Here is a 115343-nt window from a genome sequence, read left to right as displayed (position 1 = left end):
GTGGGATCGTCTTCCCACGAGGTATCGAACCCGCCGCCGAGATTAAGAATGGAGAGGGGCTGGCCCAGCGCCTCCGAAACCCGCTCGGCGAGCGCTTGCATGGCCTGGGCGATAAACGGCGCGGTGCGCGCGAAGGCGCCGGAGCCGGCGAAGACGTGCAGTCCGATCACCTTGAAATCGGCCGCCTGCAGGGCTTGCGCCAAGGCGACGGCCTCGGCGGGCTCCACCCCGAAATGGTCCGCCTTCAAGCCGCTGGTCTGGCCCGCGAGCAACGCGCCGGCGTTGACGCGGATCAGGAGGGCAGGCGGTGTCCGCAGGCGCGGCCTGAGTTCGATCAAGAGGTCGGCCTGGGCGCGGGAGTCGACAACGATGTGCGCGCGGCAGGAGGCCGCCGCCAGCACCAGGGCCTCGTCCAAGGCCGGGCTCGCCACGAATTTCGGTCCAGGCGCGCGCCCGATCACCACGTTCAGTTCGCCGATGCTGGCGACCTCGACCCCGTCGGCGAATTCATGCACGCAGCGGGCGAGAACGTCTGGGTTCGGATTGGCCTTTATCGAGACGATGAGCGGCGTGCCGAGCGCGGTCTTGAGGCGCTGGTAGGCCGCGAGAATTCTGGCCGGGTCGAAGACGAAACACGGCGTCTCCAGGCCCGCCAGCCGATCCGGCCGACTCCAGAACGCGTCCTCGCCTCCGGGGATCTGCGCGACCACTTCACGTTCGAGCAGAAAGTCTGACATGGCTCAGCCCGCCGAGGTCGCGGGTTCGCTCGCCGTTGCGCCCGAGCCCATCGCCAAGAGTTGCTGATCGAGCTCTCTTAGGGTGGTGAATTGATCGACGTGAAGTTCGTCTGGATCAACAGGCTTTTGGTAAAGTTGCTCGAAAACGAGAATGAGTTCAACAACGTTCAGGGAGTCAATGCCGAGTTCACCAACGCCGGTATCGGTATCGACATCTTCAACGTTGATGATTCTGGCGACTTCTCGTTGAACGAGCGGCAGAGTCGTGCTTTCACCCACAGTATACTCCTGAGTATGCATGGCAGTGCTGTCGACATAAATGCGTGTTTTACATGAACGGGATCAAAAAGTCGGGATCTCGACTTTATCGCAAACGAACTGTTGCTGGATTCCCGCCCCTATAGCCCCGCTATCTTAAAGCATAATCACGTCGAAAAATGATATGCAACCAGAAAATGACTTTTTTAGTTTTACAATCAGAGGAACCCAGGCGTGACCCAAGAAGGGCCCTTACGCGACACCTGCCCAGGCCCCTGACGGCGCGCGGCGCGCGGCCGAGCGCGTCATTCGCATCCCCACCCAAGTTGGCGCGAGTTTTGTAAAAAGCAACTATTGAGGGTATTTTGTCGCTTGTAAAGCGGCGGCTTATCGGGGAGCTTCAGGCGTGGCGGCGGGACGCCGCGGGGGGCGATCCGAGTGCTGATCAAGCCGCGAATGCGAGGATTCATCTGCACGACCGCTCACCCGGTCGGGTCCGCCGCCTTGATGCGCCAAGCGGTGGATCGACTGGCGGACGTGCGGTTGTCGCGCGCGCCGCGCCGGGTTCTCGTGATCGGCGGCTCCAGCGGCTATGGGCTGGCGACCCGGTTGGTCACGGCCTTCGCCGGGGGCGCGGCCACGATCGGCGTATCCCATGAGCGCTCGCCGACGGACGACAGGACGGCCAGCGCCGGCTGGTACAACAACCGGTCGTTTGAAGTCCTGGCGCGCGGGCGCGGGCTCGTCGCCGCCACCCTGGAGGGGGACGCCTTTTCGGACGAGGTCAAGGCTCAGACGGTGGACCTGATCGTCCGCGATTTCGGACAAGTCGATCTGCTCGTCTACAGCTTGGCCGCGCCGTCGCGGCGCGACCCGCGGACGGGCCTGACGCACTATTCGTCCATCCTGCCGCTGCGACCCTGTTCAGACCTGAAGGCCCTGGACGTCGATACGGGCGCGATCACCGTGGCGAGTTTGCCGGCCGCCACCCAGGCCCAGCTCGACGACACGGTGGCGGTCATGGGCGGAGGCGACTGGAGCCGCTGGGTCGAGACCCTGGCGGCGCACGATCTTTTGTCGCCCGGTTGCCGCACGCTTCACTACACCTATGTCGGCTCGCCCCCGACCGCCCCGATCTACGCCGACGGGACGATCGGGCGCGCCAAGGCCGACACGGCCCTTGCGGCCCGGCGGATGAACGATGTCCTGGGCGAGGGGTTCGCCCGCCTCGTGGCGCTCAAAGCCATCGTCACCCAGGCCAGTTCGGCCATTCCGCTCATGCCGCTCTATTGGTCGCTGCTGGCGCCCGTGATGACGCGGCTTGGTTTGCAGGAAGGCGCTCTCGAGCAAATCCTGCGCCTCTTCGAGCAGGTCATTCCCGGCGGGGAGGTCGACGGCGAGGGGCGGTTGCGGCTGGATGATCGGGAGCTTCGCGACGACGTTCAGGCGGAGGTGGCGCGCCGGTGGTCGCTGGTGACGACCGAAAGCCTGGCCCAGTACGCCGATTGGCCAGGATTTCGCGCCGAGCAATTGCGGCTGTTCGGCTTTGACGCGCCGGGCGTGGACTACGCGCGGGAGGTCGATCCGCGCTGGACCCTCCAGGCCGCCGAACCCGTCCCGTCCGCTCCCGCCTTGTGGCCGTCACCGGGCTGACCGAAAGCGGCGGGCTTCACTCATAGTTCGCGTAGATCTCCAACCTCCGCGCATGCGCGGTGTCATTGAGCCGATGCCACTGAATTCCTTGCACAAATGGCCGTTTGTGAAAGGGCGGCGCACAGGTAGCCAGGGCAGGGACTAGCATCTTTCGAAAACCTCTTTCATAACTTGGTTGAAAGGCAACCGGTTTTTGAAAGGGCCGCCATGCTCATCGGCTATGCGCGAGTGTCCAAGGGAGACGACCAATCAACGGCCGCGCAGAAGCGCGCCCTGACCGACGCGGGGTGCGAGCGCCTGTTCGAAGAGGCCGCCAGCGGTGGCCGATGGGACCGGCCCCAACTGCATCGAATGCTTGATCAACTGCGGTCCGGCGACGTCGTCGTGGTGTGGAAGCTCGACCGTCTATCCCGTTCTCTGAAAGACCTTTTGCACATCCTAGAGAAGGTCGACGCCGCCAGCGCCGGCTTCCGTTCCCTGACCGAAAGCATCGACACGACGACTCCCGCGGGCCGCATGATGATGCACATGGTCGGCAGCTTCGCCGAGTTCGAACGCGCCATGATCCGCGAGCGAACCAACGCCGGCCTGGCCGAGGCGAGGGCGGCTGGACGGATCGGTGGCCGGCGCCCGAAACTGACCCCGGCGCAACGTGCCGACGTGGTCGAGAACGTGACCTCCGGACGCAAGTCGGCGGCTGAAATGGCTAGGCTCTACCGCGTCAGCGAACCGACCATCAGCCGCATCCTTTCGGCAGCAAGAGCGCAGACCTCAAACCCCGCGACTGACCCCAATGTCACTGACTCCAAAAGTTGCGACTGGCGCATCCAGAAATAGCTGGGCTGCGGCTGACTCAATAACTTGCGACTGACTCCAAATCCCTAGCGAGCTGACTCCAAAAGCCGCGATTCAAGTTTTGGTCGCTCTTGACTCATCTCCGAACCTGGAGGAGCCGGTGCATCATAGATCCGGCAGGCGTGACTCTCGGTGGCAATCCCAGAAGCCCCCAGGCGCTGCATCGGGAGAACGCTGACAGCGCGAGCTACTCGCCCCGACACCAATTGATTAGCGTTGAGGCCCAGCAATTGACGCCCAACTTCCATCCGTGATGCGCTGCTCGTTGCGCTATCGAGTGTTACAGACGGCAATCCTCGATTGAACGCCCTCGTCGGGGTGATACGCTCAAGGCAGGGGGAAGCGTGTATATTTCCGAAATAAAGATCGAGAACTTCCGGCTGTTTGGGTCAGGCGAGGATGCATTCGTTCTACCCCTGAAGCCGGGCCTTACGGCGCTGGTCGGTGAGAATGACGCGGGGAAGACGGCTGTCATTGATGCCCTACGATTCGTGCTCGGCACGCGCGATCAGGAGCTGCTGCGCGTCGATACGACAGACTTCCATCAGCAGCCCGGCGGGGAACAAGCTGAGCAGATTAGTATCCGCCTGATCTTCAACGCACTAACCGTTCACGACCGCGCGGCCTTTGCCGAGTACCTGACCTATCTTCCGGGCGGTGACGGTACGGAGACATCGCTCGTCATCACTTGGTTGGCGCGCCGCAACACGAAGGAAGGCGTCACGCGCCGGACATTGCCGCCCGAGCTTCGTACGGGAGCGACGGGTGAAGGTCCGATTCTAGACGTTGCCGCTCGCTCCCTGCTGACGACGACCTACCTGCGCCCGCTACGAGACGCGGAGCGGGCGATGAGCGCGGGCCGTGGTTCACGTCTCTCGCAAATTCTCCAGCATACGAAGGAAATCAAGGAGACGGGCGTTGCCTTCGACCCGAAGGTGGGTGCGCCAGCGGACCCCAAAACACTAAGTGTCCTCGGGCTCGGTGATTATGCGAGCTTCCTCTTCGGCGACAGCGAGGGCATCAAAGAAGCCCGTAAGAAGCTGAATGACGAATTCCTGAAGCCGCTCTCGTTCGCGAACGACCTTCTAAACGCAAGGATCGCCGTCAGCGGAAGTCGCGATGACGCTGTTCGCCTCCGCCAGCTTCTCGAGAAACTCGAACTCGCCCTTATCGTATCGGAGAACGCCGACGCGGCACATACGCGCGGCCTTGGATCGAACAATCTTCTCTTCATGGCCTGCGAGCTGCTGCTGCTCGTCGCCGAGAGCGACGGCTTCCCGCTGCTCCTTATCGAAGAACCGGAAGCGCACCTTCACCCACAGCGGCAGCTCCGCCTTATGGCGTTCCTTCAAGAACAAGCGGACAGAGTTCGCGCCGATGGTCAGCAGATTCAGATCCTCGTCACCACCCATAGTCCGAACCTCGCGTCGGATATCCGGCTCGAAAACCTCGCGATGATCGAAGGCGGCCGCGCCTTCCCAATGGGCGCGGAGCACACGCAGCTAAGTGCGTCCGACTATCGTTTCCTCGAACGGTTCCTCGACGTGACCAAGGCGAATCTCTTCTTCGCCCGCGCCGTCATGATCGTCGAGGGCGACTCCGAGACCATCCTGCTTCCCGTCATCGCGCGCCTGCTTGGGCGCGACTTCCACCACTACGGCGTCTCGCTCGTGAATGTCGGCGGGGTTGGCCTCGGTCGCTTCGCCCGCATCTTCATGCGTAAGGACCCAGAGAATTCGGGCGTCATAGGCGTGCCGGTGGCCTGCGTCACCGATCTCGATGTCATGCCCGACGCCGCCCCATGGATCGTCGGCAAACTCAAGGCGGATGAAGACGTCCCTCCTATCAAAAAGGGGGGGCGGCAGTGGCGCCGAAAGGCGGACTTTCCGGACGGCAAGCTCGATGCGCGGAGGGCAGAGCGCCGTGCCAAGGCGTCAGGCCAGAAGGTCGAAACCTTTGTGGCCGGAGAATGGACACTTGAATTCGATATGGCTCTAAGCGGTCTTCGACCGCAGGTCTGGCTCGCTGCCCATTTGGCTCTCGAAGACGACAAGCTTGTCGAGGGCAAGACCACGAAGCAGGCGGTCGCGCAGACGTCCGCTCACGACTTCAAGGGGCTCGTGGAGCAGAAGCTCAGTTCAGAGGATTTCGCCTCGCATGTCTACGCGCTCTTTGAACGCGACGGGGCGTCGAAGGCGATCGCTGCGCAGTACCTCGCCGAGCATCTTGAGGGCCTTTTTGAGGGGGAACATGCCTGGAATGCGTCGACGCTTCTCAAGAGGCTGCCGCCCTACATCGTGCAGGCTATCGAACATGTCACCGAGCCATTCCCGAAGAAGGAGGAGTTGGAGGAAGAAGGGGACGCTGCATGACGGAGCCCTTCCAGTGGCGGCCGTTCGACATCTCGGACAGCGATATCACGTGGGCGTCCGAGCTGATGGGGCTTGGTCTTAATGGCTTCGCCAAAGTCGGCAACGACGAGAGTCGGCTCGCGGCGATCCGCAACATGGACACCGCCGATTTTGAGGCCTGCCCCGGCAGTGGCAAGACGACCCTCCTCGTCGCCAAGCTCGCCATCCTCGCGAACCGTTGGCGACACCCGCGCCAAGGCGTTTGTGTCCTTTCGCATACGAACGCAGCGCGAAATGAAATCGGTGCACGTCTTAGCGCCTCGCCTGTTGGCGGCGCGCTGCTCCGCTACCCCCATTTCGTCGGGACGATCCACTCGTTCGTGAATGAGTTTCTGGCCGTGCCGTGGCTGCGTTCCAAAGGAAACCCAATCAAGGCGATCGACACGCAAATCGCGCTGAAGCAGCGTATGGGATTGCTCGCATGGAACTGGCGAACGGCGATGAGGGGGCGCAACCTTAGCGAATTCGCCCTCATGTACGAGCGAGCGGACTACACGGCTGACAATAAGGGCAACCTCGGCGCGGGAACGCCGTTCGCGCAGGCCATGGTCGCTGCAGCTAGGGCATCAAGCGAGGCCGGCTACTTCTGCTATGATGAAATGTTCGTCTGGGCGAATGAGCTGCTTGATGCACGTCCCGAAGTCGCCGCGGCCCTGCGCGAGCGCTTTCCGTTCGTCTTCGTCGATGAGGCGCAGGACAATAGCGAGGCACAATCCGCGCTTCTCCATCGCGTCTTCCTAGACGGTGCCAACCCCTCGCGGCGCCAGCGCTTCGGCGACTCCAATCAGGCGATCTACAGCAGTGCCTTCGATCAGAGCGGCGCGTCGACAGACCCGTTTCCCGGCACGAATAAGTTCGACCTGCCGCGCAGCTATCGGTTCAACCAGACGACCGCTGACCAGGTGAAGGACCTTGGTGTCGTCCCCCAGCCGCTTATGGGTGCGGGGCCAAGTCTGTCCGCAATCAAAGGCGCGGCGAAGGCACCAGCGATCTTCCTCTTCGACGACGACAGCGTAGGCGACGTCCTACCGCGTTACGCTGCCCATCTGATCGGGCAGTTCACGGAAGGTGAGCTGCGGGCAGGCACCTATGTCGCGGTTGCAGGCGTCCACGAGTCTGACCGCGCCGAGCCCGTGCCCTGTTCAATGGGCCACTACGCTCCGCACTATGACGCGGCGTGTGGTCGCCGTGACGCATCGCAGGCGACTTTCGCGCAATACCTCTCGCGCGCCCGCTTCGAAATGGGAAACACGGGAAACGTCTTCCCGTTGGTACACGCGACCGCATCGGCCGTCCTGACGCTCGCGAACATCGCGGGCGCCGATCTCAGCCTATACGGCAGGAAGTCGCCACACAGGCGCGTGCTCGAAAAACTCGACGGCAACACCGCCGCATATAACGCACTACTAGAACTGGTCTTCGCGCACAAAGGGGACCTGTCAAAGGCCGTGTGGGACGCGAACGGCAAGCCGCTTGCGATCTCCATTGCCGAAGCCATTGCAAGCATGGCTCCGGTCGTGACGCACGCGTTTCTCGTCTGGCCTGAACACGGCAGCGGCACCGAACTGAAAGATGAGAAACCGGTCCCGCGAAACGACAACCTATTTAGCTATCCGCATGCGGAGCCGAAAGTTCATATTCGCTTGGGCTCGATCCATTCGGTGAAGGGTGAAACCCACACCGCAACGCTCGTGCTGGAGTCCTTCTACTACAACCATCACCTCAATGAGCTGAAGCCCTGGCTCCTCGGCGCGCGTTCCGGAGGAATGAAGAAGGGGACGACGTTCGAAGGCCCGCGCCTTCTGGGGCGCCTCCGTCTCCACTACGTCGCTATGACACGTTCTTCGCACCTTCTCTGCATCGCCATGCGTAAGGACGCTCTGACCGATGCAGATATCGCGACGCTCCAAGGTCGCGGCTGGGAGATTATCGACTGTTGTGCTGTCCCTTAGGTGGCGTCGCAATCAGCGTGAGGCCTACTGCGCAAGGAGACGGCGTGAGTTGCTTCTAGACAGTCTAGTTTTTGACTATCTTGCAGAGACGCTAAGGCGCAATATTCTCTGGTATGGCAACCGTCAAGCGCCGTAGGTTCGTCGCTAGCTGAGCCTGAGCAGCTTCTCCGCTAACGCCCCAGATTGTCGCTAGTTCATCGACTGCAACCCAAGCATCGGCCGGCTGCAAAGGGCGGCTTTTGTCCTTCGCGAACGGCCCATCCGTCTCAGTCAAGACGCGGTCTCTCGGCATTCGTGCGGCGAGTTCGCGTCCTTTCTTCGAGCGCAGCATCGCGGGCCCAACGCTGAACCAGCATCCCTGTCGTGAGGCTGCGTCTAGCTCCGAGGGGGAGCCGCTGAACCAGTGCAAGATGGGAACGCCGGCGTCCGGATGTTGCCTGAGCGAAGTCAAGACCGCCGAGGCGGCGTTTCGACTATGAATCGTCATTATGCGACCGCCAGCCTTGGCAGCTGTTCTGAGGATAAAGTCGAAAACTTTTGCCTGAATCTCTTGAAAAGCTCGGTATTCGGCACTGCCATCGAGCCCGATTTCTCCAAAGTACCGCGTTTCTGGCGCTAGCACTTCGAACAGCGCAAGTTCTCCAATCCGCTCATGAGCGATTTCCGGGTGAAGGCCCAACGCGGTCCGAATCCGGCTGTAGGGCTTGGCCAGCTCCGCCGTCTTCCGCCAAGCTTTAGGCGTTGTCGTCACCGACAGGACGTAGATTCGAGCGCGGTCTGCATCCTCGGCGGCCAGCTGAGGATCTGGATACAGATCTAGGTGGCAGTGGAAATCGATCAAACCTTCAAACCTGAGTCTCGCAAAAAAACCGCGACCTCTCCCAAGCCTCGTCTGACGACGTCATCGAGAGCGGCACGGCGGGCGACATCTACCGGCATCGGACCGGTCTGAGCTACCCATCGTGAAAGTTTGTTTGCCTTAGAACGCACGACCGCTGTCATCATGGACAACAGGTCATCTCGATTATCCTCATCGGCTAGAACGGCCTGAAGATCCGGACAAGTGTAGCTCGTCTTATCGTCGACATTTCCAGCGTAGAGGGATGCTCGGCGGATTAGGCATGGAACGCACCGGCCACACTGTTGATTGGCGCGCTTCCATTTCCCGCAGGAGACGGTCGCGCTCGCAAAAGCCTCAAAGGCGGGGGCGGATGATAGCTTGGCAACCATCTCACCTTTGGTCATGGTCTCGTACGGATTGGTAATTTCGGCCTGAAGTCCAACCTGGTCGATGATCCGCTGCACTGAAGCCAGATAATGCGGATGGGTCGTTCGGGTGCTATGGCTTCCGATCCGTCGTGGCGTCAGCGGCGGGTTCAACGCAATTAAGCCGTTCTCAGGCACCCGCAACTGAAAACGCTTATCCTTAAAACCGCTAGCAGTATCCGCCGCCAGAACGCCCAGTGCCAGAAAGTTAAAGCTGCGAGAGCGCATGCTGTCGTCATGCAACGCATCCATTTCAGGGTGCGCATTGAGAGCAAATCGTTGTGGTTGCGAAGGTAGAAGCGCCGCAACTGTATCCTGGTAGTCAGCGTCGCCTCGATAAGCGTGGCTGACGAGAAGCGGTCTTTCTCCCGCCCTTAGCGCTTCGAGCGTCGCGACACCGCTATCGAGTCCCCCCGAAAATAGTGAAACAAAATCGACTTTGGAGATGTCGAGATGGCGCCGCCTACTGTTCACATCGAGCTGGCTGGGCGCAGGCTTACCGCCGCCCTCGAAATGAAGTCGCCATGTGTCGCCGGTCAGAAAGCGCAGCGTGCGTTCGATATCGACGCGCACTGGTTCCCAGGTCTGTGGTCGGAAAAGCGGGACCCGCACGTCGAGATCGCGAGCCCAGCTATCGTCTGCGTCGCTCCGTCTGACAAAAGTGTCAGCCGCGGTTACCGCCAGCGCTATGGATAGGAAATCAACCGCGACGGTCCGTGGGGCGACGCCGAGCCGAAGCAGGACATCGTTAGCTTGGTTTCCGATCGACCCCGTACCCGCCCGTACGGGCTGGCTGCCGTAGAGGTAAACGTGAACCGTCCCTAGCGTATCCGTTGGCGGAATGGTTTCGGGTGCGATGTGGCAGTGGACGAGAGTCATTCTTGGGTGGACCATTCGGCCCAGATTGCATCAACGGCCCGCCGTTGCATGGCCTCGATCTCTTCGCGCGAAGCTTTTCCTAAGCCCTCTGCTAGAACAGGCGAAAGGTGTTTATCTACTGATGCCCGGATCAGGTCGAGAAACTCCGTTTCGGCTTCGATGGTGCGCTCAGGAGCTTCAGCCTTATTCCAGGCCTCTCCAGCGTCGTTCGTTATTTCACGAAACAGCAGTTGCGCGTGAAACTCGACCAGAAGACTGATGATCTGGTCGGGACTCAGCGCGGCAGGCTCGAAGAACTCTACATCCGGAAGAGCTTCCACAATCGCATCGAGAATTGCGCTGCGGATCAGGTCGTGGTCGGCATTGTCCGGAGCAAGCAGTTCAGCGATCTGCTCCGCGACTTGCTCTAGAGGCTGCCCAATGAGAACTGACAGGTCAGTCCCGTCGATTTCGGCTGTGCCTTCGCTAGACAGCTTACCGATCAAATCGACGAGGGCGCCGCCTGCGGAATAGGCCGGGCCAAAGCGCCTCGGGCCGATACTAGCGCCGCCCGTGGCGACACGAGCGTATTTTCCTAGGGCGGCTGCGAATGAACCTGCACCGCCGCCTGCTACAGCGCGTCCAAACTCCGTTCGAAAACCTCGAAACCGCTGCCCCTCGGGTGGAGGCAGGGGTTGCTCTGGATTGGCGTCGGCATAAGCCGGCACGAGCGGACGGTCGCTAGTCCGTCCTCCGCGCGAAGCAGATGTGCCCATATTCCCCCCTTATTTTGCCGTCCCTTTCCACCAGTCGGCGTCCTTAATCATTGTCGACATCCAGGCAGGTGGCCGCGACAGTTGTAACGAACGAATAAATCTCGCCAAGAGCGATCCCGCTTCCGGAGAGCGAGTTGCCACGAGCGTTGCGCCCCTAAAATCGGTCCGAGGCCGTCCCCAGTCAGAGTTCTTCCGCATCTCGGCGATGACCGCCTCTATGACGGCTACGTACTCATTTGGAGGCACTGCATCGAGCGCCTCGCGAGCGGCCGGCGAAGATATGGTCGTAACCTTTAGGAGCACCTCAACCGCCGCGACGACAGCGGCAGAAGCAGACGAGCTGGAGATTTGCAGCGGCACCGTCTCGCGAGCCAAATAGACGGCAGGCCGCAGATCCACGCCGGCCAGAAGCGGCTCCAGACCGGCCCAATCTTTGATAAATGCAAGATGCTTGCTCCACGCTTCGGGCAGGGCATCACGGTCGGAAACCGACTTGTTGCTCTCAATTCGACGCAATGCATCAGGCTTGCCGCCCTCAGCTTGGTTGATGAGCGTGTGTAGCGCGAGCGATGCCGTTTCGTCCGTGCATCGCTCAAAGAGCGCAAGCTTAGCTATTACCGCTTCGTCGAGCGGCATGGACCGACGTTTTGCTATCGAAGAACGCATCCTGACGACGTTGAGTAGCCGTTTGACGATACGAGGGTTGCCGGAGACACGCGTGGACTTAGCAAGAAGCGGCGCCATCCGATCTGCCATCTCGAAGGATCGCCTCAAGCCTTCGTCAGCGCTGCGTCCAAGACGCTTGAGGGCCGCATCGACCGTGACAATTTCATCTGACTGCCAAGCCTGCTGCAGTCGAGAAATTAGCTGGTTTCGCAGGCCCTCAAGGGCGTCGCTATCGACCTTCGCTCGGCTAGCCAAGAGCATGAAAAGATAGGCGCGGACCTCCTGAACGCCCACGCGGGGTACTCGGACCGGCACTTGAATTAGTTTGTCGAGATAATCCGATACATGGCGTTCGGCTGGGTTGCTGAAATGTTGTGAAACTGCGTGCCGGATCATGTCTTCGTCCGCGGCAACGACAAACGCAGTGCGTGGTATAAATAGAAAGAGCCGCACGGCCTCCAACGTGTGAATGGCGTTCGAAGGTAAGCAACGATCTAAGTTGTCGATGAAGACAACTAGTTGCCTGTCGATCGAAGCGAGAAGATCACCAAACTCTCTGCGGAATGCGTCAATTTCATCCGGCGGAGTCCGATCAGTCTTCGGCCCCATAAGATCTTTCACACGTTCACGTGCGTCGCTCGTCGTTGCCTTGATCGCCTTGACATCTTCTTCGTCGGCGCTTGACCGGGCGATGTCCCCCAAGGCTTCTACGCCACGTGCGGCGACGCCGAACGTGGGAACGCCTAAGGCGAAGGCTCCGGCTTCGACAGCTAAGCCAAGAAGTCTCAGCTTGTTGACCCGTTTGATGAGCCCCGTCGCCTTGTCTTTCAGCGATTCAGGCGCGGATGCGTATAGCGTGCGGGCGATAACCGACATCAATGCCGCCCGAGCGTCGTCGAAATCCTGGTAGAGCCACGCGTCAAACTCTACGACGATAGGGGGCTCGGCGAGGGTCGCGAGCTGAGACTGGATCAGTTTTAAGGTGCTGGATTTTCCGGTGCCCCACCCCCCGAAGACGCCGAGCGAAATCGGTAGAAGGTCGGGGTCTGTGATAAGCTCGGTCACCAACTCCGCAATTTCGGAGTAGTTCAGGTAGTCCGTGTCAGTTTCAGCGTCAGCCCACATTGCCGCACCATGTCACCGGGCGGGACGGATTGCCAACCGATTAGCCAGTCAGGATGTTTGCGTTCACTCAGCGCTCCGAGCTCACAGATTTTGCCAAGTTGCTTAGCGCGGATCCTGGCCTGGTCTTCTCCCCGCACACCCCGAGCTATTAGTCGGTCGCGCGTGTGCTCGTGGGTCCCGATCAGAGCGGCTCGACGTGGGCATCGTGCGTGAGGATGAGTTGAAGCCGGTGATCGTCCTCCTTCAGCATGACGGTCACAGGTTTCTGGCGGGTTTGGTGCCGCTTGTTCTTGAGGCCTCGAATGATGCGGGGCGCATCCCCGCCAAACACGCCGCTCACGACCGCGACGACCGCGTCCGAGAAGACGGCAAGCGCGTCCTCACTGGTCTCGCCTTTGCGACGGTCGCGATTGAGCGTGAGCGTCAATCGCGTGGCGGCCATCTCTGTCCCTCGTACATAATAGGCGAGATTGTCTCCGAGGATCGTATCGTCGAGCTTTCGATAGGGTGAGCTCGAACCCCATTCTCCATAGATCGGGTTGTAGTCGCGCGCCGCGATACCCTGCGCGACGGGCCATTTGCCGGCTGCGTAGGGGGACCAACCATGTTCGGCTGGAACGGCGGGCGGGTTGCGCTCGCGCCTGACCGCTGACCTCATGGTCGAGACCAGTTGGTCGATGTCTGCGCGGGTCGCGGCGTCGCGGTTGAAGAGCGCTGCCTTCCATCGCCGCATCAGCTTGACGTTGATCCCGAACCCGCGAATGGCCGCACGAAGGGCGTAGCCTTTCAGTGCGGCGCCTTCGATCGCCTTGGGTAGGGCTATGAAGCCCAGCTCGTAAGCCGCGTAGACGTTGAACGCGTACATGAAAGGCAGGAACATCAGCGAGAGTAGGGCGGGCGTCGCAAATTCGCGGCCGTTGTCGATCGTCGCGAAGCGCGCGAAATCGCCAATCAGGCCCGCAGCCGCCCAAGTCAGCATGGTCAGCCCGGCGAGCATCAATATGCCCTGGCAGAGCTTGGCCACCAGCTGTGACTCCGCCTTTTTGCCGGCGACGGCGGCCATCATCCCAACGAACGCCAACACCGGCACAAACACCAGCTCGCCGAGCAGTGGGAAGGTGTAGAAATCGGTGACGAAGGTCACGATCGCTATGACGCTGAGCAGTTCCTTTAGCGTCGCTCGCGCTTGCGCGTCCGGGTCGCCGTCCCAGCGGTTGAAGTTGAACAGCCAGCCAAGAACGAAGGTCCCAAACCAGACTAGGGTCGTCTTGGTATTGTCGAACGCCCAGATTTTGAAGTGTGCCAAAATCCAGACGCAGCCGGCGACGTAAGTCGCCATCAGTGCGACCGATCGCAGGATGATCGGCTTGCAAAAGGTGCGTGCTAATCCCGCCAGCAGCCCCAAGGCTTGGCCCTTCCAAATCAGCCACAGGAGAGCGATTGCTAGCCAGATGAGCGAAGCGATCTCGCGGTCGTTGAGATCCCCCATTACAAGCCGAGCTGCCGAGAGAGCCGTCTTAGTATTTTCCCTCGGATCGACGACCTACTGATCTCGTCAAGTATCGACATGGCCTAAATCCTCCTTGGATCGGCATTGCGCGGCAAGCGGTAGATTTCTGCCGCAAAGGTGCGCCAGACTCGGTCGTGGCGCCAAAGTTGCCCTCGTAACCGGAGGCCTCCGTATCGGCTGAAAAATCCTCAGTGTCGTGTTTCTGGGTTCGGGCCCAAGGGCACCTCTTGGCGCGTAGCCGCGGGTTCGCCGCGCTCAGGTTTGGCGCGATCGGGTTGATCAAGATCTAGATCGGGAAGCGGCTGTGACTGAGATGCCATTCCCGACCAGGGACGGTGGCTCATAAATCTTGAAAAAAGAGACACTGACCACCCTCAACGATTACAGCGGCTTGCGCGTCTCAGATTATAGTCTCAGAATCAGGCTCATGATTTACGGGTATGCGCGAGTTTCGACAGACGGCCAGAGCGTCGCCGCCCAGGTCGCCGAACTGACGGTGGCCGGCTGCGAGAAAGTGTTCAGCGAAACAGCGTCTGGGGCCAAGACTGACCGCACCCAACTCAAGAAAGCGATCGCGTCGCTTGGCGCCGGCGACGTGTTGGTGGTCACGCGTCTGGATCGGCTGGCCCGTTCGACACGTGACCTTCTCAACGTGTTAGCTGCGCTCGCCGAGAAGGACGCCCAGTTTCGGTCGATCCGCGATACTTGGGCCGACACCACCACGTCACACGGCCGATTGATGCTCACCGTCCTGGGGGGGCTCGCCGAGTTCGAGCGCGACTTAATCCGCTCCCGAACCGCCGAAGGGCGAGAACGGGCCAAGGCCCGCGGCGTGAAGCTGGGGCGCCGGCACAGCCTGACTGTGGCGCAGCGCGCCTTCGTCGCACAGCAGCGGGCCAATGGTGAGAGTGTTCGCCACCTGGCCAGGGTCCTGGGCGTCAGTAAGGCGACCATCGGTCGTATACCTGCGTCGGACGGATAGACTGGGGTCGCTGCCGGCGATCAACGTCCGCGAAAGGCGTCGCGCTGAGCCTTCACGTGCTTCAGGCCAAGCATGAGGCCCATGGCCCCGCCTCCTAGCAACGCGATCGAAGCGGCGAGGGCCAAGCTGAGTGGACTAAAGCGCTCCTCCCAGCTCGTGCTCAACAGCGCCGGCACGTACGCCACCAACACGTTCCACGCTGTCCGGGCGGCAAGGCCTTGCAGCAGCGACGCATCGATTATGAGGAGCGTTAGCACAGTAGCTGCGACAGGATTCCGCGCTGGGGAAAGCCTCCGGCTAATTCTCCCAGGCGAAAACGGTGGTAACGGATCTCGCATAGGTCCTCGATTTTGCAGCACGTTGGCTTTGCACATTGGTGCTGGCGACGAAGATTGCAAGAACCGAAAAAGGCGTCTTTATCAGGTAACTTTAAGCTAAGGGTCGACGCTCTTAAGCAAATCGGCTCAAGATGAAAACAATTGCACCAAACAACGTCGCTCCGCTCATCATACTCAACACCGCTATCAATCCGGGGCGAAAAGGCCGATTGGCGATCTCAAAAGAGCGTTGAAGCTGTATTTGGTTGAACCGGTTCAGCATTTCCAAGTCACTATGTTGCATGGAAGCTCTCGCCCTCTCTAAATCTGCAAAAGGGATGACAAGAGTTGACGCCAGCGCCGTGGGTGGCCGGTCCTACATACATGCAGATGTTGATGAATCTCATCTCTAGCGTATCTTAATCGCTACCCGGCCCGCAATGCGGCCTCTGTTATTCACGGGAGGGTTCGCCGTGACCTAGCGAGAATGCATCTTTGGGAAAAGAAAAACCCAGCTCTGGCAAGCTGGGCTATTCGTCTCTTTAGTTCATCACTGTTCTAAAGATACTCCCCCCACAATTCAGATCTGTCAAGCGGACGCTGCGCCGAAAGCCGGCCTGCGACCGCCACATTGCAGCGCAACCGGCCCTTGGGTCGTTGCGGAGGAGAGGTCATGTCACGTCATCATCCTGCTGCCGACGCTGTGCTCGACGGGATTTCAGATCAGAAATTTGAAGAGCTCGCACTCCGACTAAAGCTGATTCAAAATTTGCCCCCTGAAGGAAAGCGAACGCGCGAACACGTTGAAATCGCCGCTGAATGTGCCGGAGTACATCCGGCAACTCTATACAGATCGATGGCGCGCATCGAGGGAAATGGAACTGTTCGTGATCTTTCCCCGAGAGGGCGCGGCTATCCAAAGGGCCGCTCCCGACTGCATCCACGGCAAGAAGCGCTGATACAGAAGTTTCTAAGGGTTGAGTATCTCACCTTCGCGAAACCATCGCTCCAGCAGATCGCAGATCGTATTGGGGACGCCTGCGAAGACGAAGGGCTCTCCCGGCCAACGCGCGCTGCTATTAATCGACGGCTTAAGGCCTTTCCAAAGCGAAGCGTGGTGCTGCGTAGGCAGGGGGCCAAAGTTGCTGAGCAGCATACACCTCGACCTGGTCAGTATGTGGTCGAGCACCCGTGGGACGTTTGGCAAATCGATCACACCCTGGCCGACGTAATTGTGGTTGACGTACATGGTCGGCCAATTGGTCGCCCTTGGCTTACTGTCGTCGTCGACGTCTGCACCCGCCTGGTGGTGTCATTCTATGTTGGCCTCGACCCGCCCTCGACTATCCGTGTCGCATCGACATTAGACTTGGCCGTCTCTAGCAAGGCCGCTTGGCTCGCCGCGCGTGGTTTGGACTATCCGTGGCCGGTTGAGGGGCTTCCGCGCCTTCTACATAGTGACAATGCTAAGGAATTCACGCGAGACGACCTAAGGCGCGCCTTCTTAAATCATGGCGTCGATTGGTCCCTAAGGCCACTCGGAGGAGCCCGCTATGGGGGGCATGTCGAGCGCCTGATCGGAACCCTGATGGGCGGGTGTCGCGTCCTTCCTGGGGCTACGCACAATAGCCCGGCCGCACGAGGTGGGTACGACAGCAAAGGGGCGGCGCGGCTGCGAATTGACGACCTGGAGATGTACTTCGCCCACCAGATTTTGGGGGTGTACAATCAAACTGATCACAGCGCGCTTGGAGTGAGTCCGTTGCGGGCCTGGACCGAGCGAGTTGATGGCCTGGTTCCTGTCTTTCCTGATGATTTGGAGGCGTTCCGCCTTGATCTGTTTCCTCAAGTTGAGCGCACTGTAGGGCGACAAGGGATCAAAGCGTTTGGCGATGATTATTACTGCCAAAAGCTTGGCGAAGCCTATATCTGCGGACTTCGAAATATTGTCGCCAAATACGATCCTCGAGACCTTTCGCGCCTGTACGTCAAGCTTCCCGACGCGGGATATATACCTGTGCCTTATCGCCTCCGTCGGGATGAACCACCACCAACATTGTGGTTGCTAAAAGCGGCGGCTCGTTCAGCGGTCAAACCAAATGTGCCGGGGCGACGCGATCGCGCCGTGGTGCGGCAAGCTGTCCGCGCTATGGAGGCGACCATTGAGCAGGCCGCATCAAGGTCTGGCGCGGCTGCTAGGCAAGTCGAGCGGCTGCGCATAGATCGACGAACCACAACGGTCCCGCCCGATCCTAAGGGACTGATCCAGGGTGACGACGACTGGGGCGGCGCCTTCAAGGGGAGGGGGGCATGAGTCCCGCTCCATTTGATCATCTACACTCGGAAATACGCCATCTCGCCACTGCCGGCATCCTGGCGCGAAAGGCTTGTATCCAAACAGATCGATGGATCAGCTATCCCGCTGCTGAGGACGCGCTGGAGCGGATCTTCGAGCTTCTTGACATGCCGCCAAGGCTCCGCATGCCCTCTCTTCTGTTTTGGGCGAGCCCCAACATGGGAAAGACGCACATTCAAAAGAGATTCATTGAGTTGTGCATAGCGAGAGACACCGGTGAGGCGCCAAAATCTCTATCCAAACCGGAGCCCTATGGATCAGTACTTTGGCTCGAGGTGAATGACAACCTCTCTGAAAAGCGCCTGTACATGGACCTGCTCAACGCTTTCAGGGCACCATGCCAAGATACAACAGCGTCCCGTTTGCAAGCCATGGTCCTCAAGCACTTCGAGGCACGCAGCATTCGAATGATTATTCTCGATGAATTGCAACGTATCACCGATTTGCGGGATCGAGATCAGCGCGCAATTCTTAATGTTCTCAAATATCTCTCTAATCAGTTGCAGGTCAGCATCGTTGGCTTCGGTTCCGGAGAGACTAAGGCGCTTATCAAATCAGACGCCCACCTAGAGGAGCGATTTGATATCGTCGCGCTACCAACTTGGACAACGAAAGAAAAATGGCTCGTTAATTTAGTCTCGGAGCGAATTGAGTACCTGCCTTTACGCAAGCCCACTTCGGTTGATCGTGCGCTAATGGAAGCGCTCTTCCTTCACTCTCGTTCGTTGCTCGGCCGCATGTTCGACCTCATCGAGCGAACGGCTATCGCCGCCCTTGAACATGATGAGCAACTTTCCGCGAGCCTTGTCGAGGAGGTGGCGACGCGTCGTCGGCGTAAAGAAGATGGATAGTTCCTGGGAAAGACCGTCAGATCTCTCGGTTCTGGCGCCGCCGGCCGAAGTGGATGAAGCACTTTCATCGTGGCTAGTCCGCACGGCTGAAGCTCACCTTCTCACAATCAGTGAATTTGAACGAGAGCTCCGTGGATCAATATCCGAGCTCGATCGAGGCAATCTGGCATCGCTCCCGCGTCTAGCGATCATGATGCGAACAGAGGTGGCGGTGTTGAGTGAAATGATCCTGTCGGACTTTCTTCGACAACCAGGACGAGCTGGGCCGCGGCCGCCCCATTGCTGGGCGATTTGTCCGTATTGTCTAGGGGAGGATATAGCGCAGGGCAGGGCGGCTCATGTGCGCCGAATTTGGACCCATCCGCTCGCCGTTTACTGTTGGCTGCACAGAGTGCCGCTCGTCCCGCATGGCAATTCCGACATCAAGATTGCGAACGAACTCACGTTGTTCGGCCATCGGAAGCCTTATGAGCCACGAGATAGTTTGCTCAGCCGATCTCACTTCGACGCCAAGGAACTGATTCAGTATACGTGTGATCTTTTGGAAGATTCATCCAAGAAGGTAGAGCGAGAATTATTTGCTGGCGCGGTGAGCGACATTGTCGATGCCATTGCAACCAACATGTACACGCCAAATCTCGGGCCAGCGATCCGGCTTATCGAGACACCGATGGCGAGGCGACGATCTTTAGCAGGATCCAACGAAATGCCAGAAAAATGGTGTTTGGATGTAAACGCTAGGGAGCGGCTGTTTTACGTACGGATGGCGCTAATTTTTCTCGTCGAACCCGAAGATCTACCAGCACCTTGGTACAGGGGCTCATTTGGAGAATATTGGTTCGAAACTCGCTATCTCGAAAGTGGAGAAATTGGGGATTGGTCTGCGCGCTATGACCCGTTGATTCTCTTGGCCACTGAGTTACCCAGGAACGCGGTTCGGACGATCGGCCATCGATCTAGCGTGTGGCCGCAGCGTCTGAGGCAGCGCTGGGCGGCGGTCGTTGCTGGAGCAACTTTCAGGGCGGCGCCTTCAACGGCACCAGATGCAAACGACTAATCAGGCACGCGGGTCGCATGTTTTCGAGTCAGGCCAGTCGCAGGATTTGGAGTCGCTAATCGCCAAAGGGCGGAACGTTGGGGCAACCGGTGACAAGCGGCATGCGACTCGCAAAGTTTGGAGTCAGTGACACATGACATTCTCATCCGGTCGCTACAAGAGATCTACCGTCTAAGTAATATTATCAGAAATTTATGCGCAATCGCCGAACTGGGCAACACCAAGCCAAGCCATGTCATGGAGCATCCAGCGCGGCAGCCGAAGCAGCTCTATTCCGGCGGCTCGGCGTCAGCGGCGCGAGCAAGACGCTCAGGCGTCAGATCCAGCGGCCAGGCGGCGTGCGCGGCTTGGCCGTGACCGGCCGAAAGCGACGCGCGGGAAATGCGGCGAAGGCCTGCCGAGCGAGATTGGCAGGCGCTGTTTACGGGCAGACATGCCGCAAAGACTGAACTGGCGTCCAGAATGGCGATTGGGGCTGCCTGGCCAATGCGGCCACGGCGCCGCGCAATCGCACGCCGATGACGAGCGGCTACAGATGCGAATGCGTTGCAAGACGATCTGCTTCCTGGGCGCTCGTAACGCGCGGCAACGTCTGAGCGGATCATTTGAGGTGGATAAAGTTTAGATAATTCAGCCTATTGATTGATTTATCTCTCAGATCGGCCCGCCTGTCATGGATCCTGTCGAGGAGCAGGGTGGTCGCCCTGCCCTGCTCCGCACGCCTCCGTCGATCCCGCGCCTATGATGAGACGTCGTCCAGCGCGATATAGACGCTGGACACCTTGACGAGCGGCATCGTGGCCCCCGGCAGGGTGCTGTAGAGGATCACCTCGAAGCTCAGCGTGGCGCCGATGCCGGCCAGGGGCTGGCGGTTCGCCTGCAGCCAGCCGTTCACCAACCCGGCCAGTTCGCCCAGGGCCGCCGAGGTCGGCGCGGTCGGCGGCATCAGGCCGATCGGCAGGTCGATCACCGGACTGGCCGGATCGCTGTTCAGGGGGTAGCGGCTGTCGGCGCCGATCTGGGTGGTGAGGTAGGTCGCGCCGTCCGCGCCCAGAAGCTGTTCGAAGAACTCGTTCAGATAGGTGGAGATCGCCGCCGGCGGCGTCACAGGCGGATCGAGCGTGGCCAGGTTGTAGGTCGGGTAGCGGATCAGCGGCGTGATCGGGGTGGCGAAGGCCACCGGGATGGTCGTGAACACGAACGCGTCGTTCGTCTTGGTTCCGTTTTCCAGATCGACATTGCGCTGGATCTGGATCGCCGTGTCCGCCGACTGGAACAGGATGGCGCTGAGCTGGGGGAAGGCGATCGTCTGGGACTGGGCGTCCTTGGCCTCTCTGGTGGTCAGATAGGCCCCGGTGACGGTGTTGACGTACTGATAGGCGGCCAACGCGCCCGGAGGCGGCGCCACCGGCTGGACCGTGAACGTCTCGGGCAGGATCTGGATCAGCGGCAGCGGGGCGCTGGCCCCGCCCACGTTGGTGACGACGATCACGGCCGGAGCCTGGTCGTCGTTCAGAGCCACCTCGACGCGGAACTTCAGGTTCACCGGCGGCGGACCGGACGGCGCCGCCAGCTTGAGGGTCGGCGGCGCCGGCGGCTTGGCCCAGTCGGCATAGGCCGTGGAGAAGCCCGAGACCAGGGTGTTCCACGCGGTCAGCGCCGCGGCGGCGTTGACGTAGGTGGCGCTGGTCAGCTTGGTGTCGGGCGCCACCTGGGTCAGGTAGGCGTCGAAGTCGGCGAAGATCGCCGGGGCGCATCCGATCAGGTTCGCCAGGGCGACGAACAGTCCTGTCGCCGGATCCTCGGGCGGCGCGGCGAGCGTGGCCGGCGCGTTGAACGACACGGTCGCCAGCAGCGAGTCCTGCGCGGCGCGCCGCGCCGTGTAGGTGAAGGTGTAGTCCCAGAGCGAGAGCTGGGCCGGCGTCGGATTGGCGATCCCCGAGCCCGCCCCGGTCTGGCCCTGGGCCGTCGGCGGCGGCGGCAGGGACCGCAGCGGAACCGGGAACTGCAGCGGGCCAGAGCCGATCGGATAGGCGAACGGGCCCGTGGTGAAGGCGATCCAGCTGCTCTGCGTGTAGCCGTCGATGCCCGGCACCTTGGTGATGTCGTTCTGCAGGTGGGTGAGCTGATAGCTCAGCGTCAGCGGGATCGAGGCCTCCAGCGTCGGATCCGAGCAGGTGAACAGGAAGGCCATCGCCGAGTCCGTGCTCGTCGCGCCCTTGGCGTTCAGCGCGATGCTGGACACCGACAGGGCGTAGTTGGGCAGGTCGAGCGGCGGCGCGGTGTTGACCGGCGCGCCATAGAAGGCGGGCGGGCTGGCCGTGCCGGGCGCTTGCGGTTCGTTGGTGGTCGCGCCGGTCACCGGCGCCACGGCCACCGAGGTCACCGCCGAGGCGTTGGCCAGTTGCTGCAGCAAGGACTGCTTCAGCTCCTCCTTGGCGGCGGCCTTCAGCGTCGGGGCGTCGGCGCCGACCAGCACGGGCTCGATCGTGCCGGAGATGGTTTCGGCCAGGGCGGCCTTCTGGGCCAGGATGTCGAACAGATCGCCGGCCTGGTCGGGATCCTTGCCGGCCAGGGCCGCCACGATGAAGGCCGGCGCGGCGTAGGTCGGGGACAGGAAGGTGTCGATCGCGGTCAGCGCCTGGGCGCACCAGACGTTCAGGTCGACGCCCGTGAAGGTGGTCGACGCCCCCTCCCCCGGACTCAGGCCCTTGCCGGTGACATAGGCCGGCAGCGTGACCGTGCCGGAGGATTGCGACTTGGCCACGGGCTTGGGCGCGTAGAACACCGGCTCGTCGCCCACGGTCATGGTCAGGCCGACATTGGAGCCCTGGGCGGCGAACCGCGCCGCCCACACGGTGTAGAGCTGGTTGGCCAGGGGTTCGTCGGGGTCGGCGGGGCCGGCGCCGACGCGATACTGCCAGGCGCTGGTGACGAACGCCGTTTCCATCTGCTGGGCGAACGGCTTCAGGGCGTCCTGCGAATCCTGGGCGGTGGTCGAGTACGGCAGGATTTCCGTCTGCACGGTCACGCCGCCGTCGACGTCGAGAAGTTGCGCGTCGACCAGGCGCGGATTGCGGCTCTGCATCAGGAACAGGCGCAGCCGCACCACATTGTCCGCCACCACCTGGGTCAGGTCGATCGGAACGGTAAGCGTGGCGCCGACGGGGCCGCTCGGCGCCGTGCCGCCCGCCGCGGCCGCGGTCGTCTGGGCGCACTGGTTGGCGAAGGCGACGAACTTGGCCGCGAGCGCGGGATCCATGTCCTGGACGCCGCCGGTCAGGCTGTTGAGCAGCGAGAAGGTGACCGCGGGGCCGCTGACTCCGGGCACGTTCTGCCCGTCGTAGTTCTGGTTGAGCTGGTAGTAGACGGCGGCGAACACCTTGGCGTCGTTGGCGGCGGCCGGGGCCGGAACGCCCCCGGAGGGCTGGTAGGCGTCGGTGTTCAGGGCCAGCGTGATCTGGAGCTGGGGCGCGCCCGCGCTGCCCGTGTAGACGTAGGACGCGCTGACGTTCGGCCACTGGCTGAGGGCGATGAGCGTGTCGGTGTAGGCGATGGCGACAGGCGGGTTGTTGAGCGGCCCGTCATAGCCCGCCGGCGGCGTGTTGAACGGCGTGACCGTCTGGTTGCCGAACAGGTCCAGCCAGCGAAGGCTGAGCTGCGCGACGCCGCCGACCCCCTGATAGGGGTTCTGGGCGGCCGGCGGCAGGTTCGGCTGGGGATTGGCCGGCGCGGGGTTGATCTTGGTGTTGTTGTAGACGTTCAACGCCTGCTGGTAGGCGATGGTCGGCGACGCCGCCTGGCTTTGCAGCATCATGCGCCGCGACGTCGGGTTGCGGATGTCGGCCTGGGTCTGGGCCGGCGCGTTTGCCCGCATCAGCGCGCTCTTGGTGTTCGGCGCCGACGACGAGCCGTCGGCGGTCGGGCCGAACGGCAGGCCCGGGGCGCTCAGGGTGAAGAACTGGTTGCCCAGGAAGCCGGCGTCCAGCAGCGAATACAGCGAGAACATGTACTGCTGGCCGTAGGTGGCGTCGGTGCTCGCGCCTGGGGGGGCGAGATTGGCGCGGGTCAGCGTCAGGCCGACGTTGCCGACGCCGATCGACGGGTTCGACGAGAAGCTCTGGGGATCGACGTTCAGCGTCGGCGTGCCGGCCAGCAGGCCGGCTTGGCTCTGCGCCATCGCCCCCACCTGCTCCAGGGTCAGTCCGAAATAGCCGGCCACGCTCGAGAAGGTGTCGCCGGCGGCCGCCACATAGGTCACCGGCGGGATCATCAGGACCGCGTAGAGGGCGGCGGTGACGTTCGGATTATAGGCCTGCAGCTGGGCGGAGGTGATCGGCGCGAGCGCGTTCTTGGAATAGTAGTTCGCGACGGTGGTCCACACGTCGCCGCCGGCGACGTCGGCCGGCGTCACTTCATGGAACATGCCGTTCAGGACGATCTGGGCGCTCTGGGCCAGGGCCGCCTGGGGATTGTCGCGGGCGACCTCGCCGGCCGTCATGCCGTAGCGGAGACCGAAGGCCGCCAGGCTGTCGCCGGCTTCGAACACGGCGGTGTTGGGGGCGGACTCTGACACGAGCACCAGGGTGGACCGAGTCGGATCGATGCTGGCGCTGGTCAGGATCGCATTGCACACATTGCTCAGGCGCGCCCCCACCGGCGTTCCGGCGGACCGGGCGTAGGTGACCACCAGGGTCAGGGTCGCGTAGCCGGCCGAATTGAAGAGGCCGGGCGGCAGTTGCGCGCCCTTGACCAGTTCGTCCCAATAGAAGCTGAACCCGCCGGACTGGACCGTCGAGATCTCCCACAGCAGGCGAATGGCGTCGGCGGGCTGGTTGAACAGGTCGTTGACGACCGGCGGTGCTTCTTCGACCGCGAAGCTCGCCTTGAACCGCGGCGGCGGCGGATTGGCCTTGGTGGACAGGTTGGAGCGCGTGATGAAGGCGTAGACGTCCGAGGCGGCGTGGCCGACCAGGCCGGGAATGTTGGAGCCCTGGTCGGCATAGGCGACCAGCACGCCGTTCGCGATGTTCGGACCCAGCGTGTTCATCTCGATCAGGATGCGCTCGAGCAGAACCGCGTCGCTCGGCGTGGGACCGATCAGTTGATAGACATTGGGCGCCATTTGGGTGACCGGCGGCGTGTTCCCGTCGCCGGGAGGCAGCACGGTGTTGGAGTTCGCCGTCGGGGTCTGGGCCCCGGCCGCCTGTTCCAGCTTGCGGATCTGGAAGTCGATGCGGGTGGCGTAGGCGTAGTCGTCGACCGCGGTCACGATCGGGAGCTGGGTGGCCGGATCCGTTGTCAGGGTCGCCGGCGCGAACACCGGCAGATAGCTCATGGCCGCCGACAGCGGCATGTCCTCGGTCAGGGCGGCCTGTTGGGTCTCGATCCGGCTCAGCAACGCGGGGGGCAGCCGCCACAGATAGGGCTGGGCCTGGCCCGAGCCGCCCGTCGCCGCCGTCTGCAACGTCCCGGGCGGCGCGGTGATCTGGGTGATCTCGCTCATCCCCGAAGTGTTCCACGGCGCGTAGCCGGCGGCCGCGAACTGCTGGGGCGTGAGCGCCAGCGGGGGTTCCGGGGCCAGGGTGAGATCGGGATCCACGGTCGAGGCGCTTGGATTGTAGCCGTATTGCACGGCCCACTTCAGCACGACGTCGAGATTGGCCGCCGCCTGGGTCAGGTCGGTGTCGCCGTTGGCGTTGCCGACGGAGCCGTTGATCTGCACCCAGCCCAGCTTGGTCGTGTCCTTGTTCAGAGTGACCGTGTAGGGGGCGCCATAGGTGGTGACCGGGAACTGCTGGCCGGTGAGCTGATAGAGGCCGTATTCCGACTGGTTGGTCGGATACAGGAACTTCGGCGACAGCGTCAGGCCGGTGGTGTTGGGCAGGCGCAGCCCCTGGAGCATGAAGCGCGAGACCATGCCGGCGGTCTGGCCCACGGTCTCGCCCGCCGCCACGCCCTGGCTCAGTTGGTCGCCGGTCAGCAAGTCCAGCTTGGACAGATGGACCAGCGGCTCCTGCTTGGCGTCGAAGATATCCGCCAGGGCGAGGTTTTCCGTCCGCGCCACGAACGCGGTCGCGCCGACGCCGAACCGGCCGAGCAGCGCGCCCAACGTGTCCCCGGCGACGGTGGTGTAGACCAGCGTCGGTATGATCAGCGGCGCTCCGACCAGAAGCAGGGTGTTCAGGTCATAGAGGCTGGTCTGGGCCGCCAGGACGTCGATCGAGACGTTCAGCGCCTTGGCCAGGCTGTCGAAGCTGTCGCCGAGCTGGGTGGTGGCGGACGCCGCGCCAATGGTGATCGTCACGCCCGCCTGCAGCAGGTTGGTGGCGTTCTGGTTGCTGACGATCAGCGCCGCGGGGGTGGTCGTGAACTGCGGCGCGCTGAAGCGGGCCGCGATGGCCGACAGCGACTCGATGATCGTCGTCGCGCCGTCGACCCGGCTCTGGACGCTGGCGGTGACGCCGTCGAAATAGAGCGTCCCCCCGACGGTCAGCGGGTTCTGCGGATTGCCGTTGACCAGGTCCTCGAAGGTGAAGCGCGGATTGGCCTCGCCCGTCTGGACGAAGGCCATGATCGAATTGAGGGAATCCTTCGGCCGCAGCGCGTAGGGGAACGAGGCGTAGCAGTCGATCGCCGCCTGCAACAGTTGCCGCGAGATCATGGCGAAGGCGTCTTCGAACAGCACCTGGGCCAGGGATTCCGGCGTCTCGTCCAGCGACAGCGCCTTGGGGGCCGGCGCGTTGATCTCGTTGTTCAGCGTCGCCGCCAGCTTGTCGAACGCGGCGATCACGGCGGTGCGATAAGCCGGGGTGATCGCGGTCCAGGCCTCGAAGTCGATCGTGACCGTGCCGCCCCCCGCGGTCGGCGACGGCGACGGCACGGTCAGGCTCAGGCCCGGCATGACGGGGAAGATCACCGCCCCGGCCTTCAGCGCGTCCTGCTGCGCCTTGCTGGGCTTGGTGACGAGATCGACGGTGAAGTTGGCCTTCAGGAACGCCAGAATGTCCGAAGCCGCCAGCGCCGGTTGCTGGGCGGGGTCGGCCAGGACCGCCAGGATCTCCTTGAGCGTGGCGACGCTGACCGGCGTCTCGGCCTGAGCCGCGCTGTCCGGCGTCGCCGGGTGGGAGGCGATGACCCAGGGCAGCAGGGCGTCGCACAGGGCGGCGAAGGACGAACCGGTCGCGTTGCCGTCGCCGGCCGCGGTCGGCGCGTCCATCGAGAACAGGGTCACGAAGGCGCCCTGCTGGTTGGCCAGGCTCAGCTGGCTCATGTCCGGCGCCAAGACGGTGAACTGCGGCGTGAGCACGATGGTCAGGGTGGGCGCCGTGTCGGCGTTGGCATCGGCGGATGCGGAGGCCGAAAGGCTCATCACGCGCGGCTGCGGCGCGAACCGCAGCGCCACCTTGGCCGGCCGTTCCAGAGCGCGCGGCCGGGCTTGGGTCTCGACCTCGCCGAACGCCGCGAAGGCCAGCATCTTGGGCTGGGGATCCCAGGGCGCGGTGCTGTCGGAGCCGATGGTCATGTCCTCCGAGATCGTCGTCGCGAAGGAGAAGCTGATGGAGAAGGAGAACAGGCCAAGATCGATCTTGACCGAGACCGAGACCGAGACGGACGCCGACACCGACATCGGAATGGCGCGATACGACTCGTAGGTGATCTGCAGCGCCAGGACGATCGACACCGACACGCTGGCCGAGATGATCGCGAAATTGATCGTGCCGTAGAGCTTGCCCTGAATGCCGAACTGGCCCCGCAGCCAGAAATAGTTGTCGGCCTGGACCTCCTTGTTGGTGGCGGCCAGGGCCGTGCCGTTGGCCACCGTCACGGCGTTGGACCCGTCATAGGGATGCCAGGGCGCGAACACGCCCTGGATGATGCCGAAGAAGGTGACCGAGAAGCCCGCCGACAGGATGCCTTTGTCGATCGAATAGCCCAGCCCCATCTGCAGGCCGATGCCGAACTCGATCACCGGATCGAAGGTCCCCTTGTCGGTCTTGGGGATCTTGGTGGAGGTGGCGTTGCTAAGCTTGGAGAAATAGAATCCGCCCGATCCCATCACCGGGAACGGGCCGACGATGGCCTGGATCGTGAACGATCCGGAGAAGTCCATGTTGTAGGGGAAGCCCAGGTCGAACGTGAAGTCGCCGTTGGTGTAGATGGCGATGCCGATGGTCGGCAGCGTGACGTTCAGGGCCCCGAAGTTCAGTTGCCGGATCGAGCCGGGCAGCACCAGGTCAAGCTGGTACACGCCGATGGTCGGCGTCACCTTCTTGTACATGATGTCGATGGCCAGATCCTTCAGGACCGGGATCTTGTCGCCGTTGAAGCCGAGCCTCAGGCCGTAGAGGTCAGGATCGTTGAACACGACCATGACCTCGATCGAATAGAGACTGCTCTTGGCGTCGCCGACGCGGAACAGGCCGATGTCGGTGGCGATCAGCCAGTTGCTGTCGGCGTTGTAGCGCGGCTGCTTGGCCTGGGTACTGGTGGGGTCGACGGGATTGCCGCTGCCCGAGCCGGTCGAGGGGATCTGCTCCAGGGACTTGATGACGGCCTGGGTGCTGCTCATGTCGCTGGCGTTGATCGACACGTGCTGGCCCAGGGCGAGCAGGCGCAGGTCGAACAGCGCGTTCCCGCGGCCCGGCACCTCCGGCATCTTGGTGACGTCTTGGCCCTTGGTCGGGTCGTCGCTGAACAGCGGCTGAAATGAAGGGTCGGACGACAGCGGCGAACGGCCGGAGATCGTGAACAGGACCTTCCCGGTCTTGGGATCGCGGGCGAAGTTGAAGCCGTCGATCACCAGGAAGCCGAGGTCGATCGGCGACGACAGCGTGTAGCCGGCGCTGACCGTTGTCGGCGCGTTGGCGGCCAGATGGAAGGTCAGGAACAGGCCGTCCAGCGAGATCGAGTTCAGCACCGCCCAGGGACCGGACAGCGAGAAATACGAGCGGCCGGTCAGCTGCACCAGCGAAGTGATCAGCGAACCCAGGCTCCACCCGTTCAGGGTGACGGTGATGGTCTCGGCGGTGCTGTCATAGGTGCCGGTGACGCCTTCCCACTGCACCGCCAGCGTCGAGCCGCCGGCGCTGCCGGGCTGGTTGAACGCGTAGGCGATCGAGACGGTGAGCCCCTGGACCGCCGCCACCGAGATCGTGCCCAGCACCGAACCGGAGAATTCGCTGCCCGCGGGCTTGGAGCCGTCATAGGCCAGGGCCAGATCGGCCGTGCAGGCGATCGGCAGGCCCGGCAGCACCGTCGTCTCCCAGGTCAGGGCCCCGGCGATGGTGTATTGCGACTGGGCGCCCGAGGCCGTCGGAATGATCGCGCCGACGGCGAAGCGATCGACGATCAGGGTCTTGGGCAGGAAGTCCGGCAGGAACTTGTCCAGATCGGTGACCGCGAACAGGTCGCGCAACAGCGACCCCAGGTCCAGCGGCGCGGCCAGGGAGCTCTGCAGCCGCCATTGCGGCGAAGTCCCCTGCCCTTCGTAGGCGATCAACATGTCGATCGCGATCGGTCCGACGGCCATCAGGCCCGACATCGAGGCCGAATAGGCGGTCGAAGGCGGTTTGGCCGCCGGCGGCTGGGTAGGCTGCGGCGTCTGGGCCGACAGCGCCATGCGCATGCCGTCCAGCCTGATTAGCGGCTGGCCGTTCCAGGTGATGATGTCGACGGTGACGTCCAGCCCGAACGAGAACGCATAGCTGGTGTTGGGCGGATCGATCATCAGCTGCACGTCGCTGAAGACCACGGAGATTCCATCCGGCATCTGGACCAGGCCGCCGGTCACGGCCGGCAGCAGGTTGGCCAGCGAAACCTGGCCCTGGAATTCCGCCAGGATCGTGAAGTCCTGGTCGATCGACAGCGCGAACTCGCCGCCCGGATTGCCCTGCGCGTCGGTGAAGACGGTGGGCATGAAGGTGAAGGTGGTCTCGAACAGCAGAAGCTGGCGGGAAGCCCCGGTCGGATTCAGCACCGTCCAGTGCAGGTCGAGTGATTTGATGGTGAGGTCGAAATTGCCCGAAGGGTCATTGATCAGCTGGTACTGGAACCCTTCGAGCGTTCCGATCGAAACGGCGGTCGAGGTGATGGTCGGGACCGTCTTGCCTTTCGACATGACAGTCGAAACCAGCAGCCCCTTGAACGCGATCTCGGTGAAGAAGCCCTGCAGCGGCGCGGGGACGTAGGCGATGTAGTTGGCGTTGACCCCGGCTATGGTCGCGATGTTCGCCGGCGTCAGGGGCGTGGTGGCGCCCTCCGGCGGCGCCAGGGCGATGGCGAAGTTGTTGGTGGCGCTCTGGATCTGCACCGTGAATCCGAGCGCGAGCGGCGGCGAGGTGGTGGTCGTGACGAGACCGCCGAAGGTGTAGCTCACCAGCTGTTCGGGCGGCGGATCGTCCTCGTTCACCGGACCTTCGGCCGGCGGGGCCGGCTCGATCACGAAGCCGAAGAAGGGATCGCTGGCTTCCAGGAACAGGAAGGTGAACGTGGCCGCGGACAAGGGGGCCGTGAGGTTCATCACCGGGAACGGCGTGTCGTCGTTGACGCCCGAGGCGTCGATCGGCCCGGACATCACCAGCGGATTGGGGACCGCTGCCCCCGTCAGGTTGGCGATCTGAAGGACGGTGTTGGCGTAGAGGCTCAGGGTCAGGGCGCCGGCGAAGGTCATGCCGGGCGTCAGGGCGACCAACGCCCCGTCGGAGGCCGGCCAGGCGGCCGTGCCGGCCGCGGTGGAGAACAGCAGGCTGGACTGGCTGAACGTCAGATTGTCGAACACGCCGCCGACCATCCACGGAAAGCCCGTTGGGAAGGTCCAGCCGGACAGGTCGGTGCGGATCTGCACCAGCAGGACGGCCCCCGCGGTGTCCGGCAGGGTGAAGGTCAGGGTGACGGCGGTCTGGGCCGCCGTGGCGCCGAACACGCCGTTGGTGAGGCTGGCGGCGGTGATCGTGAAGCTGTCGCCGACCACGGCGCCGACCTGGCCCTCGCCCACGGACAGGCCGTCGGTTCCAGCCAGCACGAAGGCCTGCTTCAGCAGGGCGTCGAAGCCCGGCGGCGGCGTCACGCCGTTGCTGGTCAGATAGGTGGCGTCGAGCACGACCGGCCAGGTGGCGGAAGCGAAGGCGGCTTGTAGCGTCTGGAGTGACAAGGCCGCCCCCTATCCGTTGAAGAACAAAGGAAGATGGTCGCTGGTGCTGCGGATCTTTCCGTAGACGCCCCAGCCGTGGAACCACGCCCGGACACCCTGCTGCTGGGCGAATTGAGGCGCGATATCGGGGGCTTCGCCGTTCACCCACTGGGCGTTCAGGCCGGCCCAGTCCCAGTTCAGCTCCACGTTGAAGGCCTGGGTTCCCTGCGGACAGCCGCCTGGGTTGGCGCCCGCATTGGCGTAGGGGGAGCCGACAACGCCGTTGATCACCGTCAACTCCGCCGCGGCCGGCAGGCCGCCCGCGCCGGCCAGGTACAGGACGTTGTCGATGGAGGCGTTGGCCGCGCCGTTGCTGTCGCCTGAGTAGAAGTAGGCGGGATAGTAGGCGGGCGACTGGTTCTCGCTCCAGCAACGCGCGCTGTCCGTCGGACGCATGTGCGTGGCGAAATAGCCGGCGTAGCCGAGCAGAGGGTTGGGCATCGGCCCGAAGGCGGGCTCCAACGCCACGTTGTAGCCCAGGGCCGTGAGCGGGGCGTAGCAGTCGGTGTAGGTGCTGTCGGCCACCCGCAGCAGCGTGAGATTGAAATCGCCCAGCACCAGCCGCAGCTCGTTCATCGCCCCGGGGGCCGCGATCGCGGCCATGGTCGTCATGTTCTGCAGGAAGGCCGTCGCCCCCACGAAGTTGGCCGGCGAGTGCACCGTGAAGATGTTGATGGTCCGCCCACCGGCGTCGAGGAACGTCGTCTGGTAGGGGTGACGCACATCGAGCCCGAAATTGACGTTGGGCGGCGGCATGCCGACCGTGCCGGGGAACTGGACCCGGGCGGCGGAGTAGTTCCCGACAGGCAGGCAATTGTTCCAGGGCGCGGGATAGGCCTGGGCCATCGGCACGCCTAGGCCCGGCACGGTCGGACCGACCCCGCCGTTCCACTGGTCCGGACCTGTGAAGGTGACGCGGTCGGCGCGGAAGAAGACGCCGACGGCTTCCTTGTTTCCGGCGATCAGCGGCGGCACCAGACACCAGTTCGGGTCCAATCCCTGCAGATGACCCAGCAGGGCCAGCATCCCTGTCTCGCCGCCCCCGCCGCACAGAACGCCGCGGTTGTTGTTGTAGGGAGTCTCGACCTCGACGACGATGAAGATGTCGGGATCGGTCTCGGTGACATGCCTGGAGATGTAGGTCAGCCGGTCCGCCGAGGCGGCCTGCTCCGTCCCGGAGGATCCCCTCTTCCGCTTCGCCTGCGGGTTCTGGATCTTGTTGATCGCGAAGTTTTCGATGTTCCAGTAAAGAACCCGGGTCATATCGAAGCTCCCCCGGAAAGCGCCGCGGACTGGCCCTGGTCCTGAACCAGGGCGCCGTACCAGCCCAGGGCCCCCTTCCCGTCCGGCGAGCCGAACACGAACAGGTCGATGCTCGATCCGGACGGCAGCTTGGCTATGCCCAGGAAGCTGAGCGAGATGTCGCTGAGCCGAAGGGTGAAGGCGTCGGGTCCGCCGCCCGCCACCGGACCCAGCGACAGCGAAATGGTGTCGACCTTCAGGTTGACGACGCCCTGCAGGCTGAAGGCGCTGGCGCCGGGCGAGGCCCCGGGCAGCTGCAGGCCGGCGAACGCCGCATAGCTGGTCGCGCTTTGAAGGGTCTGGGGACTCCACGCCATCAGCAGGGTCGAATTGAAGCCCGCCGCCGAGGCCAGCGCGCCCGGGCCGCCCATGTTGATCAGGCAGGACACGCCGTACCAGACCTGGGTCACCGCCGTCTGCGGCGGCGCGCCCTCGTCCAGCACCACGGGCAGATAGCCCCGCGCGGCGGGCGTCGTGCCGGCCGCCGAGACGAGGAAGGCCTGCGGCTGCAACGTCAGGCCCGACACCACGCTGCCCTCGCGCAGCAGGCTGTTGGCCAGGTCGAACGCCAGATTGTCCTCGACGATCGTGTAGGTGGTGACGTTGGGGCTCGCCACCGGCGAGGACATGTCTATGTGCAGGTTCGAGAACGCCAGGCCCCCGCTGGCCGTAGCGGGAGGGGTGTCGGCCGCCATGCCGTAGGACATCAGGTCGAACGCCGTGTCGGCCTGGCTCATCAGGACGGCGAAGTTGAAGCTGCCCGTGATCAGAATCCGGCTCAGGATGCTGGGCGGCGTGCCCTTGTCGTTGTTGGTCAGGGTGTTGAAGACGACCTTCGAGACCAGCACCGATCGCAGCACGTTGCTGTCGGTCACCATCACGGTGGGCACGTCGCTCTCGAACAGATAGGTGCCCTGCCCGCCCTCGCTTTGGTAGTAGCCCGTCAGCACCACGCTGTTGGCCGCCTGGCGGGTGGCGTTGAAGAAGGACGCGGTGACCTTCGAGCCGAACAGCACGTTGGTCGTGACCTGCACGTGACTGCGGAAATCGACCAGGGCGCTGTTCTCGAACAGGCTCTGGAGCTGCAGGACGGTGAAGTCGTAGGCGCCGCTCGACGGCAGGGCCAGGGGCAGCGAGGGCGGCGCGCCCCCGGCCACGCTCTGCGCGAAGGCGGGCAGCTGGTAGTCCACCAGGCCGAACAGGCTGCTGGAGCCGGGGATCTTCAGGGTCTGTCCGTCATAGCTGACCGGGCTGACCGAGACGCCGAAATGGTGGGCGCGGAAGTTGGTGAAATTGATCCCGGCGGCCAGGCCCGCCAACTGGGGCGGCAGGTCGGTCGGCGAGATGTCGGCGCCCAGCACCAGGATTCCCCGCCATTCGGGGTTGGTGACGATGTCCGCGAAGTTGCTGTAGAGGGTGTTGCCGCCCTGGGCGGCCTTCATCGCGATGTCGATATATTGCCTGAGCGCCTGGGACAGCACGGCCACGCCGATGCTCGGGTCGGGGTTGGAGAAGTCGTCCGGATCCGTCCAGGCGCTGGGCTTGTCGACCAGGTCGCTCAGCGTCCCCTCGCAGAACTTCATGATCATGACGTTGCTGACGTTGGACGAGGCGGACTTGGCGCCGACGTTCGCCTCCATCTTCCAGCCCGCGATGTCGACGACATTGGCGAACTGGCCAAGGTGGGCGGGGTTAGTGATGACCGCGAACAGCTGGTTGGTCTGGAACAGGCCCTGCAACACCGCATCGACGTTCTGGAACGACATCTGCGAGGTGGGCGTGCCCAGGTCGTCGGACTGGGCCAGGATGACCGCTTCGTAGTTCGAATGGCCGCTGCTCTGGTCGAGTTGGGCCAGCAGCCCCTGCGGGGTCGTGCCGTTCGGCGTGATCGTCGCGCCGACGGTCGCGTCGGCGGTCGCGTTGAGCGCGGCCAGGCTCGCGGCGCGAAGCGTCTTGGCGGCCTTGGCCTGGGCGCGCGCCAGGCTCTGCAAGGCGTTGCGGCGGGTGGCGCTGAGAACCTTGCTTTCGTACTCCCCCCAGCCGGCGACGGGGATGGCGCCCGAGGCGCCGGCCCAGGCGACGATCGGGAAATCGACGGCGCCGATGGAGGTGGTCGGCCGCAAGGCGCCGGCCACGGTCTTGCTGTTCCCGCTGAACGCGCCGCCGGGGCCGTAGAGCGCGTTGCCTTGCGGCTGGGCGCTGTAGGTCGGCGTGGAGCCCTGGCCTGGAACCACCTGCGCCCAACTGGTGATGTAGGTCGGGGGATTGGTGACCGGCAGCGTGGGCTGGGCCTTGCCGGTCGTGGGGTTGGCGATGTCGGACGGCGGCAGGGGAAACTGCGGCGTATAGGCGGGACTGACGCCGACGAACCGCAGCGCGTCCGCAGACGCGGCGCCGACCGGATCCAGAGCGAAGTTCTCGGTGCCGGCCAGGCCCGGGATCAGGACCACGGTCCCGTTCGTTCCCGCCGCGCCGGTCAGGTAGTCCCCCGCCGGGGTCATGTAGACGTTCGCCTGGACCGGCAGGAGGTTGGCCCCGATCTGCAGCGGGCCGACGGGCTGGAAGATGAAGCCGCCGTCCTGGGGCGACGGTCCGGTCGCGAGGCTCGCGGTGCTGCGCGGGGTCAGGGCCACCGGGTCGTTGTTGACCGTTCGGAACAGGCTCGCCAGCGCGGCGGTTCCCGGCGCTGCGGCGATGATCGTGCGATAGATCCCCGCCGCGGGGTTCGAGGCCGGGCCGGTGCACAAGGGGTCGATCGGATCGAAGGCCGCCACGTAGTCGAGACTGGGCGTGTTCGTCACGTCCAGAACCTGGAATTGCTGCACCACGTCGCTCGCGGACGACGCCTGGCCGAAGGCGTACTGCATCCCGATCAGGAAGCCGCCAAGCTGGCTGGCCACGGTCAGGCCGCCGCCCAGGACCACGCAGCCGGCCGACGGCCCGGCCAACGGGATGACGGCGAGGTTGGACGGAACGGTCAGCTGCAGCGCCTGAGGCGAATTGTAGCCTATGCCCGGCGCCTGCGGGCCGTAGAACTGCAGGGTGTCGTTCTGCACGCTGATATAGACGCCCGCCGCGATCGACAGCCACATGTTGAGGCCGACCAGGGAATTGAAGCTGCTCTGCAGCGTCCATCCGGCCGACTGCTGGGAGAACGAGAAGGCGAAGCCGTTGGAGGCGTTCGGCGCGTAGGTGGGCGATCCGAACACCGGCGGATTCGCCGCGCGCGGCAGCCAGACGAAGTATCGCCCGAAGAACGTGCCGCCGTCGGCGAGCCACGCCTGCACCGCCCAGGCGAAGGTGTTGGCGGTCGCGGTGTCGGTGAAATTCGGCGCCAGCGGGGCGAACAGGAACGACCCGCCGTAGGTGTTCAGCGCGTCATCCAGCGAGATCGGCTTGTTGGGATTGCCGCCGCCGGGCGGGAACATGTAGCCGCACCATGCGGTCGAGCCGCCACCTGCGACTTGATAGAGGTCGGACTCGGAGACTTGCTCGAATTGTACCGACATCTTTGGAATCTCCGACGATGGCGCCGTCCTGCTGCATCGGGAGCACCCCCTGAAGCGGCCAGGAGGCGATCGCACCGGTAAATCGTGTCGGCGGGATCATCTCGGACGAGAAAGTGCAGTCCAAAACGACCATGCCGTTCGACAAGGCGGAGGGTGGCGTCAGCGTCAGCTGCGCGCCCTTGTTCAACTTCAGATCGCCGATAACCAGGTCAAATGGCGTCACGGACATGGATGCCGATGGCAGCAGAAGACTGCTGTAAAGAAGCGTCGTGCCCGTCAGGTAATCGACTTGGGCCCCGTAGCGCGCGCCGTTGAGGACTATTGTTCTCGCGCTGAGGTTTCCCGTGAGATTGTAATTGACGCGAAATAACTCCAAATTGTCCGGCGAAATCCAGGTTGTGATGTCGCCCTTGAACGGAACACTTTTACCGGTGGCGTCGAGGACGGCGAAGTCTCCGACCAAGCTCGACGGACTGGGCTCCTGAACGACCGCCAGACTTATGGCTCCGCTTGCGCTCATCCCATTGGCCGCCACCGAGAAGTTGTGCGTCGGGGCGGCGTAGGTGAGGACGGCGTCATCGACGAACTGACCGTTCAGGGTCAGTTTGACGCCGACCTGCGCGACAGCGCCGCTGACGGCGTAGTCGATGGTCAATCCGGAGATATCGCGCTGGCCGGACCAATCTTGAGCCCGCGCCAGCGCCCCCGAAAATAACACAAAGACCAGCGCCAGAACGCTGAAGCGGAGCATCAAGCCATCAGGCCGAGGTAAGCGTCCAGGTGGCGATCAAGCCGCTGTAGTTGTGTTTCGGCTCGTTCGGCGCGGAATAGGTGATGTTGGCGGCCATGTTGCCGTTCAGAAGCGACGTCGGCACGGTCAGCGTGAAGTTCGTGCCGGCGAAGATCGTCGTGGCGGAAGCGCCGGTGCCGATGACCAGGTCTCCCGAGACGACGCCGACGTTGGACGTCTGGATCAGGGTCGTGCTCCAGAGCGTCTGGCCGGCGGAAATGATGTTGACGGTGGCGACGTTGTTGGTCGATCCGCCCTGGGAGGACACCACGGTTTGGATATTGACGTTGGCGTTTAGGTTCCAGTTATACGTCGGCATTGGTTCACACCTTCTGGTTGGGTGGGCGCACTAAATCTCGGCTTAATTGTCGAGTCAATGGACAAGCGCTACTTATTCGATTAATGCAAAACCGTCACAACCATCAGGAATCTTTGTTGAAAAAAGAGCATTAAATTCAATGCTCTAAGTATCGGCTTCACAACAGGGGCCGTTGCCGCCCCATCGCCCTCCGGGCGGCGTCGGCTTTGGCCGCGATGTCCCGCGTCGTCGCGATCTTCGCGCACGCTGGGCGCGGATGGACCGTCGTGATCCCAAGCAGGCGTCGCCGAGATTCGGGACCTCGCTTCGGAACGCCCTCAAAGCGGTCGTGGAGCCCCGCGCGTGGGTTGGCGTCGTGCTCTCAGGAAGAGACGGGACGCCCGAGATCAGAACGTCTGCGCCGCGCCCAAGGCCGGTGCGACCGGCGTGGTCGCCGCATGGGCGCGTGACCCGATCATGGCCGACAGGATCGCCGCTCCGAAGATAATGGCGATCAGCCCGGCGCTTTGCCAGAAATGTGATGTGTGCATGGCGTGCTCCCTCAGCCTGCACAGTTTACGCCCTCCACACCGCAGGCCAATCGGGGCGATCCCTGATGCGGCGCGCTCGGAATTCGAGCGGAGTTGGATGAAGAACGCCTCGGTTGGCGACGGTCTTGGCGGCCAAACATCGCTCAACGAACGTTGCTTGCCATAACGATAGCTGCAACTACTATATCCCCATAGACACAGTAGCGGGGGTAAGGCATGCGGAAGGTTCAGGTGTTCGCGGGCGTCGCCGGGGCGGCGATGTTGGCGGCGGCGGGACAGGCGTCGGCGCAGGAAGCGACGGCGCTCGACGAGATCGTCGTCACCGCCCAGAAACGATCGGAAAACCTCCAGGACGTGCCGGTGTCGGTGACCGCCCTGACCGCCGACCAGCTCAAGGACCAGCGCGTGGGCGACGTGCTGGCGCTGTCGGGCCTGTCCCCGGGCTTGCAGATCAAGACCGACGATAACGCCGCCAATCCCCGGATCTTCATCCGCGGCATCGGGGTCAACGACTTCAACCCCGCCACCGCCAGCGCCGTGGGCGTCTATGTCGACGGCGTCTATGTCGCCTCCCCGCTCGCCCAGATGGCCGGCTTCTACGACCTGCAGCAGGTCGAGGTGCTGCGCGGGCCGCAAGGCACGCTCTACGGCCGCAACACCACCGGCGGCGCGATCAATGTCACCACCAAGAAGCCGACCAGCACGCCGCAGGGCGACCTGGCCGTCGACTACGGCCGGTTCAGCACGCTCAATGTCCAGGCCGGCTTCGGCGGCCCGGTCGTCGGCGACACCCTGGCCTTCCGGATCGCCGGCCTCTACGACAAGAGCGACGGCTATACGCTCAATCGCCTGACCGGCCACAAGGGCAACGACGCCGAGCGCAAGGCCGCGCGTTTCGCCCTGCGCTACACCCCCGACGACAAGCTGACGGTCGATCTGTCGGCGAGCTACAGCAAGTCCACGGGCGGCTCGATCCTGACCTACAACCGCTCGCTGGTCGCCCAGACGGCCGAGGCGGCCAGCACGACCGATCCCGATCCGACCTACGGCTACATCTTCTGCAAGCCGACCCACTACACGTCGGGCCAGTGCACGAACGTCGCCGGCTACGCCAACACCAGCACCAACAAGTACGAGGGCGACTACCGCTTCGAGGGCAAGGACATCGTCAAGCTGTTCGGGGCGACGTCCGCGATCAGCTACGATTTCGGCGGCGTGACGCTCTATTCGGTCACCGGCTATCAGAAGGCCGAACGTGACGACTGGGAGGAGACGGACGCCAACCCGATCTCGATCTTCGACGCCCGCTATATCGCCGAGCAGGACACCGCCAGCCAGGAATTCCGCCTGCAGTCGAACGGCGCGACCGCGCTGCGCTGGGTCGCCGGCCTCTACGCCGCCCGCGACAACCTGGACAACAACAGCCACTACAATGTCCTGGAGGTGCTGCGCGTCCCCGATCCGGTCAACAACCCGACCGGCATGGATCCGGCCAACGGCGTGGGCGTGTTCGGCTGGCCCCTGCACCAGAAGACCACCAGTTACGCCGCCTTCGGCCAGGTCGACTATGACCTGACCGCGAAGCTGACCCTGACGGGCGGGCTGCGGTGGTCGCAGGACAAGAAGACCTTCCACTATGTCAGCGACGTCGACTACGGCCTGCTGACCCTGTTCGAGTACGACAACGCCAAGACCTTCAGCTCGATCTCGGGCCGCCTGGGCCTGCGCTACGCCCTGAGCGACGACGCCAACGTCTATGCGACCTACAATCGCGGCACCAAGAGCGGCGGGTTCTTCAGCGGCCAGACGACCGATCCCCGCGATCTGGGCCCCTACAAGGACGAGACGGTCAACGCCTACGAGGTCGGGGCCAAGAGCGAGTTCCTCGGCCGTCGCCTGCGGGTCAACGTCTCGGCCTTCTACTATGATTACAAGGACCTGCAGGTCTACACCCAGGTCCAGCGCGACGGCCTGCCCGTCCAGCTGTTCACCAACGCCTCCGCGGCGCGGGTCTATGGCGGCGAGGCCGAGATCGAGGCCCGGCCCGTCACCGGGCTGAGCCTGACCTTGGGCGCGTCCCTGCTGAGCGCCGAATACAAGGACTTCATCTCGTATGCGGATCCGTCCATGCCGCCGCTCGACTATTCGGGCAACACCCTGCCCTCCGCGCCCAAGGCAAGCCTGAACGGCGCGGCGCGCTACGAGCATCCGCTGGGCGGCGGCGACCTGATCACCCAGCTGGACTTCACCTATCGCGGCAAGGTCTATTACGACACGGCCAACACCGAACGGCTCAGCGACAAGGCACGTGCCTATGTCAACGGCCAGGTCGGCTGGGCCTTCGCCGACGGCCGCTACGAACTGGGCGTGTGGGGCAAGAACCTGGCCGACACCACCAACATCTCCGACATCACGCCGATCGCCGCCTTCGGCTTCGACGTGTTCAGCATGGGCCCGCCGCGCACCTACGGCGTCTATTTCCGGGCCAAGTATTGAGCGCGATAGACCTCCCGGCGGACGGCGCGCCGCCGGCCTTCGCGGGCGTCTGGATCGGCGCGCCGCCCAGCCTGGTCCAGCGCCTGACGGTGTTCTGGATCGGGCTGGTCGGGGTGCTGTTTCCCGGCGTCGGACCCTTGTTGCTGGGGGGCATGGAGGCGGCCGGTCGGCTGAGCGCCAACCAGCTGGGCCTGGCCGGCATGGCCGAGCTGGTGGCGATGGGGATCGGCGCGGCGGTGGTCGGGCCGCTGTTCGGCGAGCGGCGGCTGCGGCTGGCGGCGGTGACCTGCGGCCTGTTGCTGGCGGCGCTGGATCTGGCCACGACCCGCGCCTCGGGCGACCTGCTGATCCTGGTCCGCGCGGTCGCGGGTCTTCCGGCCGGCGTGATGATCTGGCTGATCACCGGCATGATCGTCCGCTCGCCGCGCCCGGAACGCTGGGCGGGCCTCTACCTGACGATCCAGACCCTGCTGCAGCTGGGCGTGGTGACCGCGATCGGCGCCTTCGTCATCGAGCCGTTCGGTCCGGACGGCGGCTTCATGCTGCTGGCCGCCCTCACCGTGTCCGCGGTTCTCGCCGGTCTGGCGATCCCAGGCGCCTACGCGCCCCTGGTCGAGACCGCGGAGAACCCCAAGGGTCTGCCCAGCTCGCGCGGCTGGATCGCCCTGGCCGCCGTCTTCTGCTTCCAGGCCTTCATCCTGGCGGTCTGGATCTATGCCGAACCCCTGTCGCGCCAAGCCGGACATCCGACCAGCGTCGCCAGCACGGCCTTCGCGCTGTCGCTGGCCGCCCAGGTCGCGGGCGGCGCGGCGGCCACGGCCCTGGCCGGGCGACTGTCCTGGTTCTGGTCGCTGACGGTCGCCGTGATCCTGGCCGCCGTCGCCCTGCTGGTGATGGCCAGCCTGCCGTCGGCGGCGATGTTCCTGGCGGCTTCGGCGGTGTTCGGCTTCGTCTGGCTGTTCGCCTCGCCCTATCTGACGCCGCTGGCGATCGAGGCCGATCCGAGCCGGCGCGCCGCCTTGCTGGGCCCTGGCGCGAGTCTGCTGGGCTGCGGCGCCGGGCCCTTGCTGGCCTCGTTCGTGGTCAGCGGCGCCGACGTGCGGCCGGCCGGCTGGCTGGGCGCGGGCCTGGCGCTGGTCACCCTGGTGATCGTCGCCTTCCTGCACGTGACGAGGCCGCGCTAAGGGTTCGGGCCGATTGGCTTTTTCCGGCGAAGCGCTCTAGTTCAGGAGAGACTTGCCGGACTGGCTCGCCAGACCGGCTTGAAGGAGAAGCACCATGCCGAAGGCGACGGCCCAGAAGATCGCCAGCCCCGACATCGCGCTGGACGCCAAGCTTCAGCCGACCCAGGCCCGCGGGCAGGACACCTACGAGATCGTTCTGGCCACGGCCGGCGAGATGTTGCGCGAGACCGGCTTCGAACAGCTGACCACCAACGCCATCTGCAAGCGCGCGGGCCTGACCCCGCCGGCCCTCTACCGCTACTTCCCCAACAAGTACGCGATCCTCAAGGAGCTGGGCGACCGGCTGATGAAGGCCCAGGACGAACGGGTCTTCGCCTGGATCGAGGCCGGCGGACTGGACGCCGACACCGCCGCCGAGCGCGTCGAGAAGAACGCGGTCATGATGACCGAGATGATCGAGCTGACGCGCCGGTTCCCGGGCGGCGCGGCGATCGGCCGAGCGCTGCGCGCCGTGCCCATGCTGCAGCAGCTGCGCTTCGCCTCGCGCGACATGGTCGCCGAGCAGTTCGGCGAGATTCTCAAGGCGCGATACCCGGGCGCGTCCGAAGCGCGGGTGCGGCTGGCCATGCGGATGATGGTCGAACTGACCTATTCGGCCACCGAGATGGCCGTCGAGGATCCCAACCAGGACGCCCTGGCCCTCAGCCGCGAGGTCTGCCTGCTGTTCGAGCGCTATTTCGACACCTTCGGCGATCCGTCGCTGGTTCCCTGGAACGACGTGTTGCAAGAACAGTAGTTTTTACTATCATCCCTGGATCGCGAACGGGGAGATGCGGATGACGGGGTGGAGCAATTGGTCGGGCAGCGTCGCGGCCTCCCCTCGCCTGATCGCCAGGCCGCGCAACGCCGGTGAACTGGCCTCGCTGGTCGCACAGGCCAGCAAGGTCCGCGTGGTCGGCGCGGGCCACTCGTTCATGCCGCTGTGCGAGACCAGCGACCTGTTGCTGAACCTGACCGACTACGAAGGCGCGGTCGAGATCGCGCCGGATCGCAAGACGGTCTGGGCCCCGGCCGGCTGGAGCCTGAAGAGGCTGACGGCGGCCCTGTGGGCGCAGGGCCTGTCGCTGATCAATCAGGGCGACATCAATCCACAGTCCCTGGCCGGCGCCATCTCGACCGGAACCCACGGCACCGGCGCGGAGCTGGGCAGCCTGTCGACCCAGGCCTGCGGCTTCCGGCTGATGACCGCCGACGGCGCGATCGTCGAGTGCGGGCCAGACCAGCATCCTGAACTCTACGAGGCCCAACGCCTGTCGCTCGGCCTGCTGGGCGTCGCCGTCGAAATCAGGATCCAGGTCGTTCCCGCCTACCACCTGGAGGAACGGGTCGAGCGCCGGCCGCTGGCCGAGGTCGCCGAGCGCCTGGACGAGCTGGCCGCCGCCACGCGCCACATGGAGTTCTTCGTCTTTCCCTATTCGGACGATGTGATCTTCAAGACCCTGCACCCCGTCGAGATCGAGGAGCCCGGCCAACCGGCCAGGGAGATCGGCGAGGACAGCGAAGCCACCTTCAAGACGATCTGCGACATCTGCGCCGCCGTGCCGATCCTCACCCCGCCGCTGCAGCGTCTGATGATGCGCATGATGGGCAAGTCCAGCCGCCGCGCCGGCCCGGCCCATGAGATCTTTCCCTCCGAGCGGAACATCCGCTTCGAGGAAATGGAGTACGAGCTGCCGCGCGCCGCCGGCCTGCCGACCTTGCGGGCGGCCATCGCCCACATCCGCAAGCGCCGCCTGCCGATCACCTTCCCGTTCGAGTTCCGCCTGGCGGCCGGCGACGACATCTGGATGAGCCCATTCAACGCCGGTCCCGGCGCCTCGATCTCGTTCCACCAGTACGCCAAGATGCCCTGGCGGCTGGTCTTCGCCGAGATGGAGACCGTGCTGCGCGACGGCGCGGGCCGCCCGCACTGGGCCAAGCGCCACACTTTGACGACCGCCGACGTGCACCGGCTCTATCCGCGCGCCGGCGACTTCCTCAAGGCGCGCCAGGCCTGGGATCCGACCGGCAAGTTCGCCAATACTCACCTGACGCAACTCTTCGGCCTTTGACGGGAAACGCCATGACCGACCAAGACCTGCACGCCGGCCTGATCGGCGCCCCCGGCTCGCGCCGCGAGCTCAACACTCCGGTGCTGGTGATCGACCGCCCGGCCCTGGAGCGCAACATCGTCCGGATGGCGGAGTTCGCGGCGAGCAAGGGCGTCAAGCTGCGGCCCCACGCCAAGACCCACAAGAGCGTCGACATCGCCAGGCTGCAGATCGCGGCCGGGGCCGTGGGCCTGTGCTGCGCCAAGATCGGCGAGGCCGAGGCCCTGGCCGAGGGCGGGGTGTCGACCGGTCTGCTGATCACCTCGCCGGTGGTCTCGGCCTCGGCCGTCGCCCGGCTGATCGCGCTGAACGCCGTGACCACCGACCTGATGGTGGTGGCCGACAACCCGGTCAACGTCGCCGCCCTGGGCCAGGCCGCCGCGACCGCCGGCAAGCTGCTGAAGGTGGTCATCGACCTGGATCCGGGCATCCACCGCACCGGCGTGGCCTCGCCCGAGGCGGCGGTCGCCTTGCTGCAGGCGATCCAGGCCCAGCCCGGCCTGATCTATGCCGGCCTGCAGTGCTATTGCGGCATGCAGCAGCACATCGAGAGCTTCGCCGACCGCAAGGCCAATCTCGAGGATCGCGGAGCCTATATCCGTTCGGTGATCGAGGCCCTGACCGCCGCCGGCGGTCCGCCGCCGATCGTCTCGGGTTCGGGCACCGGATCGCATCGGATCGACGCGGAGCTGAACATCTTCACCGAGTTCCAGGTCGGCTCGTACGTGTTCATGGACGGCCAGTACCTGGTCTGCGACATCGCCGGGGACGGGGCGGACGAGAGCCCGTACGAGGCCTCGTTGCTGATCGACGCGCGGGTGGTCAGCGCCAACACCCCGGGCATGGTCACGGTCGACGCCGGCTTCAAGGCGCTGTCGACCGACGCCGAACCGCCCTCGGTAGTGGGCGGGGCGCCGGCCGGGTCGCGCTATTTCTTCATGGGCGACGAGCACGGCGCGATCCTGCCGCCGCCCGGAACGACGCCGCCCGGCTTGGACGATCGCGTGATCCTGGGCGCGCCGCACTGCGATCCGACCGTGAATCTCTACGACACCTACCATGTGGTCGACGGCGACACCCTGGTGGCGCTGTGGCCGGTCTCGGCGCGGGGACGTTCGCGGTAGGGCTTCCGGAGGGGTTCCGGACATGAGGATTCTGGACGCCCCCAGCTAGGGCAAACGCTCTATACCCACCGCACGCCCTCCAAGCCCATCCTGCCGGCCTTCAAGGACAAGGCCGGAGGCCAGACCCATGAGCGTGCTTCGAAAGATTCTGGCCGGCTCCATCGCGCTGCCGCTCGCGATCGGGCTCGGCGCGACGGCCCATGCCCAGGCAAAGGCCGCGCCCGCGACAAAGCCAGACGCCGACGCCCTGGCGGCGCTCAACAAGATGGGCGCGGCGTTGCGGGCCCTGACGGCGTTCACGATCACCGCCGACGTCACGACCGAACAGGTCCTCGAGAACGGCCAGAAGCTGCAATACGGGGGCGATGTGAGGATCGAGGCCCAGCGGCCCGGCGCTTTCAAGATCTCCACGAAGTCCGAGCGTCAGGAACGGGAGATCTATTACGACGGCAAGTCGCTGACGGTGTTCGCGCCGACGATCGGCTACTACGCCTCGGTTCCCGCGCCCTCGACCATCGGCGCGACCCTCGACTACGTCAGCGACAAGTACGGCGTCGAGGTCCCGCTGGCCGACCTGTTCTCCCTGGGCGTGGATCCGGCCCTGACCGCCAAGATCCAGTCGGGCTTCGACGTCGGCCCGGCGACGGTCGATGGAAAGAAGTGCGAGCACTACGCCTTCCGCCAGAAGGAAGCCGACTGGCAGGTCTGGATCAGCTCGGACGGCCCCGCCCTGCCCTGCAAGATGGTGGTCACCACGACCCAGGATCCGGCCCAGCCGCAATACACGGCCGTCATGAAGTGGGAGTCCAGCGCTCCGCCCCAGGCGGCCTACACCTTCAACCCGCCCGCCAACGCACACCGCATCACCCTCGCCGACGCAAAGACGGGGAGCGCGAAATGAGGCCGCCCATGAACAAGCTCCAGAAGGCCCTGGTCATGACCGCGGCGATCGCCGTGCAAGGACTGGCGGTTCCGGCCACCACCCTCGCGGCCGATGTCTTCGCCGGCCAAAGCCTATTGCCCAAATCGGCTTCGACCGCCGAGTGCCAGCGGGGGGGGCGCGGAGGCGGCGGGGGCGGCGGAAGCGGAGCCCGGCCCTCGGGCGGCGGCGCTTCCCGACCTTCCGGAGGCGCTTCACGGTCCTCGGGCGGGGCCTCCCGGTCAGGCGCGGGCGCATCGGCCCAGAGGGCGCAGGCCGGCGGCGGCGCCAACAGCCGCAACGTGCGCAGCAACGCCAGTCAGAACGTCAACCGCGGCTCGAACGTCAACTCGAACCGGAACGTCAACCGCAACACCAACGTCAACCGCAACACCAACGTCAACGTCAACACCAACGGCCACTACGGCGGCGGCTACGGCTATAACGACGGCTGGGACCACCACCCGATCGCGGCCGGCATGGCCATCGGCGCCGGCGCGGCCATCGTGGGTTCGATCGTCAACACCGTGCCGCCCAGTTGCACGACCGTGGTGGCCAACGGGGTCAGTTATTCGCAGTGCGGCAGCACCTGGTACGCGCCGCAGTATTCCGGGACGAACGTCCAGTACGTCGTGGTCGACTCGCCGTACTGAGCGCCGCCCTGAAGCATTTTCGAGCGAAGTGGATTCCGGTTCGCGTGAAGAAAATGCGTTGAAACAAGAATCTAGAGCTTCGATGTGATGCAGTCAGATCGGAGCTCTAGACCGGCCGGCGCATCTGGAATTTGTGAGCCTCGCTGATCCCGAAATAGTCGGCAGGGCCGCCGGCCCGCAGGATCGGCTCGGCCGCCGCGGTGTCATAGACGCCGTCGATCAGCAGCGCCTTGTCGATATGGACCCTCACCACCTCGCCCAGGGTCAACCAGGCGTCGACCGGCGCGCCGTCGGCGTCGGTCAGCCGGATCAGCTGGGTCAGGCGGCATTCGAACGCCACGGGGCTTTCGGCGACGCGCGGGGCGATCACCCGCTCCGACGGCGCCGCCGTCAGGCCGGCCAGGGCGAACTCGTCGACATGGTCGGGAACCGTCGCCGAGGTGGCGTTGACCGCCTGGGCCAACGGCCGCGTCGCCAGGTTCCAGACGAACTGCCCGGTCTCCTCGATGTTGCGCACCGAGTCCTTCCAGCCCGTGCTCGAAAACCCGATGATCGGCGGGCGGTAGTTGAAGGCGTTGAAGAAGCTGTACGGCGCGAGGTTGCGGACGCCCACGGCGCTGACCGTCGAGATCCAGCCGATCGGCCGCGGCGCGATGATGGCGTTCAACGGGTCGTGCTTCAGACCATGGCCGGTCTTGGGGTCGTAGGAGTGGATCGCGGTCATGGGCGCCTCGTCTTGCCGAGGTCTGTCTTAAGCGGCGGCGCCGGGGCCCGCCAGTCGTCGCCTCGGCTTCGGGTTTCGCCGTCCCGGGCTTCTGGTGCATCCTGATCGGCATTGCCGTCGGAGTTGTCGCGTGAAGCCTAGGACCGTCGCCCTCGCCCTGGCCGCCGTGTTCGTCATCGGCGACGTCGCCCATGCCGCCGACGCGCCGCCCTTCAAGCTGATCCGGTCGGACGAGAGCTACGCCTATCTGGCGGACAAGCCGAGCGCGGGCCTGGACGACCTGCGTTACATCCCGCTGGGACCGGACGCCTATCTGTCGCTGGGCGGCGAGGCCCGGCTGCGGGTGGACTCGTTCGACGCCCCGCGCTTCGGCGTCGCCGGCGCGCGGGCCGATCTCTATGGCCTGGGCCGGGCCCTGTTCAGCGCCGACCTGCACCTGGGCTCGCGGGTGCGGGTCTATGGCCAGCTGGGCCTGCATCGTGACTTCGACAAGAAGGACCCGCCGGCCGTCAGCGATCGAAGCGACGTGGACGCCCAGGTGGCCTTCGTCGACGTGACGCCCGACGCCGACCGCCGCTGGCGGCTGCGCCTGGGCCGCCAGGAGATCGCCTTCAACGCGACCCAGCGCTTCGTCTCGGTGCGCGAGAGCCCCAACATCCGCCAGAGCTTCGATGGCGCGCGGGCGACCCGCCAGGCCGCTGATCTGCGGTTCGACGCCTTCTATGTCCGCCCGGTGACGATCCAGACCGGCGCCTTCGACGACAGCAGCAACCGCCAGCAACAGTTCTACGGCGTCTATGTTTCGAAGACGCTGAGCAAGGCCGTCTCGCTGGACCTCTACGCGCTCGAACTGGATCGCGACGGGGTCCGGTTCGGCGCGGTGCGCGGCGACGAGCGGCGGGCCAGCTACGGCGCGCGGCTGGCCGGCAAGCGCGGCGCGATCGACTACGAGGTCGAGGGCGTGATCCAGGGCGGCCGGTTCGCCGGCCGCGACATCCAGGCCTGGGCCGGCAGCGTCGGCGGCGGCTACACCCTGGTCCGGCCCTGGTCGCCAAGATTGGGTCTGCGGTTCGACGCTGGTTCGGGCGACAAGGATCCCGACGACGGCGAGCTGGGGACCTTCAACCCGTTGTTTCCGAAGGGCAGCTATTTCAACGAAACGAGCCTGACCAGCTGGAGCAACCTGGTCGCTGTCCGTCCCAGCCTCGGCCTTGCGCCCAGCCGCGACGTCAGTCTCGAGCTGAGCTACCTGATGCGCTGGCGGCAGACGGGCGCGGACGCCATCTACCTGCAGCCCTCGACCCCTCTGGCGCCCGTGGGCCACAATCGATCGAAGGCCGTGGGCGACGCGCTTCAGCTGGACGCGACCTGGCTGGCCAGCCGTAATCTAAAGCTCCAGGGACAACTGGTGCATCAATCGGCCGACGACGCCGTCAGGGCCCTGGGCGGCCGCTCCGTCGACTTCGCGATGCTGATCGTTCAGGCCCGATTCTGATCGGCCCGCGTGGCGGACAGGTTCGACAGCTCGGCCATGATCAGCTGAGCCGCCAACCAGGCGGGCTCGGCGTCGTGGGTCACCTCCCCGCTCTCCAGCAACGACGCCAGCTTGGCTCTCGCCCGGCAGACGCGGCTCTTCATGGTGCCTTCGGGCACGTCGCACATCTCGGCCGCCTGCCGATGCGAGAAGCCGCCCGCCCCCACCAGGATCGTCGCCTCGCGCTGTTCGTCGCTCAAGGCGTTGAGGGCGTTGCGCAGGTCGTTGAGCATCAGGGACTGCACCTGGTCGGTGCCGACGGCCGGGATCTGGGCGCTCATGGCCGCGTCCAGGGGCGTCTCCCGCCAGACGCGACGGCGCTGGGAGTAGAAGTGGTTGCGCGCGATCTTCAGGATCCAGCCCTTGAAGTTCGTGCCGGGGGTGAACTGAGCCCGGTGCTGCCAGGCTTTCAGCAGCGCGTCCTGGGCCAGGTCGTCGCCTCTGGCCATGTCGCCGCACAGGCCGCGGGCGAACGAGCGAAGAACGGGAATGCTGGACACGACCAGCCGCCTGAAATCGTCCTCGTCGAGGGCCGCGGGCCGCTCGGCGGGGCGCGCGAAGCTGCGCGGCTCCGGCGCGACCTCGGCCTTCGAGCCGCTCCAGCGGGCGGAAGTCTCGCGAAGTTTCTCGGTCGGGCTGCGGTCCATCATCAGGAACTCCGATAGTCAGGCGTCAGTTGGGGTGCGTCGAGGCTGTGCGTGTCGATGGTCATAGCGGGGTCGAACGCCAGGGCATGCCGAGCGCGGCGATCAGGCCGCGAAGCATGAAGGTGACCCCGAGCGCCGCCTGCAGGATGCTGAACACCCAGCCCAGCACGCTCATGGCCGGCAGTCCGACCGTGCGCATCACCGGGCCCGCGAAGATCATCCCGCCGATATTGAGCAGCATGATCACCACCAGGGCGACGGCGACGCCGCCCAGGCGGTTCTGATCCTCGGCCACGCCGACGAACAGCAGCAGGGCCACCACGCCCCAGGGCGTGATGATGCCGGGAATGGCCAGGGGCGAGATCACGACGCTGAGCGACCGTTGGGCGGCCGAACCGGCCGGCGGCGCCTCGGGCGGCGCGGGCGGCGCGAGCACGCTGGACAGGATCTTCAGCGAGCCGATCATCAGCAGGAAGCCGCCCGTGATGGTCAGGGCCTCGCGCGAGATTCGCCAATTCGTGGCCAGGGTCGATCCGACCACGGCGGCCGCCACCAGGATCACGAACGCCAGGGCGGCGCTCTTGAGGGCAAGGCCGATCCGGGTCTTGCGGTCCATTCCCTGAGTGACGCCATAGAAGGTCGGGATCAGCTTCAACGGGCCGAGCGTCAGGAAGAAGATCGCGAAGATGAAGCCTAGGTTGATGGGCGCGGCCATGGCGGTCTCGACTGATCCTGTTCGTGACGGAGCGGATAGCGTCGGCGTTCCGGCGGGCTAACCGGCCGGCGGCGCGCCTGGCGGCAGGGTCTTGACCATGTCGGCGATGATGGCGTTCAGCCCGTCCTGGGTGGCGTCCTTCTGGTCGACCCGCTTCTGCGAGGTGGCGCGCCAGGCCAGCTTGCCGCTGGCGGCGTCGACCAGGTCGAGCATCACTGCGCCCTCGGTGTAGTTGATCGAGCGGATGTCGACATCCATCGGCGCGCCGTACATGCCCCAGCCATAGCCGCCGATGCAGCCGCGGACGCCGCAGGCCATGCCCGGATGCCCGCCCATGCTGCTGGCCGAATAGTCGGTCTTGTTCTGCAGACCGACATGGTAGGCGACCAGGAGCTTGGCCTTGGACGGGTCGACCTGGGTGTAGCCCTTGGCGGCCAGGTTGGTGTCGATCGCGGTCCGGATGCGCTCGCGCATGATGTCGTTGTCGATGCGCGGATCACCGCTTCCCGACTGGACGGGCGCCCAGGCGTAGGTCGAGCCGGCCAGCGGCGTATTGCCGGTCAGAACCGAAACCTGTCCACCGGGGCTTTCACAGCCGATCATCGGCAGGCAGACGGCGATGGCCGCCGCCAGAAGGGCTTTGGTCATGATCCTCGACGGCATCGGAGAGGCTCCTGCTCGACTCGACGCCCATGCCTTGGTGCGGCGCCGTTCGAACTTTCCGCCCGGCGCGTAAGGGCCTCAATCCGGTGAAACCCTGGCCATTGGGGGTAATGCCTTGAGTTGAGCGCGGCGCTCCACGGATCAAAAGAAAAGGTCGGCGGATTTCTCCGCCGACCTCGTCAAGCCGTCTGGGAAACGATCAGCCGCCGCCCTGCGCCTCGGACATCTTCGCGATCGCGTCATCGATGGTGAAGGTGTTGGGCTTCTGCACCGGCGGGAAGTCCTTGAAGGTGTCCGCGAACTGCGCGGCCAGGCCCCAGGCCCCGTATAGGATATAGGCGTGGTAGAGATACCACTCGTAGTAACTGTTCGAGGTGACGTCGGCGAACTCGTAGGGATCGGTTCGCAGATTGAAGATCTTGGGCAGCCGCAGCGGCGTGAACGGCTCGGCCCAGATCCGCATCGTGCCGACACAGCGCTGCTCCATGAACACGACCTTCCAGTTGTCGTACCGGACCGCCAGGATGTCGCCGTCGTCGCTGATATAGACGAACAGCTTGCGCGGGCTGTGTTCGACCTCGCCGGTCAGGTAGGGCAGCAGGTTCACCCCGTCGATGTGGTTCTTGTACTTCCGGCCGGCCGCCGTAACGCCCTTCTTGACCTTCTCGACGATGTCCGGATCGCCGGCGGCGGCCAGGAAGGTGGGCAGCCAGTCGTGGTGCTGGACGATCTCGTTGGAAACCACGCCGGCCTTGATCTTGCCGGGCCAGCGGATCAGCTCGGGAATGCGGAAGGCGCCTTCCCAGTTGGAGTTCTTCTCGCTGCGGAACGGGGTCATGCCGCCGTCCGGCCAGCTGTTGCGGTGAGGACCGTTGTCGGTCGAGTAGACCACGATGGTGTCTTCGGCCAAGCCCAGCTGATCGAGCAGGTCCAGCATCTGGCCGACGTTCTTGTCATGGTCGATCATGGTGTCGTGATAGGGCGACTGCCAGCGGCCGGCCTGGCCCAGGCTCGACTTCTTCGTGTGCGTGAACATGTGCATGTGCGTGGTGTTCAGCCAGACGAAGAACGGCTTGTCGTCGGCCTTCTGGCGCTTGATGAAGTCGCTGGCGTGCTCGACGAACTCGTCGTCGCAGGTCTCCATCCGGGCCTTGGTCAGCGGGCCGGTTTCCTCGATCTTCTGCTTGCCGACCTTGCCCCAGCGCTCGTGGGTGGTGGGGTCGTCGACATCGGTCGCCCAGCTGTGGACGACACCCCGCGGGCCGTTCTTCTTCTTGAAGTTCGGGAAGTCCTCGTCCGGATAGTAGTCGTACATCTCCGGCTCTTCCTCGGCGTTGAGGTGATAGAGGTTGCCGAAGAACTCGTCGAACCCGTGGTTGGTGGGCAGCATGTGGTTCAGGTCGCCCAGGTGGTTCTTGCCGAACTGGCCGGTGGCGTAGCCCTGCTCCTTCAGCAGCGCGGCGATGGTCACCAGCTTGTCGTTCATGCCGACGGGCGCGGCCGGGGCGCCGACCTTCGACAGGCCGGTGCGCAGCACGCTTTGCCCCGTGATGAACGACGAACGCCCGGCGGTGCAGGACTGCTCGCCGTAGCTGTCGGTGAACATCATGCCTTCGCGGGCGATGCGGTCGATGTTGGGCGTCTGGTAGCCCATCAGGCCGTGCGAATAGCAACTGAGGTTGCTGATGCCGATGTCGTCGCCCCAGATCACGAGGATATTGGGTTTTCCTTTGGGCATGATGGTGCTCCGCGGTCGCGCCTCATGACACGAGGCGGCGCAAGATCATCACGCCTCCGAGGGGGGGAATATCGACGGGACTACCCGCTTGGCCCGCCAGTTCACCCTAGTCCTTCGAGGGGTTGCGCCCGGGTCGTCACGGCTTGGTCGCGAACACGGTCTTCCAGTCGCTCTTCATGCTGAGGACCGTCCAGCCGCGCGCGCCGGCCTCGTCCAGGGCCTCGTCCGGCCGGCCGATCTCCGACTGCCGGTCACGAGCGCGCTGAGCGGCGCGCTCATGACCTGGGCCTCTCGTCCTTCACCCGCCCCTCCTCCGGCCCCTCGGCGGCGGGGGCGAACTCCTCCATGTCCCGTTCCAGGAAGTAGTTCAGACCGGTGCGGATGAAGGCGATCGCCGCCAGGCGTCCGATGTCGTCCCAGGTCGGCGCGATCGCCGTGCGGACGATGTCGGCGGCCAGGGCGAATTCGAGCGCCAGGACGATCCAGCGCGCGAACTGGGCCCAGAGGTCCCGCCGCGCCTGACGTGACGATCCGCTTCGGCCGACCGTGACGCGGGCGCCCTGAACCAGGGTTTCCACCATGCCGACCGCGATGCAGAGCACCGAACACAGCTCCGCGGCGAGCGCGACGTAGTTGGCGCATTCTCGCAGCAGCACTTCCATGAACGACCTCGGGGGACCGGCTTCAAGAAGAGGGCAGCAAAAGGCGTTTGGCGCGCGCGCGCCATCCGGCGAAGCGCCGAGGCGCTCGGGGAGAAACATGCAAGGACGGAAGGATCGGTAGGGAATCTGCTCTTCCGCACCCGGGGGATCGCCTGATCGATAAGCGCCGCCGCGCATGGTCACTAGTGAAGATCTCGCGGTGGAGGCAGGCCATGCCAGAGACACACGTCCCGCTCGCAGCCGCTCGTGACGGTTCGCCGGACGTGGACGTCCCCGCCCGCGCCGACATCGTCTTCCGCGACGGCTCGTTCGGCTGACGGGGGGCGCATGAAGAACCTCGGCGATTCCGCCCTGTCCGCCCCGCCCGCGAAAACCTGGCGCCAGCCGCTTCGGGAAGCGATGACCTGGATCCCCGGCGGCGTCTTCACCATGGGATCGGACGATCACTACCCCGAGGAGCGGCCGTCGCGCCGGGTCTCGGTCGATGGGTTCTGGATCGATCCCAGCCCCGTGACCAATCAGCAATTCGCGCGGTTCGTGGACGCCACGGGCTATGTCACCTTCGCCGAACTGCCGCCCGATCCGAAGGACTATCCCGGCGCCGATCCGGCCCTGCTGATCGCTTCGTCGATGGTGTTCTCTCCGCCGCGCGGGCCGGTCGATCTGCGGCATCATCTGCAATGGTGGGCCTTCGTCCAGGGCTCCAACTGGCGGTGTCCCTATGGCCCGGGAAGCGACATCCAGGGTCTGGGCGATCATCCGGTGGTCCACGTCGCCTGGGTCGACGTCCTGGCCTACGCCGCGTGGGCGGGGGTGGAGATTCCGACCGAGGCGGAGTGGGAATTGGCGGCTCGCGGTGGTCTGGACGAAGCCGAGTTCGCCTGGGGCGACACGTTCCTGCGCGGCGGCCGCCACATGGCCAACACCTGGCAGGGCGCGTTCCCCCATCAGAACACCTTGGACGACGGTTGGGCCAGGACGTCGCCGGTCGGCGCCTATCCGCCCAACGGCTACGGCCTCCACGACATGATCGGCAACGTCTGGGAATGGACGGCCGACTGGTGGTCGACGCCCGACGCGGGGGCCGAGGCGCCCCGCTGCTGCGCGGCCAAGAATCCACGGGGCGGGCTCGAGGAGGACAGTTGCGAGGCCGGAGGGCTTCCGATCCCCAGGAAGGTTCTGAAGGGCGGCTCGCATCTATGCGCGCCGAATTACTGCAAACGCTATCGGCCGGCGGCGCGACACGCGCAGCCGATCGACACCTCGGCGTCGCATGTGGGTTTTCGCTGCATTGTCAGATCCCGCGTCTGAGCCGCTCGGAGGCGACCATGACCAAAGTGCCGTTACCGAGTTGGGCCGACACCTCGCCTAGGCGGAAGATCCTGGACTTCGTCGCCCGAGTGACCCGCCCCGGCGGTCGCGACTACGTGGCCCCCGCCGACCGCATCGCGGTGTTCGACAACGACGGCACCCTGTGGGTCGAGCATCCGCTCTACGCCCAGGGGATGTTCGCCCTGGAGCGGGCCAGGCACATGGCGGCGTCACATCCCGAACTGGCCGCCAAGCCGGTCTTCCAGGCGTTCGTCAACCAGGACATGGCGGGGCTGGCCGCCTGCGGAAAGCAGGCGGTGGTCGAGCTGTTGCTGCACCTGCACGCCCACGCCACCGAGGAGGCCTTCGCGCTGGAGGTGGCGACCTGGCTGGTCGAGGCGCGGCACCCCCGTTTCGACAGGCCCTACACCGCCCTCGCCTACCAGCCGATGCGCGAGCTGCTGGCCTATCTGGCGGCCAACGACTTTCGCAACTTCATCGTCACCGCCGGCGGGACCGACATCGTCCGGATGTTCAGCGAGCAGATCTACGGCGTGCCGCGTGAGCGGGTGATCGGCTCCAGCGGCAAGACCGAGTTCCGGCTGAACGGCCGCCGCGGCGAGATCCGCAAGCTGCCCGAACTGCAGTCGTTCAACGAGTATTCGGAAAAGCCGGTCAATATCGCCCTGCACATTGGCCGGCGGCCCATCGTGGCGTTCGGTAATTCCGACGGCGACCTGGCGATGCTCGAATACACCGCCTCGGGTCCCGGCCGGCGCCTGCCGATGCTGCTGCATCACGACGACCCGGAGCGCGAATACGCCTACGACAAGGACACCCACGTCGGAAAGCTGGACGTGGCCATGACCACGGCGATCGAGCGAGGCTGGACGATCGTCAGCATGAAGGACGACTGGTCGCGGCTGTTTCGGGACAAGACCCTCTAGGCGGACGGGCCCGCCGACGATGGTCGACGGGCCGTGACGGAATGGAAACGCGTTCGAAGATCGCCGGCGACGGCCTAGTCGCCGACCGCCTTCTGGACTTTGGCGGCTTCCGTGCGCGTGACGAAGCCGTCGTGGTTCAGGTCGAACTTGGCGAACCTCGGGCCATAATAGGCGTCGATCTCGGCCGGGGTCACGAAGCCGTCCTTGTCGGTGTCGAGGATGCCGAAGAGCCCCGCCTTGCCGATCTTCGGCCAGCCGTCGACGCCCTCGGCGCGGACCTCGTTGCGCACCTGCTCCGCGCCCTTGGTCCATTCGGCCGCGCTGAGCTTGCCGTCCTTATCCTTGTCGGCGCGCATCAGGAAGGTCCGGCGGCTGTCCTGATATTCCTTCTGCGTCACCTTGCCGTCCTTGTTGGTGTCGGCGAGCAGTTGCTGGGCGTTCGCGGCGGACGTTGACAGCAACGCCACGGCGGTGATGAGCACGAGTCTACGCATATGAACCTCCAAGGAACGGGCCTCGGCCCTCGGTGAAATCAGGGGGATCGCGCGGCCTGGCCGTCGCGAGATCTCCGCGCGACGATCATCAGAAGGCCTCGCCGACATAGAAATAGAGCGCCGAGGAGCCGTCCCCGACGGCGTAGTCGATGCTGAGATTGACGTGGTATTTGGTGGAGGCCTCGAAGCGGGCGCCGACGCCGGCCGCGGGTAGGAGGTCCTTGGGGTTCATCTTCGAGAACTCGTTGGCCACCTCGCCGACACCGACGAAGGCCACCGCGCCGAAGCGCCCGTGGATCTTGCGCCGGACCTCGGCCTGGACCGCGAACATGGCGTGGTCGCGATATTGCCCCGCGGTGTAGCCGCGCAGGTCGTTGCTCTGGCCGTAGTTGCACAGGTCGTAGAACGGCCCGTTCTCTCCCGCCCGGCAGACCGACCCTCGCCACGCCAGCACGGTCTTGTCGTTGACGCTGTGATAACCGTTCACCGCTCCGGTGAACCGCGGGTAGTCGAAGTCGCTGCCCAGGGCGTCGGCGGACACCAGCCACTGGGCGTTGGCGTAGAGGCCGGACTGGGGGAAGTACTCGCTGTTCCGGGTGTCGAATTCGCCGGCGAGGCCCAGTTGCGAAACCTGGCTCTGGAGCTGGATCTGCGGCAACTGCAAATTGGGAAACAGGCTGGCGGTGTCAAACGTCGAGTCCATCTTGATGTAGCGATATCGAAGGCCGACGTGGACGTTCGTGCCTAGGTGCGACAGCACTTCGACGACCGCGCCGCTGACCTTCTGTTCCAGGGCGATCGAGCGCCCGTCGGAGCCCGCGTCCGAGCCGATGCCGAAGAAGTCGACATTGAAGACCCCGGTTCCGGCCCCGGCGGCGACCCGATATTTGTCGCCGCCCAGATAGGCCTTCTGGAACACCACGGCGCCCCAGCTCTTGCTGTCGGTATAGAGCCCGCCCGCGCCGCTGGTCCAAGGCCGCACCGAACCCTGGGGCTGGTAGATCGCGAGCGCGGCCACGCCCAGGCCGCTGCCGATCGCCGGGTTCGACAGCGGGATGGGCATGGCCACGAAGCTGGCCTTCTGCCCCCCGACCTGCTCCACCGGCGTGCGCAGACTGGTGGTGGAGATCTCGACATCCTGCGCTCGCAGGGCCGTCGGCAAAGCGATGAGAAATCCGCAGAGGAGCAGGCTTCGCATGACGGACGGCCTTCAGCGGGTGTCGCCGTCAACTTTGGGCGCCGGCCGAGCCTGAACAATCAGGTGAAATCCTACCCCTTTTCCGGAAGCCCCAGTATTTGCGTCGCGGATCGGCCCGACCATCAAACCATCGGGGGATTTAGGAGGGTCGACTAAGGGTTTTACCGGGTAGATTACCGCGCCCAAGCACTGCAACCGTGCTTTCCGGGCAGAGGGAAGAGCTTTTAGATGCGTGGAGTGGCCACAGCCTTCACGGGCGAGGCGCTTTTCGCCGGGGGATTGGATATTTCGCCGAGATTTGCGGCGGGAAAACCCCAGGCGTCGGTTGCGCCGTCGATCGATCCGATTGCGCCGCGGGCGGGCCTGTCCACGAGGCCCTGCCGCCAATTCCCCCAGAGTTTCGAGGCGATTTCCTCCACCCTCCTGGAGGAAGCGGCCACCGAAGACGGCGCCAAGTCTGCAAACCGGCCCTATTGGCCGGCTGGCGCCCAGCCTGGCGGCCCATCTCGTCGTCGGCGCACCCTGATTTCGCCCAGGAATGCACACGAGTTTCGCGGGGTGACTGGAAGTTCGTCGATAGGGTTTTTCACAACCTTGCGCAGAAAACTCCGCAGGCATTTCAGCTAAAAGCAGACGATTGTAGTACACTTTTCCATCGGAGCGGGAATCGAAGATGCCCTTGCCTAGCACCCCGACCATTCTGCTCGCCGACGATCACTCGATCGTCCGGGCAGGGCTGCGCGAGGCGCTGGAATCCCAGCCGGGTTGGACCATCTGCGGCGAAGCCTCAAACGGACGTGACGCCGTCCGTCTGGCCAAGGAACTGGTTCCGGACGTCATGATCCTCGACATCAGCATGCCCGATCTGAGCGGCGTGATCGTCGCCCGCGACGTTCGCAAGCTGAAGACCCATACCGAGCTGCTGATCTTCACCATGCACGACAGCGAGCAGCTGGTGCGCGAGGTGTTCAGCGCCGGCGCGCGCGGCTTCGTGCTCAAGTCGGCCTCGACCGACAACATCATCGCCGCCGTGGCGTCCCTGCTGAACCACAAGCCCTACTTCTGCCCCGGGATCACCGACGCCGTGCTGCGCGGATACCTTTCGCCCGGCGGCCATGGGCTGGGGGAAGTGATCGAAGGGTCCGAGACCCTGACGACGCGCGAGCTGCTGATCGTCCAGCTGCTGGCCGAGTCCCGCAGCAACAAGGTCATCGCCTCGATGCTCGACATCAGCGTCAAGACCGTCGAGAGCCACCGCGGCAACATCATGCGGAAGCTGGGCGCCCATTCACTGGCGGACATCGTGCGCTATGCGATCCGCAACAAGCTGATCGAGGCCTAGCCATCCCGAGACTCCGCTGAATGCACACGGGCAAGAGCATGACCGGCGGGTTCGACCCGGCGTTCTACGAGTCCGCCCTGGACGCCTTCACGGCGAACGTCGCGGTCGTGGATGCAACCGGCGAGATCCTGGCGGTGAACGACGCCTGGGTTCAGTTCGTGGATTTCAACGACCTCAAGATCGCCAACCACGGCGTCGGCTGCAACTATCTGAACTTCTGCGATCGGCTGGGCACGCCCGGCGCCGCCGCGGTGGCCGCCGGCCTGCGGGCGCTGATCGCCGGGGGCGACGGACCCTTTCGGCACGAATACGTCATGCCGCTCGACACCGGTTCGTGCTGGGTGAAGTTGTCGGCGGTGCGTGTCGGCCACCGGGACCAACCCTTCCTGATCGTGACCCACGACGACATCTCCATCCAGCGGCGGGCGGAGCTGGGATTGCGGGAGGCCACGGCGCGCCTCCTGCATGCCGAGGATTCGGAACGACGGCGCATCGCGCGAGAGCTGCACGACAGCACTGCTCAGCATCTGGCGGGCGCGAAACTGATGTTGCGGCGGCTGGACGCCAAGGATCCGGTCAGCACCGGCCTGGTCCGAGACGAGGTGTCGGGCCTGCTGTCCAGCGCCTTGGACGAGATCCGCAGCTTCGCCTATCTGCTCCACCCCCCGGCGCTGGAGCACCTGGGGCTCGCCGCGGCGATCCGACAGTTCGCGACCGGCTTCTCGCGACGCGGGGACGTGGCGGTGACGATCGACATTCCGGACGATTTTCCACGACTGTCTCACGCCACCGAGATCGCGCTCTACCGCGTGGTTCAGGAAGCCCTGGCCAACGTCCACAGTCATTCCGGCAGCCAGCAGGCGGTCGTTCGACTGCGGGTCGCCGGCGAGATGGTTCTGCTGACGGTTCGCGATTTCGGCTCCGGCCTGCCGCCGAGGCGCGACAGCATTCCCGGCGTCGGGCTCGAGGGCATGCGTCTGCGTCTCGAGTTCCTGAAGGGGCATCTGTCGCTGCGCAATGCCGAACCGGGCCTGGCCCTGGAGGCCTGGGCTCCGCTCCTGCCCGAAGGCGAGGATTGATCCTGTTCAAGGGTCGAGGGAGAGCCGACCCGACACATGCGTCGGGACATGCGGGCCGGCTCTCGACTCGCGACCACGACGGCGCTCTTGGGGGATGAGCGAGCCGCGGCTTGCCAAGGGAAATCGGGGGTGACGCCTTGACGAGCGAGCCCAGCCAGATTGCGGCCGCCGTGGCGCGAACGCCATCGGGCCAAACCCTAGGACGAGACGCGAAAACCCTTATGACCGCTTGATTTGCGTCAGGCCAGGTGAACCGAATTCTTGATCGTGGCCGCGGCGGCTTGCTTCTGGCGCGCCCGGTCGATGGCGTCGTCGAGCAGCTTCAGGAACTCCGATTGCATCTGCATCGATTCGAGATCCGACGCCCGGACGCCGTCGAGGGTCGACTGTCGGATTTCTTCGAGCTGTTCGAGCGACAGCGCCGCGCAGAGGCGGAGACTGAGGAACTGCAGCGCGGCAACTCGGATCTCAAGATTTGTCATCGGTATGTCGCTGCGAAACCAGGGGGCGAGCAGATACGAACGGATGGAAGGTCGGATGTCGGCGACCGAGAAATCATAACTGTGGAGTTCAAGCTGCGCCACGACCGACTCCCCGTAGGCGAATCCCGCGACGGCGCCAGGGTGGAACGGACGAAACGCTGCTCGGATCGTTTCAGTTGTTAACAACGCCAATGAGAAGCTGGGAGAGCGTGAGCCGACAGCCGATCATTCGTGAATTTTCCGGGCCTCGAACGAACGGCGCGCGTGTTCCAAATCCTCGCTACGCGAGGAGCGCGCTTGAGACACTAGTGCAATGGGTGGGATGCTTCTTCAAGACCGTTACCGTTATCGGGGCGCGCCGTCCGATCTGAAATCAGGCGAACCCCGCTTTCGGGCACGGAAAACGACCTAGTAAGTGATGTGTGATCAGGCATTGCGTCGGACTGTGGAGAATTGGCCACGGCGCGCGCCGAGCCGGATCGCGCCCTGGAGCTCCGCCGCGGCCTGGCGCACCAGGCCCACCGACCCGGCCACGAGGCCTGTCGACTCAACTGACCAAATGCGACGTTTGGTCAGGCCAATTACTTGCGCCCCTCATCCGACCCGTTATGGTGCCGACCGAAGCGACGCCGGCTCCAAGGCGCGTCGAGGCGTTCGGGAGACGGATGGATGCGAACGAAAGCGGCTGTCGTCGGCCTCGCGGCTCTGGTGTCGCTGGGCGCGGTCGTTCCCGCCTTCGCCGCCGATCCCTCGGTCCCGCCGTCCCCGGCCGGCGTCTGCCAGGGCGGCGACGGAACCGCCGCGGCCTTCGGCGGGCGCCGCACCTTCCGCTGGAGCCCCGAGGGCTTGGAATACGCCAAGGCCCACCGCGCCGATCCCGCCGTCGCGCCCGCCTACGCCGCCGTGATCAAGCGGGCCGACGCCGCCCTGGCCGGGCCGACCTATACGGTCGTCGACAAGACCCGCACCCCGCCCAGCGGCGACAAGCACGACTATATCTCGATGGGCCCATACTGGTGGCCCGACCCGACCCGGCCGAACGGCGAGCCCTATCTGCGCCGCGACGGCGAGTTCAATCCCGAGCGCGCCACCAACGCCTTCGACGTGTCCGACCTGGACGCGATGAGCGCATCGGTCGAGGCCTTGTCCCTGGCCTACTGGTTCACCGACGACGCGCGGTACGCGGCCAAGGCCGCCCAGCTGCTGCGCGTCTGGTTCCTGGATCCGGCCACCCGGATGAACCCCAACGCCAAGTACGCCCAGGGCGTGCCGGGGCGCACCACGGGCCGGGCCGAGGGCGTGCTCGACACCTATCGTCTGTTGCGGGTGATCGAGGGCGTCGGCCTGCTGGCCCCGTCCAAGGCGTTGTCGGACGCCGACCAGAAGGGCCTGGAGCGCTGGTTCGCCGACTACGCCACCTGGATGCGCACCGATCCCAACGGCCGCGAGGAACAGGCCGCCGCCAACAATCACGGCATCTGGTTCGACTACCAGCTGGCCGGATTCTCGCTGTTCGCCCGCCAGGATGCGGTGGCCCGCCAGGTGGTCGCCGAGGCCGGCGCGCGGCGGATCGCAACCCAGGTCGCGCCGAACGGGTCGCTGCCGCTGGAGCTGACCCGCACCCGCGCCCTGCACTACAGCTATTTCGCGCTGGAGGCCCTGGTCGGCACGGCGCAGTTCGGACGCTGCGTGGACCTGGATCTCTGGCGCTACCGGACCGCCGACGGCCGCGGCCTGCGCGCGGCGTTCGACTTCCTGGCGCCCTATGTCGGCCAGGAGGCCAGCTTCCCCTATCCCGAACTGAAGCCGCGGGACGCCTCATCGGAGGCCCTGCCGCTGTTCGCGGCGGCGGCCCAGGCCTATGGCGACGAGGCCCTGGCCGACAAGGCCGCGACCCTGGCGGAGCGCTATCCGGCCAATCTCAGCCGCCTGCTGGTCGCGCCAAGGCCCTGACGTCTTTGCAGCGCGATCCAAAAGCGCCGGAGCTATTGGGGCGTGAGCGCGCTATACTGCCCGGAGCTCGTGATCGCCCCGCGCCATGCGGGATCGCCAGCCTGAAAGAACCTCATGTCCGACCATCCGGACACGCGTCAGGCGACGCGTTGGACAGCCCTGTTGGAATCCATCGGCATCCACCAGATCACCGCCCGGGAGATCCGGGCCGAAACCTTCTTCCTTGGCAATCGCCACAAGGGTCGGGTCGTGCCCGGCGCGGAGCTGGAGCTTCGGGCGTCGGACCTGCCCGCGCGTCGCAAGGCGCTGCTGCGGGCTGTCATCCGCGCCGCGCCGACCGTCTCCGAGGCCGGCCAATGAACGACGAGGAAGCCCAGGCGCTGCGCCGGGAAAACGACTATCTCAAGCGCCGCAACGCCCAACTGCAGGACGACGTCACCAGCCTGGGCGGCCAGGTGCTGCGGATGCAGCAGGAGCTGGAACGGGTGAGCGGCCGGCGGGCGATGGTGTCGCCGGATCCATTGTCGGGCGGCCAGTAGCGTGACGCTTTCGCCGAGCCAACTGGTGGCGCTGAAGAACCTGGCCCGCAAGAAGGCGGGCGATGCGGTCGACTGGATCAATATCGCCGACGCGCGGGCCCTGACCGATCTGGGCCTGGCGGAGCGCAACGGCGGCGGCTGGGTGATCACGGCCGCCGGAACCGTCGCCCTGGCCGACCGCGACCGCGGACATTCCGACTAGTCGTTCCCGAAACGCATGCCGTCATAGGCCGGCTCGACGCCCGGCGGAAGTTTCGCCGCCAAGGCGTTGAAATCCAGGTCGATATGCAGGTTGGTCAGGATGGCGCGGCGCGGCTTGGCGCGGGCGATCCATTCCAGGGCCAGCCCGACATGGGCGTGGGTCGGATGCGGCGTCCAGCGCAGGGCGTCCACCACCCAGACGTCGAGGCCTTTCAACGCCGCCCAACTCTCCTCGGGAAAGCCGATCGCGTCGGGCGTATAGGCGACGTCGCCGAACCGGTAGCCGACCGCGCGGATCTCGCCGTGGTCGACGTCGAAGGTGGTCACGGGGATCGCGCCGCTGGGGCCGTCGATCCGCCAGGTCTGGCCGTGCGGCGGAATGGCGTGAGCCTCGCAGATGGCCGGATAGCCGCCCTGGCTCTTGAAGATGTAGTCGAAGCGTCGCCCCAGGCTGGCCGTCGTATAGGCGTCCATATAGGTCGGCACGCGCTGGCGGGCGTTCAGGAAGAACGGCCGCAGATCGTCGATCCCGTGGGCCTGGTCGGCGTGGTCGTGGGTGAACAGGCAGGCGTCCACCCGCTTGATCCCCGCCCTTACCGCCTGCAGACGAAAGTCCGGAGCGGTGTCGACGACGACCGTGGTCTCGGCGGCCGGATCGCCGCCCGCCTTGATTCCTGGGCGGCGCACCAGCAGCGAGCAGCGGGTGCGGGTGTTCTTCGGCTCGGCCGGGTCGCAATCGCCCCAGTTGCCGTCGGCGCGCGGCACGCCGCCCGACGAACCGGAGCCCAGGATCGTGAACTCCAGCTTTCGGGTCATGCCTGTTGCTTCCTGGGCCGAGGAATCCGGTCGAACAGAGCGAAGAAGGCCTCCTCGGTGCGAGCTTCGGCGTCGGCGCGGGTCCAGCCCCGGACCTCGGCCAGCTTGTCCAGCACGTGCGGCAGGTAGGCCGGTTCGTTCCGGCGGCCGCGCATCGGCACGGGGGCCAGGTACGGGCAGTCGGTTTCGAGGATGATCTTGTCGGCCGGCATGTCGGCGATGATGTCGCGCACCGCTTGCGCCTGCTTGAAGGTGGCGATGCCGGACACCGAGAACCACGCCCCCAACGCCGCCATCCGCTTCGCCAGCTCGGGGCCGCTGGTGTAGCAGTGCATCAGCAGCTTGAACGCCCCCTTGGCGTGTTCCTCCTCGAGGATGTCGCCCATCACCTGATCGGCTTCGCGGGTGTGGACCACCAGCGGCAGGCCGGTCTGGCGGGCCGCCGCCACATGGGCGCGGAACACGTTCGCCTGCACGTCGCGCGGGCTGAGGTCGTAATGGAAGTCCAGGCCCGTTTCGCCGACGCCGATCACCTTCGGCCGGCCGGCCAGCTCGACCAGGCGTTCGGTCGTCAGGTCGACGTGGTCCTTGGCTTCATGCGGATGGGCGCCCACCGTGCACCAGATGTCGTCGTTGGCCATGGCGATGGCGTGGACGGCCTCGAACGACGGAATCTTGTCGCAGATGGTGACCATCAGTTCGATCCCGGCCTCGCGGGCGCGGTCGATCACCGCTTGGCGATCTTCGTCGTACTGATGGGCGTGCAGGTTTACGTGGCTGTCGATGAGCATGCGGTCACATGGCCGCCCGGGCGGCGGCGCGCAAGTCCATGATCGCGGTCCAGAACACGTCGGCGCGGTCCAGGTTCACGGCCTCGGCCTCGTCCGGCGCGCGGACGATCTTCTCCCAGGCCGCGACCCAGCGATCCAGGCCCGCCGGGGTGCGCTCGCCGGCCATGCCGGTGGCCATGGCGTGGATCTGGTCGCCCAGGCGGTCGAACAGCAGCTCGAAGCGCTGGACGCCCTCGGCCCCTCGGAAGGTGTCGGCCATGGCCAGCAGCGCGCCCTCGTCCAGGTCGGGCAGCTTGCGCAGGATCTCGCCGGCCGCGTCGTCGGCCTCCAGCGCTCCGGCGGCGGCCAGTTGCAGGGCGCGGCCCGGCGCGCCCTTGGCCATGCGGGCCAGGCGGTCGGCGTCGTGGGCCGAGACCCCGGCCCGCTGTTCGACCATGGCCGCGGCCTTGCCGAGATCCGGCGCGGGCACCACCAGGCGGCGGCAGCGCGAGCGGATGGTCGGCAGCAGGCGGCCGGGCGAATGGCTGATCAGCAGGATCACCCCGCGCGGCGGCGGTTCCTCAAGAGTCTTCAATACGGCGTTGGCGGCGTTGACGTTCAGGTCGTCGGCCGCGTCGATGATCGCCACGCGGTAAGGCGAGATCGCCGGGGAGTTGGCGAAGAAGGCCGGCAACAGGCGGGCCTCGTCGACCGGGATCGACTTGCGGGCCTTGCCGTCATCGGTGGCGCGTTCCAGCACCATCAGGTCGGGATGCGACCGCGCCGCGACCTGGCGGCTGACGACGTCGGTCGGCGCGGAGCCCAGGAGGCCGAAGGCGGGATCGGGCCGTGCACCGAGCAGGCGGCGGGCCATGCGGTAGGCCAGGGTCGCCTTGCCGACGCCCTCCGGCCCGGTCAACAGCCAGGCGTGATGCAGCCGGCCGCGATCCAGGGCGTCCAGGAAGGCCAGTTCGGCGGCCTCGACGCCGTCGATGGCGAACACGTCGCGCGGGTGCGGAGGCGCGTCCATGCCCTAGAGGCCCAGCCGGGTGGACACGGCGGCCCAGACATCGGCCCAGACCGCGTCGATGGCGTCGTCGGCCTCGATCACCACGCAGCGCTCGGGTTCGCGGCGGGCGATCTCCAGGAAGGCCTCGCCCAGGCGCTGGTGGAACGCCAGGCCCTTGGACTCGAAACGCGCCTCGCCGCCCCGGGCCAGGGCGCGCTCCAGGCCGACCTCGGCCGGAATGTCGAAGATAAGGGTCAGGTCCGGGACCGTGCCGCCCAGGATATGCTCCTCCAGCGCCTTGATCAGGCCGATCGGCGCCTCGCCCCCGGCGCCCTGATAGGCCCGGGTGCTGTCGGCGAAGCGGTCGCACAGCACGATCGCCCCGCGCTCCAGGGCCGGCCGGATCACCCGCTCGACGTGGTCGCGTCGCGAGGCGTACATCAGCAAGGTCTCGGTGACCGGCGACCAGCGGTCGATGTCGCCGTTGAGGATCAGATCGCGAATCTGCTCGGCGCCGGGGCTGCCGCCGGGTTCGCGGGTCAGCACCACGTCGGCGCCGTCCGCCTTCAGGCGTTCGGCCAAGCGACGGATCTGGGTGGACTTTCCAGCCCCCTCGCCGCCCTCGAAACTGATGAAGGTTCCACGCGTCACCGGCTCCAAATCGGCCGTAACGCCCGTCTTGTCCAGAGCCGATCGCCGCCCGGGCTAGGGACCCAGCACCGTGGCGTCGGAAAAGCCCAGGGCGGCGACGCGATCGCGCACACCGAAGGCTTCGGCCTCGTCGGGACCGGCCCTGACGATCACGCGGTAGAGCACGTTCGGGCCGCGTTCGATCGACTCGATCGAGGCGTCCCCCGTCCCGCCCACCTGGGCCAGGGCGCGTTCGGCGTTGCCAAGGTTGGCGAAGGCGCCGGCCTGGACGCGATAGGCGCTGGCCAACGCCGGCGTCGGCGTCGGCGCGGGCTCGGCCGGAACCAGGGGCGCCGACTCCTGGGGCGCCGGCGGCGGCGCGAAGTCCGGGTCGGCGGCCTTGGGCGGCGGCGGCGGACCATAGGCCGGCTGGGCCGGCGGCAGGCCGGACGCATAGACGCGTGTCTTGGGCGGCGGGGCGTAACGCGGTTCGGGCGGCGGCGGGGCCGCGGCGATGATCCGGGGCGCGTCGAACGGGGTCTTGCTGGCGGGACCGATATAGCGGACGCGGACATGGGCGACTCCGGCCCGGTCGTAGCCCAGCTGTTCGGCGGCGGCCTTTGACAGGTCGATGATCCGGCCGTCGATGAACGGGCCGCGATCATTGACCCGCACCTTCATCTTGCGGCCGTTGTCGAGATTGGTGACCTCGACGATGCTCGGCAGCGGCAGGGTCTTGTGGGCCGCCGAGGGCAGATCCATGTCGAAGATCTCGCCGTTGGCCGTGCGACGATTGTGGAACTGCTCGCCGTACCACGAGCCGACGCCCCGCTCGTCATAGTCCGGATCAGCCTTGGGATAATACCAGATCCCTCTGATCTGATAGGGCTTTTCGGTGCCGCGCAGGCCCGAGGTCGAGCCCGGCGCCGGCGGTCCGGAATAGGGTCTGGCGGTGGAGGCCGCCTGCGGCAGGCGGGTCGGCAGGGGCGTGGCGCAGGCGGCCAAGCCGGCGCAGCCTAGGGCGGCCACGGCCGCGCCGCGCAGCAGACGGAACTCGCCTCGCGCCTCGCCTCTCATGACCGAACGCCCTCCTGAGGGTTGTATACAGGAAAACAGGGTCGTTCAGGAGGCTTGAGGTCTGGTTAATCAAAGGTGCGACCAAACGCGCTGGAAACGACTGGAGCGCGTGCGCGACCGCTGATATAGGCCCCTGCTCCGGGCAGGTGGCCGAGTGGTTTAAGGCAGCGGTCTTGAAAACCGCCGTGGGTGAAAGTCCACCGTGGGTTCGAATCCCACCCTGCCCGCCACATCTCCCGAGATCCGTTCCATGTCAGACTCCGTCCGCGCCGCCGTCTACGGCTTTCCGTCCTTCGACGTGGTCGACGTGCCCGGCGGCGCCGTTCAGGTCTCGCCCCTCGTGGTCGGGTCTGCCGATCTGGCCGATCTGACCGATGGCGCGCTGGACGAGATCGTGATCCAGGCCCCGGCCGGCGTCGCCGAGCGGCGCTATGTCCTGGCCCAGGCCTTGCGGGCGCTGAAGGTCGAAGGGCGGCTGACGGCCCTGGCCCCCAAGGATCGCGGCGGCCTGCGGATGAACAAGGAGCTGACCGCGTTCGGCTGCACGGTCGGCGAGAGCGCCAAGCGCCACCAGCGGATCTGCGTCGCCCTCAAGCCCGCCAACCCCACGGGCCTGGACGCCGCCATCGTCGAGGGCGCGCCGCGCCGCCTGGACGGCGACGGCCTGTGGACCCAGCCCGGCGTATTCAGCTGGGATCGCCTGGATCCCGGCTCGGCCCTTCTGCTGAAGTCGCTGCCGCCGCTGAGCGGGGCCGGCGTCGACCTGGGCTGCGGCATCGGCGTCCTGGCCCACGCCGTTCTGACCTCGCCCAAGGTCACCAAGCTGACCCTGATCGATCTGGACCGCCGGGCGGTCGAGGCGGCCAGGCGCAACGTCAACGACCCGAGGGTCGAGGTCGCGCAGGCCGACGCCCGGCGCGGCGCCGACCTGGCGACGGGCCTGGACTTCGTGGTCACCAATCCGCCGTTCCATGAGGGCGGCGGCGAGGACAAAAGCCTGGGCCAGGCCTTCATCACCTCGGCGGCGGGCATGCTGCGCAAGGGCGGCGTGCTGTGGATCGTCGCCAACCGCCACCTGCCCTACGAGGCGGTGCTGAACGAGTCCTTCAAGAACGTCCGCCCGGTGGCCGACGCCGGCGGCTTCAAGGTCTACGAGGCTCGGAAATGACCCCAAAACGGCCTGGGGCGCTGATGGCGCGTCTGGATCGCCTGCTGGCCAATCTCGGCTACGGCAGCCGGCGCGACGTCCAGGCGCTGGTCTCGGCCGGCAAGGTCATGCTCGACGGCGCGGCCGTCAGGGACGCGGGGCAGAAGATCGCTGTCACCGCCGACCTGCCGCTGCGGATGAAGATCCGGGGCCTTCCCGTCGATCCGCCGGCGCCTCTGGTGCTGATCATGCACAAGCCGCTGGGCGTGGTCTGCTCGCACCGCGAGGACGGCGAGCGGATCTACGATCTGCTGCCCAAGCGCTGGCAGATCCGCGACCCGGCCCTGTCGAGCGTCGGGCGGCTGGACAAGGACACCTCGGGTTTGATCCTGATCACCGACGACGGCGACTACCTGCACCGGGTGATCTCGCCCAAGCGCCACGTGCCCAAGGTCTATCGCGCGACGCTGGACCGGCCCCTGACCGGAACCGAGGGGCCGGCCTTCGCCGGCGGGACCCTGATGCTGGAGGGCGAGGAAAAGCCGCTGCTGCCGGCGAGCCTGGAGGTGCTGGGCGAGCGCGAGGCGCGGCTGACGATCACCGAGGGCCGCTACCACCAGGTGCGCCGGATGTTCGCCGCCGTGGGCAATCACGTGGTCGGCCTGCATCGCGAGCGGATCGGCGGGATCGCCCTGCCCGACGACCTGGCGCCGGGCGAGCACCGCATCTTGACGGCGGCCCAGGCCGAGGCGGTGTTCGATGCCTGACGAAATCCTGATGGACGCCCGCGGCCACCGCTGCCCCGTCCCCACCCTGCGCCTGCGCCGGGCCCTGGAGGCGGCGCCGGCCGGCGGTCTGGTCCGCCTGCTGGCCGACGACCCGCTGGCCCGCATCGACGTGCCGCATTTCGCCGCCAGCGCCGGGGCCACCGTGCTGGAGATCGTCGACGCCCCGAACGGCGTGATCAGCTTTCTGGTGGCGAAGGCGCCTTGAGCTGAATGGCCTTGGGGCCCTCGAGCAGGGCCCGGGGCCGCTCATCGAGCGCGATCTCCATCTCGGTGGCCAGGGCGCCGCCGAAGAACACGGCGTTGACGCTCCACGACAGCCAGATCAGGAAGATGATCACCGCCGAGATCGAGCCGTAGGTCGCGCCCAGATGGGCCACCTGCTCGACATAGAAGGCGCTGGCCCACGACATGAACACGCACATCACCGCCGCGGCGAAGCCCCCGGTCGTCGAGGCGCGCCAGCCGACCGGGGCGCGCGACATGGCGTAGCGGTAGATCAGGGTCATGCCCAACATCAGGCCCAGGCTGGCCCAGGTCCATTCGCTCTGGATCCATGACACGCCGGCCAGGGGGCGCAGGTTCAGGGTGCTGGCCAGCAGGCGGAAGGTCAGGAACACGCCCGACAGCACGAACAGCAGCACGAAGGCGGCGACCAGCACCACCAGGGCCATGAAGTTGAAGCCGAAGAAGCCGCGCTGGTCCTCCTCGTCATGGATGAAGGACAGGCCGGCCAGCAGCGCCTTGAAGCCGCGATGGGCGGCGTAGAGGCCGATGACCAACACCACGGCGCTCTGCGCGGAAACGGCCTTCTCCGGCGCGTAGGCCAGTCGGGCCAGCTCGCTCTGGAAGATCGGCCGGGCGCCGGACGGCATCAGGAACGACAGCTTGTCGGCCTGGAAGGCGGCCTGCTCCGGGGTCAGCAACAGGCTGAACATGCCGATCAGGATCGCCAGGCCGGGAAACACCGCCAGCAGGATGAAGAACGACACGCCGCCCACATAGAGCATCACGTCGCGGCCCCACAGGCGCTGCAGGGCCAGGCCCAGAACGCGCAGGATCTCGCTCACCCAATGGATCGGATCGAGATCGAGGTCCCGAAAGCGAAGACGGTCCTGGGGGGATTTCATGCGGCGGAAACTGACCTCGGCGCCGCGTCGACGCAAGCTCACCGCCGAAAAAACATTGCCTCAGGCACAAAGACCCGCCGCTTCAGGGAAAGCGGCGGGTCTCCGCAGGACGAACCTGAACCGATCGCCGCATCGAGGGACGGGTGGCGCGACGGCCGGTTGCGAGATCAGGTTTAGACCTCGCCGGCTGAACCGGACCTGAATGCCGCTGTCAGGAGAAGGTCGTTCAGAGCGCGCCCTGCGCCTTCAGCGCGGCGATCGCGTCGGCCGAGAAGCCCCAGTCGCCCAGCGCCGCGTCGTTGTCGGCCCCGATCTTTGGCGGCGGCCCCTGGATCGCGCCGGGGGTGGCCGAAAACCGCGGGGCTGGGGCCGGCTGGGTCACGCCCGCCACCTCGACGAAGGTCCGGCGGGCGGCGTTGTGGGCGTGGGCCGGGGCCTCGTCCATGGTCAGGACCGGGGCGAAGCAGACGTCGGTGCCGTCCATCAGGGCGCACCAGTCGTCGCGAGTCTTCGTGGCGATCACCGCCGCCAGCTTCTCGCGAAGCTGCGGCCACTCCTCGCGGCTCATCTGGTGCTGGAACTGCGGGTCTGTGATCCCCGTCTTTTCAAGCAGAAGCAGGTAGAACTGCGGTTCGATCGAGCCGATCGAGATCCACTTGCCGTCGCTGCATTGATAGGTGTCGTAGAAGTGCGCCCCGCCGTCGAGCAGGTTGGAGCGCCTTGCATCCCCCCACATGCCGCCGGCCTTGAAGCCGTAGAACATGGCCATCAGCGAGGCCGCGCCGTCGCTCATCGCGCAGTCGATCACCTGGCCCTGGCCGGTGGCGCGGGCGTGGATCACGCCGGCCAGCAGGCCGAAGGCCAGGTAAAGCGCCCCGCCCCCGAAATCGCCGACCAGGTTCAGCGGCGGTACCGGCTTGTCCCGCGTGCCGATCGCCGCCAGGGCGCCGGTGATGGCGATGTAGTTCATGTCGTGGCCGGCGGCCTTGGCGTAGGGACCGGTCTGGCCCCAGCCGGTCATGCGGCCGTAGACGAGCCTGGGATTGCGGGCCAGGGCGACGTCCGGGCCCAGGCCCAGGCGTTCCATGACGCCCGGACGGAAGCCCTCGATGATCCCGTCGGCGCCTTCCATCAGCTTCAGGCAGGTCTCCACCGCGGCCGGCGACTTCAGGTCGAGCGCCACCGAGCGGCGGCCCCGAGCGGTGACGTCGGCGGGCGAGCTGCGCCCCGACCCCTTGCGGTCGATCCGCACGACGTCGGCCCCCAGGTCCGACAGCAACATGCCGCAGAACGGTCCCGGACCGATCCCGGCGAATTCCAGCACCTTCAGGCCGGACAAAGGTCCTTGGGGTCCCTGGGCCATATGTTCCTCCCGGCCGACTCTCGCGGCGTTTGTCTCTCGAACCACTAGAACGACCCTGCCCTTCGGTCAGGCAAGAGCGTTTGTCTGTTCACAGGCCTGCGGCGATGCGCACCTATGAGGCGGGGCGGCCTCTGCTATGTTGCAGCGTCGAATCTCGAGGACGCCGCGTCGTCGAGCGATACCGGTATCCGGGGCGGAGGCTTGAGTTGGCGGTGAACGCCCGAATCCTGATCGTGGCGCGCGACGATTCCCGCGCGGGGCCGCTGTCCGAAGGGCTCGACAAGCTCGGCTGGCGGACCATCACCGCGCGTGGTCCCTACGCCGCCCTCGCCGCCCTGGGCGACCTGAACATCGAGGCCGTGATCGTCGACCTGGAGAGCGCCGGTCCCGACGCTCATTCCCTGTCGCGCCGCCTGAAGGCGGCCGTGGCCCCGCGCCGCCTGCCGGTCATCGCCATCGGCGAACCCGGGACAGAAGGCCATCTCCAGGCCTTCGACCTGACGCTGTCGCCGCCCCTGCATCCCAGCCAGGCCGTGCTGCGCCTGGAATCCCTGGTCCGCACCGCCATCGCCGAGGAGGAGTTCGAGCTCCGCCTGGCCACGTTCGGCGATCGCGGCCGGCGGCTGGACCTGCCCGAGCCCCAGGCCGAACCCTTCCGCATCCTGGCGATCGGCGAGCCGGCCCCGCAGTTCCTGGCCCTGTCCAACGCCCTGAGCCGCAGCGGGGCCGACGTGGTCGGCGCCTTCACCGCCTATACGGCCTTCGACTATCTGCACGAGCGGGCTTTCGACGCCGTGGTGCTGTGGGCCGGCGACAATCAGCAGGAAGCCTTGTCGATCGCGGCCGGCATGCGCCGCAACACCCGCCTCTTCCACATTCCGGCCCTGCTGTATCTGAAGGCCGAGAGCCATGTGACCATGTCGGAGGCCTTCCATCGGGGCGTGTCCGACGTCGCCTCGCCCGAGACGGCCGAGATCGAGACCGCCAAGCGGGTCATCGAGCTGGCCCGCAACTATCGCCGCGGCGAAGCCATTCGCGGCGCGCTGGAGAAGGCCCGCAGCTCGGGCCTGATGGACGCCGCCACCGGCCTGTTCACCCGCGACCTGTTCGCCGCCCACCTGGTCCGCCTGGCCGGGGCCGCGCGCGAGCGCGCCCGACCACTGTCGATCTGCGTGCTGCGGGTGGCCGACAAGCCCGACACCGTCTGGGCCCGCAAGAACGGCTGGCTGGACCGCGCCATCCCGCAGATCGGCTCGATGGTCGGACGGCTGGTGCGGGTCGAGGACACCGCCGCGCGCCTGGCGCCGGAGGTCTTCGCCCTGGCCCTGCCCGCCACCAACAACGCCGCCGGCCGCGCGGCCGCCGAGCGGATCGCCGCGGTGATCGGCTGCACGGCCTTCGACGCCGGCGACGACCGCCCGCCGTTCGTCTGCGAGTTCGACATCGGCGTGGCCCAGATCGAGGCCGGCGAGAGCGCCGTCCACGCCCTGGAACGCGCCGCCGCCCAGGCCCTGCAGCGTCACTCCGCTTAGAGCCCGACGCACGAAATCCTCGTCCTTCGACAAGCTCGGGATGAGGATTTTCAAGGCTGCGCGCCGGCAATCGTCCTCATCCCGAGCTTGTCGAAGGACGAGGACGTCCCTAGGTGCTGGGGCGTTCGCTCTCTCTTGAAGGACCGCGCCATGGGCCAGCCGCTGCTGATCGACCTCGTCGCCGACGTCGTCTGTCCCTGGTGCTATCTGGGCTGGCGGCGCGTGAAGTCGGCCGTGGCCCTGCGGCCCGACGTCGAGCCGCTGATCGTCTGGCGGCCCTATCAGCTGGACCCGAGCCTTCCCGAGCAAGGCGTTGATCGCAAAGCTTATATGGCCGGCAAGTTCAAGGACCCCCTGAAGCTGAAGGCGGTGCACACGGCCTTGGTCGAGGCCGGGGCCGAGGAAGGGATCGTCTTCGATTTCAACGCCATCGAACTGTCGCCCAACACCAGCGCCGCCCACCGCCTGATCCGCTGGGCGCATGGCGCGGGCAAGCAGGACGCGGTGGTCGAGGCGCTGTTCGCCGCCTATTTCACCCAGGGCCGAGACATCGGCGACCCCGTGGTGCTGGCGCAGATCGGCGAGGCAGCGGGCATGGATCCGGTGGTGATCCTGCGCCTGTTGTCGGAAGGCGCGGACAAGGACACCATCGCCCGCGAGCACGCCATGGCCGTCCAGGGCGGGATCACCGGCGTGCCGTTCGCGATCTTCGGCGGCAAGCTGGCGGTCGTCGGCGCCGAGAGCCCGGAGAACATCGCCCAGGCCATAGACAAGGCGCTTGAACAGGCGGCCTGAAACCAAACCCTCCCCTAACGGGGGAGGACCTCGTCTCATCCCTCCAGCGTCGTCTTCATCGCCGCGCAACCCAGGTCCATGAAGCCGGCGACCCGCTCGGCCGCGTCATGCGGCAGCAGGTCGGCGATCCAGACGATGCGGCTGCCCTCGCCTTCCTTGAGCACCTGCATGGCGCCGTTGTGGTGGGTCAGCAGCGGGCTGCCGACCACCGACCAGACCAGGCGGCGGGTCTCTTCGTCGACCGCGACGATCAGCTCGCGAGCGACCAGGCCGGCGGCGAAGGTGACGATCCGGGCCTCCCCCTCCACCTGACAGTCGGTCAGCACGCCAGGACACAGGCGCTGATGGACGTGGCCCCAGTCGCGCACCGCGTCCCAGACCTGGTCTGGCGCGCGCGCGACATCGACGGACTTGGTGATCGTGGCCATGGAAATCTCCTCTCGAGGTTTCCCCGACTCTGGCAAATCAGCGCGCCGACGGCTGGCGGGATCCGGACCCGGTCATCGCAGCCGCGAACGGGCCGTCGGCGCCAGGCGCAGGCGCTGGATCACGCCTCGCTTGGACGCCGCGCCGAAGCCGTCGCCCAGCCCCGCCTTTTCCGCGCGGACCAGATGATCGGCATGGGCCGCGGCGTCGGCGAAGCGGCCGACCCAGATCAGCACGGTCTCGCCCTCCCGCACCGGCAGGCGGGGGAAGGTGTTTTCGGCCGCCTCGGTGAGCATCCAACCGGCGACCGACGCCCCCGCCGCCTCCAGGGCCGGCCGAACCTCCGTCTCGAACCGATCGGCGAAATCCGATCCCGGCGGGCCGTCCAGGGCCTGGATCGTCACGCCGATCAGGGACGCGGGCCCCGGGTCCGCTCCCGCAGGCCGGCGCGGCGGCAGGTCGAAGCGCGCGGCGGTCACGGGCGGCTTCAGCAGCAGGACGTCGTCATTGTCGGCGAGCGTGGCGTTGGCGGCTTCGCGATGAGCCCGCCAGACCGGCCCCCCGTAGAAGGCCTCCAGCGCCGCCTTGCGGGCCGCCATGTCGTCGAAGCCGCGCATCCAGACGAAATGACCGGGCGCGTCGAGGTCGCGGAAGTGGCCGATCAGGCTCATGCCCTCGGCCTCCTGGCTCTCGACGAAGGCGCGCTCGAACAGCGCGATCAGGTCGTCGCGTCGCCCCGGTTTCATCCGGTACTGGCGCAGCTCGATCACGGCCTGGCTCAGGCTCATGCCGCGTCCTCCGAACGCGTGAAGTCCATGATCCAGTTGGCCTCCCAGGTCGCGCCGCCGTCCAGCGAGAAGCTCTGGGTCCAGCGGGCCGAGCGCGGGGTGATGTCGGACCAGACGTAGCGGGCGCGGACCGCCCGGTCGCCGTCGAGGTCGTCGCCCTCGAACAAGCCCACGCCGTCCTTGAACCCGCCGGTCACCGGCGGCCGCAGCCGGCCCTCCAGGCTGCTGATCCACCAGATCGACCACAGGCCGGTCGCCAGGTCGAAGCTGCGCAGGGAGACGCCGGAGAAGCCGCGCTCGGGCATGGCGATCTCCTCGACATTGACCAGGCCGCCCAGGCGCGGTTCGCAGCTCGCGGCGGCGCCGAACACGTCCCAGTCCTGGGCGCCGACATGGCGCTGCTTCAGCCGACGATGGACGATGCGCCAGCGGCCGTGCAGGAAATCGAAGGCGTGGGCGCCGGCGGACGTGTCGTCGGAGGCGGTCATGCTGGGCCTTTCGTCGGGTGCGATGAAAGGGGTGTAGGCGCGCCTACCTGACATCTATTGTCAGGTATTTTCGGCTAGGATCGAAAACATGCGCTCAAGCCGCCTGCTCTCGATCCTGATGCTGCTGCAGACCCGGGGGCGCCTCACCGCCGAGGTGCTGGCGGCCGAGTTCGAGGTCTCGGTGCGCACCATCTATCGCGACATCGACGCGCTGAGCCTGTCCGGCGCGCCGGTCTATGCCGATCGCGGTCCCGGCGGCGGCTTCGCCCTGCTGGACGGCTATCGCACCCGCCTGACCGGTCTGACCGATGCGGAGGCCGAGACCCTGTTCCTGGGCGGCCTGGCGGGTCCCGCCGCCCAGCTGGGCCTGAGCGAGGTGATGGCCAACACCCAGCTGAAGCTGCTGGCCGCCCTGCCGGCCGAGCGCCAGGCCGCCGCCGAACGGATCTCCAGCCGCTTCCACCTGGACCCCGTCGGCTGGTATCGCGACGCCGAGGAAGCCGCCCGGCTGCCGGCCCTGGCCCAGGCGGTCTGGACCTGCCGGCGGATCGCGGTGCGCTACGACAGCTGGAAAGGCGTGGTCGAGCGATCGCTGTCGCCGCTGGGCCTGATCCTCAAGGGCGGGACCTGGTACCTGGCGGCGCTGGCGGGAAGCGCGGAGCCGCGCGTCTACCGCGTCTCCAATATCCAGGCCTTGACCGTGGGCGACGAGGTCTTCGAGCGCCCGGCCGACTTCGATCTCGAAGCCTTCTGGACCGCCTCGACCCAGCGTTTCGAGGCCGAGATCTTCACGGGAGATGCCCGCCTGCGCCTGACCCGCGCGGGGCTCAAGCGCCTGTCCTATCTGGGCGCGACCCAGGCCCGGATCGCGGCCGAGACCCTGGCGACGCTGGACGGCGAGACCTGCGAGGTCGTCGTGCCCATCGAGTCCATCGACCACGCCGCCGCCGACTTCCTGCGCCTGGGCGTCGAGGCCCAGGTGCTTGAGCCGCCGGCGCTGCGCGAGCGCCTGCGCCAGACGGCGACCGAACTGGCGGCGCTCTACGCCGACTAGGCCTTCGCCAGCTTGACCAGCTGGGTCAGGATCTTCTCCGCCGCGTCCAGCCGCTGGGCCGGGGTGTCCCACTCGCCCTTGATCACCACCTTCTGGTCGGGACGCACCTTCCAGACGACGTTGTTCTTGGCCACGAACTGCATCAGGGCCAGCGGCTCGGCGTAGATGTCGTTGCGGAAGCTGGCGACCGCGCCCTTGGGGCCGACGTCGATCTTGGCGACATTGGCCTCGCGGCACAGGCCCTTGATGGCCACGACCTTGAGCAGGCTGTCGGTCTCGGGCGGCAGCGGGCCGAAGCGGTCGATCATCTCGGCGGCCAGGGCCTCGCGGTCGGCGGCCTTCTCGGCTTCCGACAGGCGGCGATAGAGCGACAGGCGCACATTGAGGTCGGGCACATAGTCGTCGGGGATCATCACGGCCGCGCCGGTGTTGATCTGCGGCGACCAGCCCCGGTCCTCCAGCAGGGCCTCGGCCCCCTGGCGCTCGCGCAGCTCGGCCACGGCGTCCTCCAGCATCTGCTGGTAGAGCTCGACCCCGATCTCCTTGATGTGGCCGCTCTGCTCGTCGCCCAGCAGGTTGCCGCCGCCGCGCTGGTCCAGGTCGTGGCTGGCCAGCTGGAAGCCGGCGCCCAGGCTGTCCAGCGACTGCAGCACCTTCAGGCGCTTCTCGGCCGACAGGGTGATCTGCTTCTCGTTCGGCGTGGTCAGGTAGGCGTAGGCCCGGGCCTTGGAACGGCCCACCCGGCCCCGGATCTGGTAGAGCTGGGCCAGGCCGAACATGTCGGCGCGGTGGACGATCAGGGTGTTGGCCGAGGGGATGTCGAGCCCGCTCTCGACGATCGTCGTGGCGAGGAGCACGTCGTACTGGCCCTCGTAGAAGGCCGTCATCACGTCTTCCAGCTGGGTCGGGGCCATCTGACCGTGGCCGACCACGTACTTGATCTCCGGCACCTGGACGCGGAGGAACTTCTCGATGTCCTCCAGGTCCTTGATGCGGGGCACAACGTAATAGGCCTGGCCGCCGCGGTACTTCTCGCGCAGCAGGGCCTCGCGCAGGGTGACCGGGTCGAACGGGCTGATATAGGTGCGCACCGCCAGGCGATCGACCGGCGGGGTGGCGATGATCGACATCTCCCGGATGCCCGACAGCGCCATCTGCAGGGTGCGCGGGATCGGCGTGGCGGTCAGGGTCAGCATGTGCACGTCGGCGCGAAGCTCCTTCAGCTTCTCCTTGTGCTTGACCCCGAAGTGCTGCTCCTCGTCGACGATGACCAGGCCCAGGTCCTTGAACGACACCTGCTTGGACAGGATGGCGTGGGTGCCGACCACGATCTCGAACTGGCCGTTGGCCAGGCCCTCGCGGGTTTCCGACGCCTCCTTGCCGGTGACCAGGCGCGACAGGCGGGTGACCTTGACCGGCCAGCCCTGGAAGCGGTCCTTGAAGGTCTTGTAGTGCTGACGGGCCAGCAGGGTGGTCGGGCAGACGATGGCCACCTGCTTGCCGCTCATGGCCACCACGAAGGCCGCGCGCAGGGCGACTTCCGTCTTGCCGAAGCCGACGTCGCCGCAGATCAGCCTGTCCATCGGCTTGCCGGACGACAGGTCCTCCAGCACGTCGTGGATGGCCGACAGCTGGTCGTCGGTCTCCTCGTAGGGGAAGCGGGCGCAGAACTCGTCGAACACGCCGTGCGGCGGGTCGGTCTCCTCCACCGACTTCAGCTGGCGGGCGGCGGCGATCTGGATCAGGCCCTCGGCCATCACCCGCAGGCGCTCTTTCGCCTTGGCTTTGCGCCCCTGCCAAGCCGCGCCGCCCAGCTTGTCCAGCTGGACGTTCTCGGCGTCGGTCCCGTAGCGAGTCAGCAGGTCGATGTTCTCGACGGGCAGGTACAGCTTGGCCTCGCCGCCGTACAGCAAGTCCAGGCAGTCGTGCGGGGCGCCCTGGACGTCGAGGGTCTTGAGGCCCTCATAGCGGCCGATGCCGTGGTCGATGTGGACGACCAGGTCGCCCGGCGTCAGGGCGCTGGCCTCGGCCAGGAAGTTGGCGGCGCGGCGCTTCTTGCGCGGCCGGGCCAGGCGGTCGCCCAGGATGTCGGTCTCGGAGATGACCGCCAGGTTCTCGGTCTCGAAGCCGTTGTCCAGCGGCAGGACCACGCGCTGCGGGGTCTTCGGGTCATTAGCCTTGGCCGCCTGCCAGTAGGCGGCGTAGGGGATCTTCTTCAGGCCGTGATCGGCCAGCATGGTCCCCAGGCGCTCGGACGAGCCCTCGGACCACGAGGCGAACAGCACGCGCTTGCCCTGCCCCGCCAACGATGTGGCGTGATCGGCCGTCGCCTGGAACAGGTTGACGCTGTCCTGGGCGCGCTCGGCGGCGAAGGTGCGCCCGAGCTTGGCGCCCATATCGACGACGTCGAGCCCTTGCGGCTGGAACGGGGTGAACTTGCGGTTGGGACGGTCCGCGACGGCCGCGTCCCACTCCTTGGCGGTCAGATAGAGGGCGTCGGGCGCCAGCGGGCGGTAGGCCGACTTACGGTCGGCCGAGGCGCGGGCGTCGTAGGCGTCGGCGATCATCGCCAGGCGCTCGTCGCGGCTCTCGGTGACCTGGTGGTCGATGCCGACCAAGGCGCCGTCCGGCAGATAGTCGAACAGGGTCGCCATCCGCTCGTAGAACAGCGGCAGCCAGTGCTCCAGGCCCGCGCGGCGGCCGCCCTCGCTGATCGTGGCGTACAGCGGATCGTCGCCCGGCGCGCCGAACGCGCGGATATAGCCGTTGCGGAACCGCGAGACGCCTTCCTTGTCGAGCAGAGCCTCGCTGACCGGCAGCAGCTGGATCTCGCGAAGCTGCCGGGTCGAGCGCTGGGTCTCCGGATCGAAGGCGCGGATGCTTTCCAGCGTGTCGCCGAACAGGTCCAGGCGCACCGGCTCCTCGGCGGCCGGCGGATAGACGTCGATCACGCCGCCGCGGATGGCGAACTCGCCGCGCTCGGACACCGTCGAGGCGCGGCTGTAGCCGTTGATGGCGAAATAGCGTTCCAGATCCTTCACGTCGACGACGGCGCCGACCTTGGCCGAATAGCTGGCGCGCAGCAGGACCGACTTTTCCGGCACCCGCTGCAGCAGGGCCGGCGCGGCGGTGACCAGCATCGCCGGCTTGTCCTTGCCCAGCCCCTCGGCCAGGCGGTGCAGGGTGGCCATGCGGACGGCGGCCACCCCGGCCGAGGGGCCGATGCGGTCGTAAGGCAGGCAGTCCCACGACGGGAACAGCACCGCCTCGATCTCGGGGGCGAAGAACTTCAGGGCGTCGATGAAGGCGCTGGCTCGGGCGGTGTCGCGGGCGACGAAGGCGGTCAGCCCGCCGCGTGAACGGGCGATGTCGGCCATGACCAGCGCGTCGAAGCCTTCCGGGGCCCCGGCCAGGGTCAGGCTGCCGGAAGCCTTGGCGATCTGTTTGGCGTCGTAGGCCATGCAACTCTTCGATGGTTGAGCCAGCGACAACGCCGCCGGTACTGATGCTGTTGCCCGAAAACGGTCCGGGCGGCGCCGCTACATGCCGTCCCCGATCGGCCGCGAAGCATGAGCTTCGTAGCGGAAGGTCTTGATCAGGTTCAGGACATCGGTGTCGAACTTGGCCGGCGTCGGCTCCTGGCCGACGATCCAGGCGTAGATCTCGCGATCCGACTCCTCCATCAGCGTTTCAAAGGTGTCGAGCTGCTCGGGGGTCAGGTTGGGCCCATGGGTGTCCGCGAACGGCCCCAGAATGAGGTCCGCTTCCCGAAATCCGCGATGCCAGGCCCGGAACTTCAGCCGCCGAAGGCGGGAGTCGTGATCGATGGTCATGTGACCGGGGATATAGAGCGCTCCCGGGCCTTGCGCCAGCGCCGGAACTCGCCCGTCCGATCCTCGTTGCGCTCCCACACGCCAACTCGGGATGGATGCCCATGAAACGCTATGCTTACGGCTGGCTGACGGCCGTCTTCTTCCTGGTCTCGATCGTCGGACACTGGGTGTTCGGCTGGTTCGCCTTCGTCGACGAGCAGCAGGGCCTGCACCAGGCGCCGCACCTGACGCCCTATCTGGTCGAGATGGGCCGCGACACCTTCGAGAACTGGCAGTCGGAGTTCCTGCAATTGATCTGGCAGGTCGTGGGGCTGGCCTATTTCCTCTATGTCGGCTCGCCGGCGTCCAAGGAGAACGACGACCGCTCCGAGGCCAAGCTCGACGCCCTGATCCGCCTGCAGGCCGGCGACAAGGCCGAGGCGATCCTGGCCGACATCGACCGGCGCTACCTGCGGACCGGCGGCCACTCCAAGCCTCACGCCCATGACGAGATCGAGCGCGCGGCCCGCGATTGACGGACGGTCGAGCGGTCTCTAGGCCCGTCATCTCGAAACGAGGGGACCGCATGGCCGCGTTGATGATCCAGGGCTGCGGTTCGGACGTGGGCAAGTCGACCCTGGTGGCGGGGCTGTGCCGGCTGTTCGCCAATCGCGGCCTGATCGTGCGGCCGTTCAAGCCGCAGAACATGTCCAACAACGCCGCGGTGACCGCCGACGGGGGCGAGATCGGCCGGGCCCAGGCCCTGCAGGCTCTGGCCTGCCGCACGCCGCCGACCGTCCACATGAACCCGGTGCTGCTGAAGCCCCAGAGCGACGTCGGGGCCCAGGTGGTGGTGCGGGGCAAGGTGGTCGGCGCCTACCAGGCCCGCGCCTTTCAGGGACTGAAGCCGGACCTGCTGGCCACCACGGTCGAGAGCTATCGCCTGCTGGCCGCCGAAGCCGATCTGGTGCTGGTCGAGGGCGCGGGCAGCCCGGCCGAGACCAACCTGCGCAAGGGCGACATCGCCAACATGGGTTTCGCCCACGCCGCCGACGTGCCGGTCGCCCTGGTCGGCGACATCGATCGGGGTCACGTGATCGCCGCCCTGGCCGGGGCGCATCTGGTGCTCGACGCGGCGGATCGAGACCGCATCAAGGGCTTCATCATCAACAAGTTCCGCGGCGATCCTTCGCTGTTCGATGAAGGCCGCCGCGAAATCGTCGCCCGCACCGGCTGGCCGGACCTGGGCATGGCGCCGTGGCTGGCGGCCGCCCGCGCCCTGCCCGCCGAGGACGCGGTGGCGCTGGAGCGACCGGTCCGCGCGGACGGCGACCGACGCGTGCGGATCGTCGTGCCGATGCTGTCGCGGATCGCCAATTTCGACGAGTTCGACCCGCTGCGGGCCGATCCGGACATCGACTTCGCCTTCCTGCCGCCGGGAACGCCCGTGCCCGGCGACGCCGATCTGGTGATCCTGCCGGGCACCAAGGCGACCCTGGCGGACCTGGCTTTTCTGCGCGCCCAGGGTTGGGACATCGACATCCTGGCCCATGTCCGGCGCGGCGGGCGGGTGCTGGGCGTCTGCGGCGGCTACCAGATGCTGGGGCGGACGGTGTCGGACCCCGAGGGGATCGAGGGCGCGCCGGGCCACTCCGCCGGCCTGGGCCTGCTGGACGTCGACACCGTTCTGCTGGGCGGCAAGGTGCTGCGGGCCGTGTCGGGACGGCTGCTGGACGGCGACGCGCCTTTCTCCGGCTACGAGATGCACGTCGGCCGCACGACCGGTCCCGCAACGGCGACCCCGCTGCTGGTCCTCGACGGCGGCGCCGCCGACGGCGCGGTCTCGACCGACGGCCGGGTCGCGGGCGCCTATGTCCACGGCTTGTTCGAGCGCGGCGAGGCCCGCGCGGCCCTGCTGGCGCCGCTGGGCCTGGCGATCACGCCCCGCGACCACGCCTCCAGGGTCGACGCGGCCCTGGACGAGATCGCGGCGATGCTCGAGCGATCGCTCGACATCGAGGCCGTCGCGCGGATCGCGGGGCTCTAACGACCGACGAGCCGCCGGTTTCGGTGGCGCGCCCCCTCTGTCGCGCGGCAAGGTGATCCTCACGATTCCCGCGAGGACCTCGCCGCATGACGACCGCCCATCCCCGTGAGATCTCCGCCCTGCGCGCCTTCCTCCAAAGCGAGTCCGCCGGCGGGCTGCTGCTGATGGGCTCGGCCGCCCTGGCGCTGATCGTCGCCAATTCGCCCCTGGCCGAGGGTTATTTCCACGCGCTGCACGTCCAGGTCGGCGGTCTCAGCCTGGCTCATTGGGTCAATGACGGGCTGATGGCGGTGTTCTTCCTGCTGGTCGGGCTGGAGATCAAGCGCGAGACCGTCGACGGCGAGCTGTCCAGCTGGCCGCGGCGCGTGCTGCCGGGCGTCGCGGCCTTGGGCGGGATGATCGTCCCGGCCCTGATCTATGTGGCGGTCAATCTGCAGACCCCGGCAAACCTGCGCGGCTGGGCCATTCCGGCCGCCACCGACATCGCCTTCGCCCTGGGGGTGCTGTCGCTGTTGGGATCGCGGGCGCCGGCCTCGCTGAAGATCTTCCTGGCCGCCCTGGCGATCATCGACGACCTGGGCGCGATCCTGATCATCGCGGTGTTCTACACCGATCATCTGACCCTCTGGGCCCTGGGCGGCGCGGCCGCGACCTTGGTCGTGTTGGTGACGATGAACCGCCTGAAGGTGATGAGCCTGTGGCCCTATCTTATTGTCGGCGCGGCACTTTGGGTCTTCTTTCTCAAGTCCGGACTGCACGCCACCCTGGCCGGGGTGATCCTGGCCATGACCATTCCGATCACCAAGTCGCCCGCCCGGCCCGACGACGAGGATTCGCCGCTGCACCGGCTGGAGCACGGCCTGGCGCGGTGGGTGGGTTATCTGGTGGTGCCGGTGTTCGGGTTCGCCAACGCCGGCGTCGCCCTGGGCCAGGTGGGCCTGGCCGAGCTGACGGCGCCCGCCACCCTGGGCGCGTCCCTGGGCCTGTTCCTGGGCAAGCCGATCGGGGTGGGCCTGTTCTGCCTGGCGGCGATCAGGCTGGGCTGGGCGCAGCGGCCCAGCGGCGCCTCCTGGACCCAGCTGTTCGGCGTCTCGGCCCTGTGCGGCATCGGCTTCACCATGAGTCTGTTCATCAACAACCTGGCCTTCAACGCGCCCATTCTGCAGGACGAGACCAAGATCGGCGTGCTGGCCGGCTCGCTGTTGTCGGCCCTGTTGGGCTGGCTGGTGTTCAGCCTGGCGCCGCGCTCGCGGGGCCCCCACATTTCGAGCGAAACCTGATCCGGGAGCCTGTCATGCGCGCCGCCCTCGCCTCCGCCCTGCTGCTGCTGGCCGCGGCCCAGCCCGCCCTCGCCGCCCCGGCCGTTTCGACGGTCAAGGTCTCCATCGGCCCGGCCCTGGCCGACCAGGTCGACGAGATCGGCCAGCGCGACCTCGACATCCTGACCGCCGAACTGCGCCGGACCGTCGAAAAGCGGATTTCGCCGAGCCCGGACGGCGGGGTTCTGACCCTGGTCATCGACGACGCCCGGCCCAACCGGCCCACGCCGCGGCAACTGATGACCACCCAAGGGCTGTCGATGAGCAGCTTCGGCATCGGCGGCGCGCGGATCAGCGGCGACTATCTCGATCCGGCCGGCAACCGCACGCCGATCGCCTACAGCTGGTACGAAACCGACATCCGCTGGGCGCCCTACAGCTCGACCTGGCACGACGCCGAAGCCGCCTTCGACCGGCTGGCCGTTCGGCTGGCCAGGGACCAATTTGACGAGAAGCGCTGAAACGCGCGTTTCGGAGGCCTCTTGCCAGCCGTCCCGACACGGCGTCTGATCGCCGTTCATAAACGCGGGGGCAGCCCGCTCTCGACGAGGAACGCATGACCGGACGGCGCTCATCCTGGACCCTGGCGGCCTTCGCCGCGCCCAGCCTGCCCTTGGCCGCCCTGGGCCTGCCGCTGGTGGTCTATCTGCCGGAATACTATGTCAGCGAGCTTGGCCTTTCGCTTTCGGTCGTCGGCTCGGCATTCCTGTTGGTGCGGGTCGCCGACATCATCCTGGATCCGATTCTCGGCGGCATGATGGACCGCACGCGCACGGGCATCGGCCGGTTCCGGCCGTGGCTGGCCGCGGCCGCGCCCGTGCTGATGCTGGCGGCCTATTTCCTGTTCATGGCCAAGCCTGGGGTCGGGCCGCTCTACCTCTGGGGCTGGCTGGTCGTCTGCTACGTCGGCTATTCGATGGCGGTGCTGTCCCACACCGCCTGGGGCGCGGTGTTGTCGCCCGACTACCAGCAGCGCTCGCGCGTCTACGGCTGGTGGAGCGCGGGCAACGTGGTCGGGATGATCCTGGTCCTGCTGCTGCCGCCGATCCTGGCCATGATCTACAAGGGCAACCACGCGGCCGGCGTCCAGGCCATGGGCTGGTTCATCATCGCCCTGTTGCCGCTGACCTTCCTGCTGGCCATGAAGGTCGTGGGTGAAACCAATGTCCCGCCGGTCAAGCACGAGGCTGGCCTCCGGCAATATGTCGACCTGCTCAAGCGCCCGTCGGTGCGGACCCTCCTGTTCGCCGACCTGCTGATGGGCCTGGCGCCGGGCATCACCGGGGCCCTCTTCTTCTTCTTCTTCGAGCGCATCAAGGGCTTCGACAAGGCCTCGGCCGGCATCCTGCTGCTGATCTATTTCGTCGCCGCCCTGGGCGGATCGCCGATCTGGCCGGCCCTGGCCAAGAAGATCGGCAAGCACAAGGCCCTGGCCATCGCCGCCCTGATCTACGCCTTCGTCCAGGTGGTGACGGTGTTCACGCCCAGATACGACGGCGGGTCGCCGTTCAGCCCCCCGATGCTGCTGGGCATGGTGATCCTGGTGCTGGCCGGCCTGCCCTATTCCGCCGCCCCGCTGCTGGTGCGTTCGATGATGGCCGACCTCGGCGACGAGGAGCGGCTGGCCAGCGGCGTGGATCGCACCGGCCTGCTCTACGCCATCGTCAACGGCACGGTGAAGCTGGGCTACGCCCTGGCGGTCGGCGTGTTCCTGGTGTTGGCTCAGCTGGGCTTCGACCCCAAGGTTCCCAGCGCCCAGGGCGACACGGCCCTGATCGTCCTCTACGCCGTGGCGCCGGCGGTGCTGGGCCTGCTGGTGTGCGCCGTCATCCTGCGCTATCCGCTGGACGCGACCGCCCATGCCGAGATCCGCCGTCAGCTCGACGCGCGGGACGCGGCCGAGCCCCTCCCCAGTCCGAGCCCGGAACCGCATGTCTCTCCCCTCGCAGCCCCAAAGCCAGCCGCTGAATGATCCTCGGGAGAAGGACCAGCATCCGCTCTTCACCCTGATCGACATCATGGCGAAACTGCGCGATCCCGACGGCGGCTGTCCGTGGGATCTGGAGCAGACCTTCGCCACCGTCGCGCCCTACACGGTCGAGGAGGCCTACGAGGTCGCCGACGCCATCGAGCGGGGCGATCTTTCGGACCTGAAGGAGGAACTGGGCGACCTGCTGCTGCAGGTGGTGTTCCACGCGCGGATAGCCCAGGAGCAAGGCGCGTTCGACCTGGCCGGCGTGGCTTCGGCGATCAACGACAAGATGGTCCGCCGCCACCCCCACGTGTTCGGCGACCATGCCTACGAGAACCAGGACGCCCAGACCGCCGGCTGGGAGGCGCTGAAGGCCCAGGAGCGCAAGGCCAAGGCCAAGGGCGGCGTCCTCGACGACGTGCCCGCCGGCCTCCCGGCCATGACCCGCGCCGTCAAGCTGACCAAGCGCGCCGCCCGGGTCGGCTTCGACTGGCCCTCGACCGACGAGGTGCTGGACAAGCTGGCCGAGGAGGTCGCCGAGCTGAAGGTCGAGATCGCCGCGGGCGACAAGGCCAAGGCCCGCGAGGAGTTGGGCGACCTGCTGTTCGTGGTCGCCAACCTGGCCCGCAAGCTGGACGTCGAACCCGAGGACGCCCTGCGGGCCACCAACGCCAAGTTCGCGCGGCGCTTCGCGTTCATCGAGGCGCAGCTGGCCAAGGACGGCCGCACGCCGGACCAGTCCGACCTGGCCGAGATGGACGGTCTGTGGAACGCGGCCAAGGCGGCGGAGAAGGCCGCCAGATAGCTAGAACGCCGGCCAGTCGGTCAGGTCGTCGATCTCGCGCCAGGCCCGCACGCAGGCGTTGACCGGGTCCTTGCCCACGAAGATCGCCGCCTCGGCCCAGCGACGGCGCAGCAGGCCGACCAGCGGCTTGCCGTTCTGGTTGATCCATTTGCGCATCTCGGCGGGCACGGCGGTCTTCTCGCCGGCGTTCAGCTTGCGCAGCAGGGTCGAGGTCCGCAGCGCCCCGTCGCCGAGATTGTAGGTCCACGAGATCAGGGCGGCGGCCTCGTGGACCAGCAGCGGGGTCCGCACGCGGGTGTGGACGTCCTGGGCCGCGCGCTTCATGTCGCGCACCAGCAGCTTGACGGCCTGGGCCTCGGTGACGGCCGGCGTGCTGGGCGTGACCGGCTTGCCGGCCGCGTCGCGGATCGTGCCGTAGCCGATCGTCCAGGTGCCGCCCGGCAGCGCGCCGTTGTCGTCATAGGGCTGGGCGAAGAAGCCCTCCACCCGTTTGACGACGACCGTCGCGGCCGCCGGCACCGTCACGCCGTCCCAGGGATCATTGGCCATGTTCGCGCTCCGAATGCGGATTCGGAGTGTTCACCCAGGAGGCGAGCGCGGCAAGCCGGGAACGATCAGTCGCCGGTCGCCATGACCCAAACGTCGGGGAACTGCCGCTCGAACCGGCCCAGGGCCTGGGCGTCGAGACGGGCGACCAGGCGCACGCCGCCCTCGCTCTCGTCCTCGCGGCTTTCCACGCGGCCGTTGCGGTAGATCCAGGCCAGGGCCTCGCCGTCCTTGGCCGCCAGGCGCACGGCGACCGGCGGCGTGTCGTCGATCAGGGTTCCGACCCGCTTGAGCAGCTCGGCACAGCCCTCGCCGGTGACGGCCGAGACGGGAGACGCGCCCAGTCGGCGGGCCTGGCCCTCGAGGATTTCGCGGGCCTCGCCGTCGACCAGGTCGATCTTGTTCCAGACCTCGATCAGGGTCTTGCCCTCGGTCTCGTCGCCGTCGTCGCCCAGGACCTTCAGCTCGGTCAGCACCTTCTGGACGTCGCGGGCCTGGGCGTCGGTGTCCGGATTGGCCACGTCGCGCACGTGCAGCACCACGTCGGCCTCCTGCACCTCCTCGAGGGTGGCGCGGAAGGCCTCGACCAGCTCGTGCGGCAGGTCGGAGATGAAGCCGACGGTGTCGGACAGGATCGCCGGCCGGCCGTCGGGCAGCTTCACGGTGCGCAAGGTCGGATCCAGGGTCGCGAACAGCATGTCCTGGGCCACGACGCTGGCGTTGGTCAGGCGGTTGAACAGCGTCGACTTGCCGGCGTTGGTGTAGCCCACCAGGGCCACGGTCGGGTACGGGACCTTCTTGCGGGCGCTGCGGTGCAGGGTGCGGGTGCGCCGCACCTCGTCCAGCTCGCGCTTGAGCTTGCCGATCGTGCCGGCGATCAGGCGGCGGTCCAGTTCGATCTGGGTTTCGCCGGGACCGCCGGTGTTGCCCGTGCCGCCGCGCTGGCGCTCAAGGTGGGTCCAGGTGCGGACCAGGCGCGAGCGCTCGTAGTCCAGCCGCGCCAGCTCGACCTGCAGCTTGCCCTCGCGGGTGCGGGCCCGCCGGGCGAAGATCTCCAGGATCAGGCCCGTGCGGTCGATGACCTTCACGTTCAGGGCCTTTTCCAGATTGCGCTGCTGGACCGGGGTCAGCTGGTCGTCGAACACCGCCACGTCGATCTTCTCGACCTCGCAGACGGCGGCGAACTCCTCGATCTTGCCCTTGCCGAACAGCGTGGCCGGCGTGACCAGGCGCAGCGGCGCGATGGTGGTCTCGACGACGTCGAGGTCCAGCGCGATCGCCAGACCGACAGCTTCCTCGAGGCGCACATTGGGATCACGCGCCTCGAGGGCCGACTGGCCGCGCGTCGGGCGCACGGGATGGATCACGAACGCCCTGAAGATCGGCGCCGCGTGGTCGATGGATTTCGAAGTGGATTTGGTCAAACGTCAGGAATCAATCGTCTTGATCAGCGCTCGGCTCGTACAGCTGCACGGGCTGGGCCGGCATGATCGTCGAAATGGCGTGCTTGTAGACCAGCTGGGACTGGCCGTCGCGGCGGAGCAGAACGCAGAAATTGTCGAACCAGCTGACAACGCCCTGCAGCTTCACGCCGTTCACCAGGAAGATGGTCAGCGGCGTCTTCGACTTGCGCACGCTGTTCAGGAAAGTGTCCTGAAGGTTCTGTTTTTTTTCGGTCGACATGGGGATTCCCCTCTTATTGTTTTGGAGGGCCACACGCCCCCCACACAAACAAGTTCAGACTAAAGCATTTTTCGCCGGTTGGTATGACCAATCCGCGAAGAAAGTGCGCTAACGCCCCTAAACCTAGACTATCGATCTAGATCGCGGCGGCCTTGGCGCGCTCGATATAGAGACGCCGAAGCCGCGTCGCCACCGGTCCGGGCTTTCCGTCGCCGATTTGCGCGCCGTCGACGCTGACGATCGGCAGCACCAGGGTTCCGGCGCCGGTGATGAAGGCCTCGCGGGCGGCCTTGGCCTCCTCCACCGTGAACGGTTGCTCGGCGATCGGCAGGCCGGCCTCGGCGATCACCTCCAGCAGGCTGGAGCGGGTGATGCCGCGCAGGATGTTGGCCTGGGTGTCGCGGGTGCGCAGCCGGCCCTCGGCGTCGACGATCCAGGCGTTGGACGAGGCGCCTTCGGTGACCAGGCCCAGCTCGTCGACGAACCAGGCCTCGACCGCGCCGCGCTCGCGGGCGGCCTGCTTGGCCAGGCCGTTGGGCAGCAGGCCGATCGATTTGATGTCACAGCGCCCCCAGCGGTTCTCCGGCACGGTGATCACCGACTGGCCCTTGGCGGCCTTGGCCTCGGCGGCCACCCGGTCGACGCGCTTGGCGGTGGCGACGATGGCTGGCGGCACGGCCGGATTGGGGAAGGCATGGTCACGCGGGGCGACGCCGCGGGTGACCTGCAGATAGACCATGCCCTCGCGCACCTTGTTGCGGCGGATGGTCTCGCGCAGCACCACGGTCAGGGCCTTCTCGCTCATCGGATGGGCGATGCGCAGCTCGTCCAGGCTGCGCCACAGCCGCGTGAAGTGGCCTGCCGCGTCGGCCAGCTTGCCGTCGAACACCGCCCAGACCTCGTAGACGCCGTCGGCCAGTTGATAGCCGCGATCCTCGATATGCACCGCGGCCTCGCCATGGCGCACGAACCGACCGTTCACATAGGCGAAACGCGACATCTACTGTTCCTTCAAGCGTGGCTGGACGAAGAGCGGAGCTAGTTACTCTTCCTCTTCGACTCGTGCACCCGCGACGCCCAGGGATTTGAGTTTCCGGTGCAGGGCCGAGCGCTCCATGCCGATGAAGTTGGCGGTGCGCGAGATGTTGCCGCCGAAGCGCAGGATCTGGGCGTTCAGATATTCCCGCTCGAACAGTTCGCGGGCCTCGCGCAGCGGCAGGGCGATGATCCGCTCGGCCCCGATCGCCCCGGCGTTGCCGCCGGAGGGCTGTTCGTTGGCGTTCAGCATCTCGGCGGTGATCAGGTCGCCCGGCTCGCCGGAAGCCAGGATCAGCATGCGCTCGACGTTGTTGCGCAGCTGGCGGACATTGCCCGGCCAGGCCTGCACCTGCAGCGTGGCCAGGGCGTCCTCGCCCAGCCGCCGCCGCTGCAGGCCGGTGGCCTCGCAGACGCGGTCGACGAAGTAGCTGATCAGTTCGGGGATGTCCTCGCGGCGCTCCGACAGCCCCGGCACCCGCACCGGCACGACGTTCAGGCGGTGGAACAGGTCCTCGCGGAAGCGGCCGGCGGCGATCTCCTCGCGCAGCTCGCGCGAGGTCGACGAGATCACCCGCACGTCGACCTGGACGTCGTTGTCGCCGCCCACCCGGCGGAAGCGCTGCTCGACCAGGACCCGCAGGATGCGGCTCTGGGTCTCGCGCGGCATGTCGGCCACCTCGTCGAGATAGAGGGTGCCGCCATGGGCGCGTTCGAACACCCCGATCTTGCGCGGGCGGCCGTTCTCGCCCTCCTCGCCGAACAGTTCGACATCCAGGCGTTCGGGGGCCATGCCCGCGGCGCTGACCGCCACGAACTCGTTGCGCGAGCGGCTGCTGGAGCCGTGGATCAGTCGGGCCACCAGCTCCTTGCCCGAACCGGGCGGACCCGAGACCAGCACCCGGCTGTTGGCCGGCGCGACCTTGGCGATCAGCTGGCGCAGGGCCTGGGCCGCGGCCGACTTGCCCATCAGGCCGTCGGAGCTGAAGCTCTGCACCCGCAGGCGGCGGTTCTCGCGCTTGAGGTTGGCCGCTTCCAGGGCCCGCTCGACCACCAGCAGCAGGCGGTCGGACTTGAACGGCTTTTCCAGGAACTCGTAGGCCCCGCGCTTGATGGCGCTGACGGCGGTCTCGATGTTGCCGTGGCCCGAGATCATGATCACCGGCAGGTCGGGGTCGAGCGCCTTGACCATGTCGAGCAGCTCTAGCCCGTCCATGCCTCCGCCCTGCATCCAGATGTCCAGCACCAGCAGCGCGGGCTTTCGGGCCCGCAGGGCGGCCAGCGCCTGGTCGGAGTCGGCCGCCACCCGCACGGCGTAGCCTTCATCCTCCAGGATGCCGGCGACCAGTTCGCGGATGTCGACCTCGTCGTCGACCACAAGCACGTCAGCGCTCATATCATCTCCTCTACGCCGCTCTGGGCGTTGGCGGCGGCGAGCCGCGCGGTCGTGGGGAACTTCAGGATGACCCGGGCGCCGGTTCCGTTCAGCGCGTCGGTCAGGACCAGTTCGCCTTCGTGGTCCTCCATGATCCGCTTGACGATCGCCAGCCCGAGGCCGGTGCCCTTCTCGCGGGTCGTGACATAGGGTTCGGTCAGCCGGTCACGGTCGCGAGCCGGCAGGCCCACGCCGTTGTCCTCGACGACGATGCACAGGTGCTCGTCGTCCGAGACCAGGCTGGCGACGATGCGGCCCGGCGGCTCCGGCGTGGCTTGTCGGCGCGCGCCGACCGCCTCGCCGGCGTTCTTGAGAATGTTGGTCAGGGCCTGGCCGACCATCCGCGCGTCGCAGCTGATCCAGACGTCCTCGCCCGGCTCCTCCAGCGCCACCTCGGTCTCGGTGTCGACGAACCGCTGGGCGAACACCGCCTGGCGCAGCATTTCGGCCAAGTCGGCGGGGGCGAAGCGCGGTGCGGGCATCCGGGCGAACGACGAGAACTCGTCGACCATCCGGCCGATGTCGCCGACCTGGCGGATGATGGTCTCGGTGCAGCGGTCGAAGGTGTCCAGGTCGCTGGTGATGTCCTTGCGGTACTTGCGGCGGATCCGCTCGGCCGACAGCTGGATCGGGGTCAGCGGGTTCTTGATCTCGTGGGCGATCCGCCGGGCGACGTCCTTCCAGGCGGCGTTGCGCTGGGCGGCCACCAGGCGGGTGATGTCGTCGAAGGTCAGGACCAGGGTCCCGACCGCGTGGCCGGCCCCGCGGAAGCGCAGCCGCCGGGTCTCGCCGCCGCGGATCACGTCGATCTCGACCTCGGCGGTCGGCTTGCCGCCGCTGATCTCCTGGATCACGGTCTCGAGTTCCGGGGCCAGCTCGACCAGCGGCTGGCCCACGGCGTCGTCCGTCAGGGCCAGCAGGTCGCCGGCCCGGCGATTCAGGGCGGTGATCCGCCCGTCTGCGTCCAGGCCGATGACGCCGGCGCTGACGCCCGACAGCACGGTCTCGATGAACTGGCGGCGCGACTCGGCGTCCAGGCTGGCCACCCGCAGGGCGGCTTGCTGGGCCTGCAGGTCGGTGGTCATCATGTTGAAGGCGATCGACAGGGCGCGGATTTCCTCCGGGCCGATCTCGACGTCCACCCGGGCGTCCAGATCGCCGGCCGACACCCGTCCGGCCGCCTGCACCAGGCCGGAAACCGGGGCGGCGATCGAGTTGGCGGCGGCGATGCCGACCCAGACGGCGGCGACCAGCACCAGCAGGGCGGTCTCGATGTAGCTGAGGCCGAAGATCACCTGGATCCGGTCCTGGTTCTTGGCCGCCTCGCGATACGAGATCAGCGATTCCTCGGACTCGATCAGGTGGGCCAGGATGCCCTTGTCGATCGGACGGGCGACGTAGAGGTAGGCGTCGGGGAAGGCCCTCAGGCGGTAGAGGGCGCGAAACAGGTCTTCCTCGACAAAGCGCTGCGAGGTGATGTCGCCGCTGTCGGTGCGGCGGAAGCTGGAAGGCGGCGGGGCCAGGAACGGCGGGGCCGTGTCGCTCTCCGCCCGCGCCAGGATGCGGCCGTCGCGGTCCAGCACATAGGCGGCCGAGAAGCCGTTCTCCTCCATGTGCTCCTTCATGTAGTGGCCGAAGGCGACGGGCGAATCGACCAGGGTCGGCGCGGCCTGGTTCAGGGTGCCCGCCATCGGCCCGACGTGCTGGCTGATATACTCGGTCTGCTCGGTGACATAGGACCGCGCGACGGTGGCCGAATTTTCGACGACGGTGCGCACGCGTTCGCTGAACCAGGCGTCGACGCCGCGGTTGACCAGCACGCCGAAGAACAGGGCGACGATCACCGCCGGGGCCACGGCGGCCACCGAGAACAGGCCCACGAAGCGCAGGTGCAGGCGCGCGCCGGCGTCGCTGGCCCGGGCGTCGACCAGATCCAGCAGCCGCCAACCGACGATGCCGGCCACGCAGAGGATCAAGGCGAGGTTGAAGCCGAGAACGGCGAGGATGACCGTGGTGGCCGGTCCGATCGGTCCGGTGGCCGGCGGCGACGACGCCAGGCCCACGGCCGTCGCGGTCAGGGCGATCGCCACGCCATAGGCTCCGCCGAGCGTGAAGCGGGACCGCAACAGCTCTCGCCACCAGGCCCGGCTGAACCGGGTCGGCGGTCCCTCAAGCTCCAATACGGATGGAACGGACGCCATTGACCAAGTCTAAGGGGGACTGTGCCCCAAACTCAACAGGTATGTGCCAATTAAGCGTCAGCGCTGTCGTCACAATGGGGTCATTCGCACGAAACGCCCCCATTGCAGCCCTGAATCGGGACGGAAAGTCTCAGGGGTGAGATTTTACCGTCGACCGCGCGTCATCTCGACACCCAGGTCCTGGATCTTCTTGCGCAAGGTGTTGCGGTTGAGTCCCAGGATCTCCGCGGCCCGCACCTGATTGCCGCGCGTGGCCGACAGGGTCAGCTGGATCAGCGGCCGTTCGACCTCCTGCAGCACCCGGTCGTAGAGACCCGCGGCCGGCACGCCGTCGGGCTGGTCGGCGAAATGCGACGACAGGTGGCGCTCGACCAGGCTGGCCAGGGTGATCGGGCCCTCATCGGCGTGGGCGGCCGGGGTGTGGTCCTGCAGCTCGCGGTCGACGATGCGGGCGGTGATCAGCTCCTCGGCATACAGGGCGCACATGCGCCGGATCAGGTTCTCCAGCTCGCGCACATTGCCCGGCCAGGCGTGGGTCTTCATCCGGTCCAAGGCGCTGGAATCAATGGTCTTGGACGGCAGGCCTTCGCGGGCGGCGCGCAGCAGGAAGGTGCGGGCCAGGTCCGGGATGTCCTCGGTGCGGTCGCGCAGCGGCGGCAGGCGCACCGGCGCGACGTTCAGGCGGAAGAACAGGTCTTCGCGGAACAGGCCCTGCTGGATCAGGCCGCGCAGGTCGCGATTGGTGGCGGCGATGATCCGCACGTTCGGGCGACGGCCGGTCTTGGGGTTGAGCACCGGCTCGGTGCCGTCGATCACCCGCAGCAGGCGCGTCTGGGCGTCCAGCGGCATGTCGCCGATCTCGTCCAGGAACAGGGTGCCGCCGTCGGCCTCGATCAGGCGGCCCTGGTCGCCCTCCCCGCGCCCGAACAACTCGGTCTCGACCCGCTCGCGCGGCACGGCGGCCAGGTTGATGACCACGAACTTGCCGTCGCGGCGGCGACCCAGCTCGTGCAGGGCGCGGGCCACCAGCTCCTTGCCGGTGCCGCTCTCGCCGAGGATCAGGACGGTCAGGTCGGCGCCGACCAGGCGGGCGATGGTGCGGTAGACGTCCTGCATCGGGGCCGAGCGGCCGATCAGCGGCAGGCGTTCGTCGCGCATGGCCCGGGCCTGGGCCTTGGAGGCCTCGGCGTCGGCCGGGCGCGACAGGGCGCGGCGCGCGGCGGCCGTGACGTCGTCCAGGTCGAAGGGCTTGGAGACGTATTCGAAGGCGCCCGCGTCGGCGGCGTTGACCGCCGTCAGCAGGGTGTTCTGGGCGCTCATCACGATGATCGGCAGCTTGGGCCGTTCCTTGCGGATGCGCGGCAGCACGTCGAAGACGTTCTCGTCGGGCATCATCACGTCGGTGACGACCAGGTCGCCCTCGCCGTCCATCACCCACTTGAGCAGGGTCGTGGCGTTGCCCGTCGCCCGCACCTGATAGCCAAGCCGAGTGAAGGCCTGGCTGAGCACCAGGCGCACAGAGCTGTCGTCGTCGGCGATCAGGATCTTCTTGCTGGCGGCGTTCATGCGTGGGCGTCTCCAGTGGAGGGAACGAGCTTTTCGGTCGTCATCGGCAGCAGCACGCGGAACACCGTGCGGCCGGGCTCGGATTCGAAGTCGATCAGGCCGCCGTGGCTGGTCACCAGCTTGGTGACCAGGGCCAGGCCCAGACCCGTGCCGTTGGCCTTGGTCGTGACGAACGGCTGGAACAGGTGGTCGCGCAGGCTGGAGGGCACGCCAGGACCGTTGTCCTGCACGCGGATCTCGATCGGCGCGCCGGCGGAGGCCTTGCCGTCGGCGCCGCGCACCCGCACGCCGGGGCGCCAGGCGGTGTGGATCGACAGCGAGCCCTGGCCGTCGCCCCGCGAATGGGCGGCCTCGGCGGCGTTCTTGACCAGGTTCAGGAACACCTGGATCAGATGGTCCTCGTCGCCCCAGACGTCGGGCAGCGACGGATCGTAGTGCTCGCGCAGGTCCAGGCCGTCGGCGACGCCGTTGACGACCAGGGCGCGGACGCGGTCCAGCACCTGGTGGATGTTCACCGCCTCGCGCGGACCGGGGACCTCGTCGGAGAAGGCTTCCATCCGGTCGACCAGCCGGCGGATGCGGTCGGTCTCGTCGACGATCAGCTGGGCCAGGGGCTGGTCGGCGGCGCTGGCGCCGGTCTTCAGCAGCTGGGCCGCGCCGCGGATGCCCGCCAGCGGGTTCTTGATCTCGTGGGCCAGCATGCGGCCCAGGCCGACCACCGAGCGCAGGCCGGCGGCGTCGGAGGCCCGCTCGACGCCCAGCACGCCCTTGACGTGCAGGGTCAGCATCACCGAACCGTCGCCCAGCGGCGCGGCGGCGCCGTCCGCCTCGAACGGCGGCTGGCCGAACAGATTGACCTCGACCCCGTGTTCGCGGACCAGGGCTCCCTCGAACAGGGCGCGGTCCATCATCGAGACCAGGACCGAGCCCGGCGGCAGGGCGGCGCGGAAGCGACCGCGGGCCAGCAAGGACAGGCCCTGCCCGAACAGGGCCTCGGCGGCTTCGTTGACCGCCACCAGCGCGCCCTCGCGATCGATCACCAGGGCGGGCTCGGGGCTGAGGTCGAAGGCGGCGATCTTCAGGCTGTCGGCGACCTTGGTCGGGGCGATGCGGGCGTGATCGGTCATGCGGCCAGCCTCCGATCCCGCAGCCACAGGGCGGCCAGGCCGTCCTCGATCGCGGCGGGCTCTTCCAGCCGGCACAGGGCGGCGCGGGCGGCGCGGCGCGCCTCCTCGCTGTCGGGCCAGGGCGCGGCGTCGATGTAGGAGGCCAGGTGCTTGCGGAACATCTTCAGCCCCAGCGCCTGGCCGTAGAAGTCCAGGCTGCGGCGGAAATGGGTGACGACGATGGCCAGACGTTCCTCGGCGTCGGGTTCGCGGAAGCCCTCGCCCCGCAGCGCCGCCTCGATGGCCTGGGCGATCCAGGGGCGGCCATAGACCCCGCGTCCGATCATCACCCCGTCGGCGCCGGACTGATCCAGGGCCAGGCGGGCGGTGTCGCCGTCGACGATGTCGCCATTGACCAGCACCGGCACGCCGACCGCCTGCTTGACGGCGGCGACGGCCTCCCAGTCGGCCTCGCCCTTGTAGAACTGGCAGCGGGTGCGGCCGTGGACGGTGATCGCCTGGGCGCCGGCGTCGACGGCCCGGCGGGCGATGTCGGCGGCGTTGCGGCTGTCGTCGTCCCAGCCCAGGCGCATCTTGACGGTGACCGGCACGTCCACGGCGCTGACGGCGGCGGCGACCAGGGCCTCGGCCAGGTCCGGCTCGCGCATCAGGGCCGAGCCCGAGGCGACCCCGCCGGTGACCATCTTGGAAGGACAGCCGAAATTCAGGTCGATGATCTGGGCCCCGGCGTCGGCGGCCATTCGCGCGCCTCGACCCATGAAGACGGGATCGCGGCCGACCAGCTGGACGACCATCAGCGGCAGGCCGTCGCCGACCGCGGCGCGACGCACGGCGTCGGGGCGTCCCCGCGCGAACTCGGCGCAGGCCACCATCTCGGTCGCCACATAGGCCGCGCCCAGGCGGGTGGCGGTTTCCCTGAAAGGCAGGTCGGAAACGCCTGTCATCGGCGCGATCCAAACACGCCCAGGCACTTCGACCTTGCCGACTGCGAGACTCTTGCTCATTTTATATGCATCCCCACCGCACTGTTTTTAGGCAATTTGTGCGGCGCAGTAAACCCTCTTCTCTAGACAAGCCGCGTCGGGCGGCTAAACAGCCCGGATGACCTTCTCCGCCGTCATCGTCGCCGCCGGTTCCGGAACCAGGGCCGGCTCCGGCCAGGCCAAGCAATGGCGTGTTTTGGCTGGAAAAATCGTCCTGCGCTGGTCGGTGGAGGCGCTGCTGGGCGGCGGCGCGCAAAAGCTTGTGATCGTGGCCGATCCCGGCGCCAGGTCGATCTTGGACTCGGCCCTGAACGGACTTTCCGGCTGGACGACGACGCCGGGCGGCGCGACTCGCGCCCTCTCCGTCCAGGCGGGTCTGGCCGCCCTCGCCGACCGCCCCGCCGGTGAGCCGGTGCTGATCCACGACGCGGCCCGCCCCTTCCTCGGCGCCGCAACAATTCAAGCCGTGCTGAAAGGCCTGGAAGACGCCGATGGCGCGATTCCGGCCTTGCCCGTGGCCGACACGCTGAAAAGCGGGGCGCTCGACGCGGCCGTCGTCACAAAACCGCGTCACGATCTGTGGCGGGCCCAGACCCCTCAGGCCTTCCGCCGCGACCGGCTGCTGGCCGCCTACGCGGCCTGGACGGGTCCGGACGAACCGACCGACGACGGCCAGGTGGTCGAACGCCACGGCGGCCGGGTCGTGGTCGTCCCCGGCGACCCCATGCTGATGAAACTGACCTATCCGGAGGACTTCGCCATGGCCGAACAGCTCGCCGGCCGCGCCCGGATCACCCGCATGGGCCAGGGCTTCGACGCCCACCGCTGGGGGCCCGGCCAATCCGTCTGGCTGTGCGGCGTGGAGATCGCCCACGACGAGACCCTGATCGGCCATTCCGACGCCGACGCCGGCCTGCACGCCCTGACCGACGCCATCCTGGGGGCGATCGGCGAAGGCGACATCGGCGACCATTTCCCGCCCACCGATCCGCAATGGAAGGGCGCGGCCTCGGACAAGTTCCTGATCCATGCCGTGGATCTAGTCCGTCAACGCGGCGCAGCCTTGGTCAATGTCGACGTGACGCTGATCTGCGAGCGGCCGAAGATCAAACCGCACCGGGCGGCCATGCGCCGGCGCCTGGCCGCGATACTCGACCTCCCGCTGGATCGGGTCAGCGTCAAGGCGACCACCACCGAGGGCATGGGCTTCACCGGCCGTGGCGAAGGTCTGGCGGCGCAGGCGATCGCCGTGGTCGAGACGCCGGCCTAGGACGAAGATGGGGACACACACTCACCCCATCCACATTGCCATTTAACCGCAGACCGTGATGTGAGTGTGTGTCCCCGCCTCGAGGCGCAGGAGTCCCCGATGTTCCCGCTCGAAATCCAGACCCTGGCCCGCCTGCTGATCGACGAAGCGCGCGGGAAGTCCCTGCGGCTGGCCACGGCCGAGAGCTGCACCGGCGGGCTGGTGGCCGGGGCGATCTGCAACATCGCGGGCGCGTCAGACGTCTTCGAGCGGGGCTTCGTCACCTACACCAACCGCGCCAAGTCCGAGATGCTGGGCGTGCCGGGCGACCTGATCGCCGACCATGGGGCGGTGTCCGAAGTGGTGGCGCGGATGATGGCCGAGGGCGCGCTGGAGGCCAGCAACGCCCATGTCGCCGTCTCGATCACCGGCGTGGCGGGACCTGGCGGCGGCTCGCCGCTGAAACCCGTGGGCACGGTGCATTTCGCCGTGGCCCGCGCCAACCGTTCGGTCGTTCACCGCCACGAACTGTTCGACGGCGAGACCCGCGAGGGCGTGCAACTGGCCGCCGTGCGCACGGCGCTGGAGATGATGCGCGAGGCGGTGGCCTAGATGCCGGAAGCCGCGCCCAGCGACTGGCGGCGGTTCGTCGGCCTGGAGCTTTCGCGGGCCGCCCTGGCCAAGGCGGCGACGCGCAAGACCGAGCTGCGCCACGCCGTCCGGGTGTCGGCGGCGGTCGTGGCCGCCTACGCCCTGGCCAGCCTGCTGCGCCTGCCGCAGGGCTATTGGGCGGTGTTCACCGCCGTGATCGTCGTCCAGGCCAGTCTCGGCGCCACCATCACGGCCTCGATCGAACGGCTGATGGGCACCGTCGTGGGCGCGGCGGTCGGAGCCGGGGCCGCCATGCTGCACGCCCGCTGGCCCGAGGCCGGCGGGCCGATCCTGGCGGTCACCGCCGCCCTGCTGGCCTTCCTCGCCGCCGTCCGTCCGGCGTTCAAGGTGGCGCCGATCACCGCCGTGATCATGCTGATCGGCACGACCACCCACATGGACCCGCTGGTCGCCGCCGTCCTGCGGACGGCCGAGATCACGGTCGGCAGCGTGGTGGGCATCGCCGCCACCCTGCTGATCTTCCCGGCCCGAGCCCACGCCACGGTGATCGAGACCACCGACAAGGTGGCCGCCCTGTTGGCCGAGCTGCTGGAGCACTACGCGCTGAAGCTGAAAGGCGGCGAGACCGATCTGGAGGCCCGCGGCCACTACGACGACACGCTGAAGGCCCTGTCCAAGCTGCAGACCGCCATGACCGAGGCCGAGCGCGAGAGCGCCAGCCGGTTGAGCGACCATTCGGTCACCGAGGCCCTGCCCCGCACTCTCTGGCGACTGCGCAACGACAGCGTGATGATCGGCCGGGCGCTGCGCGAGGCCTTCCCGTCGCCGGGCCTGGCCCTGCCCTCGGCGGCCATGCTGAACGCCAGCGCGGGCTTCCTGCGGGCCTGCGCGGCCCTGCTCTCGGGTGGTCCCCGCCTTGACCGCGTCGCTTTCGCCGAGGCGCACCGGGGTTTCCAGACCGCCGTCGAGACCCTGCGGGCCGGCGGCGGCACCCGCGCCCTGGCCTTCGACGACGCGGCGCGAGTCTTTGGCCTGGTGTTCGCGATCGAGAACCTGTTCGGCAATCTCGGCGACTTCGAGGAACGGGTCGAGGAAACGGTGGGCAAGCGTGCCTAGCCGATCCTGGGCGATCCAGGGCTAGGCAGGACGCGGGCGCGCCACTAGCTAAGGTCCATGACCACCCTGGCTCTCACCGTCTTTCAAGGTCGCGCCGGCGACCGCAATCCCCGCGGCGCGGCCGGCGCCCTGGCCGTCGGCGCCGCCCTGGAAGCCCGCCTGGACCTGCGCGCCGAGCGGGTGGGCGCGCCGGCTCCGCCGCTGGCGGCCGGATGGTCGGAGGAACTGGAGGCCGCGCGCCCGGGCCTCGAGGCCCTGGCCGCGCGGCTGGACGCCGTGCTGGCCGACGGCAAGGCCTCGCTGGTGACCCAGGGCCGTTGCGCGACCTCGATCGCCGCCCTGCCCGTCGTTCTGCGCCATCATCCCGACGCCCTGATCGTCTGGTTCGACGCCCACGGCGACTGCAACCAGCCGGCACAGTCCACCACCGGCTATCTGGGCGGCATGGTGCTGACCGGGGCCGCCGGGGTCTGGGACACCGGGCTGGGCCGAGGGCTGGACCTGACCGACGTCGTCCTGGTCGGGGCGCGGGACCTGGATCCGTGCGAGGCCGCCCTGGTCGCCGCCGGCGGGCCGCGTCTGGTGGCGGCCGGCTCCGGGATCGGGCCGCGCCTAGCCGCCGCGATCGGCGATCGACCGGTCTATGTCCACCTCGATTGCGATGTGCTGGAGCCGGGCCTTGTCCCGACCGAGTACAGCGTCGAGGACGGTCTGAGCTTCGACGACCTGCGCGAGGCCTGCGCCGTCCTGGCCGGCAACCAGGTGATCGGCCTGGAGATCGCCGAGTTCGAGGACGTCTTCGTCCGGACGGGCGCGCCCGGCGACGTCGGGGCCCTGCTGGACGTACTGGCGCCGCTGCTCGACCGGCTGGCGGCCTAACCGGCCAGGTACGGCTTGTAGCTCTTTTCCTCGACGATCTCCGAACCGACCAGGCTGTTGATCTGGCGCTTCACGGCGGCGCGGCGGTCGTTGTCGATATAGACCCGGCGGGCCAGCGCCACGAACGTCGGGCCGAAATCCTGGCGGCGCTCGCAGTCGCGCTTGCCGTCCTCGATGTCCCACAGGGCGGCGTTGATCTCGGTCAGCTGGGCGACCAGCTCCTCCAGCTCGGACGACGGCAGGAGCGCGCGCGCGGCGGTCGCCTCCAGTAGGGCCAACTCGGCCTTGACGTTGGCTTCCTTGGCCGGATCGCCGATCCGCGCCGCCTTGACCCGCAGGATGGTGATCTTGTCGATCAGTTCACCGGCCGAGACGGGAGCGAGGATGGGCATTCAGGAAGCTCCGGCGATCAGATGTTGCAGGGCGGCGTCGACCACGTCCAGCGGCAGGGCGGCCATGCCCTGTCCGTAGTCTTCCGCGACCAGCAGCTCAAGACGCCGCGCGGCGGGACGGAACTTGACGGCCTTGCGATGGTCCTTCTGCAGCGACAGCAGCGGCGCGCCGCCGGCCGCCAGCATGTGGCCGGGGCCGGCGTCGTTGGCGACGGCGGCGGTCAGCCGGCCGGCCAGGGCGATGGCCAGCAGCGGGCCCTTCACCTCGGTGAAACCGTCCGTGCGGTCCTTCTCCGGGAACAGGGCTGTCGGGACGGCCTCGCGGGCGGTCCGGGCGTCGGCCGCCTCGTCCGGGCCGAAGAAGAACACCGCCTTGCGGCCGGACGCCTCGATGCGGCGGGCCAGGTCCAGATAGCGCTCCAGCGGCCAGCGCTTGTCCTGGCCGCCCGCGCCGGGCGCCAGGCCGACATAGGCCGGTCCGTCACCCTCGGCCGGCAACAGCGCGCGGGCCGCGGCGGCGGCGTCGGGATTGGTCAGGGTCAGCGGGCGCGGAGCCCCGTTCCCTTCGGTCGCCAGGGCCAGCAGCCTCGCCAGGCGCTCGACGACGGCGACCGGCCAGTCGGGCTGGCGCGCCTGGGCGGCGGCCGAGACGAAGCCGCGCCCCTTTCCGTCTTTCGGGGCCGCCCGGCGGGCCACCAGGCTGCGGCGCAGGTTCTCCTGGGTGTCGATCACCAGGTCGAAGGTCCGGCCGCCGAACGGCTTGACCCACGGCAGGACGTCCAGGGCCGCGTCGCCTGTCGGGCCGTCGGTCAGGACCTCGTCGATATAGCCGGCCACCACGGCCCTCAACGGCCCGGCATAGACGGTCTCGCCCTTGGCCGCGCACCAGGTGATCCTGGCCTCGGGAAAGGCGGCGCGAAGCCCGGCGATGAACGGCAGCTTGATCAGGCCGTCGCCGATCACCTCGCCCATGGAATAGATCAGGATGGTTTGGACCATGGCTCCCGCTTAGGCCGCCGCCCGCGTCGGGGTCAATGCCGAGAGAAAGAGTGAGTAATCACTTGCGTGTTCCCGAAGCTGTGCTAGCGTACGGCCCATGAACGCCAAGCCCAAGATCGAACGCGCCGCCCTCGAGATCTTCGTCGACAAGGGCGTCGATGCGGCCACTACCAAGCTGATCGCCGCCAAGGCCGGGGTGTCGGAGGGCGCGATCTACCGCCACTGGAAGAGCAAGGACGAACTGGCCGTGGGCCTGTTCATGGCCACCCATCGCCGCCTGTCGGACCTGATCGCCGTCAACGCCGACCTGGCGACCGGCATCCAGGCCAAAGCCGCCGCCGTGGTCCGCGCCTATTGCACCGTGGCCGACGAGGACTGGCTGCTGTTCGCCTTCCACCTGCTGCAGCTGCACCATTTCCTGCCCTACTATCAGGAGGACGGCCGCGATCCGGTGAGCGTGGTCGAGGGGTTGATCAAGCGAGCGATGATGGACGCCGAGCTGCCGCCGGGCGATCCGCGCGTGGTCGCCGCCATGGCCATCGGCGTGATCACCCAGACCGCCCAGAACAAGGCCTATGGCCGCCTGGGCGACGACGCCCTCTCGGCCCACGCGCCCCTGATGACCGCGGCCGTCCAGGCCGTGCTTTCCGCCCGCTAAGCCCCCTCGCCCACCAAGGACAACGAACCATGCGCAGCGCGCTGTTCAACGCCTATTACTGGGTTCTGTCGATCTTCTACGGCCTGTCGGCCGCCCTCTCCGCCCTGCTTCCGGGCCGCAGACCTATCGCCTTCGCCCTGCGGCTCTACAGCCAGCGGATGATCTGGGCGCTGCGCGTGCTGGCCGGCGTGAAGATCGAGCTGAAGGGCCAGGAAAACCTGCCCAAGGGCGCCTTCATCATCGCCGCCAAGCACCACAGCTGGGGCGACGGCTTCGTGATGTTCGCCAATGTCGAGAACCTCAGCTTCGTGACCGGCGACCACCTGGAGAGGTTCCCGCTGGTCGGCCGGATCCTCAAGAAGTTCGGGGCCATCGTGGTCGACAGCTGCGGCGGTCCGGAAGCCCGCGCGGCCCTTTCCAAGAGCGCCGCCCAAGTGGCCGCCGAGGGGCGCCGCATCCTGATCTATCCGGAGGGCCACCTGGCCGCGCCGGGCGAGCGGTTCCGCTACCGCACCGGCGTCTATCACATGAGCCAGGACTTCGGCCTGCCGGTCGTGCCGGTGGCGACGAACCTGGGCTGCTTCTGGAAGCAGACCGACAAGAGCAAGACCGCCGGCCAGGCCACGGTCGAGTTCCTGCCGCCGCTGCCCGAGGGCCTGTCCAAGGCCGAGTTCATGGCCCGGATGGAAGACGTCATCGAGACCCGCACCAACCATCTGATCGCCCAGGCGCGGGGCGAGTCGGTCAAGCCGTCGGTGCTGGTGGAGTGGAATGGGCGCAAGAACGTGGCGGCGTCGGCGGAGACCCGAGCGGCCTGACTTCCGCCGAGTGGCCGCGCCAAGGATTGGAGGGAGTCTTGATCGTGCGAGTGGGGCTTCTTGTACTTTCGTTCCTCTTGGCTTTTTTGGCTTGCGTCATGGCGCGGGAGGTCCGGTCGGGCGCGGATCCTTGGATCTGGGCGCTGGCCTTCCTCCTTCCGCCGCTGTGGATCGCGACGGTCGTCGGAAGCTGCAGGATCGGGCGGTTTGGCGCCTTGGTAACGAAAGGCGCGCTCCCCGCCCCGTCGGGCGTGTGCGCGGTGTTGACCACGACTTGTTATTCCTCTTTGGGGCGATAAATTCTAACTCACCTCCATAGATTGGGTCGCCTGACATGTCGTCGACCGACACCTCGATCAACGCCGACGGAGCGCGGCCGCCTCGCGCGAGGGCCTCGAAGGGCAAGCGCGTCCTGGCCGTCGTCGTCGGGGCGATCTGGCTGGTGCTGACGGTTCCGGCGCTGGGCTTGGCCGCGATGTCGGTGATGGCGTCGGACGGCGGCGTGAACGCGGCCATCTACACGTTCGTCTACGCCTGCTTCGCCCTGCCCTTGACGACGTTGCTGGCCTCGGTCGGCGGTTTCGTCAGCGGCGCGACCGGCCGGATGCGGTGGGTGGCCATCGCCTCGGCCGGACCGTTCATCGCGTTGCTGGTGGCCTTCGGAGCGATCGCGGCCGGCGCGGGGACGGCGCCGACGGCCTGACGCCCGAGCGGGTCTAGAGATCGACCGGACATTCCGCCGGAACCGGAACGAACGTCCCGTCCTCCCGGCGCTGGTCGAAATGCTTCGTGGCGCAGCCGGTCGAGCACAGGATGCCCTGGTCCGACCAGTACAGCGGCGCGTGGTCCTCGTGGCGGAACGCCGGCGCGCCCCAGGCCAGGCCGCATTCCACGCAGGCGGGGGTCTTGGTCAGCATCAGTCCAGAGCCTCGGGCGCCGGCTGAATCGTCACGCTCTCGCCGCAGCCGCAGGCGTCGGTCTCGTTCGGGTTGTTGAACACGAACTTGGACGACAGCTTGGTGGTCTCGTAGTCGATCGTGGTGCCGATCAGGAACAGCACGGCCTTGGGATCGATCAGGATGGTCACGCCCTGGTCCTCGACCACCTCGTCGATCGGACCCTTCTCGGCGGCGTATTCGAAGATGTATTCCGACCCCGCGCAGCCGCCGTTCTTCACGCCCACGCGCAGCCCGGCATAGGGCTTATCGGCCCGGTCCATGATCTCCTTAACCCGCGCGGCGGCGGCCGGGGTCAGGGAGACGACCTTGGGACGGGGGCGACGAACGCGGGGGGTGACGGCGGCTTCCATGGGATTCGAACCGATCAGAACATGTTCAGTTGCAGCTTGGCCTCGTCGCTCATCCGCGAGGGATCCCACGGCGGCTCGAAGACCAGGTCGACGTGACACGACTTGATGTCCGGCAGCTCCATCACCGCATCGCGCACCCAGCCCGGCATTTCCCCGGCCACCGGGCAGCCCGGGGCGGTCAAGGTCATGTCGATGGCCACGTCCTTGTCGTCGCTGATGTCGACCTTGTAGATCAGGCCCAGCTCGTAGATGTCGACCGGGATTTCGGGGTCGAACACCGTCTTCAGCTTCTCGATCAGCTGGTCGGTCAGGCGATCGAGCTCGGCCTGGGAGAGCACGGACGTGGTGGCGGGTTCGGTCATGTCAGCTCAACTGAAGAAACTGCGGGCCTTGGCCAGCGCGCTCACGAACGCGTCGGCCTCGGCCATGGTGTTATATAGGGCGAACGAGGCGCGTGCGCTCGATGTAACGCCGAACCGCTTCATCAGCGGCTCGGCGCAGTGGGCGCCGGCGCGGACGGCCACGCCGTAGCGGTCCAGCACCTGGGCCACGTCATGGGCGTGGGCGCCTTCGACCACGAAGCTCAGCACCGCGCCCTTGCCCGGGGCCGTGCCCAGGATCCGCACGCCATTGACGCCGTCCAGCTGGTCGATGACCCGCTGGTAGAGCGCGTGCTCGTGGGCCAGGGCCGCGTCGCGGTCGATGCCGTTCAGCCAGTCGATGGCCGCCCCCAGGCCGACAGCCTCGAGGATCGCCGGGGTGCCGGCCTCGAAGCGGTGCGGCGGGTCGGCGTAGGTGACGGCTTCCATCGACACCGAGCCGATCATTTCGCCGCCGCCCTGATAAGGCGGCAGGGCCGCCAGGCGTTCGGCCTTGCCGTACAGCACGCCGATGCCGGTGGGGCCGTACAGCTTGTGGCCGGAGAAGACGTAGAAATCGACGTCCAGGGCCTTCACGTCGACCTTGCTGTGGACGATGGCCTGGCAGCCGTCCAGCAGCACCGGCGCGCCGGCCGCGTGGGCCAGGCGGACGATCTCGGCGGCGTCGTTGATGGTGCCCAGCACATTCGACATGTGGCTCATGGCCACCATCCTGGTGCGGTCGCTCAGCAGGCCCTTATAGGCCTCCATGTCCAGCCGGCCGTCGTCGGTGACGGGGACGAATTTCAGAACCACGCCGTAGCGCTCGCGCAGGAAGTGCCACGGCACGATGTTGGCGTGGTGCTCCATCTGCGAGAGGACGATCTCGTCGCCGGCCTTCAGCGACCGCCCGAAGGTGTCGGCCACCAGGTTGACCGCCTCGGTGGCGCTCTTGGTCCAGACGATTTCCGACGGCTCGGCGTTGATGAACTTCGCTACTGTTTCCCTAGAGTTTTCATAGGCTTGCGTCGTTTCGTTGGCGAGCGTATGCAGGCCGCGGTGGACGTTGGCGTAGCTGGTGCGGGCCAGGCCGGTCATGGCTTCCAGGACTGCTTCCGGCTTCTGGGCGCTGGCGGCGCTGTCCAGATAGACCAGCGGCTTGCCGTGCACCTGGCGGGCCAGGATCGGGAACTGGGCGCGGATGGCGTCCACATCAAATGGTGCGTCGAAGGCCATGACTAAACTCCTCCCCTGCGTAGCGGGGGAGGTGGCGCGCTGCGAATACGCAGCGTGACGGAGGGGGCGTCACGGAGGTCGGCGCAGGACCCCCCCTCCGTCGGCTTCGCCGCCACCTCCCCCGTTTCACGGGTGAGGAGAAGGAAGGATGCGATCATTCCGCCCTCCCCAGCCTGGTGGCGACCCAGGCGGCGGCGATCTCGCGCGCGCCGTCGTGCTCGATGCGCTCGACCACCTCGCCGAGGAAGGCCTGGGTCAGCATGGCCTTGGCCTCGACCTCGGGAATGCCGCGCTGGCGGGCGTAGAAGATCTGCTGGTCGTCCAGGGCGCCGATGGTGTTGCCGTGGGCGCAGGCGACGTCGTCGGCGAAGATCAGCAGCTCGGGCTTGGCGTCGACCTCGGCCTTGTCCGACAGGATCAAGGCGTGGTGGCCCATGCGGGCGTCGGTCTGGTCGGCGCCGGGCTGAACGACGATCCGACCCTGGAACACGCCGCGCGCCTGGTCGTCGACGACGCCCTTGGTCAGCTGGCTGGTGATTCCGTCGACGCCGCCGTGGGTGACGACCGTGGTCTGGTCGGCGTGGCGCTGATTTTCGAGGATGTAGACGCCGTCCAGCCGCACCTTGGCGTGGGCGCCGGGGTGGTTGATGCGGGTCTCGACCCGCTGGCGTCGGGCGCCGGTGGTCAGGACGGTCTGGTTGAAGGTCGCGCCGGGAGCCAGATCGACCTCGGCGGTGACCACGTCGATGGCCTCGGCATGGTCATCGACCAGAACGATGCGCTCGACGCGGGCGCCCTCGCCCACCGCGATGTCCAGGGTGACGTCCGAGAAGTAGCCGCCCGCCCGGCCCTCGTGGCTTTCCAGCAGGACCAGGGTCGTGTCGGGCTCGACGACGATCGCATAGGCGGCGGCGTGGGCCGCGCCCTCGGTGGCCGAGACGAAACGCAGGGCGACGACATCGCCCGCGTCGCCGGCGGCGGCGTGGCGCTGGCGGCCGTTGACGAACAGGATCTCGTCGGCGGCCAGGCCGTCGAACGGCCCGGCGGCGACCTCGCCGTCCACCGCCGGCGAGGCCGGCGGCACGGCGCGGATCAGGCCGCGCAGGTCGGTCCAACGCCAGTCCTCGTCGCGGCGCGACGGCAGCTGGGTCAGGTCGCCGGTCTTGAGGGCGGAGGCGAGGGTCATGCGCAGGTCCTCCCCCCGTGGGGGAGGTGTCGGCGCGCAGCGACGACGGAGGGGGGAGTGTTCGGCAGGTTCAGCCCACTCCCCCCACCGATCGCTTCGCGATCGCCTCCCCCACAGGGGGAGGTTCTGAGCTGTGCGAGCCCGCTCATGCAGCAGCACTCGTGTACTTGTCGTAGCCCTCGGCCTCGAGCTGCAGCGCCAGCTCCGGGCCGCCCGAGGCGACGATGCGGCCGGCGGCCAGCACGTGGACTCGGTCGGGTTTGATGTAGTCCAGCAGGCGCTGGTAGTGGGTGATGACCAGCATGCCGCGATCGGGGGCGCGCAGGGCGTTGACGCCTTCGGACACGATCTTCAGGGCGTCGATGTCCAGGCCCGAGTCCGTCTCGTCCAGGATCAGGAACTTGGGCGAAAGCATCGCCATCTGAAGGATTTCCATCCGCTTCTTCTCGCCGCCCGAGAAGCCGACGTTCAGGCCGCGCTTGAGCATGTCGAAGTCGATCTTCAGCGCCGCGGCCTTTTCCTTGGCCAGCTTCAGGAAGGCCGGGGCGGCGATCTCGTCCTCGCCGCGCGCCCGGCGCTGGGCGTTGAGGGCCGTGCGGATGAAGGTCAGGGCCGGAACGCCCGGGATCTCCAGCGGGTACTGGAATGACAGGAACACGCCCTTGGCGGCCCGCTCGTTAGGCTCCAGGGCCAGCAGGTCCTCGCCGTTCAGGGTGGCCGAGCCCTCGGTGACCTCATAGCCGCCCCGGCCGGTCAGCACATAGGACAGGGTCGACTTGCCCGCGCCGTTCGGCCCCATGATGGCGTGAACCTCGCCCGCCGGCACGTCGAGCGTCAGGCCCTTGAGGATCGGCTTATCGCCGACAGTGGCGTGGAGGTTTTCAATCTTAAGCATGGGTCTCATTGGTCTTTTCGGGCGTGGCCGCGCTGTTCAGCGGCTCCAGCAGTTCAATTCGGTTGCCGAACGGGTCGTCGACATAGACGCGGTCGTAGCCTTCCAGCGGCTCGTCGTCGTTCAGGGCGTAGCCGGCCTGAGCCAGCCGCGTCTTCAGCGCGTCCAGCTCCGCGACTAGCAGCCCCGGATGCGCCTTGCGGGCCGGGCGGAAGTCGGCCTCGACGCCGAGGTGGATCTTCAGCGTCTGGCTCTCGAACCAGCAGCCGCCCCGCTTGGCCAGGTGCGGCGGCTTGGGCGTTTCGGGCAGGCCGAGCACGTCGCCATAGAAGCCGCGCGCGGCGGCTTCGCCGCCGGCCGGCATGGCCAACTGGACGTGATCGATGGCCAGCAGCATCAGCCGACGCTGCCTTCCAGCGAGATCGCCACCAGCTTCTGGGCCTCGACGGCGAATTCCATCGGCAGCTGCTGCAGCACGTCCTTGACGAAGCCGTTGACCAGTAGAGCCACGGCCTCTTCCTGCGACAGCCCGCGCTGCTGGCAATAGAACAGCTGGTCGTCCGACAGACGGGTGGTTGTGGCCTCGTGCTCGAACACCGAATGGCCGTTGCGGGCCTCGATGTACGGGACCGTGTGGGCCGCGCAGGTCTTGCCGATCAGCAGGCTGTCGCACTGGGTGAAGTTGCGCGCGCCCTTGGCCTTCGGGTGAGCCGAGACCAGGCCGCGATAGGTGCTGGTCGACTTGCCGGCGCTGATGCCCTTGGCGACGATCCGCGAGCGGGTGTTGGCCCCCAGGTGGATCATCTTGGTGCCGGTGTCGGCCTGCTGGTGGCCGTTGGTCACGGCGATCGAGTAGAACTCGCCCGACGAGCCCTCGCCGCGCAGCACGCACGACGGGTACTTCCAAGTGATGGCCGAGCCGGTCTCGACCTGGGTCCACGACACCTTGGAGCGGTCGCCGCGACAGTCGGCGCGCTTGGTGACGAAGTTGTAGATGCCGCCCTTGCCGGTTTCCGGATCGCCCGGATACCAGTTCTGGACGGTGGAATACTTGATCTCGGCGTCGTCCAGCAGCACCAGCTCGACCACGGCCGCGTGCAGCTGGTTCTCGTCGCGCATCGGGGCCGTGCAGCCCTCCAGGTACGAGCAATAGGCGCCCTTGTCGGCGATGATCAGGGTGCGCTCGAACTGGCCGCTGTCCTTGGCGTTGATGCGGAAATAGGTCGACAGCTCCATCGGGCAGCGCACGCCCGGCGGGATGTAGACGAACGATCCGTCGCTGAAGACCGCGCTGTTGAGGCAGGCATAATAGTTGTCCGACGTCGGCACGACCGAGCCCAGGTACTGGCGCACGAGCTCCGGGTGCTCGCGGATCGCCTCGCTCATCGAGCAGAAGATCACCCCGACCGCCGCCAGCTCCTTCTTGAAGGTGGTGACGACGCTGACGCTGTCGAACACCGCGTCCACGGCGTAGCGCGGCGCGCCCTCGACGCCGGCCAGCACGGCCTGCTCCTTCAGCGGGATGCCCAGCTTCTCGTAGACGGCCAGGATCTCGGGATCCACCTCGTCCAGGCTCTTGGGTCCGGCCTTGGTCGAGGGGGCGGCGTAGTAGTAGCTGTCCTGGTAGTCGATCTTGGGGAAGTCGACCTTGGCCCAGGTCGGTTCTTCCAGCTCAAGCCAGCGACGATAGGCGTCCAGGCGCCAGTCCAGCATCCACTGGGGCTCGTCCTTCTTGGCCGAGATGAAGCGCACGATGTCCTCGGAGAGGCCCTTGGGGGCGAACTCCTGCTCGATATCGGTCGTGAAGCCGTGCTCGTACTTCTCGAGCGCTGCGACAGTTTCAATGGTCTGCTTGACCGCGGCCATTACGCCACCTCCCGGCGACGGGCGCCGATACGCGAATAGGCGGCGAGCCAGGCGTCGCCGCAGGAAATCCAGTCTTGCTCGGTCGTGGCCCAGCCGCCGCTGACGCGCAGGGCGAACGGGGCCAGGTCGGGCCGGCCCATGGCTTCCACCACGCGGCTGGCCTTGACCTTGCCCGACGAGCAGGCGCTGCCGGCGCTGACCATCACCCCCGCCAGGTCCAGGTTCATCACCTGGATCTGCGAGGCGAAGCCCTCGGCCGCCAAACACAGGGTTTGCGGAAGGCGCCGAGCGCCCCCCCCGAGCACGACAGCGCCGGCGGCCTTGACCCGTTCGGCCAAGGCGTCGCGCCATGTGCCTTGATTGGCCAGCGAGGGCAAGTCGCGCAGCGCGGCCTCGGCCGCCGCGCCGAAGCCGGCTATGCCCGCGACGTTCTCGGTGCCGGCCCGGCGGCCGCGCTCCTGGCCGCCGCCGTGCTGCTGGCGGACGATCGTGGCGCGGGTGCCGGCGACCAGAGCGCCGACGCCCTGCGGTCCGCCCAGCTTGTGGGCCGACAGGGCCATCGTGTCGGCGCCCAGGGCGGTGAAATCGATGGCGATCTTGCCGGCCGCCTGGACGGCGTCGACATGCAGCCAGCCGTCCGCGGCGCGGACCAGGGCGGCGGCCTGCGCCACCGGCTGGATCACGCCGGTCTCGTTATTGGCCAGCATCAGGCAGACCAGGGCCCGGCCCTCGTCGCTGAGCGCCTCTTCCAGCCAGTCCAGACGCGCGACGCCGTCGGCGTCCAGCGGCATTTTCAGGACCTGCAGGCCCGAGGCGGCGGCGGTTTCGAGCACGGCGTCATGCTCGCCCTCGCTGACGATGACGCGGTTGAAGCCGGAAAAGGCGGCGCTGCCGATGGCCAGGGCGTTGGCCTCGGTGCCGCCGCTGACGAAGGTGACCGAGCCCGGAACCACCCCGACCAGGGCCGCCACCTGGGCGCGGGCGGTCTCGACGATGTCGCGGGCGGCCCGGCCGCTGGCGTGCACGGACGACGGATTGCCGGCGACCTCGAAGGCGCGCAGCACAGCGTCCCGCGCCTCGGGGCGGATCGGGGCGGTGGCGTTGTAGTCGAGATAGATGGAGGAGGGCTTGCTCACGCCGCCTGCTCCTGATTGGCCCTGTCCTTCAGCTTGCCGCTCAGCACGTCGGCCACCGACACGCTGGCCAGGTAGCCGTGGATCTGGCGACCCATCTCTTCCCAGAGGTCGTGGGTCAGGCACTGGGCGCCGCCGGCCATGCAGCCCTTGGGCGCGCCCTTGCCGACGCCGGTCTTGGAAAGGCCGCAGCGGGTGGCCCGCAGGGGCTCGTCCACGGCCAGGACGATGTCGGCGATGGCGGTGTCGCGGGCCTCGCGGGCCAGGCGGTAACCGCCGCCGGGGCCTCGGGTGCTGACCACCAGGCCCTTGCGGCGCAGGCGCGCGAAGAGCTGCTCGAGATAGGAAAGCGAGATCTGCTGACGCGCGGCGATCTCGGCCAGGGCGACGGCCCGGCCCTCGGCCTGGTCCTGACGGCGGGCCAGGTCGGTCATGGCCATCACCGCGTAGCGTCCCTTGGTGCTCAGGCGCATGCGCCTTATCTCCTTGCGGATTCCCCGCGCATCGGCTTAGGCGTGTGCTACAAGCCGCCACTTCGCGCCCGGGGCTCTTGCATAAAGACCAAGGCGCGCGGTGCGGATTTAGGAAGACCAAGCGCAGTGGTCAAGTATTCCTTCGCCCTTACGGGTGCGAGGAGACGACCCCGTCGCCCCTTTTTGGATAGGGACCTTGAATGCCTGACGTGATTTTGACCGGAGCTTCGGGCCGTATCGAGGGCCGCTATTCCCCGGGCAAGACCGACAACGCCCCGATCGCGCTGATCCTGCACCCGCACCCCAAGGCCGGCGGGCACATGAACCATCCGGTCTCGGTGCAGCTGTATCACCTGTTCATGAAGCGCGGTTTCGCGACCCTGCGCTTCAACTTCCGCGGCGTGGGCCGCAGCCAGGGCGAGTTCGACAGCGGCATCGGCGAGCTGGCCGACGCGGCCACGGCCCTGGACTGGCTGCAGTCCAACAACCCGGCCGCCGCCCAGACCTGGGTCGCGGGCTACAGCTTCGGCGCCTATATCGGCATGCAGCTGCTGATGCGCCGCCCGGAAACCGACGGCTTCATCTCGGTGTCGCCGCCGACCAACATGTACGACTTCAGCTTCCTGGCCCCCTGCCCGGCCTCGGGCCTGATCCTGACGGGCGCGGCCGACACCGTCGTGCCGCCGGTCGAGGTCGAGCGCGTGGTTTCCAAGCTGCGCACCCAGAAGGGCATCGTCATCGACTACGAAGTCGTCGACAAGGCCACCCACTTCTGGGCCGAGCACCTGCCCAGCGTCGAGAAGAGCGTCGGCGACTATCTGGACAAGCGCCTGGAAATGAACCCGATCCCTTAGGCTTCGGCCCCAGGTAACCGTAGTTACCGGTACCATAAGGCTTGCGATCCTGGACAACTCACCGTCATTCTCCGCTGAACAACGTTCTGGGAGAGTGACGGTGAACCAGACCATACGACCGTTCCTGATGTTTCAGGCGCAGGACGCCGAAGCGGCGATGACCTTCTACGTCTCGCTCTTCCCCGACAGCGAAATTCTCGACATCGAACGCTACGGCGCCGCCGGTCCGGGGCCGGAGGGAACGGTGGTCCGCGCCCGCTTCAGGATCGGCGGTCAGGAAATCTTCTGCTCCGACAGCTTCGTGAAGCACGCCTTCGGCTTCACGCCCTCGTCGTCCCTGTTCGTCGATTGCGCGTCGGCGGACGAGATCGCGCGCCTGGCCGCCGCCCTCGCCGACGGCGGGGCCGAGCTGATGCCGCTGGGCGACTATGGCTTCAGCCGGCGCTTCGCCTGGGTCAACGACCGGTTCGGCGTTTCCTGGCAGCTCAACCTAGTCTGACACGGCCAGGTTTCATCCCTATATATTCACCATCTGAGGAATTTCTGGATGGCGGGCATGCACTACGACATCGTGATCGTCGGCGGCGGGGCCGGCGGGCTGGAGCTGGCGGCGCGGCTGGGGCGAAAACTCGGGCCCAAGGCCGGCAAGGAGCGGGTGCTGCTGATCGACCGTTCCAGCTTTCACATCTGGAAGCCGACCCTGCACGAGGTCGCCGCCGGCACGCTCGACACCCACCAGGAGGGCCTGTCCTATTCGATCCTGGGCCGGGCCAACCATTTCAGCTTCCTGCTGGGCGATCTGGACAACTTCGATCCCGTCGCCAAGCGCCTGAGCCTCAAACCCATCGTCGGTGAAAGCGGCAAGGTGCTGGTGCCCGAGCGCGGCGTGACCTTCAGCTGGGGCGTGCTGGCGATCGGCAGCGGCAGCAACCTGTTCGGCACGCCCGGCGCCGACCAGGCCCACCTGCTGGAGCGCACCGAGGACGCCGAGGTGTTCCACACCCGCCTGCTGGCCGCCTTCATGAAGGCCTCGTTCTCGACCGAGAAGACCATGAGCGTGGCCATCGTCGGCGGCGGCGCCACCGGGGTCGAACTGTCGGCCGAGCTGATCGAGGCTCATCGCGAGCTGCTGGGCAGCCTGGGCTCCGAGCAGCGCTTCCGCCTGGACATCGCCATCGTCGAGGCTGCGCCGCGCATCCTGGGCGGCCTGCCCGAGAAGATCTCCGACCAGGCCACCGTCGCCCTGGAGCGCAAGGGCGTGCGGGTCCACACCGGGGCCAAGGTGGTGGCCGTCCATGCCGACCGGCTGGAGACCAGCGGCGGCGACATACCGGCCGACCTGATTGTCTGGGCGGCGGGGGTCAAGGCCGCGCCGACCAACACCGGCTACGGCCTCGAGACCAACAAGACCAACCAGTTCGTGGTCAATGCGCGGCTGGAGACCTCGGCCCCCGACGTCTGGGCCCTGGGCGATTGCGCGGCCTGCCCGTGGCCTGACCGGGACGGCAAGGCGGAGGGGCGGATCATTCCGGCCCGCGCCCAGGCCGCCCACCAGCAGGCCAGCTACCTGGCCAAGGCGCTGATCGCCCGTCTGGGCCAGCGCCGGGTCGAGGCGCCGTTCGTCTATCACGACTTCGGTTCGCTGGTGTCGCTGGGCGAGAACCGGGGCGTCGGGGCCCTGATGGGCGGCCTGGGCGGTCCCAACTTCTTCGTCGAGGGCCTGATCGCCAAGTGGGCCTACATCTCGCTGCACCTGGACCATCACCGGGCGATCATGGGCACGCCCAAGACCATCGTCCTGGCCATGGCCCGCCTGCTGCAGCAGCGGGTGGCGGGGCGGCTGAAGCTGCACTGAGGCGCGCCGCCCCTCCCGCGTTCCCCCTCGTCGTCAGAGGATGAAGTCGGACGCCGTGAGGTTGTAGCTGCCCGAGAGGCCGATATAGAGGTCCACCTGCATGTCGCCATCGACATCCGCGTAGACCACGGTGTCGGTTTCTCCGCCGCCGGTGATGCGATCGAAGATCAATTCGCCCGCATGGCCGGTGAACGCGTGCTCGCCCAGGAACCGGAAGGCCTGGTTGCCGGCCTGATTCCAGTTGGCGTCGATGGCCGACAGATCGATCCGGTCGTTGTCGGCTCGGCTGAAGTCGGCGATGCTCTCGCCGGTCTGCGACCCGCCGGGCAGATCGTCCTCGGTCGCCGAGTTGAACACGAACAGATCCGCGCCGTCGCCGCCGAACAGGAGATCCGCGCCGGGACCGCCGTTCAGCACGTCACGTCCCGCGCCGCCATAGAGGACGTCATTGCCCTCCCCGCCGAACAGCTGATCCGCGCCGGCTTGACCATAGAGATGGTCATCGCCGCCTTCGCCGCGGATGACGTCGTCGCCGTCACGGCCATGGGCGGTGTCGTTCCCCGCCTTGAGGAGCATGACGTCGTCATTGTTGGTGCCATTGAGATCGTCGCGCCCGCTCGTTCCTTCTATCCGAGCCATTGAAGGCCTCCTGTCCACTGCCTATGGGCACGTGAACACGGTGGTCTAAGGGACTGTTCCCATACGAAAAATGACCATTTCGGGGCGGTTCGGGATCGGTTCGGATACGCCTTCCTTCACCCTCTCCCGGAGGGGAGAGGGAGGGACCCGCGCCGCAGGCGTGGGAGGGAGAGGGGTGACGCCCTGTCCGATTTCACGCGTCGCTTTCCTTGGCGCTCTGCCGGCACGCCGGTTGGTTCAGAACCCCCTCACCCTCCCACCGCTGCGCGGCGGGCCCCGCCCTCTCCCTCTGGGAGAGGGTTTTTAGAGACTTATGCTCGGCGGATAGCGAATGAAGTCCAAGGATTTCAACGCCCTGAACTTTCTCGACCCGATTTGGTCCTCACCCTTCCAAACCGCCCGTATCCTGGTCTCACCTCGACGCGGGAAAGGGCGCATGGCCAGCGACCGA

101 protein-coding genes, 1 tRNA gene and 1 pseudogene (1 of these 103 running past the window's edge) are annotated in these 115343 nt (G+C 67.0%); 48 read left to right on the top strand and 55 right to left on the bottom strand.

Going from position 1 to position 115343, the window contains the following annotated elements; genetic code table 11:
- Positions 1–737: the 5' portion of an alanine racemase gene (locus ASD38_RS22925; RefSeq protein WP_082560864.1), read on the bottom strand. The gene continues 442 nt to the left of window position 1, outside the view; the window shows 737 of its 1179 coding nt (coding positions 1–737); the start codon lies at positions 735–737; its stop codon lies off the left edge, out of view.
- A 3-nt stretch (positions 738–740) separates the two neighbouring features.
- On the bottom strand, positions 741–1016 hold the full coding sequence (locus ASD38_RS23605; RefSeq protein WP_200941412.1) for an acyl carrier protein: 276 nt from the start codon (positions 1014–1016) through the stop codon (positions 741–743).
- Positions 1017–1433: 417 nt separating this feature from the next.
- On the opposite strand from ASD38_RS23605, the gene fabV reads away from it, so the two are divergent.
- The 4 genes from fabV to ASD38_RS22900 all read left to right on the top strand — a co-directional run bounded on the left by fabV (position 1434) and on the right by ASD38_RS22900 (position 7866).
- On the top strand, positions 1434–2648 hold the full coding sequence (fabV, locus tag ASD38_RS22915) for an enoyl-ACP reductase FabV (RefSeq protein WP_056463816.1): 1215 nt from the start codon (positions 1434–1436) through the stop codon (positions 2646–2648).
- 207 nt (positions 2649–2855) lie between these two features.
- The gene (locus ASD38_RS22910) at positions 2856–3485 is read left to right on the top strand and encodes a recombinase family protein (protein ID WP_056463815.1); all 630 of its coding nucleotides are present in this window, start codon (positions 2856–2858) and stop codon (positions 3483–3485) included.
- Between the two features lie 362 nt (positions 3486–3847).
- Positions 3848–5875 carry an ATP-dependent nuclease gene (locus ASD38_RS22905; RefSeq protein ID WP_056463811.1) on the top strand — a complete coding sequence of 676 codons (2028 nt, stop codon included), beginning with the start codon at positions 3848–3850 and terminating at the stop codon, positions 5873–5875.
- Entirely contained in the window at positions 5872–7866 is a 1995-nt protein-coding gene (locus tag ASD38_RS22900; RefSeq protein ID WP_056463810.1) for a UvrD-helicase domain-containing protein, read from the top strand. Before ASD38_RS22905 ends, ASD38_RS22900 begins: the two co-directional genes overlap by 4 nt.
- Before the next feature lie 91 nt (positions 7867–7957).
- On the opposite strand, the gene qatD is transcribed toward ASD38_RS22900, so the two are convergent.
- The 5 genes from qatD to ASD38_RS22885 all read right to left on the bottom strand — a co-directional run bounded on the left by qatD (position 7958) and on the right by ASD38_RS22885 (position 14046).
- Positions 7958–8707, bottom strand: coding sequence for a Qat anti-phage system TatD family nuclease QatD (gene qatD, locus ASD38_RS25190; RefSeq protein WP_082560863.1), 750 nt, complete (start codon positions 8705–8707; stop codon positions 7958–7960).
- Positions 8704–10011 (bottom strand): Qat anti-phage system QueC-like protein QatC, encoded by a 1308-nt coding sequence (gene qatC, locus ASD38_RS23595; RefSeq protein ID WP_200946039.1) that lies wholly within the window; start codon positions 10009–10011, stop codon positions 8704–8706. The genes qatD and qatC overlap by 4 nt, the downstream gene beginning before the upstream one ends.
- On the bottom strand, positions 10008–10718 hold the full coding sequence (locus ASD38_RS23590) for a hypothetical protein (protein ID WP_200946038.1): 711 nt from the start codon (positions 10716–10718) through the stop codon (positions 10008–10010). The genes qatC and ASD38_RS23590 overlap by 4 nt, the downstream gene beginning before the upstream one ends.
- Positions 10719–10775: 57 nt before the next feature.
- Positions 10776–12557: a KAP family P-loop NTPase fold protein gene (locus tag ASD38_RS22890; RefSeq protein ID WP_056463805.1), complete on the bottom strand. Its 1782-nt coding sequence runs from the start codon at positions 12555–12557 to the stop codon at positions 10776–10778.
- A 181-nt stretch (positions 12558–12738) separates the two neighbouring features.
- Positions 12739–14046 (bottom strand): hypothetical protein, encoded by a 1308-nt coding sequence (locus tag ASD38_RS22885; RefSeq protein ID WP_056463802.1) that lies wholly within the window; start codon positions 14044–14046, stop codon positions 12739–12741.
- 370 nt (positions 14047–14416) lie between these two features.
- On the opposite strand from ASD38_RS22885, the gene ASD38_RS22880 reads away from it, so the two are divergent.
- The 4 genes from ASD38_RS22880 (at position 14417) to ASD38_RS23575 (ending at position 19630) form a co-directional block, all read left to right on the top strand.
- Positions 14417–15049, top strand: coding sequence for a recombinase family protein (locus ASD38_RS22880; RefSeq protein WP_235523934.1), 633 nt, complete (start codon positions 14417–14419; stop codon positions 15047–15049).
- Positions 15050–16039: 990 nt separating this feature from the next.
- Complete coding sequence (locus ASD38_RS23585; protein ID WP_082560861.1) at positions 16040–17680, top strand: Mu transposase C-terminal domain-containing protein; 1641 nt, start codon at positions 16040–16042, stop codon at positions 17678–17680.
- The gene (locus ASD38_RS23580) at positions 17677–18573 is read left to right on the top strand and encodes a TniB family NTP-binding protein (protein ID WP_082560860.1); all 897 of its coding nucleotides are present in this window, start codon (positions 17677–17679) and stop codon (positions 18571–18573) included. The genes ASD38_RS23585 and ASD38_RS23580 overlap by 4 nt, the downstream gene beginning before the upstream one ends.
- Positions 18566–19630: a TniQ family protein gene (locus ASD38_RS23575; RefSeq protein WP_162252161.1), complete on the top strand. Its 1065-nt coding sequence runs from the start codon at positions 18566–18568 to the stop codon at positions 19628–19630. Before ASD38_RS23580 ends, ASD38_RS23575 begins: the two co-directional genes overlap by 8 nt.
- 739 nt (positions 19631–20369) lie before the next feature.
- Here ASD38_RS23575 and ASD38_RS22870 read toward each other — a convergent pair.
- From ASD38_RS22870 to ASD38_RS24130, 5 genes are all read right to left on the bottom strand, one after another.
- On the bottom strand, positions 20370–30782 hold the full coding sequence (locus tag ASD38_RS22870; RefSeq protein ID WP_156390845.1) for a hypothetical protein: 10413 nt from the start codon (positions 30780–30782) through the stop codon (positions 20370–20372).
- Positions 30783–30791: 9 nt separating this feature from the next.
- Positions 30792–32084 carry a hypothetical protein gene (locus ASD38_RS22865; RefSeq protein WP_056437553.1) on the bottom strand — a complete coding sequence of 431 codons (1293 nt, stop codon included), beginning with the start codon at positions 32082–32084 and terminating at the stop codon, positions 30792–30794.
- Positions 32081–35632: a hypothetical protein gene (locus ASD38_RS22860; protein WP_156390844.1), complete on the bottom strand. Its 3552-nt coding sequence runs from the start codon at positions 35630–35632 to the stop codon at positions 32081–32083. The genes ASD38_RS22865 and ASD38_RS22860 overlap by 4 nt, the downstream gene beginning before the upstream one ends.
- A 758-nt stretch (positions 35633–36390) precedes the next feature.
- Positions 36391–36741 carry a hypothetical protein gene (locus tag ASD38_RS22850; protein WP_056437546.1) on the bottom strand — a complete coding sequence of 117 codons (351 nt, stop codon included), beginning with the start codon at positions 36739–36741 and terminating at the stop codon, positions 36391–36393.
- A gap of 386 nt (positions 36742–37127) precedes the next feature.
- Positions 37128–37271, bottom strand: a complete 144-nt coding sequence (locus ASD38_RS24130) for a hypothetical protein (RefSeq protein WP_156390843.1) — start codon at positions 37269–37271, stop codon at positions 37128–37130.
- Between the two features lie 216 nt (positions 37272–37487).
- On the opposite strand from ASD38_RS24130, the gene ASD38_RS22845 reads away from it, so the two are divergent.
- The 7 genes from ASD38_RS22845 (at position 37488) to ASD38_RS22815 (ending at position 45797) form a co-directional block, all read left to right on the top strand.
- On the top strand, positions 37488–39767 hold the full coding sequence (locus ASD38_RS22845; protein ID WP_056437542.1) for a TonB-dependent receptor: 2280 nt from the start codon (positions 37488–37490) through the stop codon (positions 39765–39767).
- Positions 39764–40951 carry an MFS transporter gene (locus ASD38_RS22840; protein WP_056463785.1) on the top strand — a complete coding sequence of 396 codons (1188 nt, stop codon included), beginning with the start codon at positions 39764–39766 and terminating at the stop codon, positions 40949–40951. Before ASD38_RS22845 ends, ASD38_RS22840 begins: the two co-directional genes overlap by 4 nt.
- A gap of 94 nt (positions 40952–41045) precedes the next feature.
- Positions 41046–41747: a TetR/AcrR family transcriptional regulator gene (locus ASD38_RS22835; RefSeq protein ID WP_056463777.1), complete on the top strand. Its 702-nt coding sequence runs from the start codon at positions 41046–41048 to the stop codon at positions 41745–41747.
- A gap of 40 nt (positions 41748–41787) precedes the next feature.
- Complete coding sequence (locus ASD38_RS22830; RefSeq protein WP_056463776.1) at positions 41788–43062, top strand: D-arabinono-1,4-lactone oxidase; 1275 nt, start codon at positions 41788–41790, stop codon at positions 43060–43062.
- Positions 43063–43073: 11 nt separating this feature from the next.
- A complete protein-coding gene (locus tag ASD38_RS22825) occupies positions 43074–44225 on the top strand; it encodes a DSD1 family PLP-dependent enzyme (protein WP_056463771.1) in 1152 nt (383 codons plus the stop codon).
- A gap of 127 nt (positions 44226–44352) precedes the next feature.
- Positions 44353–45126 (top strand): DUF2092 domain-containing protein, encoded by a 774-nt coding sequence (locus ASD38_RS22820; protein ID WP_056463770.1) that lies wholly within the window; start codon positions 44353–44355, stop codon positions 45124–45126.
- Positions 45127–45134: 8 nt separating this feature from the next.
- Entirely contained in the window at positions 45135–45797 is a 663-nt protein-coding gene (locus tag ASD38_RS22815) for a hypothetical protein (protein ID WP_056463769.1), read from the top strand.
- 106 nt (positions 45798–45903) lie between these two features.
- On the opposite strand, the gene ASD38_RS22810 is transcribed toward ASD38_RS22815, so the two are convergent.
- Positions 45904–46521, bottom strand: a complete 618-nt coding sequence (locus tag ASD38_RS22810; RefSeq protein ID WP_056463766.1) for a flavin reductase family protein — start codon at positions 46519–46521, stop codon at positions 45904–45906.
- A gap of 130 nt (positions 46522–46651) precedes the next feature.
- Here ASD38_RS22810 and ASD38_RS22805 point away from each other — a divergent pair, with 130 nt between their 5' ends.
- Entirely contained in the window at positions 46652–48016 is a 1365-nt protein-coding gene (locus ASD38_RS22805) for an alginate export family protein (protein WP_056463763.1), read from the top strand.
- Here the strand turns inward: ASD38_RS22805 and ASD38_RS22800 are convergent.
- The 5 genes from ASD38_RS22800 to ASD38_RS22780 form a co-directional block, all read right to left on the bottom strand.
- Positions 48001–48705 (bottom strand): sigma-70 family RNA polymerase sigma factor, encoded by a 705-nt coding sequence (locus ASD38_RS22800; protein ID WP_056463760.1) that lies wholly within the window; start codon positions 48703–48705, stop codon positions 48001–48003. The two genes, ASD38_RS22805 and ASD38_RS22800, sit on opposite strands and share 16 nt — an antisense overlap.
- 58 nt (positions 48706–48763) lie before the next feature.
- The gene (locus ASD38_RS22795) at positions 48764–49417 is read right to left on the bottom strand and encodes a MarC family protein (RefSeq protein WP_056463757.1); all 654 of its coding nucleotides are present in this window, start codon (positions 49415–49417) and stop codon (positions 48764–48766) included.
- 57 nt (positions 49418–49474) lie between these two features.
- Positions 49475–50065 (bottom strand): DUF4136 domain-containing protein, encoded by a 591-nt coding sequence (locus ASD38_RS22790; protein ID WP_162252160.1) that lies wholly within the window; start codon positions 50063–50065, stop codon positions 49475–49477.
- Positions 50066–50279: 214 nt separating this feature from the next.
- Positions 50280–51818: an arylsulfatase gene (locus ASD38_RS22785; protein ID WP_056463751.1), complete on the bottom strand. Its 1539-nt coding sequence runs from the start codon at positions 51816–51818 to the stop codon at positions 50280–50282.
- Positions 51819–52093: 275 nt separating this feature from the next.
- Entirely contained in the window at positions 52094–52480 is a 387-nt protein-coding gene (locus ASD38_RS22780; protein ID WP_056437504.1) for a DUF1622 domain-containing protein, read from the bottom strand.
- Positions 52481–52879: 399 nt separating this feature from the next.
- Between ASD38_RS22780 and ASD38_RS22775 the strand changes: the two genes are divergently transcribed.
- Together ASD38_RS22775 and ASD38_RS22770 are read left to right on the top strand one after the other, a co-directional pair.
- Entirely contained in the window at positions 52880–53791 is a 912-nt protein-coding gene (locus ASD38_RS22775) for a formylglycine-generating enzyme family protein (protein WP_056463884.1), read from the top strand.
- Between the two features lie 17 nt (positions 53792–53808).
- Positions 53809–54738, top strand: coding sequence for an HAD family hydrolase (locus tag ASD38_RS22770; protein ID WP_056437501.1), 930 nt, complete (start codon positions 53809–53811; stop codon positions 54736–54738).
- Between the two features lie 74 nt (positions 54739–54812).
- Here ASD38_RS22770 and ASD38_RS22765 read toward each other — a convergent pair whose 3' ends face one another.
- Both ASD38_RS22765 and ASD38_RS22760 read right to left on the bottom strand, forming a co-directional pair.
- The gene (locus ASD38_RS22765) at positions 54813–55232 is read right to left on the bottom strand and encodes an EF-hand domain-containing protein (RefSeq protein ID WP_162252159.1); all 420 of its coding nucleotides are present in this window, start codon (positions 55230–55232) and stop codon (positions 54813–54815) included.
- 88 nt (positions 55233–55320) lie between these two features.
- Entirely contained in the window at positions 55321–56430 is a 1110-nt protein-coding gene (locus ASD38_RS22760) for a BamA/TamA family outer membrane protein (RefSeq protein WP_082560858.1), read from the bottom strand.
- Positions 56431–57103: 673 nt separating this feature from the next.
- On the opposite strand from ASD38_RS22760, the gene ASD38_RS22755 reads away from it, so the two are divergent.
- Positions 57104–57772 (top strand): response regulator, encoded by a 669-nt coding sequence (locus ASD38_RS22755; RefSeq protein WP_056437492.1) that lies wholly within the window; start codon positions 57104–57106, stop codon positions 57770–57772.
- A 20-nt stretch (positions 57773–57792) separates the two neighbouring features.
- Complete coding sequence (locus tag ASD38_RS22750) at positions 57793–58851, top strand: PAS domain-containing sensor histidine kinase (RefSeq protein WP_056437488.1); 1059 nt, start codon at positions 57793–57795, stop codon at positions 58849–58851.
- 239 nt (positions 58852–59090) lie between these two features.
- On the opposite strand, the gene ASD38_RS22745 is transcribed toward ASD38_RS22750, so the two are convergent.
- Positions 59091–59435, bottom strand: coding sequence for a hypothetical protein (locus tag ASD38_RS22745; RefSeq protein ID WP_056437485.1), 345 nt, complete (start codon positions 59433–59435; stop codon positions 59091–59093).
- A gap of 567 nt (positions 59436–60002) precedes the next feature.
- Between ASD38_RS22745 and ASD38_RS22740 the strand changes: the two genes are divergently transcribed.
- From ASD38_RS22740 to ASD38_RS22725, 4 genes are all read left to right on the top strand, one after another.
- Positions 60003–61286: an alginate lyase family protein gene (locus tag ASD38_RS22740; RefSeq protein ID WP_056463742.1), complete on the top strand. Its 1284-nt coding sequence runs from the start codon at positions 60003–60005 to the stop codon at positions 61284–61286.
- A gap of 114 nt (positions 61287–61400) precedes the next feature.
- A complete protein-coding gene (locus ASD38_RS22735) occupies positions 61401–61646 on the top strand; it encodes a hypothetical protein (RefSeq protein WP_056437479.1) in 246 nt (81 codons plus the stop codon).
- Positions 61643–61825: a hypothetical protein gene (locus ASD38_RS22730; protein ID WP_056437470.1), complete on the top strand. Its 183-nt coding sequence runs from the start codon at positions 61643–61645 to the stop codon at positions 61823–61825. The genes ASD38_RS22735 and ASD38_RS22730 overlap by 4 nt, the downstream gene beginning before the upstream one ends.
- Before the next feature lies 1 nt (position 61826).
- Positions 61827–62027, top strand: a complete 201-nt coding sequence (locus ASD38_RS22725; protein ID WP_056437467.1) for a hypothetical protein — start codon at positions 61827–61829, stop codon at positions 62025–62027.
- Here the strand turns inward: ASD38_RS22725 and ASD38_RS22720 are convergent.
- Genes ASD38_RS22720 through ASD38_RS22700 form a run of 5 tightly spaced genes read right to left on the bottom strand, consistent with a single transcriptional unit; the run spans position 62024 to position 66328 of the window.
- Complete coding sequence (locus ASD38_RS22720) at positions 62024–62842, bottom strand: MBL fold metallo-hydrolase (protein ID WP_056437464.1); 819 nt, start codon at positions 62840–62842, stop codon at positions 62024–62026. The two genes, ASD38_RS22725 and ASD38_RS22720, sit on opposite strands and share 4 nt — an antisense overlap.
- Positions 62839–63633, bottom strand: a complete 795-nt coding sequence (locus tag ASD38_RS22715; RefSeq protein WP_056437461.1) for a TatD family hydrolase — start codon at positions 63631–63633, stop codon at positions 62839–62841. The genes ASD38_RS22720 and ASD38_RS22715 overlap by 4 nt, the downstream gene beginning before the upstream one ends.
- A gap of 4 nt (positions 63634–63637) precedes the next feature.
- The gene (locus ASD38_RS22710) at positions 63638–64642 is read right to left on the bottom strand and encodes a DNA polymerase III subunit delta' (RefSeq protein WP_056437458.1); all 1005 of its coding nucleotides are present in this window, start codon (positions 64640–64642) and stop codon (positions 63638–63640) included.
- A gap of 3 nt (positions 64643–64645) precedes the next feature.
- The gene (gene tmk, locus ASD38_RS22705; RefSeq protein WP_056463881.1) at positions 64646–65272 is read right to left on the bottom strand and encodes a dTMP kinase; all 627 of its coding nucleotides are present in this window, start codon (positions 65270–65272) and stop codon (positions 64646–64648) included.
- A gap of 54 nt (positions 65273–65326) precedes the next feature.
- Entirely contained in the window at positions 65327–66328 is a 1002-nt protein-coding gene (locus tag ASD38_RS22700; RefSeq protein WP_056463739.1) for a septal ring lytic transglycosylase RlpA family protein, read from the bottom strand.
- 140 nt (positions 66329–66468) lie between these two features.
- On the opposite strand from ASD38_RS22700, the gene ASD38_RS22695 reads away from it, so the two are divergent.
- The 4 genes from ASD38_RS22695 to ASD38_RS22680 all read left to right on the top strand — a co-directional run bounded on the left by ASD38_RS22695 (position 66469) and on the right by ASD38_RS22680 (position 68468).
- A tRNA-Ser gene (locus tag ASD38_RS22695) sits at positions 66469–66558 on the top strand.
- Positions 66559–66578: 20 nt separating this feature from the next.
- Positions 66579–67496, top strand: coding sequence for a class I SAM-dependent methyltransferase (locus tag ASD38_RS22690; RefSeq protein WP_056463736.1), 918 nt, complete (start codon positions 66579–66581; stop codon positions 67494–67496).
- Complete coding sequence (locus ASD38_RS22685; RefSeq protein WP_056463733.1) at positions 67493–68242, top strand: pseudouridine synthase; 750 nt, start codon at positions 67493–67495, stop codon at positions 68240–68242. The genes ASD38_RS22690 and ASD38_RS22685 overlap by 4 nt, the downstream gene beginning before the upstream one ends.
- On the top strand, positions 68235–68468 hold the full coding sequence (locus ASD38_RS22680; RefSeq protein ID WP_056437447.1) for a sulfurtransferase TusA family protein: 234 nt from the start codon (positions 68235–68237) through the stop codon (positions 68466–68468). Before ASD38_RS22685 ends, ASD38_RS22680 begins: the two co-directional genes overlap by 8 nt.
- Here the strand turns inward: ASD38_RS22680 and ASD38_RS22675 are convergent.
- Positions 68440–69390, bottom strand: a complete 951-nt coding sequence (locus ASD38_RS22675) for a YihY/virulence factor BrkB family protein (RefSeq protein WP_056437444.1) — start codon at positions 69388–69390, stop codon at positions 68440–68442. The two genes, ASD38_RS22680 and ASD38_RS22675, sit on opposite strands and share 29 nt — an antisense overlap.
- A 226-nt stretch (positions 69391–69616) precedes the next feature.
- On the bottom strand, positions 69617–70753 hold the full coding sequence (locus tag ASD38_RS22670; RefSeq protein ID WP_056463728.1) for a CaiB/BaiF CoA transferase family protein: 1137 nt from the start codon (positions 70751–70753) through the stop codon (positions 69617–69619).
- A gap of 206 nt (positions 70754–70959) precedes the next feature.
- Between ASD38_RS22670 and ASD38_RS22665 the strand changes: the two genes are divergently transcribed.
- The 3 genes and pseudogenes from ASD38_RS22665 (at position 70960) to ASD38_RS22660 (ending at position 73080) form a co-directional block, all read left to right on the top strand.
- On the top strand, positions 70960–72285 hold the full coding sequence (locus ASD38_RS22665; RefSeq protein ID WP_056437438.1) for a diguanylate cyclase domain-containing protein: 1326 nt from the start codon (positions 70960–70962) through the stop codon (positions 72283–72285).
- Between the two features lie 15 nt (positions 72286–72300).
- Positions 72301–72392: pseudogene (locus tag ASD38_RS25185) on the top strand (hypothetical protein); the annotation flags it as partial.
- Between the two features lie 43 nt (positions 72393–72435).
- Complete coding sequence (locus ASD38_RS22660; RefSeq protein WP_056463725.1) at positions 72436–73080, top strand: DsbA family oxidoreductase; 645 nt, start codon at positions 72436–72438, stop codon at positions 73078–73080.
- A gap of 35 nt (positions 73081–73115) precedes the next feature.
- On the opposite strand, the gene ASD38_RS22655 is transcribed toward ASD38_RS22660, so the two are convergent.
- The 3 genes from ASD38_RS22655 to ASD38_RS22645 form a co-directional block, all read right to left on the bottom strand.
- On the bottom strand, positions 73116–73508 hold the full coding sequence (locus ASD38_RS22655; RefSeq protein WP_056463722.1) for an SRPBCC family protein: 393 nt from the start codon (positions 73506–73508) through the stop codon (positions 73116–73118).
- Positions 73509–73580: 72 nt separating this feature from the next.
- Positions 73581–74294 (bottom strand): NIPSNAP family protein, encoded by a 714-nt coding sequence (locus ASD38_RS22650; protein ID WP_056463719.1) that lies wholly within the window; start codon positions 74292–74294, stop codon positions 73581–73583.
- A complete protein-coding gene (locus tag ASD38_RS22645; protein ID WP_056463716.1) occupies positions 74291–74782 on the bottom strand; it encodes a hypothetical protein in 492 nt (163 codons plus the stop codon). Before ASD38_RS22645 ends, ASD38_RS22650 begins: the two co-directional genes overlap by 4 nt.
- Before the next feature lie 88 nt (positions 74783–74870).
- On the opposite strand from ASD38_RS22645, the gene ASD38_RS22640 reads away from it, so the two are divergent.
- The gene (locus tag ASD38_RS22640; protein WP_056463713.1) at positions 74871–75836 is read left to right on the top strand and encodes a helix-turn-helix transcriptional regulator; all 966 of its coding nucleotides are present in this window, start codon (positions 74871–74873) and stop codon (positions 75834–75836) included.
- On the opposite strand, the gene mfd is transcribed toward ASD38_RS22640, so the two are convergent.
- A complete protein-coding gene (mfd, locus tag ASD38_RS22635) occupies positions 75833–79297 on the bottom strand; it encodes a transcription-repair coupling factor (protein WP_056463710.1) in 3465 nt (1154 codons plus the stop codon). The two genes, ASD38_RS22640 and mfd, sit on opposite strands and share 4 nt — an antisense overlap.
- Positions 79298–79375: 78 nt before the next feature.
- On the bottom strand, positions 79376–79669 hold the full coding sequence (locus ASD38_RS22630) for an FAD assembly factor SdhE (RefSeq protein ID WP_082554633.1): 294 nt from the start codon (positions 79667–79669) through the stop codon (positions 79376–79378).
- 101 nt (positions 79670–79770) lie between these two features.
- On the opposite strand from ASD38_RS22630, the gene ASD38_RS22625 reads away from it, so the two are divergent.
- The 6 genes from ASD38_RS22625 to mazG all read left to right on the top strand — a co-directional run bounded on the left by ASD38_RS22625 (position 79771) and on the right by mazG (position 85791).
- Positions 79771–80184 (top strand): DUF6766 family protein, encoded by a 414-nt coding sequence (locus ASD38_RS22625; protein ID WP_056463707.1) that lies wholly within the window; start codon positions 79771–79773, stop codon positions 80182–80184.
- A gap of 50 nt (positions 80185–80234) precedes the next feature.
- Complete coding sequence (locus tag ASD38_RS22620) at positions 80235–81695, top strand: cobyric acid synthase (protein ID WP_056463704.1); 1461 nt, start codon at positions 80235–80237, stop codon at positions 81693–81695.
- 86 nt (positions 81696–81781) lie between these two features.
- Complete coding sequence (gene nhaA, locus ASD38_RS22615; protein ID WP_056463701.1) at positions 81782–82975, top strand: Na+/H+ antiporter NhaA; 1194 nt, start codon at positions 81782–81784, stop codon at positions 82973–82975.
- Positions 82976–82989: 14 nt separating this feature from the next.
- On the top strand, positions 82990–83475 hold the full coding sequence (locus tag ASD38_RS22610; protein WP_056463699.1) for a hypothetical protein: 486 nt from the start codon (positions 82990–82992) through the stop codon (positions 83473–83475).
- Between the two features lie 95 nt (positions 83476–83570).
- Positions 83571–84986, top strand: a complete 1416-nt coding sequence (locus ASD38_RS22605; RefSeq protein ID WP_056463696.1) for an MFS transporter — start codon at positions 83571–83573, stop codon at positions 84984–84986.
- Positions 84946–85791, top strand: a complete 846-nt coding sequence (gene mazG, locus ASD38_RS22600) for a nucleoside triphosphate pyrophosphohydrolase (protein ID WP_082560857.1) — start codon at positions 84946–84948, stop codon at positions 85789–85791. The genes ASD38_RS22605 and mazG overlap by 41 nt, the downstream gene beginning before the upstream one ends.
- On the opposite strand, the gene ASD38_RS22595 is transcribed toward mazG, so the two are convergent.
- The 9 genes from ASD38_RS22595 to dusB all read right to left on the bottom strand — a co-directional run bounded on the left by ASD38_RS22595 (position 85792) and on the right by dusB (position 96388).
- Positions 85792–86340 carry a lysozyme gene (locus tag ASD38_RS22595; RefSeq protein WP_056437407.1) on the bottom strand — a complete coding sequence of 183 codons (549 nt, stop codon included), beginning with the start codon at positions 86338–86340 and terminating at the stop codon, positions 85792–85794.
- A gap of 65 nt (positions 86341–86405) precedes the next feature.
- Complete coding sequence (hflX, locus tag ASD38_RS22590) at positions 86406–87761, bottom strand: GTPase HflX (RefSeq protein WP_056463693.1); 1356 nt, start codon at positions 87759–87761, stop codon at positions 86406–86408.
- A 10-nt stretch (positions 87762–87771) separates the two neighbouring features.
- Positions 87772–88020, bottom strand: coding sequence for an RNA chaperone Hfq (gene hfq / locus ASD38_RS22585; RefSeq protein ID WP_012286640.1), 249 nt, complete (start codon positions 88018–88020; stop codon positions 87772–87774).
- Between the two features lie 136 nt (positions 88021–88156).
- On the bottom strand, positions 88157–89020 hold the full coding sequence (locus ASD38_RS22580; protein ID WP_056437401.1) for a D-amino-acid transaminase: 864 nt from the start codon (positions 89018–89020) through the stop codon (positions 88157–88159).
- Positions 89021–89062: 42 nt separating this feature from the next.
- Positions 89063–90451, bottom strand: coding sequence for a nitrogen assimilation response regulator NtrX (gene ntrX, locus ASD38_RS22575; protein WP_056463689.1), 1389 nt, complete (start codon positions 90449–90451; stop codon positions 89063–89065).
- Positions 90448–92691, bottom strand: coding sequence for a sensor histidine kinase NtrY-like (locus ASD38_RS22570; RefSeq protein ID WP_056437395.1), 2244 nt, complete (start codon positions 92689–92691; stop codon positions 90448–90450). Before ASD38_RS22570 ends, ntrX begins: the two co-directional genes overlap by 4 nt.
- Before the next feature lie 144 nt (positions 92692–92835).
- Complete coding sequence (locus ASD38_RS22565) at positions 92836–94257, bottom strand: sigma 54-interacting transcriptional regulator (protein ID WP_056437392.1); 1422 nt, start codon at positions 94255–94257, stop codon at positions 92836–92838.
- Complete coding sequence (locus ASD38_RS22560) at positions 94254–95384, bottom strand: two-component system sensor histidine kinase NtrB (RefSeq protein WP_056437389.1); 1131 nt, start codon at positions 95382–95384, stop codon at positions 94254–94256. The genes ASD38_RS22565 and ASD38_RS22560 overlap by 4 nt, the downstream gene beginning before the upstream one ends.
- Entirely contained in the window at positions 95381–96388 is a 1008-nt protein-coding gene (gene dusB, locus ASD38_RS22555) for a tRNA dihydrouridine synthase DusB (protein ID WP_056437386.1), read from the bottom strand. Before dusB ends, ASD38_RS22560 begins: the two co-directional genes overlap by 4 nt.
- Positions 96389–96485: 97 nt before the next feature.
- Here dusB and ASD38_RS22550 point away from each other — a divergent pair, with 97 nt between their 5' ends.
- The 4 genes from ASD38_RS22550 (at position 96486) to ASD38_RS22535 (ending at position 100223) form a co-directional block, all read left to right on the top strand.
- A complete protein-coding gene (locus ASD38_RS22550; RefSeq protein ID WP_056463686.1) occupies positions 96486–97637 on the top strand; it encodes a bifunctional 2-C-methyl-D-erythritol 4-phosphate cytidylyltransferase/2-C-methyl-D-erythritol 2,4-cyclodiphosphate synthase in 1152 nt (383 codons plus the stop codon).
- A gap of 99 nt (positions 97638–97736) precedes the next feature.
- The gene (locus ASD38_RS22545) at positions 97737–98228 is read left to right on the top strand and encodes a CinA family protein (RefSeq protein WP_056463683.1); all 492 of its coding nucleotides are present in this window, start codon (positions 97737–97739) and stop codon (positions 98226–98228) included.
- Positions 98229–99344, top strand: a complete 1116-nt coding sequence (locus tag ASD38_RS22540) for an FUSC family protein (protein ID WP_056463680.1) — start codon at positions 98229–98231, stop codon at positions 99342–99344.
- A 57-nt stretch (positions 99345–99401) separates the two neighbouring features.
- Positions 99402–100223 carry an arginase family protein gene (locus ASD38_RS22535; RefSeq protein ID WP_056463677.1) on the top strand — a complete coding sequence of 274 codons (822 nt, stop codon included), beginning with the start codon at positions 99402–99404 and terminating at the stop codon, positions 100221–100223.
- Here the strand turns inward: ASD38_RS22535 and ASD38_RS22530 are convergent.
- Entirely contained in the window at positions 100220–100615 is a 396-nt protein-coding gene (locus ASD38_RS22530; RefSeq protein ID WP_056463674.1) for a DUF6165 family protein, read from the bottom strand. The two genes, ASD38_RS22535 and ASD38_RS22530, sit on opposite strands and share 4 nt — an antisense overlap.
- Entirely contained in the window at positions 100616–101614 is a 999-nt protein-coding gene (locus tag ASD38_RS22525; protein WP_056437369.1) for a glycosyltransferase family 9 protein, read from the bottom strand.
- 97 nt (positions 101615–101711) lie between these two features.
- On the opposite strand from ASD38_RS22525, the gene ASD38_RS22520 reads away from it, so the two are divergent.
- The 3 genes from ASD38_RS22520 (at position 101712) to ASD38_RS22505 (ending at position 103793) form a co-directional block, all read left to right on the top strand.
- Positions 101712–102272 carry a TetR/AcrR family transcriptional regulator gene (locus ASD38_RS22520; protein ID WP_056437366.1) on the top strand — a complete coding sequence of 187 codons (561 nt, stop codon included), beginning with the start codon at positions 101712–101714 and terminating at the stop codon, positions 102270–102272.
- A 29-nt stretch (positions 102273–102301) separates the two neighbouring features.
- Positions 102302–103090, top strand: coding sequence for a lysophospholipid acyltransferase family protein (locus tag ASD38_RS22515; RefSeq protein ID WP_056437363.1), 789 nt, complete (start codon positions 102302–102304; stop codon positions 103088–103090).
- 334 nt (positions 103091–103424) lie between these two features.
- The gene (locus ASD38_RS22505) at positions 103425–103793 is read left to right on the top strand and encodes a hypothetical protein (RefSeq protein WP_056437357.1); all 369 of its coding nucleotides are present in this window, start codon (positions 103425–103427) and stop codon (positions 103791–103793) included.
- A 13-nt stretch (positions 103794–103806) separates the two neighbouring features.
- Here ASD38_RS22505 and ASD38_RS22500 read toward each other — a convergent pair whose 3' ends face one another.
- From ASD38_RS22500 to ASD38_RS22455, 10 genes are all read right to left on the bottom strand, one after another.
- Positions 103807–104007, bottom strand: a complete 201-nt coding sequence (locus ASD38_RS22500; RefSeq protein ID WP_056437354.1) for a hypothetical protein — start codon at positions 104005–104007, stop codon at positions 103807–103809.
- Entirely contained in the window at positions 104007–104399 is a 393-nt protein-coding gene (locus ASD38_RS22495; RefSeq protein ID WP_056463670.1) for a HesB/IscA family protein, read from the bottom strand. The genes ASD38_RS22500 and ASD38_RS22495 overlap by 1 nt, the downstream gene beginning before the upstream one ends.
- Before the next feature lie 14 nt (positions 104400–104413).
- Positions 104414–104761: an SUF system Fe-S cluster assembly protein gene (locus ASD38_RS22490; RefSeq protein WP_056437349.1), complete on the bottom strand. Its 348-nt coding sequence runs from the start codon at positions 104759–104761 to the stop codon at positions 104414–104416.
- Between the two features lie 6 nt (positions 104762–104767).
- Positions 104768–105994 carry an aminotransferase class V-fold PLP-dependent enzyme gene (locus tag ASD38_RS22485; protein WP_056463667.1) on the bottom strand — a complete coding sequence of 409 codons (1227 nt, stop codon included), beginning with the start codon at positions 105992–105994 and terminating at the stop codon, positions 104768–104770.
- A gap of 154 nt (positions 105995–106148) precedes the next feature.
- On the bottom strand, positions 106149–107180 hold the full coding sequence (gene sufD / locus ASD38_RS22480; RefSeq protein ID WP_056463663.1) for a Fe-S cluster assembly protein SufD: 1032 nt from the start codon (positions 107178–107180) through the stop codon (positions 106149–106151).
- 145 nt (positions 107181–107325) lie between these two features.
- The gene (sufC, locus tag ASD38_RS22475; RefSeq protein WP_056437342.1) at positions 107326–108075 is read right to left on the bottom strand and encodes a Fe-S cluster assembly ATPase SufC; all 750 of its coding nucleotides are present in this window, start codon (positions 108073–108075) and stop codon (positions 107326–107328) included.
- Positions 108068–108469 carry a VOC family protein gene (locus tag ASD38_RS22470; RefSeq protein ID WP_162252158.1) on the bottom strand — a complete coding sequence of 134 codons (402 nt, stop codon included), beginning with the start codon at positions 108467–108469 and terminating at the stop codon, positions 108068–108070. The genes sufC and ASD38_RS22470 overlap by 8 nt, the downstream gene beginning before the upstream one ends.
- A complete protein-coding gene (gene sufB / locus ASD38_RS22465; RefSeq protein WP_056437339.1) occupies positions 108469–109938 on the bottom strand; it encodes a Fe-S cluster assembly protein SufB in 1470 nt (489 codons plus the stop codon). Before sufB ends, ASD38_RS22470 begins: the two co-directional genes overlap by 1 nt.
- The gene (locus ASD38_RS22460; protein ID WP_056463660.1) at positions 109938–111074 is read right to left on the bottom strand and encodes a cysteine desulfurase family protein; all 1137 of its coding nucleotides are present in this window, start codon (positions 111072–111074) and stop codon (positions 109938–109940) included. Before ASD38_RS22460 ends, sufB begins: the two co-directional genes overlap by 1 nt.
- A complete protein-coding gene (locus ASD38_RS22455) occupies positions 111071–111544 on the bottom strand; it encodes an Rrf2 family transcriptional regulator (RefSeq protein WP_056437333.1) in 474 nt (157 codons plus the stop codon). Before ASD38_RS22455 ends, ASD38_RS22460 begins: the two co-directional genes overlap by 4 nt.
- A gap of 200 nt (positions 111545–111744) precedes the next feature.
- Here ASD38_RS22455 and ASD38_RS22450 point away from each other — a divergent pair, with 200 nt between their 5' ends.
- The 3 genes from ASD38_RS22450 to ASD38_RS22440 all read left to right on the top strand — a co-directional run bounded on the left by ASD38_RS22450 (position 111745) and on the right by ASD38_RS22440 (position 114253).
- Positions 111745–112398 (top strand): alpha/beta hydrolase, encoded by a 654-nt coding sequence (locus ASD38_RS22450; RefSeq protein ID WP_035076568.1) that lies wholly within the window; start codon positions 111745–111747, stop codon positions 112396–112398.
- 100 nt (positions 112399–112498) lie between these two features.
- Positions 112499–112897, top strand: coding sequence for a VOC family protein (locus tag ASD38_RS22445; RefSeq protein ID WP_082554631.1), 399 nt, complete (start codon positions 112499–112501; stop codon positions 112895–112897).
- Positions 112898–112954: 57 nt separating this feature from the next.
- Complete coding sequence (locus tag ASD38_RS22440; RefSeq protein WP_056437574.1) at positions 112955–114253, top strand: NAD(P)/FAD-dependent oxidoreductase; 1299 nt, start codon at positions 112955–112957, stop codon at positions 114251–114253.
- A 33-nt stretch (positions 114254–114286) separates the two neighbouring features.
- On the opposite strand, the gene ASD38_RS22435 is transcribed toward ASD38_RS22440, so the two are convergent.
- Entirely contained in the window at positions 114287–114892 is a 606-nt protein-coding gene (locus tag ASD38_RS22435) for a hypothetical protein (protein ID WP_056463657.1), read from the bottom strand.
- Between the last annotated feature and the right edge of the window lie 451 nt (positions 114893–115343).

Origin of the sequence: Caulobacter sp. Root487D2Y (assembly GCF_001427165.1) — a bacterium.
GTDB lineage: Bacteria > Pseudomonadota > Alphaproteobacteria > Caulobacterales > Caulobacteraceae > Caulobacter.
The sequence above is the reverse complement of the archived record's forward strand: the minus strand, read 5'-3'. Positions and strand labels throughout refer to the sequence as shown.

Coding starts and splice junctions, on each gene's coding strand:
- ASD38_RS22845 (WP_056437542.1), top strand. CDS start 37,488: ATGCGGAAGGTTCAGGTGTTCGCGGGCGTCGCCGGGGCGGCGATGTTG.
- ASD38_RS22740 (WP_056463742.1), top strand. CDS start 60,003: ATGCGAACGAAAGCGGCTGTCGTCGGCCTCGCGGCTCTGGTGTCGCTG.
- mfd (WP_056463710.1), bottom strand. CDS start 79,297: ATGGCCTACGACGCCAAACAGATCGCCAAGGCTTCCGGCAGCCTGACC.
- ASD38_RS22485 (WP_056463667.1), bottom strand. CDS start 105,994: ATGGCCTTCGACGCACCATTTGATGTGGACGCCATCCGCGCCCAGTTC.
- ASD38_RS22525 (WP_056437369.1), bottom strand. CDS start 101,614: ATGGTCCAAACCATCCTGATCTATTCCATGGGCGAGGTGATCGGCGAC.
- ASD38_RS22470 (WP_162252158.1), bottom strand. CDS start 108,469: ATGCTGCTGGCCATCGATCACGTCCAGTTGGCCATGCCGGCCGGCGGC.
- ASD38_RS22715 (WP_056437461.1), bottom strand. CDS start 63,633: ATGCTCATCGACAGCCACGTAAACCTGCACGCCCATCAGTACGACGAA.
- ASD38_RS22910 (WP_056463815.1), top strand. CDS start 2,856: ATGCTCATCGGCTATGCGCGAGTGTCCAAGGGAGACGACCAATCAACG.
- ASD38_RS22545 (WP_056463683.1), top strand. CDS start 97,737: ATGTTCCCGCTCGAAATCCAGACCCTGGCCCGCCTGCTGATCGACGAA.
- ASD38_RS22655 (WP_056463722.1), bottom strand. CDS start 73,508: ATGGCCACGATCACCAAGTCCGTCGATGTCGCGCGCGCGCCAGACCAG.
- ASD38_RS22775 (WP_056463884.1), top strand. CDS start 52,880: ATGACCTGGATCCCCGGCGGCGTCTTCACCATGGGATCGGACGATCAC.
- qatC (WP_200946039.1), bottom strand. CDS start 10,011: ATGACTCTCGTCCACTGCCACATCGCACCCGAAACCATTCCGCCAACG.
- ASD38_RS22800 (WP_056463760.1), bottom strand. CDS start 48,705: ATGATGGACCGCAGCCCGACCGAGAAACTTCGCGAGACTTCCGCCCGC.
- sufC (WP_056437342.1), bottom strand. CDS start 108,075: ATGCTTAAGATTGAAAACCTCCACGCCACTGTCGGCGATAAGCCGATC.
- ASD38_RS22540 (WP_056463680.1), top strand. CDS start 98,229: ATGCCGGAAGCCGCGCCCAGCGACTGGCGGCGGTTCGTCGGCCTGGAG.
- ASD38_RS22535 (WP_056463677.1), top strand. CDS start 99,402: ATGACCACCCTGGCTCTCACCGTCTTTCAAGGTCGCGCCGGCGACCGC.
- ASD38_RS22560 (WP_056437389.1), bottom strand. CDS start 95,384: ATGACCGATCACGCCCGCATCGCCCCGACCAAGGTCGCCGACAGCCTG.
- ASD38_RS22710 (WP_056437458.1), bottom strand. CDS start 64,642: ATGGACGCGCCTCCGCACCCGCGCGACGTGTTCGCCATCGACGGCGTC.
- ASD38_RS22690 (WP_056463736.1), top strand. CDS start 66,579: ATGTCAGACTCCGTCCGCGCCGCCGTCTACGGCTTTCCGTCCTTCGAC.
- ASD38_RS22660 (WP_056463725.1), top strand. CDS start 72,436: ATGGGCCAGCCGCTGCTGATCGACCTCGTCGCCGACGTCGTCTGTCCC.
- ASD38_RS22820 (WP_056463770.1), top strand. CDS start 44,353: ATGAGCGTGCTTCGAAAGATTCTGGCCGGCTCCATCGCGCTGCCGCTC.
- ASD38_RS22720 (WP_056437464.1), bottom strand. CDS start 62,842: ATGACCCGAAAGCTGGAGTTCACGATCCTGGGCTCCGGTTCGTCGGGC.
- ASD38_RS22605 (WP_056463696.1), top strand. CDS start 83,571: ATGACCGGACGGCGCTCATCCTGGACCCTGGCGGCCTTCGCCGCGCCC.
- ASD38_RS22835 (WP_056463777.1), top strand. CDS start 41,046: ATGCCGAAGGCGACGGCCCAGAAGATCGCCAGCCCCGACATCGCGCTG.
- ASD38_RS24130 (WP_156390843.1), bottom strand. CDS start 37,271: ATGCACACATCACATTTCTGGCAAAGCGCCGGGCTGATCGCCATTATC.
- ASD38_RS22670 (WP_056463728.1), bottom strand. CDS start 70,753: ATGGCCCAGGGACCCCAAGGACCTTTGTCCGGCCTGAAGGTGCTGGAA.
- ASD38_RS22650 (WP_056463719.1), bottom strand. CDS start 74,294: ATGAGCCTGAGCCAGGCCGTGATCGAGCTGCGCCAGTACCGGATGAAA.
- ASD38_RS22625 (WP_056463707.1), top strand. CDS start 79,771: ATGAAACGCTATGCTTACGGCTGGCTGACGGCCGTCTTCTTCCTGGTC.
- ASD38_RS22830 (WP_056463776.1), top strand. CDS start 41,788: ATGACGGGGTGGAGCAATTGGTCGGGCAGCGTCGCGGCCTCCCCTCGC.
- ASD38_RS22435 (WP_056463657.1), bottom strand. CDS start 114,892: ATGGCTCGGATAGAAGGAACGAGCGGGCGCGACGATCTCAATGGCACC.
- hfq (WP_012286640.1), bottom strand. CDS start 88,020: ATGTCGACCGAAAAAAAACAGAACCTTCAGGACACTTTCCTGAACAGC.
- ASD38_RS22900 (WP_056463810.1), top strand. CDS start 5,872: ATGACGGAGCCCTTCCAGTGGCGGCCGTTCGACATCTCGGACAGCGAT.
- dusB (WP_056437386.1), bottom strand. CDS start 96,388: ATGAGCAAGAGTCTCGCAGTCGGCAAGGTCGAAGTGCCTGGGCGTGTT.
- ASD38_RS22890 (WP_056463805.1), bottom strand. CDS start 12,557: ATGTGGGCTGACGCTGAAACTGACACGGACTACCTGAACTACTCCGAA.
- ASD38_RS22610 (WP_056463699.1), top strand. CDS start 82,990: ATGCGCGCCGCCCTCGCCTCCGCCCTGCTGCTGCTGGCCGCGGCCCAG.
- ASD38_RS22530 (WP_056463674.1), bottom strand. CDS start 100,615: ATGCCCATCCTCGCTCCCGTCTCGGCCGGTGAACTGATCGACAAGATC.
- ASD38_RS22790 (WP_162252160.1), bottom strand. CDS start 50,065: ATGACCAAAGCCCTTCTGGCGGCGGCCATCGCCGTCTGCCTGCCGATG.
- ASD38_RS23585 (WP_082560861.1), top strand. CDS start 16,040: ATGTCACGTCATCATCCTGCTGCCGACGCTGTGCTCGACGGGATTTCA.
- ASD38_RS22515 (WP_056437363.1), top strand. CDS start 102,302: ATGCGCAGCGCGCTGTTCAACGCCTATTACTGGGTTCTGTCGATCTTC.
- ASD38_RS22520 (WP_056437366.1), top strand. CDS start 101,712: ATGAACGCCAAGCCCAAGATCGAACGCGCCGCCCTCGAGATCTTCGTC.
- ASD38_RS22450 (WP_035076568.1), top strand. CDS start 111,745: ATGCCTGACGTGATTTTGACCGGAGCTTCGGGCCGTATCGAGGGCCGC.
- ASD38_RS22500 (WP_056437354.1), bottom strand. CDS start 104,007: ATGCTGACCAAGACCCCCGCCTGCGTGGAATGCGGCCTGGCCTGGGGC.
- ASD38_RS22815 (WP_056463769.1), top strand. CDS start 45,135: ATGAACAAGCTCCAGAAGGCCCTGGTCATGACCGCGGCGATCGCCGTG.
- ASD38_RS22505 (WP_056437357.1), top strand. CDS start 103,425: ATGTCGTCGACCGACACCTCGATCAACGCCGACGGAGCGCGGCCGCCT.
- ASD38_RS22760 (WP_082560858.1), bottom strand. CDS start 56,430: ATGCGAAGCCTGCTCCTCTGCGGATTTCTCATCGCTTTGCCGACGGCC.
- ASD38_RS22630 (WP_082554633.1), bottom strand. CDS start 79,669: ATGACCATCGATCACGACTCCCGCCTTCGGCGGCTGAAGTTCCGGGCC.
- ASD38_RS22755 (WP_056437492.1), top strand. CDS start 57,104: ATGCCCTTGCCTAGCACCCCGACCATTCTGCTCGCCGACGATCACTCG.
- ASD38_RS22620 (WP_056463704.1), top strand. CDS start 80,235: ATGGCCGCGTTGATGATCCAGGGCTGCGGTTCGGACGTGGGCAAGTCG.
- nhaA (WP_056463701.1), top strand. CDS start 81,782: ATGACGACCGCCCATCCCCGTGAGATCTCCGCCCTGCGCGCCTTCCTC.
- ASD38_RS22780 (WP_056437504.1), bottom strand. CDS start 52,480: ATGGAAGTGCTGCTGCGAGAATGCGCCAACTACGTCGCGCTCGCCGCG.
- ASD38_RS22850 (WP_056437546.1), bottom strand. CDS start 36,741: ATGCCGACGTATAACTGGAACCTAAACGCCAACGTCAATATCCAAACC.
- ASD38_RS22785 (WP_056463751.1), bottom strand. CDS start 51,818: ATGCCCAAAGGAAAACCCAATATCCTCGTGATCTGGGGCGACGACATC.
- mazG (WP_082560857.1), top strand. CDS start 84,946: ATGTCTCTCCCCTCGCAGCCCCAAAGCCAGCCGCTGAATGATCCTCGG.
- ASD38_RS22640 (WP_056463713.1), top strand. CDS start 74,871: ATGCGCTCAAGCCGCCTGCTCTCGATCCTGATGCTGCTGCAGACCCGG.
- ASD38_RS23575 (WP_162252161.1), top strand. CDS start 18,566: ATGGATAGTTCCTGGGAAAGACCGTCAGATCTCTCGGTTCTGGCGCCG.
- ASD38_RS22860 (WP_156390844.1), bottom strand. CDS start 35,632: ATGTCGGTACAATTCGAGCAAGTCTCCGAGTCCGACCTCTATCAAGTC.
- ASD38_RS22685 (WP_056463733.1), top strand. CDS start 67,493: ATGACCCCAAAACGGCCTGGGGCGCTGATGGCGCGTCTGGATCGCCTG.
- ASD38_RS22680 (WP_056437447.1), top strand. CDS start 68,235: ATGCCTGACGAAATCCTGATGGACGCCCGCGGCCACCGCTGCCCCGTC.
- ASD38_RS22865 (WP_056437553.1), bottom strand. CDS start 32,084: ATGACCCGGGTTCTTTACTGGAACATCGAAAACTTCGCGATCAACAAG.
- ASD38_RS22550 (WP_056463686.1), top strand. CDS start 96,486: ATGACCTTCTCCGCCGTCATCGTCGCCGCCGGTTCCGGAACCAGGGCC.
- ASD38_RS22565 (WP_056437392.1), bottom strand. CDS start 94,257: ATGAACGCCGCCAGCAAGAAGATCCTGATCGCCGACGACGACAGCTCT.
- ASD38_RS22440 (WP_056437574.1), top strand. CDS start 112,955: ATGCACTACGACATCGTGATCGTCGGCGGCGGGGCCGGCGGGCTGGAG.
- sufD (WP_056463663.1), bottom strand. CDS start 107,180: ATGACCCTCGCCTCCGCCCTCAAGACCGGCGACCTGACCCAGCTGCCG.
- ASD38_RS22825 (WP_056463771.1), top strand. CDS start 43,074: ATGACCGACCAAGACCTGCACGCCGGCCTGATCGGCGCCCCCGGCTCG.
- ASD38_RS22700 (WP_056463739.1), bottom strand. CDS start 66,328: ATGAGAGGCGAGGCGCGAGGCGAGTTCCGTCTGCTGCGCGGCGCGGCC.
- ASD38_RS22595 (WP_056437407.1), bottom strand. CDS start 86,340: ATGGCCAATGATCCCTGGGACGGCGTGACGGTGCCGGCGGCCGCGACG.
- ASD38_RS22675 (WP_056437444.1), bottom strand. CDS start 69,390: ATGAAATCCCCCCAGGACCGTCTTCGCTTTCGGGACCTCGATCTCGAT.
- ASD38_RS23580 (WP_082560860.1), top strand. CDS start 17,677: ATGAGTCCCGCTCCATTTGATCATCTACACTCGGAAATACGCCATCTC.
- ASD38_RS22795 (WP_056463757.1), bottom strand. CDS start 49,417: ATGGCCGCGCCCATCAACCTAGGCTTCATCTTCGCGATCTTCTTCCTG.
- ASD38_RS22580 (WP_056437401.1), bottom strand. CDS start 89,020: ATGTCGCGTTTCGCCTATGTGAACGGTCGGTTCGTGCGCCATGGCGAG.
- ntrX (WP_056463689.1), bottom strand. CDS start 90,451: ATGAGCGCTGACGTGCTTGTGGTCGACGACGAGGTCGACATCCGCGAA.
- ASD38_RS22735 (WP_056437479.1), top strand. CDS start 61,401: ATGTCCGACCATCCGGACACGCGTCAGGCGACGCGTTGGACAGCCCTG.
- ASD38_RS22765 (WP_162252159.1), bottom strand. CDS start 55,232: ATGCGTAGACTCGTGCTCATCACCGCCGTGGCGTTGCTGTCAACGTCC.
- ASD38_RS22645 (WP_056463716.1), bottom strand. CDS start 74,782: ATGACCGCCTCCGACGACACGTCCGCCGGCGCCCACGCCTTCGATTTC.
- ASD38_RS22770 (WP_056437501.1), top strand. CDS start 53,809: ATGACCAAAGTGCCGTTACCGAGTTGGGCCGACACCTCGCCTAGGCGG.
- ASD38_RS22730 (WP_056437470.1), top strand. CDS start 61,643: ATGAACGACGAGGAAGCCCAGGCGCTGCGCCGGGAAAACGACTATCTC.
- sufB (WP_056437339.1), bottom strand. CDS start 109,938: ATGGCCGCGGTCAAGCAGACCATTGAAACTGTCGCAGCGCTCGAGAAG.
- ASD38_RS22750 (WP_056437488.1), top strand. CDS start 57,793: ATGCACACGGGCAAGAGCATGACCGGCGGGTTCGACCCGGCGTTCTAC.
- ASD38_RS22810 (WP_056463766.1), bottom strand. CDS start 46,521: ATGACCGCGATCCACTCCTACGACCCCAAGACCGGCCATGGTCTGAAG.
- ASD38_RS22490 (WP_056437349.1), bottom strand. CDS start 104,761: ATGACCGAACCCGCCACCACGTCCGTGCTCTCCCAGGCCGAGCTCGAT.
- ASD38_RS22570 (WP_056437395.1), bottom strand. CDS start 92,691: ATGGCGTCCGTTCCATCCGTATTGGAGCTTGAGGGACCGCCGACCCGG.
- ASD38_RS22495 (WP_056463670.1), bottom strand. CDS start 104,399: ATGGAAGCCGCCGTCACCCCCCGCGTTCGTCGCCCCCGTCCCAAGGTC.
- ASD38_RS22885 (WP_056463802.1), bottom strand. CDS start 14,046: ATGGGGGATCTCAACGACCGCGAGATCGCTTCGCTCATCTGGCTAGCA.
- ASD38_RS22455 (WP_056437333.1), bottom strand. CDS start 111,544: ATGCGCCTGAGCACCAAGGGACGCTACGCGGTGATGGCCATGACCGAC.